Annotated in this window: 82 protein-coding genes; 33 read left to right on the plus strand and 49 right to left on the minus strand. The window is 62.0% G+C overall.

Features of this window, described 5'->3' with window-relative positions:
• Positions 1 to 563, plus strand: a 563-nt coding sequence (locus B0B52_RS10460) for a Maf family nucleotide pyrophosphatase (protein ID WP_139351895.1), incomplete at its 5' end; no start/stop codon positions are given.
• Entirely contained in the window at positions 560 to 1,327 is a 768-nt protein-coding gene (locus tag B0B52_RS10465; RefSeq protein ID WP_077593586.1) for an SAM-dependent methyltransferase, read from the plus strand. The genes B0B52_RS10460 and B0B52_RS10465, both read left to right, overlap by 4 nt.
• Positions 1,328 to 1,402: 75 nt before the next feature.
• On the opposite strand, the gene B0B52_RS10470 is transcribed toward B0B52_RS10465, so the two are convergent.
• Genes B0B52_RS10470 through B0B52_RS10485 form a run of 4 tightly spaced genes read right to left on the minus strand, consistent with a single transcriptional unit; the run spans position 1,403 to position 4,673 of the window.
• Entirely contained in the window at positions 1,403 to 2,461 is a 1,059-nt protein-coding gene (locus tag B0B52_RS10470; RefSeq protein ID WP_077593587.1) for a S49 family peptidase, read from the minus strand.
• Between the two features lie 9 nt (positions 2,462 to 2,470).
• Positions 2,471 to 2,836, minus strand: coding sequence for a Rieske 2Fe-2S domain-containing protein (locus B0B52_RS10475; RefSeq protein WP_077593588.1), 366 nt, complete (start codon positions 2,834 to 2,836; stop codon positions 2,471 to 2,473).
• Between the two features lie 18 nt (positions 2,837 to 2,854).
• A complete protein-coding gene (locus tag B0B52_RS10480; RefSeq protein WP_077593589.1) occupies positions 2,855 to 3,526 on the minus strand; it encodes an HAD family hydrolase in 672 nt (223 codons plus the stop codon).
• Complete coding sequence (locus tag B0B52_RS10485) at positions 3,510 to 4,673, minus strand: RluA family pseudouridine synthase (RefSeq protein WP_174575487.1); 1,164 nt, start codon at positions 4,671 to 4,673, stop codon at positions 3,510 to 3,512. The genes B0B52_RS10480 and B0B52_RS10485 overlap by 17 nt, the downstream gene beginning before the upstream one ends.
• 567 nt (positions 4,674 to 5,240) lie before the next feature.
• Here B0B52_RS10485 and B0B52_RS10490 point away from each other — a divergent pair.
• On the plus strand, positions 5,241 to 8,411 hold the full coding sequence (locus tag B0B52_RS10490) for an Rne/Rng family ribonuclease (RefSeq protein WP_077593591.1): 3,171 nt from the start codon (positions 5,241 to 5,243) through the stop codon (positions 8,409 to 8,411).
• Between the two features lie 714 nt (positions 8,412 to 9,125).
• Here the strand turns inward: B0B52_RS10490 and B0B52_RS10495 are convergent.
• Genes B0B52_RS10495 through hemC form a run of 4 tightly spaced genes read right to left on the minus strand, consistent with a single transcriptional unit; the run spans position 9,126 to position 13,329 of the window.
• The gene (locus B0B52_RS10495; protein WP_077593592.1) at positions 9,126 to 10,415 is read right to left on the minus strand and encodes a heme biosynthesis HemY N-terminal domain-containing protein; all 1,290 of its coding nucleotides are present in this window, start codon (positions 10,413 to 10,415) and stop codon (positions 9,126 to 9,128) included.
• A gap of 15 nt (positions 10,416 to 10,430) precedes the next feature.
• On the minus strand, positions 10,431 to 11,531 hold the full coding sequence (locus tag B0B52_RS10500) for a uroporphyrinogen-III C-methyltransferase (protein ID WP_077593593.1): 1,101 nt from the start codon (positions 11,529 to 11,531) through the stop codon (positions 10,431 to 10,433).
• Entirely contained in the window at positions 11,528 to 12,328 is an 801-nt protein-coding gene (locus B0B52_RS10505) for a uroporphyrinogen-III synthase (RefSeq protein WP_254425682.1), read from the minus strand. The genes B0B52_RS10500 and B0B52_RS10505 overlap by 4 nt, the downstream gene beginning before the upstream one ends.
• A gap of 20 nt (positions 12,329 to 12,348) precedes the next feature.
• Positions 12,349 to 13,329, minus strand: a complete 981-nt coding sequence (hemC, locus tag B0B52_RS10510; RefSeq protein WP_077593594.1) for a hydroxymethylbilane synthase — start codon at positions 13,327 to 13,329, stop codon at positions 12,349 to 12,351.
• A gap of 80 nt (positions 13,330 to 13,409) precedes the next feature.
• Here hemC and ppc point away from each other — a divergent pair, with 80 nt between their 5' ends.
• The 4 genes from ppc to B0B52_RS10530 all read left to right on the plus strand — a co-directional run bounded on the left by ppc (position 13,410) and on the right by B0B52_RS10530 (position 26,260).
• A complete protein-coding gene (gene ppc, locus B0B52_RS10515) occupies positions 13,410 to 16,280 on the plus strand; it encodes a phosphoenolpyruvate carboxylase (RefSeq protein ID WP_077593595.1) in 2,871 nt (956 codons plus the stop codon).
• A gap of 185 nt (positions 16,281 to 16,465) precedes the next feature.
• On the plus strand, positions 16,466 to 16,696 hold the full coding sequence (locus B0B52_RS10520; RefSeq protein ID WP_077593596.1) for a hypothetical protein: 231 nt from the start codon (positions 16,466 to 16,468) through the stop codon (positions 16,694 to 16,696).
• Between the two features lie 2 nt (positions 16,697 to 16,698).
• Positions 16,699 to 24,864: a GH36-type glycosyl hydrolase domain-containing protein gene (locus tag B0B52_RS10525; protein ID WP_077593597.1), complete on the plus strand. Its 8,166-nt coding sequence runs from the start codon at positions 16,699 to 16,701 to the stop codon at positions 24,862 to 24,864.
• Between the two features lie 283 nt (positions 24,865 to 25,147).
• Entirely contained in the window at positions 25,148 to 26,260 is a 1,113-nt protein-coding gene (locus B0B52_RS10530; protein WP_077593598.1) for an endonuclease/exonuclease/phosphatase family protein, read from the plus strand.
• A gap of 985 nt (positions 26,261 to 27,245) precedes the next feature.
• Here B0B52_RS10530 and B0B52_RS10540 read toward each other — a convergent pair.
• The 3 genes from B0B52_RS10540 to B0B52_RS10550 all read right to left on the minus strand — a co-directional run bounded on the left by B0B52_RS10540 (position 27,246) and on the right by B0B52_RS10550 (position 29,169).
• Positions 27,246 to 27,680, minus strand: a complete 435-nt coding sequence (locus B0B52_RS10540) for a hypothetical protein (RefSeq protein WP_077593600.1) — start codon at positions 27,678 to 27,680, stop codon at positions 27,246 to 27,248.
• Between the two features lie 348 nt (positions 27,681 to 28,028).
• Positions 28,029 to 28,361: a hypothetical protein gene (locus tag B0B52_RS10545; RefSeq protein ID WP_077593601.1), complete on the minus strand. Its 333-nt coding sequence runs from the start codon at positions 28,359 to 28,361 to the stop codon at positions 28,029 to 28,031.
• Between the two features lie 73 nt (positions 28,362 to 28,434).
• Positions 28,435 to 29,169, minus strand: a complete 735-nt coding sequence (locus tag B0B52_RS10550) for a hypothetical protein (RefSeq protein WP_077593602.1) — start codon at positions 29,167 to 29,169, stop codon at positions 28,435 to 28,437.
• A gap of 538 nt (positions 29,170 to 29,707) precedes the next feature.
• Here B0B52_RS10550 and B0B52_RS10555 point away from each other — a divergent pair.
• The gene (locus B0B52_RS10555; RefSeq protein WP_077593603.1) at positions 29,708 to 30,343 is read left to right on the plus strand and encodes an ATP-binding cassette domain-containing protein; all 636 of its coding nucleotides are present in this window, start codon (positions 29,708 to 29,710) and stop codon (positions 30,341 to 30,343) included.
• Here B0B52_RS10555 and B0B52_RS10560 read toward each other — a convergent pair.
• The 5 genes from B0B52_RS10560 to B0B52_RS10580 form a co-directional block, all read right to left on the minus strand.
• The gene (locus B0B52_RS10560) at positions 30,340 to 30,996 is read right to left on the minus strand and encodes a tRNA-uridine aminocarboxypropyltransferase (protein ID WP_077593661.1); all 657 of its coding nucleotides are present in this window, start codon (positions 30,994 to 30,996) and stop codon (positions 30,340 to 30,342) included. The two genes, B0B52_RS10555 and B0B52_RS10560, sit on opposite strands and share 4 nt — an antisense overlap.
• Before the next feature lie 85 nt (positions 30,997 to 31,081).
• Positions 31,082 to 31,858, minus strand: coding sequence for a TerC family protein (locus B0B52_RS10565; RefSeq protein ID WP_077593604.1), 777 nt, complete (start codon positions 31,856 to 31,858; stop codon positions 31,082 to 31,084).
• A 127-nt stretch (positions 31,859 to 31,985) separates the two neighbouring features.
• The gene (locus tag B0B52_RS10570; protein WP_077593605.1) at positions 31,986 to 33,155 is read right to left on the minus strand and encodes an AI-2E family transporter; all 1,170 of its coding nucleotides are present in this window, start codon (positions 33,153 to 33,155) and stop codon (positions 31,986 to 31,988) included.
• Positions 33,156 to 33,313: 158 nt separating this feature from the next.
• A complete protein-coding gene (locus tag B0B52_RS10575; protein WP_077593606.1) occupies positions 33,314 to 34,060 on the minus strand; it encodes a LytTR family DNA-binding domain-containing protein in 747 nt (248 codons plus the stop codon).
• Positions 34,057 to 35,118, minus strand: a complete 1,062-nt coding sequence (locus B0B52_RS10580) for a sensor histidine kinase (protein WP_077593607.1) — start codon at positions 35,116 to 35,118, stop codon at positions 34,057 to 34,059. The genes B0B52_RS10575 and B0B52_RS10580 overlap by 4 nt, the downstream gene beginning before the upstream one ends.
• A gap of 203 nt (positions 35,119 to 35,321) precedes the next feature.
• On the opposite strand from B0B52_RS10580, the gene argH reads away from it, so the two are divergent.
• Positions 35,322 to 36,731, plus strand: a complete 1,410-nt coding sequence (gene argH / locus B0B52_RS10585) for an argininosuccinate lyase (RefSeq protein ID WP_077593608.1) — start codon at positions 35,322 to 35,324, stop codon at positions 36,729 to 36,731.
• Positions 36,732 to 36,741: 10 nt separating this feature from the next.
• On the opposite strand, the gene B0B52_RS10590 is transcribed toward argH, so the two are convergent.
• Complete coding sequence (locus B0B52_RS10590; RefSeq protein WP_077593609.1) at positions 36,742 to 37,158, minus strand: cytochrome c family protein; 417 nt, start codon at positions 37,156 to 37,158, stop codon at positions 36,742 to 36,744.
• Complete coding sequence (locus B0B52_RS10595) at positions 37,158 to 37,754, minus strand: ferritin-like domain-containing protein (protein WP_077593610.1); 597 nt, start codon at positions 37,752 to 37,754, stop codon at positions 37,158 to 37,160. The genes B0B52_RS10590 and B0B52_RS10595 overlap by 1 nt, the downstream gene beginning before the upstream one ends.
• A gap of 464 nt (positions 37,755 to 38,218) precedes the next feature.
• Here B0B52_RS10595 and B0B52_RS10600 point away from each other — a divergent pair, with 464 nt between their 5' ends.
• The 3 genes from B0B52_RS10600 to B0B52_RS10610 all read left to right on the plus strand — a co-directional run bounded on the left by B0B52_RS10600 (position 38,219) and on the right by B0B52_RS10610 (position 47,787).
• A complete protein-coding gene (locus B0B52_RS10600) occupies positions 38,219 to 44,137 on the plus strand; it encodes an alpha-2-macroglobulin (protein ID WP_077593611.1) in 5,919 nt (1,972 codons plus the stop codon).
• A gap of 2 nt (positions 44,138 to 44,139) precedes the next feature.
• Positions 44,140 to 46,476, plus strand: a complete 2,337-nt coding sequence (gene pbpC, locus B0B52_RS10605) for a penicillin-binding protein 1C (protein ID WP_077593612.1) — start codon at positions 44,140 to 44,142, stop codon at positions 46,474 to 46,476.
• Positions 46,477 to 46,626: 150 nt separating this feature from the next.
• The gene (locus B0B52_RS10610) at positions 46,627 to 47,787 is read left to right on the plus strand and encodes an alpha-hydroxy acid oxidase (protein ID WP_077593613.1); all 1,161 of its coding nucleotides are present in this window, start codon (positions 46,627 to 46,629) and stop codon (positions 47,785 to 47,787) included.
• Here the strand turns inward: B0B52_RS10610 and B0B52_RS10615 are convergent.
• The 3 genes from B0B52_RS10615 to B0B52_RS10625 form a co-directional block, all read right to left on the minus strand.
• Complete coding sequence (locus B0B52_RS10615) at positions 47,766 to 48,992, minus strand: GGDEF domain-containing protein (protein WP_139351896.1); 1,227 nt, start codon at positions 48,990 to 48,992, stop codon at positions 47,766 to 47,768. The genes B0B52_RS10610 and B0B52_RS10615 overlap by 22 nt on opposite strands.
• Positions 48,993 to 49,199: 207 nt before the next feature.
• Positions 49,200 to 49,604, minus strand: coding sequence for a DUF3224 domain-containing protein (locus tag B0B52_RS10620; protein ID WP_077593615.1), 405 nt, complete (start codon positions 49,602 to 49,604; stop codon positions 49,200 to 49,202).
• A 57-nt stretch (positions 49,605 to 49,661) separates the two neighbouring features.
• A complete protein-coding gene (locus B0B52_RS10625; protein ID WP_077593616.1) occupies positions 49,662 to 50,564 on the minus strand; it encodes a c-type cytochrome in 903 nt (300 codons plus the stop codon).
• A gap of 275 nt (positions 50,565 to 50,839) precedes the next feature.
• Here B0B52_RS10625 and B0B52_RS10630 point away from each other — a divergent pair, with 275 nt between their 5' ends.
• On the plus strand, positions 50,840 to 51,769 hold the full coding sequence (locus B0B52_RS10630) for an EamA family transporter (protein ID WP_077593617.1): 930 nt from the start codon (positions 50,840 to 50,842) through the stop codon (positions 51,767 to 51,769).
• A gap of 208 nt (positions 51,770 to 51,977) precedes the next feature.
• Positions 51,978 to 53,177, plus strand: coding sequence for a DNA polymerase IV (locus B0B52_RS10635; protein WP_083742435.1), 1,200 nt, complete (start codon positions 51,978 to 51,980; stop codon positions 53,175 to 53,177).
• Here B0B52_RS10635 and B0B52_RS10640 read toward each other — a convergent pair.
• Positions 53,174 to 53,635: a DUF1569 domain-containing protein gene (locus B0B52_RS10640; RefSeq protein ID WP_254425684.1), complete on the minus strand. Its 462-nt coding sequence runs from the start codon at positions 53,633 to 53,635 to the stop codon at positions 53,174 to 53,176. The two genes, B0B52_RS10635 and B0B52_RS10640, sit on opposite strands and share 4 nt — an antisense overlap.
• A gap of 223 nt (positions 53,636 to 53,858) precedes the next feature.
• Here B0B52_RS10640 and B0B52_RS10645 point away from each other — a divergent pair, with 223 nt between their 5' ends.
• Genes B0B52_RS10645 through B0B52_RS10655 form a run of 3 tightly spaced genes read left to right on the plus strand, consistent with a single transcriptional unit; the run spans position 53,859 to position 55,943 of the window.
• Positions 53,859 to 54,785: a DUF3034 family protein gene (locus B0B52_RS10645; protein ID WP_077593620.1), complete on the plus strand. Its 927-nt coding sequence runs from the start codon at positions 53,859 to 53,861 to the stop codon at positions 54,783 to 54,785.
• Positions 54,786 to 54,820: 35 nt separating this feature from the next.
• Positions 54,821 to 55,264, plus strand: a complete 444-nt coding sequence (locus B0B52_RS10650; RefSeq protein ID WP_077593621.1) for a group 1 truncated hemoglobin — start codon at positions 54,821 to 54,823, stop codon at positions 55,262 to 55,264.
• A gap of 28 nt (positions 55,265 to 55,292) precedes the next feature.
• Positions 55,293 to 55,943: a plastocyanin gene (locus B0B52_RS10655; RefSeq protein WP_077593622.1), complete on the plus strand. Its 651-nt coding sequence runs from the start codon at positions 55,293 to 55,295 to the stop codon at positions 55,941 to 55,943.
• A gap of 6 nt (positions 55,944 to 55,949) precedes the next feature.
• Here the strand turns inward: B0B52_RS10655 and B0B52_RS10660 are convergent, their stop codons facing one another.
• Both B0B52_RS10660 and B0B52_RS10665 read right to left on the minus strand, forming a co-directional pair.
• Positions 55,950 to 56,462 (minus strand): hypothetical protein, encoded by a 513-nt coding sequence (locus B0B52_RS10660; RefSeq protein ID WP_254425685.1) that lies wholly within the window; start codon positions 56,460 to 56,462, stop codon positions 55,950 to 55,952.
• A 91-nt stretch (positions 56,463 to 56,553) separates the two neighbouring features.
• Complete coding sequence (locus B0B52_RS10665; protein ID WP_077593624.1) at positions 56,554 to 57,129, minus strand: DUF3455 domain-containing protein; 576 nt, start codon at positions 57,127 to 57,129, stop codon at positions 56,554 to 56,556.
• 154 nt (positions 57,130 to 57,283) lie between these two features.
• On the opposite strand from B0B52_RS10665, the gene B0B52_RS10670 reads away from it, so the two are divergent.
• The 8 genes from B0B52_RS10670 to B0B52_RS10705 all read left to right on the plus strand — a co-directional run bounded on the left by B0B52_RS10670 (position 57,284) and on the right by B0B52_RS10705 (position 62,903).
• Positions 57,284 to 57,895 carry an RNA polymerase sigma factor gene (locus tag B0B52_RS10670; protein WP_077593625.1) on the plus strand — a complete coding sequence of 204 codons (612 nt, stop codon included), beginning with the start codon at positions 57,284 to 57,286 and terminating at the stop codon, positions 57,893 to 57,895.
• Entirely contained in the window at positions 57,892 to 58,623 is a 732-nt protein-coding gene (locus B0B52_RS10675; protein ID WP_077593626.1) for an anti-sigma factor domain-containing protein, read from the plus strand. The genes B0B52_RS10670 and B0B52_RS10675 overlap by 4 nt, the downstream gene beginning before the upstream one ends.
• Positions 58,624 to 58,727: 104 nt before the next feature.
• The gene (locus tag B0B52_RS10680; RefSeq protein ID WP_077593627.1) at positions 58,728 to 59,402 is read left to right on the plus strand and encodes a phytanoyl-CoA dioxygenase family protein; all 675 of its coding nucleotides are present in this window, start codon (positions 58,728 to 58,730) and stop codon (positions 59,400 to 59,402) included.
• A 51-nt stretch (positions 59,403 to 59,453) separates the two neighbouring features.
• Entirely contained in the window at positions 59,454 to 60,281 is an 828-nt protein-coding gene (locus B0B52_RS10685) for a PhzF family phenazine biosynthesis protein (RefSeq protein WP_077593628.1), read from the plus strand.
• 159 nt (positions 60,282 to 60,440) lie between these two features.
• Positions 60,441 to 60,899: a tetratricopeptide repeat protein gene (locus tag B0B52_RS10690; protein WP_077593629.1), complete on the plus strand. Its 459-nt coding sequence runs from the start codon at positions 60,441 to 60,443 to the stop codon at positions 60,897 to 60,899.
• Positions 60,900 to 60,974: 75 nt separating this feature from the next.
• On the plus strand, positions 60,975 to 61,661 hold the full coding sequence (locus B0B52_RS10695; protein WP_254425686.1) for a plastocyanin: 687 nt from the start codon (positions 60,975 to 60,977) through the stop codon (positions 61,659 to 61,661).
• A 78-nt stretch (positions 61,662 to 61,739) separates the two neighbouring features.
• The gene (locus B0B52_RS10700; RefSeq protein ID WP_077593630.1) at positions 61,740 to 62,042 is read left to right on the plus strand and encodes a hypothetical protein; all 303 of its coding nucleotides are present in this window, start codon (positions 61,740 to 61,742) and stop codon (positions 62,040 to 62,042) included.
• Between the two features lie 15 nt (positions 62,043 to 62,057).
• The gene (locus B0B52_RS10705; protein ID WP_077593631.1) at positions 62,058 to 62,903 is read left to right on the plus strand and encodes an enoyl-CoA hydratase-related protein; all 846 of its coding nucleotides are present in this window, start codon (positions 62,058 to 62,060) and stop codon (positions 62,901 to 62,903) included.
• 28 nt (positions 62,904 to 62,931) lie between these two features.
• Here the strand turns inward: B0B52_RS10705 and B0B52_RS10710 are convergent, their stop codons facing one another.
• The 8 genes from B0B52_RS10710 to B0B52_RS10745 form a co-directional block, all read right to left on the minus strand.
• The gene (locus B0B52_RS10710; RefSeq protein ID WP_077593632.1) at positions 62,932 to 63,648 is read right to left on the minus strand and encodes an alpha/beta fold hydrolase; all 717 of its coding nucleotides are present in this window, start codon (positions 63,646 to 63,648) and stop codon (positions 62,932 to 62,934) included.
• Between the two features lie 15 nt (positions 63,649 to 63,663).
• A complete protein-coding gene (queF, locus tag B0B52_RS10715; protein ID WP_077593633.1) occupies positions 63,664 to 64,491 on the minus strand; it encodes an NADPH-dependent 7-cyano-7-deazaguanine reductase QueF in 828 nt (275 codons plus the stop codon).
• On the minus strand, positions 64,488 to 65,390 hold the full coding sequence (locus B0B52_RS10720) for an alpha/beta fold hydrolase (RefSeq protein ID WP_077593634.1): 903 nt from the start codon (positions 65,388 to 65,390) through the stop codon (positions 64,488 to 64,490). Before B0B52_RS10720 ends, queF begins: the two co-directional genes overlap by 4 nt.
• Before the next feature lie 227 nt (positions 65,391 to 65,617).
• Positions 65,618 to 66,448: a 2OG-Fe(II) oxygenase gene (locus B0B52_RS10725; RefSeq protein ID WP_077593635.1), complete on the minus strand. Its 831-nt coding sequence runs from the start codon at positions 66,446 to 66,448 to the stop codon at positions 65,618 to 65,620.
• 16 nt (positions 66,449 to 66,464) lie between these two features.
• Positions 66,465 to 67,241, minus strand: coding sequence for a peroxide stress protein YaaA (gene yaaA, locus B0B52_RS10730; protein ID WP_077593636.1), 777 nt, complete (start codon positions 67,239 to 67,241; stop codon positions 66,465 to 66,467).
• A 107-nt stretch (positions 67,242 to 67,348) separates the two neighbouring features.
• Positions 67,349 to 67,939 carry a DUF3501 family protein gene (locus B0B52_RS10735; RefSeq protein ID WP_077593637.1) on the minus strand — a complete coding sequence of 197 codons (591 nt, stop codon included), beginning with the start codon at positions 67,937 to 67,939 and terminating at the stop codon, positions 67,349 to 67,351.
• A gap of 17 nt (positions 67,940 to 67,956) precedes the next feature.
• The gene (locus B0B52_RS10740) at positions 67,957 to 69,306 is read right to left on the minus strand and encodes a (Fe-S)-binding protein (protein WP_077593638.1); all 1,350 of its coding nucleotides are present in this window, start codon (positions 69,304 to 69,306) and stop codon (positions 67,957 to 67,959) included.
• A gap of 92 nt (positions 69,307 to 69,398) precedes the next feature.
• Positions 69,399 to 69,821, minus strand: coding sequence for a rubrerythrin family protein (locus tag B0B52_RS10745; protein ID WP_077593639.1), 423 nt, complete (start codon positions 69,819 to 69,821; stop codon positions 69,399 to 69,401).
• A 302-nt stretch (positions 69,822 to 70,123) separates the two neighbouring features.
• On the opposite strand from B0B52_RS10745, the gene B0B52_RS10750 reads away from it, so the two are divergent.
• From B0B52_RS10750 to B0B52_RS10765, 4 genes are all read left to right on the plus strand, one after another.
• Positions 70,124 to 70,771 (plus strand): VOC family protein, encoded by a 648-nt coding sequence (locus B0B52_RS10750; RefSeq protein ID WP_254425687.1) that lies wholly within the window; start codon positions 70,124 to 70,126, stop codon positions 70,769 to 70,771.
• Positions 70,772 to 70,869: 98 nt separating this feature from the next.
• On the plus strand, positions 70,870 to 72,594 hold the full coding sequence (locus B0B52_RS10755; protein ID WP_077593640.1) for an FAD-dependent oxidoreductase: 1,725 nt from the start codon (positions 70,870 to 70,872) through the stop codon (positions 72,592 to 72,594).
• A gap of 10 nt (positions 72,595 to 72,604) precedes the next feature.
• The gene (locus B0B52_RS10760; protein ID WP_077593641.1) at positions 72,605 to 72,814 is read left to right on the plus strand and encodes a DUF2783 domain-containing protein; all 210 of its coding nucleotides are present in this window, start codon (positions 72,605 to 72,607) and stop codon (positions 72,812 to 72,814) included.
• A gap of 221 nt (positions 72,815 to 73,035) precedes the next feature.
• On the plus strand, positions 73,036 to 75,963 hold the full coding sequence (locus tag B0B52_RS10765) for a valine--tRNA ligase (RefSeq protein WP_077593664.1): 2,928 nt from the start codon (positions 73,036 to 73,038) through the stop codon (positions 75,961 to 75,963).
• 207 nt (positions 75,964 to 76,170) lie between these two features.
• Here the strand turns inward: B0B52_RS10765 and B0B52_RS10770 are convergent, their stop codons facing one another.
• Positions 76,171 to 77,190 (minus strand): D-isomer specific 2-hydroxyacid dehydrogenase family protein, encoded by a 1,020-nt coding sequence (locus tag B0B52_RS10770; RefSeq protein WP_077593642.1) that lies wholly within the window; start codon positions 77,188 to 77,190, stop codon positions 76,171 to 76,173.
• 92 nt (positions 77,191 to 77,282) lie between these two features.
• Here B0B52_RS10770 and galU point away from each other — a divergent pair, with 92 nt between their 5' ends.
• Entirely contained in the window at positions 77,283 to 78,212 is a 930-nt protein-coding gene (gene galU, locus B0B52_RS10775; RefSeq protein ID WP_077593643.1) for a UTP--glucose-1-phosphate uridylyltransferase GalU, read from the plus strand.
• Between the two features lie 2 nt (positions 78,213 to 78,214).
• On the opposite strand, the gene B0B52_RS10780 is transcribed toward galU, so the two are convergent.
• The 4 genes from B0B52_RS10780 to B0B52_RS10795 form a co-directional block, all read right to left on the minus strand.
• Positions 78,215 to 78,442 carry a sulfurtransferase TusA family protein gene (locus B0B52_RS10780; protein WP_077593665.1) on the minus strand — a complete coding sequence of 76 codons (228 nt, stop codon included), beginning with the start codon at positions 78,440 to 78,442 and terminating at the stop codon, positions 78,215 to 78,217.
• A gap of 349 nt (positions 78,443 to 78,791) precedes the next feature.
• Positions 78,792 to 79,271 (minus strand): hypothetical protein, encoded by a 480-nt coding sequence (locus B0B52_RS10785; RefSeq protein ID WP_371327395.1) that lies wholly within the window; start codon positions 79,269 to 79,271, stop codon positions 78,792 to 78,794.
• 34 nt (positions 79,272 to 79,305) lie between these two features.
• Positions 79,306 to 79,527, minus strand: a complete 222-nt coding sequence (locus B0B52_RS10790; protein ID WP_077593644.1) for a CsbD family protein — start codon at positions 79,525 to 79,527, stop codon at positions 79,306 to 79,308.
• A gap of 204 nt (positions 79,528 to 79,731) precedes the next feature.
• The gene (locus tag B0B52_RS10795) at positions 79,732 to 81,342 is read right to left on the minus strand and encodes an iron ABC transporter permease (RefSeq protein ID WP_077593666.1); all 1,611 of its coding nucleotides are present in this window, start codon (positions 81,340 to 81,342) and stop codon (positions 79,732 to 79,734) included.
• An 86-nt stretch (positions 81,343 to 81,428) separates the two neighbouring features.
• Between B0B52_RS10795 and B0B52_RS10800 the strand changes: the two genes are divergently transcribed.
• Positions 81,429 to 82,493, plus strand: a complete 1,065-nt coding sequence (locus B0B52_RS10800) for an ABC transporter ATP-binding protein (protein ID WP_077593645.1) — start codon at positions 81,429 to 81,431, stop codon at positions 82,491 to 82,493.
• 19 nt (positions 82,494 to 82,512) lie between these two features.
• On the opposite strand, the gene B0B52_RS10805 is transcribed toward B0B52_RS10800, so the two are convergent.
• From B0B52_RS10805 to B0B52_RS10860, 12 genes are all read right to left on the minus strand, one after another.
• Entirely contained in the window at positions 82,513 to 83,256 is a 744-nt protein-coding gene (locus B0B52_RS10805; RefSeq protein ID WP_077593646.1) for a 1-acyl-sn-glycerol-3-phosphate acyltransferase, read from the minus strand.
• 5 nt (positions 83,257 to 83,261) lie between these two features.
• On the minus strand, positions 83,262 to 84,554 hold the full coding sequence (locus tag B0B52_RS10810; protein ID WP_077593647.1) for a dihydroorotase: 1,293 nt from the start codon (positions 84,552 to 84,554) through the stop codon (positions 83,262 to 83,264).
• Positions 84,551 to 85,513, minus strand: a complete 963-nt coding sequence (locus B0B52_RS10815) for an aspartate carbamoyltransferase catalytic subunit (RefSeq protein ID WP_077593648.1) — start codon at positions 85,511 to 85,513, stop codon at positions 84,551 to 84,553. Before B0B52_RS10815 ends, B0B52_RS10810 begins: the two co-directional genes overlap by 4 nt.
• A 55-nt stretch (positions 85,514 to 85,568) precedes the next feature.
• Entirely contained in the window at positions 85,569 to 86,081 is a 513-nt protein-coding gene (gene pyrR, locus B0B52_RS10820; protein WP_077593649.1) for a bifunctional pyr operon transcriptional regulator/uracil phosphoribosyltransferase PyrR, read from the minus strand.
• Entirely contained in the window at positions 86,078 to 86,470 is a 393-nt protein-coding gene (gene ruvX, locus B0B52_RS10825) for a Holliday junction resolvase RuvX (RefSeq protein ID WP_077593667.1), read from the minus strand. The genes pyrR and ruvX overlap by 4 nt, the downstream gene beginning before the upstream one ends.
• A gap of 20 nt (positions 86,471 to 86,490) precedes the next feature.
• Positions 86,491 to 87,078 carry a YqgE/AlgH family protein gene (locus B0B52_RS10830; protein WP_077593650.1) on the minus strand — a complete coding sequence of 196 codons (588 nt, stop codon included), beginning with the start codon at positions 87,076 to 87,078 and terminating at the stop codon, positions 86,491 to 86,493.
• Between the two features lie 200 nt (positions 87,079 to 87,278).
• Complete coding sequence (locus B0B52_RS10835; protein WP_077593651.1) at positions 87,279 to 93,419, minus strand: Hpt domain-containing protein; 6,141 nt, start codon at positions 93,417 to 93,419, stop codon at positions 87,279 to 87,281.
• A gap of 63 nt (positions 93,420 to 93,482) precedes the next feature.
• A complete protein-coding gene (locus B0B52_RS10840) occupies positions 93,483 to 95,747 on the minus strand; it encodes a methyl-accepting chemotaxis protein (RefSeq protein WP_077593652.1) in 2,265 nt (754 codons plus the stop codon).
• A gap of 30 nt (positions 95,748 to 95,777) precedes the next feature.
• Positions 95,778 to 96,308 (minus strand): chemotaxis protein CheW, encoded by a 531-nt coding sequence (locus B0B52_RS10845; RefSeq protein ID WP_077593653.1) that lies wholly within the window; start codon positions 96,306 to 96,308, stop codon positions 95,778 to 95,780.
• Between the two features lie 22 nt (positions 96,309 to 96,330).
• Entirely contained in the window at positions 96,331 to 96,696 is a 366-nt protein-coding gene (locus tag B0B52_RS10850) for a response regulator transcription factor (protein ID WP_077593654.1), read from the minus strand.
• The gene (locus tag B0B52_RS10855; RefSeq protein ID WP_077593655.1) at positions 96,696 to 97,094 is read right to left on the minus strand and encodes a PleD family two-component system response regulator; all 399 of its coding nucleotides are present in this window, start codon (positions 97,092 to 97,094) and stop codon (positions 96,696 to 96,698) included. The genes B0B52_RS10850 and B0B52_RS10855 overlap by 1 nt, the downstream gene beginning before the upstream one ends.
• 76 nt (positions 97,095 to 97,170) lie before the next feature.
• The gene (locus B0B52_RS10860) at positions 97,171 to 97,332 is read right to left on the minus strand and encodes a rubredoxin (RefSeq protein ID WP_077593656.1); all 162 of its coding nucleotides are present in this window, start codon (positions 97,330 to 97,332) and stop codon (positions 97,171 to 97,173) included.
• Positions 97,333 to 97,427: 95 nt separating this feature from the next.
• Here B0B52_RS10860 and B0B52_RS10865 point away from each other — a divergent pair, with 95 nt between their 5' ends.
• Both B0B52_RS10865 and hemL read left to right on the plus strand, forming a co-directional pair.
• Positions 97,428 to 98,387 carry a bifunctional hydroxymethylpyrimidine kinase/phosphomethylpyrimidine kinase gene (locus B0B52_RS10865; RefSeq protein WP_077593657.1) on the plus strand — a complete coding sequence of 320 codons (960 nt, stop codon included), beginning with the start codon at positions 97,428 to 97,430 and terminating at the stop codon, positions 98,385 to 98,387.
• Entirely contained in the window at positions 98,371 to 99,687 is a 1,317-nt protein-coding gene (gene hemL / locus B0B52_RS10870; RefSeq protein WP_077593658.1) for a glutamate-1-semialdehyde 2,1-aminomutase, read from the plus strand. Before B0B52_RS10865 ends, hemL begins: the two co-directional genes overlap by 17 nt.
• Positions 99,688 to 99,740: the final 53 nt, after the last annotated feature.

Raw genomic sequence — 99,740 nt, forward strand, 5'->3', positions numbered from 1 at the left:
GGCGTGAACTGCTGCAGCGCCTGCAGATCGCTTTTTCGGTGGTGTCGCCTGAGGTGGACGAAAGCCCGCTGGCCGGCGAGGCGCCCGCCGCGCTGGCGCGGCGGCTGGCACTGGCCAAGGCCAAGGCAGTGGCCGCCAACTTCCCGGAGGCTGTGGTGATTGGCTCCGACCAGGTCGCCGACCTGAACGGCCGTCCGCTGGGCAAGCCCGGAAACCACAGCAACGCCGTGGCCCAGCTGCGTCAGATGCGCGGCCACAGTGTTGTCTTCCAGACCGCCGTGACCGTGGTGTGCCTGCAAAGCGGCTTCGAGCAAACCGATCTTGCAGCGGTGAAAGTCCAGTTCCGGCATCTGACGGATGACGAGATCGAGAACTACCTGCAAGCCGAGCAGCCCTACGACTGCGCGGGCAGCGCCAAAAGCGAAGGCTTGGGCATCAGCCTGCTGGACGCGATCGAGAACGACGATCCCACCGCACTGGTGGGCTTGCCGTTGATTCGCACCTGCCGCATGCTCCGCGCTGCCGGCATCAACCTGCTGCAAACCCGGGAGGACCGGTCATGAGCGCAGCACCGAAAGGCCGGCTTTACCTGGTGCCCGCACCGCTGGACTTCGGCTGCGAAGCGCAAGCGCCCTTGCAGGACGTGATGCCCCTGGGCACGCTGCAGATTGCCGCCACGCTCTCCTGCTGGATTTGCGAGAACGCCAAAAGTACACGCGCTTACCTCAAGCGCGTTGGCGAGGTACAGCCGTTGCAGCAACCCATCCAGGCGCAGCAGATCCAGGAATTGCCGCGCGAAGTGCACAAAAAGGGCGACCACGGCGGCAATTTCGACGCACGCCCTTTGCTGGCGCCTGCCCTTGCAGGACAAGACATGGGGCTGGTCAGTGAAGCCGGCATGCCGGCCATTGCCGATCCGGGCTCATCGGTGGTGCGCGCTGCGCACGATCTGGGCCTGCAGGTTGTGCCGCTCACCGGGCCCATGTCGCTGGTGCTGGCGCTGGCCGCCAGCGGCCTGAATGGCCAGAATTTTGCATTTGTCGGTTATTTGCCGCAGGACGGCGGCGAACGCAGCCAACGCATCCGGGAGTTGGAGTCGCTGGCCTTGAAAACCGGCCAGACCCAGATTTTTATTGAAACCCCCTACCGCAACGCCGCACTACTTCAGGCACTGCTGCAAACACTGCAACACAACACGCGACTGGCCCTCAGCTGCGGGCTGAGCCTGCCAGGCGCCTGGTCGCGCAGTGCGTCGGCAAGCGTCTGGAAACGCGACAAGCCGGCTGCGCCGCTGGCCTTGCCCACCGTGTTCTGCATAGGTCGGTAGCAACTGCATTCGCATAAAAAAGCCCGCAGCGAGCGGGCTTTTTCTAAAGGCAATCGCGCTGCCTTAACCACTGCCTTAGCGAATGGAAGGAATCGCTTTCAGCGTCTGGATAGCGCCCGAACCAATGGCGGCACCGAACTTCTTGGCCAGGCGTTCAGCCACGTTTTCCCGACGGGTGTAGTCGATGATCTCTTCGGTCTTGACGATTTCCCGGGCCACGTAGTCGAGCGAGCCCAGCTGATCCGCCAGCCCCAACTCGATGGCCTGCTGGCCGGTCCAGAACAGTCCGCTGAACATTTCAGGCGTTTCCTTGAGACGCTTGCCCCGGCCATTTTTGACGACGGTGATGAACTGCTGGTGGATCTGGTTCAGCATGGTCTGCGCGTAGGCGCGCTGGTGCTCGGTCTGTGGGCTGAAGGGGTCCAGAAAACCTTTGTTTTCGCCGGCGGTCATGAGGCGGCGCTCAACGCCCACCTTCTCCATCAGGCCGGTAAAGCCAAAACCGTCCATCAGCACACCGATGCTGCCGACAATGCTGGCCTTGTCGACAAAAATCTTGTCGGCGGAAGCCGCGATGTAATACGCGGCCGAGGCGCAGGTTTCACCCACCACCGCATACACCGGCTTGTTGTACTTGGCCTTCAGGCGCAAGACTTCGTCATTCATCATGCCGGCCTGCACCGGGCTGCCACCGGGCGAGTTGATCAGCAACACCACCGCCTTGGCGCCTTCGTCTTCAAAGGCAGCGCGCAGGGCAGCATTGACAAATTCGGCGCTGGCGTCGGCGCCGTCGGCAATTTCACCCTTGATCTCGACCACCGCCGTGTGCGGAACGCTGACGTTGGTGGTTGATGCGCCACGGGACAGCCCGAACCAGACCAGGAAAATGAAAAAAGCCAGCCAAGACAGACGCACAAACGTCTTCCAGCGGCGCGTGGCCTTTTGCTCATTGAGGGCGGCAAAAGCCAGCTTTTCCAGCGTCACACGCTCCCAGCCGGGGCTGGAAGTATCCACACCAGCCTTGTAATTTGCTACGGTTTCAGGAGCTGCTTGCGCCCGCCCCTCAAGGGCTGAAGCCCGATTTGGATCGAAATCAGAAGCGTCAGAGGGTTCGGTGCGGTTTGAATCATTCATAAGGGTAGTTTAGAACTCCACGGTTTTAAGTTTGTAGGACGTGTGCCAGAAAACAAGGCCATCGCCTTCCGTAACATCGATTTTGACCAGTCCGCCCTGGCACGGGCCGCCGCTGCAATCGCCAGTGTCAGGCCGATAGGCAGCACCGTGGCTGGCGCACAGCAGCCACTGGCCGCTGTCGTCAAACACGCGATTGGGTTGCCAGTCCAGCTCCATGGCCACATGCGTGCAGCGGTTGAGATAGGCATGAACCACTCCGTCATAACGCACAGCAAAGGCGCGGCAGGTCTGTCCAGCGTAGACCACATCGAAAGACACCGCCAGCCCGCCGTCGAGCAGGTCGCGACTGTTGCACAGGGCTTGCCGTTCGTCCATGGCCGTCAACACTGGAATTCAGCCATGAGCCAGCAACCAGTTGTGCAGTTCCTGCACCGAGTGGGCAATATGGCGCGGCGCCAGCAGGTCAAAGGTAGCTGGCTCGTGTGCGCCGTAGCTCACGCCCACACTGGGACAGCCGGCGTTGAGCGCCATCTGCAGGTCATGCGTGGTGTCGCCCACCATCAGCACACGTTCGGGCGCGACACCAAACTCGGTCATCAGTTCGTGCAGCATGCGGGGGTCAGGCTTGCCGGCCGTCTCGTCGGCGGTGCGCGAGCTGTCGAACACGCCCTTGAGCTCCTCGGTGCGCAGCACTTCGTTGAGGCCGCGGCGCGACTTGCCGGTAGCCACCGCAAGCAGGTGGCCGCGCGCTTTCAGAACATCGAGCAGGGGAAGCACGCCCTCAAACAGGCTCAGGTCGTCGTAATGCGCGTTGTAGTGGTGGCGGTAACGCTCACCAAGCTGCGGGTATTTCTCAGGCGGCACATCCGGCGCAGCGTGCGCCAGGGCCTGCATGAGGCCCAGGCCGATCACATAGCCGGCTTCCTTGTCGGTTGGAACCGTGCCACCCACATCGCGCACAGCGGCCTGGATACAGCGCACGATGATTTTGGTGGAATCGAACAGCGTGCCGTCCCAGTCGAAGGCAATCAGGTCAAAGTTCAGCGGCTTATTCGGCGGGGACATGGGCGGTCAGGCTCTCTAGCTCGGGGGGAAGCGCAGCCAGCAAATCAATGCGTTTGCCGCTGGAGGGATGGGTGAACTTTAACCGCCAGGCATGAAGGAACATGCGCCTGAGGGCAATGCCGCCCGCTTCCTTTTGCAAGGCTTTGTTCAGGTCGAAATCGCCGTATTTGTCATCACCAGCAATCGGGTGGCCCGCGCTGGCCAGGTGCACGCGAATCTGGTGGGTGCGTCCGGTCTTGATGGTGACTTCAAGCAAGGTGAAGTCGCGCCTCGCTATAACCAGCGCGGCGCTGACCTTGACCAGTGTGACCGCACGCATGGCATCAGGATGCTCTTTGGGCACCACCCGGACGCGGCGCTCGCCGTCAGGCAAAAGGTATTTCTGCAGCGGCGCATCCAGCACTTTTTTGTTGGCCGGCCAGGCTCCTGCAACCAGCGCCAGATAGATCTTGTCGGTTTCGCGCTCGCGAAACTGTTCCTGCAGGTTTTTCAGCGCCATGCGCTTTTTGGCGATCAGCAGGATGCCGCTGGTTTCACGGTCCAGCCGGTGCACCAGCTCCAGGAATTTCGCCTCCGGCCGCGCCATGCGCAGTTGCTCAATCACGCCAAACGCCACCCCGCTGCCGCCGTGCACGGCCACGCCGGCCGGTTTGTCGATGGCCAACACGTGTTCGTCCTCAAACAGGATGGGGAATTCACGCGAAGGCGCGTAACCGCCAACCGTGGAGGCGGCGCCGTGCCGGGCCACTTCCACTGCCATGGCCCGCGCCTTGTCGTCGGCCCGTTCCGAGGTTCGCACCGGCGGCAAGCGCACGACGTCGCCGGCTTCCACCCGGGTGTCGGCGTGCGCCCTGCCCTTGTTGATGCGTACCTCGCCGCTGCGGATGATGCGGTACACATGGGTTTTGGGCACGCCCTTGAGCTGGCGGATCAGGAAGTTGTCCAGGCGCTGGCCGGCAAAGTCAGCGTCCACTGTCACCAGCGTGGCCTGCGGCGCGGCTTTCTCGGCCCGGTCTGCCGTTTTTTCAGGCAAATCCGGCAGGGTCTGGGCCGAAACGTGAGGGGCAGCGCTGGCAGGCAACGGGGCGGGGCGGGGTTTACCCGGACGCCGTGTTTTACCTGAAGCTACGCCTATAATGTGTTTCACTAGCGACAAGCTGTAAGTGGTTGATTTGTCTGGGAGTTTAGTCCACACACCATCATTCCACCTGAACAGCCTTGCTGGAAGGTCGATGCCACTGGCGGCAAATGTCCGCAAGCGCACGGTGCCAGGCACCCCGCGGCGGAAAAATGCAGTGCAGACGAGTCGACGTTATGCGAATACAACTACGGAATACGATGTGTGCAGCCCCGCGGGCTGCATACGGATCCAGGTGAAATCTGGTCTTTACATGGGTAGCCTCTTGACAACACTGGCAGCACTGATTTTTTTATGCCTGCGGCGCTTTTTAGCCCCGCTCTCGGGCATAAATCGGCCGCCAGCCCTTGTTTTGCGGGCGCAAGCAGCTACTATTTTTGTAGCAAACACCTGTCAGACCCCGGCTCACCCCATCCACGCGCCTACGCCCAGACTGCTCTGCGACTGATTTTTCAGTCGCCGTAGCTTCGTCAAAAGCTCTCCGGCAATTCCCCACGTTCGCACAACGTCTGCTCCGGCGTCGTTTGCCCATTTTTGGGCAGTGATGTTTGAGAACAGAAGAACGAAGGAAAACCCATGAAACGCATGCTGGTTAATGCCACCCAGTCGGAAGAACGCCGCCTGGCAATTGTTGACGGACAAAAACTCCTCGACTACGAAATCGAAATTGAAGGGCGCGAACAGCGCAAGGGCAACATCTACAAGGCCGTCGTCACCCGAGTCGAGCCATCGCTCGAAGCCTGTTTTGTCGACTACGGTGAAGACCGCCACGGCTTTTTGCCGTTCAAGGAAATCTCCAAGCAATACTTCGCCCAGGGCGTGTCGGTCAGCCAGGCACGTATCCAGGACGTGATCCGCGAAGGCCAGGAAATCCTGGTCCAGGTTGAAAAAGAAGAACGCGGCAACAAGGGCGCCGCCCTGACCACCTTTGTCTCGCTGGCCGGGCGTTATGTTGTGCTGATGCCCAACAACCCGCGCGGCGGTGGCGTCAGCCGCCGTATTGAAGGCGAAGACCGGGCCGAGCTCAAGGAAAACATGGACCAGCTGGAATACCCGGCCGGCTCCAGCATCATCGCCCGCACCGCCGGCATCGGCCGCAGCGCCGCCGAGTTGCAGTGGGACCTGAACTACCTGATCAAGCTGTGGACCGCGATTGACGGCGCCGGCAAGGGCGGCAAGGGCGCGTTCCTGATTTACCAGGAATCCAGCCTTGTGATCCGCGCCATCCGCGACTACTTCAACAGCGACATCGGCGACATCCTGTTCGACACCGACGACGTCTACGAACAAGCGCGCCAGTTCATGGCCCACGTGATGCCCGAACACGAGCACCGCGTCAAACGCTACCGCGACGACGCGCCGCTGTTCAGCCGCTTCCAGATCGAGCACCAGATCGAGTCGGCCTACGCACGCACCGTGCAACTGCCGTCCGGCGGCGCCATCGTGATCGACCACACCGAAGCCCTGGTTTCGGTCGACGTCAACTCGGCCCGCGCCATCAAGGGCGGCGACATTGAAGAAACCGCCACCCGCACCAACCTGGAAGCCGCTGACGAAGTCGCGCGCCAGATGCGCTTGCGCGACCTGGGTGGCCTGATCGTCATCGACTTCATCGACATGGAAGAGTCGCGCAACCGCCGCGATGTTGAAAACCGCCTGCGCGACGCGCTGCGCCAGGACCGCGCGCGTGTGCAGTTCGGCACTATCAGCAAGTTCGGCCTGATGGAAATGAGCCGTCAGCGCCTGCGCCCGGCCCTGTCGGAAGGCGCATCCATCCCCTGCCCGCGTTGCGGTGGCTCCGGCCACATCCGCGACACCGAAAGCTCGGCGCTGCAGATTTTGCGCATCATCCAGGAAGAGTCGCTGAAAGACAGCACGGCTTCCGTGCTGTGCCAGGTACCGGTCGATGTGGCGTCTTTCCTGCTCAACGAAAAACGTTCCGAGATCGCCAAGATCGAAATGAAGCAGCGCATCAACGTGCTGCTGGTGCCCAACAAAACGCTGGAAACACCGAACTACAAGCTCGAGCGTCTGAAACACGATGACCCGCGCCTGGACAACATCGAGGCGAGCTACAAGATGGCCGAGGAGATGGAAGATCCGACCACAGTCACGCGCCGCAGCCAGGAAAAGCACAACAAGCAGGAGCCGGTGATCAAGGGCGTGCTGCCCGATGCACCGGCACCCATCGCCGCACCCAAGCCGGCAACGGTCGTCGCGCCCAAAGCTGCTGCGCCGGTTCGCGCCACTGCAGCGGCGGCACCGGCCGAGAAGAGCTTCTTCGCAAAACTGAAAGCCTTCTTTGTGGGTGAGGAAGCTGCGCCTTCTGCTGCTCCAGCCAGGGAAGTGAAAAATGACGAGCGCGGCGGAAGCCGTCGCGACGAGCAACGTGGTGAGCGCGGCGATCGTGGCGGTGAACGCGGTGGCCGTGATGGCCGTCGCGGTGGCCGTGGAGGCCGCGGCGAAGGCCGTTCTGGTGAAGGTCGTGGCGAAGGCCGGCCGGACCAGCGCGGTGAACGTCCTGAAGGACGCGGCGAAGGTCGCGGTGGTGAGCGCCGTGAGCGCAACGCCGACGGCGCACGCCAGGAACGCCCTGCCGGCGAAACACGCGGCGATGGACGCAACAACGAAGCCCGCCCAGAACGCGCACCGCGCCCTGAAGGCCAGGCCGACGGCGAAGGCCGCAGCGAGCGCGGTGAACGCAGCCGCCGCGGCCGCGGTGACCGGGGCGATCGTGGTGGTGAACGCGGCGAACGCGGTGACCGTCCGGCACGCGACCCGATCGAGCAGGATCTCGCACTGGCCAACCAGGCAGCCATGGCCGCCGCCATGAACGAAGGCGACGCCCCACAGCGTCAGGAACGCCCCGCGCAGGATGCAGGCCGCGATGGTGAGCGTCAGCCGCGCCCTGAAGGCCAGGGCCGCCGTGAACGCGGAGAGCGTGGCGAACGCGGCAACGGCCGTCGCAACGAACGCCGCGACGAGCGTACAGACGGAAATGCCGCCCCCACCGCCGGCGCACAGGCCGACAGCTTTGACGCAGCACATCCCGCTGTCGTGGCGGGTCTCGACGAGGCTGGCAACCCCGTGGTGCCGGCATCTTCCGCCGACATGCAGGCGCGCCCTGAAGGTCAGGGAGAAGGCCAGGGCCAGGGCCAGGACCGCCAGCCGCGCGAACGCCGCAGCCGTGACCGTTACGGCCGCGACCGCCGCGACCGCAACGATCAGCCAGCCGAAGGCCAGGCTGAAAACGCGGCTCCCGCTGCTTTCACTGACAGTTTTGAGTCCAATCAACCCGCAGCCTTTACAACACAAGCGCCGGTAGCTACTGAATTCGTAGCAAACGCCGCGCCTGTCGCAGCGCCGGTGGCGGTGTCTCCCGCCTCTGTCGCGGTTGCACCTGCCGTCGTCACGCCTGTGGCTGCCGCGCCTGTGGCTGCCGCGCCTGCGCCTGTGGCGCGCGCACTGCCGAAAGTCCAGTCCTACGAATTGCCGCTGCAGGACCTGGCCCAGGTAGCGAGCTCTTCCGGCCTGCAGTGGGTCAACTCCGACGCCAGCAAGATTGCCGAAGTGCAAGCCACCATGGCGGCGGAGCCGAAGCCGATTCATGTGCCACGCGCACGTCCACCAGCTCCGCAGCTGGACAGCGGCCCGTTGGTGCTGGTCGAAACCAAGCGCGACCTGCGTGAGATGACCTTGCCGTTTGAGCAGCCTGCTGCGCCGGTTGCAGCTGAACGCGCGGAGTAATCCCTGCTGGTTGTGCCACCTGGCACTTCAGATCAAAGGCAGCTTTCGGGCTGCTTTTTTTCGTCTGGCGTTTTGTGCCTCAGGGCTCGGGTCCAACTTGAAGGCGTCACGCTGCATCTGTGGTCTGCCTTGGACAGTAGACGCAACTCCCCACTCCCACCCCTAACCCCTCCCTCGCCCCGCTGGGCGATGGAGGGGGACTTCATTTGGCAACGTGTGCTGCACCCGCGTGCATACATGACGGCCACGTGTCCCGACATGACGCGCTTCGCGCGTCATGTCTCCCCGTATCCGTATCTGTACCCGAATCCGCACCCGCTTTATCCCCCACCCTTCTGTATGCGCCGAGGAGCGGAGGTCCAGCCGGATCAGGGCGAGCGATTGTCTGAGCGCAGCGAGTTCGAGCTCGACCCCGGCTAGACCGAGCACCGCAGGTTTCCCCCGTAGCGCTAGCGAAGGGGGACGCAGACAGTAGGGTCGCCTTTTCTTTTGCTTACTTTTATTTTGGCGAAGCAAAAGAAAAGTGAGTTGCCGCCGGGCAACCCCCGGCTTGTAGGCAAACCTCCAGCGCAGGAGGCAAAGACGACTTCGACAAGCTCAGCCCGAACGGCGTTGGAGGACCGCTTGCATGGATCCCGGATCAAGCCCGGGATGACAGACGAAAGAGGTTTATCAGTAGGTCACCAACCGGTCCCCGCAGCGGCACACGGGCGACTAGACTTCCGCAGCCCGCCGATAAGCCTGCACCGCCCCCGACTCATCCCCCCGCTGCTCCGCCAACACAGCCAGCGCACGCCAGGCATTGCGATGCAGCGTGACGTCCTGCAGAGCCAGTGAGGCCTGGGACAGCAGTTGCTGGGCCTTGCCCCAGAGCTGGCGCTTCAGGCAGGTCATGCCGGCCAGGTACTGCAGGTTCGCATCGCGCGGCCGCTGCTGCTGCGCGGACTCGATGCGCGCCAGCCAGGCGGCATCAATCGAATCCAGCCCTTGTTCAAGCACATGAATAAGCTTGATGCGCTGCGTGTCGCTCACTTCAGAACGCGGCTGCATCACCAGCTCCCAGACCTGCAGCAGCCAGCTGCGGGCCATATCTGCATCGCCATGTAAGGCCATGAGTCGGGAAGCGGCGTGGATCACCAGTTCAGGCATGGCCCGTTCGCTGGCGTCCAGCGACTGCCAGGCGGCTTGCAGTTGCGTCGGGTCGTGCGCGCCGCCGAGCAATTCAAGCGCCAAACCGCGCACGATGCTTTGCGCCGCTGGCGGGGAAAACGCGCGGTGTTTGGCCAGCAGGCGCGCCGTTTCCAGCGCCTGCGAGGTCTGCCGGGCCTGGCGGGTGGCGCGCAGCTTGGTGCGCAGCGCCAGCGTGCGGCGTGCCGCGCCCTGCGGCAATTGATTGAGCAGTTCCAGCGCAGCGGCCGGGTCGCGGTCGTCCAGTGCCCAGCGCGCGGCGCGCAACTGCACCCCTTCGCGGGTTTCCTGAGCAATGCGATGCGTGCTGGTTTTCAGCGCCTGCTGCAAATGCTCTTCACGCAGGGTGCGGTTCTGCAGTGCCTGCGCACTTTCGGCCGCCAGCAAATGCGCCAACAAGCGCAACTGCGTTGAACGCGCCGCGCTGTAGCCACCCACGTCGCTGGACGTGCGGGCCAGCTGCTTCAGGCTTTTCTCCTGTGTGATGGCGTTTTGCGCAAGCTTGGCCGCCCGGATGAAACGCCCCGCCGTCAGGTGCGACAGCGCGTCCATGAAAGCGGCGTACATGGCCCGCTCTTTTTGCTGGGCACGCCAGCGCCGGGCTTCGGCCGGCAATGAAAATACCACTGACACTGCGCGCAGCGCCACATACAACAGGGTGAACAGGCCAGCCAACAGCAGCATCAGCAGGTTGAAAGAAATATCGACACGGTGCGGCGGCCAGAACAGCGTCACCACCGCCTGGTTGTTGCCGGCCACCAGCGCTACCGCCACCGCGATACCGAACAGGGCCAGGAGCCAGAGAGCGCTGCGCATGGCGGTCCGTGCTTTCTAACGACCCGCGGCCGCCGTGGCCAGCGCGGCAAGGGTTTCGTCCAGGCGCGGCAGCTCACTGGACTTCATCTGGCTTTGCACCTGCTGCAGCAGTTGCGCCGCCGCCTGCGTCCTGCGCGATGCAGGGTCAAAGTATTTGGTCACCATGGTGCTGGCGCTGGTCAGGTCGGCGCGGGCACCGGCGGTCTGGCGGGAAAGCAGGCCGAGCCGGGCGTTGAGCAGTTTGAGCTTGAGGTTCTCGCGCAGGAAAAACGCCTGCTCGGGCGCGAGCAAGGCAGCGTCGGGCTGGTCGATACGGCTCACACGCAGCAGGCTCCTGGCTTCGTCGAGCATGCCCTTGACCGTGCGCTGCCACCAGGCCTGAAGCGCCAGATTGTCGAGCCACGCCGTGGGCGCCGCGGCTGACGCGGCTCGGGCAGGCGCAGACGCTGCTGCCACGGCAGGCCGGGCAGTGCTGCCGGCTGACATCGCGTTGGCCAGCGGCAACTCGTCCACCACACGCGTCAGTTCGTCAAGTTTGAGCAGGAGGCCGGGCACGTCGGTCACCGTCGTCGCCTTGATACGCTCCACATCCCTCGCAATGGCGCGCTGCAAGGGGTTGAGGCGCGGCTGCGCGGCGCGAACCAGGCGCTGGTCAGCCGACTTGAGGGCCGCCAGCAAGGGCTCGGCGCTTCCGGTCAGCTGAGCCTGCTGCTGGGCCAGGCGCAGCGCGGACTCCACATCCACCACCAGGTTTTCGTCACGCGAACGCGACAGGCTTTGCATCAACTCTTCCAGCTGTGTGCGCTGCAGGCTCACTTCGCTCAGACGGGTTTCGAGCAGCACCAGGCGTGCCGTCAGTTCGCGCGCGGCTTCCTGCGCCTGGCGCGCCAGCGTGCGGGCCTCGATGGACTGGGCGGTCGAGTCCGTGCTGCGGCGCGCCAGCTCTTCTTGAATATTGTTCAGCTTTTGCCACAGCAAGGCGTTGAGCACCAGGGCCGCAACCGCCACCAGCCCCGTCCATAACAGCCAGCGGCGCGGTGCGGGCACGGCTGGACTGGCCGGAAGTTCGGCCAGCGGTGCAGGCAAAGGTGTTGAAACGGATTCGCTGTCGCTCATGGTGACATCGATTCTATAGAGGCCACGATGTCCGCGAGCTCCGGACGTGACTGCACAACAACACCCCAGCCCGCGGCACGAGCCGCCTCGGCAATGCGCGGGTGCGTGGCAACGGCGCGGGCGCGTGACCAGTCCCCCGGGGGAAGGTTTGCCAGGGCCTCGGAACTGCTGAGCAGCCAGACCGAGCCGTCATTCGCTGCGGCTTCAATCCGCAGCAGCTGCGCTGCGTTGAACACCGGCTTGCGTCTCTGGTAGACCGCCACAGTGTCGACGCGAGCGCCGGCGGCCTGCAGTTGCTGCGCCAGCCAGTCCCGTCCGGCACCGGCGGGCTCACCGCTTCCGGCGCTCTGGCCACGCACGATCAGTACCTGCAAACCCTGCCAGTTTCGGGCCCCCACCACCGCCCACAGAGCTTCAGAGTCAAACTGACCAGCGTCTGTGGCCGGAGCATCGATTAGAGACTCGGGCACACCGGCCAGACGCAGGGCTGCCACGGTACCCGGCCCGGGCGCCAGAAAACGCGGCATCTGATCTGCTATTAAATTTATAGCTGCTTGCGCACGTGAAATAAGGGCTGCAGCCTGATTTGATGCAAAAAAAGCTTCTACCGCATTGCCGCTGACAAACATCAGCGCTGCGTAAGCGCCGATTCCTTGCCAGACCTGCTGCAAGTCCTGCGATGTCGGCAACGCAGCAATCTCGATCAGCGGCAGGGCTTCAGCCCGCAACCCGCGCGCCTGCAGGGCCTGCACCCAGCGATCCGCGTCATGCGCAGGCCGGGTAACGATGACAGGCACGGGAGTCAAGCTCGCGGCGCTCAGGGTGTGGAGGCGTTGCTGGCCCAAACCGCCCCACCGGCACGCAGCGAAGCGGCCACGTGTTCACCCAGGGCTTCGGCGTCGGCGAAGCTGCGCACCGGCGCGCGGTGTTCGGCGCGTACCAGGGGCTGGCCCGCCACGCCTTGCCCATCCGCGCCGGGCTCGCCCCAGGCAGCTTCCAGGCGCATCTCTGCGTCTTGCGGCTCACGGACAAAAGCAGCCAGCGGCATGGAGCAGCTGCCGCCCATGGCACGCGACACCGTGCGTTCGGCTGTCACGGCCAGCCAGGTCGGCTGATGCGCCAACTTGGCCAGCGCATCCAGCAGGTCGCGGCGATCGGCCCGCACTTCGATGCCCAGCGCGCCCTGCCCTGCGGCAGGCAGCATCGTGTCAGGCTCGAAGGCGTGGCGTATGCGTGAAGCCAGGCCCAGCCGCTTGAGGCCCGCAGCAGCCAGAACAATCGCCTGGTACTGGCCTTCGTCGAGCTTGCGCAGCCGCGTGTCCAGGTTGCCACGCAGTGGCTCTATCTTCAGGTCAGGCCGCAGCGCCTTGAGCAACACCAGGCGGCGCAGGCTGGAAGTACCCACCACGGCGCCGGTCGGCAACTCTTCGAGCGAGGAAAAATGATTGGACACCAGCGCATCGCGCGGGTCCTCGCGCTCCAGCACGCAGGCCAGGGCAAAACCCTCAGGCAAGTCCATGGGCACGTCCTTGAGCGAATGCACAGCCAGGTCGGCGCGGCCGTCCGCCAGTGCCAGCTCAAGCTCTTTCACAAAAAGGCCTTTGCCGCCCACCTTGCTCAGCGAACGGTCCAGAATCTGGTCACCCAATGTCGTCATGCCCAGCAGTTCCACCTGCCAGCCGAGGTGGCTTTCGAGCAGCGCCTTGACATGTTCGGCCTGCCACATCGCCAGCCGGCTTTCGCGCGTGGCAATCACAACGCGGGAGGAAGGGGAAGAGGGGGAAGAAACTGCGCTCACTCGTAACCTATTTGTAATCTTGGGGTGTCTCCGGATGCTAGCATGCTGCACTGCAAAACAAGAGCCAACAAAGGTAATCCATGGTGACGACGGTGCGTGCAAAAACCCCCAAAGAATCTCCTGCGGGACCCACCGGGGACACAGGCCGTCCGCGCGCCCGGGCCAGGGACAACGAGCGTCCGCTGGTCGAAGACATCCGCCTGCTCGGCCGCATCCTGGGCGATGTGATTCGCGAGCAGGAAGGTGTTGCCGCTTATGAGCTGATCGAGCAGGTTCGCAAGCTGTCGGTGGCCTTCCGGCGCGACGCCGACCACGAAGCCGACAAGGCGCTGAAGAAACTGCTCAAGGGCCTGTCGGGCGACCAGACCGTCAGCGTGATTCGCGCCTTCACCTACTTCAGCCACCTGGCCAACCTGGCCGAAGACCGGCACCACATCCGGCGCCGCGCCATTCACGAGCGCGCCGGCGACACCCAGGAAGGCAGCATTGAAGTGGCGCTGGCCCGCCTGCGCTGGGCGGGAATAGCTCCCAAAACGATAGCGAATATGCTGGCGCACAGCTTTGTCTCGCCGGTGCTCACGGCCCACCCGACCGAGGTGCAGCGCAAAAGCATCCTGGATGCCGAGCGCGACATCGCCCAGTTGCTGACCGCACGCGACGAGATCAGGGCGCGCGCCTCGGCAGTCAATGCCGCCAAGGACGCACTGACCCCGCGCGAGCTCGCCGCCAACGAGGCCCATCTGCGAGCGCGCGTGATGCAGCTGTGGCAAACGCGGCTGCTGCGTTTTACCAAGCTCACGGTGGCCGACGAGATTGAAAACGCGCTCAGCTATTACGAATCCACCTTCCTGCGCGAAATTCCCAAGCTCTACGCCGAACTCGAGCACGCGCTGGGCAGCCATCCGGTGCACAGCTTTTTGCGCATGGGCCAGTGGATAGGCGGCGACCGCGACGGCAACCCCAACGTCAGCGCCGACACGCTGAACTACGCCCTGCGCCGCCAGGCTGAAGTGGCGCTGCGCCACTACCTGACCGAGGTGCATTACCTGGGCGGTGAACTCTCGCTGTCCGCCATGCTGGTGGACTTCACGCCCGAGATGCGCGCACTGGCCGAGAGTTCGCCCGACACCAACGAACACCGGCTCGACGAGCCCTATCGCCGCGCACTGACCGGTGTGTATGCACGGCTGGCCGCCACGCTCAAGGACCTGACCGGAGGCGACGCGGCGCGCCACGCGGTTGCGCCGCAAAACGCCTACCTGGCCTCGGAAGATTTCCTGGTCGACCTGCGCACCATCGAAACTTCATTGCAGAGCAACCACGGCAGCGCGCTGGTCGCCCAGCGCCTGCATCCGCTGATCCGTGCGGTGGAAGTGTTCGGCTTTCACCTAGCCACGGTCGATCTGCGCCAGAGCTCGGACAAACACGAGGAAGTCGTCGCCGAGCTGCTGGCAGTCGCGAGGATAGAGCCGAAGTACGCCACCCTGGACGAGGTGGCCAAGCGCGAACTGCTGCTCAAGTTGCTCAATGACGCGCGGCCGCTGCGCGTGATCGGAACAAACTATTCGGCGCACGCTACCGGCGAGCTGGCAATTTTTGAAGCCGCACGCACCGCACGCGCGCGTTTTGGCAAAGAAGCCATCCGTCACTACATCATCAGCCACACCGAAACCGTGAGTGACCTGCTTGAAGTGCTGCTGCTTCAAAAAGAAGTCGGGCTGATGCACGGCACCCTGGACAACGGCGCCGTCCATGACCTGATCGTCGTGCCGCTGTTCGAAACGATTGAAGACCTGCGCAACGCCGCGCCCATCATGAGCGAGTTCTATGCGCTGCCCGGCGTGGCCCGGCAGGTGCAGCGCAGCGGCGCCGAGCAGGACATCATGCTGGGCTACTCCGACAGCAACAAGGACGGCGGCATCTTCACGAGCAACTGGGAGTTGTACCGCGCCGAGATCGCGCTGGTCGAGCTGTTTGACCAGCTTGCCAACTCGCACAACATCCAGCTGCGCATGTTCCACGGCCGCGGCGGCACGGTGGGCCGCGGCGGCGGCCCAAGCTATCAGGCCATCCTGGCGCAACCCCCGGGCACGGTGCGCGGGCAGATCCGCCTGACCGAGCAAGGCGAAGTCATCGGCTCCAAATACGCCAACCCCGAGATCGGCCGGCGCAACCTGGAAACCCTGGTCGCCGCCACGCTGGAAGCCACCCTGCTGCAGCCGACCAAGCCGGCGACCAAAGCCTTCCTGCTGGCCGCCGACCAGCTGTCGCAGGCCAGCATGGCGGCCTACCGCGCTCTGGTGTACGACACCCCGGGCTTCACCGAGTATTTTTTCAGCGCCACACCGATCCGCGAAATCGCCGAGCTCAACATCGGCTCGCGCCCGGCTTCCCGCAAGGCCACACAGAAAATTGAAGACCTGCGCGCCATTCCCTGGGGCTTCAGCTGGGGCCAATGCCGCCTGACCCTGCCCGGCTGGTACGGTTTCGGCGCCGGCATTGCGCAGTTTCTCGACCAGGGGGGCACGCCCGCCAGTCGCAAGGAAGCCTTGATCCTGCTACAAAAGATGTACAAGCAGTGGCCATTTTTCCGCACCCTGCTCAGCAACATGGACATGGTGCTGGCCAAAAGCGACCTGGCGCTGGCTTCGCGTTATGCCGAACTCGTCAGCGACGCCCGGCTGCGCAAAAAAATCTTCAGCGCCATCGAGGCCGAATGGCACCGCACGGCGGAAGCGCTGGCGCTCATCACCGGCGACAGGCAGCGCCTGGCCAACAACGCAGCCCTGCAACGCTCTATCCGCCACCGCTTTCCCTATATCGACCCGCTGCACCACCTGCAAGTCGAGCTGGTCAGGCGCTACCGGGAAGGCAAGGCCGATGACCGGGTGCAGCGGGGCATTCACATCTCCATCAACGGCATCGCCGCGGGCCTGCGCAACACCGGGTAATACCCGGGTCTGACGGGCCGGATCGGCGTGCGAAGTCAAGCCGCCCGTCAAGCTGTCGGATTCCTCCTACAGGGCTTCCAGTGGAATCTGATGGCGGTTCTCCGGGCTGAGCCCTAGGATGGGGTTAACCATGCCAGAAGGTCGCGAAGACGCGGCGCTGACACCCCACCCTTGGAGTCCACATCATGTCCACGTCACACGCCGAGGCTGCCCATCCCATTTCCGTCAGTCAGGCGCTTGTCAACAGTGACCTTGTGGCCCTGGCCTCCCACATGACGGACTGCGAGCGCTCACGCGGCCGTTTTTTCGCCGTGCACACCGCGCTTGAATCGTTGCATGCGATGACGGCACGACGCATTGTGACCACCGGCGCCATCGTGATCTGTTGCAGCCTGGGCCTGCTGGCCCTCGTCTGAGGGTGGACGCTGCCGTCCTGGACCGGCTCGAAGCACTAACCCCCCACGCCCGCCACATTCTGCTGACCCAGCGGGTCGAAGCCGAGGCGCCTATCCGCGCCGAACTGTTTGGTATCCACCGTTTTGAAGAACACGGCCGCAGCCTGGCCCAGGCGCAAGCCGTGCAGGCGGATGAGCAGTCGCGGCGCGGTGCTTCTTTTTTCCCCCGCGTGCAGGAAAACCTCGCGGCCCTGCGCAATGCCTACGACTATGTGGCGTTGACTTCGCGCAGCGGGCAATACCTCACGCCCGCCGCCGAATGGCTGCTCGACAACTTCCACCTGGTCGAAGCGCAGCTGCAACAAATCCGTGAAGGCGTACCGCGCCGTTACTATGCCAGCCTGCCCAAGCTTGCGGCTGCGCCGCTGGAGGGCCTGCCGCGCGTCTACGGCATTGCCTGGGCGTATGTGGCCCACACCGACAGCCTGCTCAATCCCCAGCTGTTCACCGCTTTCCTCAACGCCTACCAGGAAGTTCACGAGCTGCGCCTGAGCGAGCTCTGGGCGTTGCCCACCACGCTGCGCGTCGTTTTGCTCGAGAACCTGCGCCGCATGGCAGACAGCATCGCCCAAAGCAAAGTGGCACGGGAAGTAGCGCACGCTGTCTGGGACTGTGTGGACCGCCTCAGCGACGCCGACCTTGACACCATCTATTCGCTGATGACCCGGCGCGGCCTGCAGCGCAACTACCTGACCCAGCTCTGGCAGCGCATGCCCACCGAGCGGCTCGATATCCTCCCGCCGCTGGTGCTGTGGACCGAACGGCATTGCCCCGATGGCCCCGCACTGATGGTGGAAAGCCAGACCGCGCAGGTGGCCGCCAACCTCACGGTGGGCAACATCATCACCACCCTGCGTCTGATCGGGCAGGTGGACTGGGTCGAACTGATCGAGCCAGTGAGCCTGTCACTGCGCGAACTCAGGCGGCTGCCCAGCTTTTCACGGGAAAGCGAGCTGACCCGCCAACAGATCACCCAGTCCATGGAACGCCTGGCGCGTCTGAGCCGTCACACCGAACGCGCGGTGGCCGAAGCCGTGGTCAGCGCCGCAGAAGCCGTGCCCGACCACCTCCCCGATGCAGCCGTAGAACGTACCGCCGGCTTTTACCTGCTGGGCGCGGGCCGCTCCGCGCTGGAGGCTGCCTTGGGCATGCCCCAGGCCAGCAGGCAGCGCAGCGCAGAGCCGCGCAACTGGCGCCTGCCGGCATACATCGGCACCATTGCCGTCGTCACCGTGCTGATCGTGCTGGCGGCAGCACAGCGGGTGGACCTTCACAAATGGCAGGCGGTGCTTGCCCTGTTCCTGCTGGCCTGGCCGGCTTCTGAAGCCGCTGCGGCGTTTGTACACCGGCTGATCGCCGAATCACTCAAGCTCAGCTTCCTGCCGCGGCTGGACTTCAGCGGTGGCATTCCCTCCGCGCACCGCGTGCTGGTGGTCCTGCCCACCATGCTGAGTTCCCGCCCCTTCATCGACGAGCTGGCCAGGCGGCTCGAGCTGCACTGGCTGGCCAACCGGGAAAATCAAGCGCAATTTGCCCTGCTGACCGACTGGGTGGACGCCCCCACGGAACACCTGCCCGGCGACAAGGCGATGCTGGACGAGGCGCTGGCCCAGATCGCCGAACTCAATGCGCACCATCCGGCGCCGGCCGGCGCACCCCCGCGTTTTCTGCTGATCCACCGTCCCCGCCAATGGTGCGAAACCCAGCAAAAATGGCTGGGTTGGGAGCGCAAGCGCGGAAAGCTGGAGCAACTGTTGCGCGCGCTGGTCACCGGCCGCATGGACGCCTTCCTGCCGCTGGCACCCGGCCTGGCGCTGGCCAGCGGCATACGCTATGTGGTCACGCTGGACAGCGACACCGGCCTGCCTCCCGGCGCCCTGCGCGACCTGGTGGCGGTGGCGGCCCACCCCTTGAACGCGCCCCAGATTGATACCGCCTCGCGCCGCGTGGTGGCGGGCTACGGCATCCTGCAGCCACGCGTGGTCACGCCGCTGCCGAGTCCGGCAGAACGCACGCCCTTTTTGCGTCTGTTCGCCGGGCAGTGCGGCATAGACCCCTACAACAACGGCGCTTCTGACGTTTACCAGGATCTGTTCGGCAGCGGCAGCTTCAGCGGCAAGGGCCTGCTGCACGTAAACGCGGTGCACGAGGTGCTTGATGCACGCCTGCCCGGCGAGTCCGTGCTCAGCCACGACCTGCTGGAAGGCAGCATCGCACGCTGCGGTTTCGTAAGCGATGTGGCCTTGATCGAAGACCATCCGCACCACGCCGGCGTCGCCGCCTCGCGCATTCACCGCTGGACCCGCGGTGACTGGCAGCTCTTGCCCCTGATGCTGCACGCCGCCCACTACGGCATCGACGGGCTGGGCCTCTGGAAAATGGCCGACAACCTGCGCCGCTCGCTGGTCATGCCTGCCACGCAGGTTTTGCTCATCTGTGTCATCTTCACCGGCGCCATGCCCCTGTCCATCGCTTTGGTGGTGACGTTCGCGGCCTTGTTGTCCGGGCCCGTGCTCGGTGCACTGGCTGGCCTGGTGCCCACACGGCGAGGAATTGCCTGGCGCCATTTTTTCCATGTAGGCCGCAGCGAGCTGCTGCGCGCCCTGGGTGGCGCGCTCTGGCAATTCAGCCAGCTCCCAGCGCAAGGGGTGCTGCTGCTGGACGCTGCTGCCCGCTCGCTCTGGCGCATGGCCGTCAGCCGCCGCCTGCTACTGGAATGGATCACCGCGGCGCAAGCCCAGGCCGCCGCAGGGCACAGCCTCGCGAGTTTCCTGCGCCAGCATGGCCTGGTGTCGCTCTGCTGCGCGGCGATGGCCGTTGCGGCACTATGGGGCGCTTACCCGGCAGCGGGCGCTGCGCTCTTCCTGCTGTGGACTGCCGCGCCCGTGGCCGCCTGGTGGGCCAGCAAGCCGCGCACCGCCGAAGCGCAACAGCTGCAGGACAAAGACCGGCAATACCTGCACACACTGGCGCGTGACACCTGGCGCTTCTTCGAACGGTCCGTCGGCGCCGAAGACAACCACTTGCCGCCCGACAACCTGCAGATGGTGCCGGAGCCCACGCTGGCGCACCGCACCTCGCCCACCAACATCGGCCTCTACCTGCTGGCCGTCTGCTGTGCGCGCGAATTCGGCTGGATCAGCACGAATGAGCTCATCGGTCGCCTGGAAGCCTCGCTGGACAGCATTGAGCGCCTGCCCAAACACGAGGGCCATCTGCTCAACTGGTACGACACGCGCACACTGGAAATACTGCAACCGGCCTATGTGTCGGCGGTGGACAGCGGCAACCTGGCCGGCCTGTTGCTGGCGGTGGCGCAATCGTGCCGCGCACTGGTGCAGGCCGGCGTTGACGGACAGCCGCCGCAAGCCTCATTGCTGCGCCTGGCCACACGCTGCCAGGCACTTTACGCAGCGATGGACTTTCGCGGCCTGTATGACGGCAAGCGGCATCTGTTTCATATCGGCCTGCGCGTGCACGAGCAAGCCCTGGACGCGAGCTACTACGACCTGCTGGCATCCGAATCGCGGCTCACCAGTTTCCTGGCGATTGCCAAGGGCGACGTTCCGCTCCGGCATTGGGCTGCGCTGGGCCGCCCCTTCCTGTCAGTGGGTGTGGCGCCGGGGCTGAAGTCCTGGTCGGGCTCGATGTTCGAGTACCTCATGCCTTCCCTGCTCATGCACGAGCCGCGGCACGGCCTGATGCACACCGCTGCACAGGCAGCTGTGGCCGAGCAGCAGGCCTTCGGCGATGAACAAGAGCTGCCGTGGGGCATCTCGGAGTCGGCCTATTTTGCGCAGGACCACTCGCTGGCGTTTCAGTATTCACCCTTTGGCGTGCCGCGCCTGGCCTTGCGGCGCACGCCCCCCACTGACCGCGTGGTCGCACCTTACGCCACCTTGCTTGCGACATTGTTCGACCCGTCCGGGGCCACACGCAACCTGCAGCGGCTCGAACAAATGGGCGCTCGCGGAGAACTCGGCTTTTATGAAGCGCTGGACTTCACCATCTCGCGCCAGCCGGAGGCAGCCGATGCGCAGGCCTTCAGCGTCGTGCAGGCCTTCATGGCACACCACCAGGGCATGGCGCTGGCAGCCCTGTGCAACGTGTTATGCAGCCACGCGCCGCGGCGCTGGTTCTGCGCCGACCCGCTTGTCCTTGCGCACGAAGCATTGCTGCATGAGAGCACGCCGCGCCAGATCGTCGAAAGTGCCGACCCGCGGCTGCCCCCCGAGCCCGGCGGCTATGTCCCGGAGCCGGTGTTCCGGTCGCGCGAAGTGAACCCGCTGGGCGCCGGCTGGAAACCCACCCAGTTGCTGTCCAACGGAAATTACAACGTCGTGCTGCGCGCCAACGGCGCGGGCCTGAGCCGCTGGCGGGGCCGCAATGTGACGCGCTGGCGCGACGACATGCTGCGCGACGGCTACGGCAGTTTTTTCTACCTTGCGCGCAGCGACGCCCAAGGCAAGCAGCTCGTGAACTCGCTCACCTCGCGGCCGGCACCGGGGCCGGGCTGGCGTTACCAGGCGCGCTTCATGGCCGACCGCGTCCAGTTCGACGCGCAAGGCGACAACCTGAGCGCAACCATCACCGTGCTGGTCAGCCCCGAGGACGACACCGAACTGCGCACCGTGGTGCTGCACAACACGGGGCGCAGCGAACAGCTGCTGGAACTGGTCTCCTGCTTTGAGGCGGTGCTGGCCGATCCGCGCGCCGACGAAGCGCACCCGGCGTTTTCCAACCTCTTTGTGCAAACCCGCTGGGAGCCGGAATGGCGCGCCCTGATGCTTACCCGCCTGCCGCGCCTGCATGGCGATCCTCAGATGGCGGTTTCTCATTTCCTCGCCGAGGTTGATGCAGACCTGCTGTCGGTCGACGGCATTGCTGACCGCAGGGTGTTTGCCGGGCGTCATCAACCGGCGCAGCATCCTGCCCTCGGCAAGCAGCCGGTGGATGGCGCCGGCCAACCGATCAACGGCCTCGATCCGGTGGCCAGCCTGCGCGTCAAACTGCGGCTGGCACCCGGCGCCATGGCGCGGCTCACCTTTGCCACCACAGCGGCAGAAAACCTGGACGAGCTCACCGCCCGCATCGACCAATACCTGCAACCCATGCATGTGGAGCGTGCCACCCGCATGGCCGCCACGCTGGCCCAGGTGCGGCTGCGAGACCTGGCCCTGACACCCGAAGAAAACCTGGCCCTGCAGGACCTGAGCACGGCGCTGGCGTACAGCGTGGCACGGCCCGCCGAGCGCACGCCGCTGGACCAGCGCCAGCTCTGGCGCTTTGGCATTTCCGGCGACAAACCCATCGTCCTGTTGCGCATTCACTCGCCCAGCGGCATACCGCTGGTGCATGCACTGCTGCGCGCCCAGCCGTGGTGGGCATTTGGCGGGTTGGGGGTCGACCTGGTGGTGCTCAACAGCGAAGCCAACTCCTACCTGATGCCGCTGCAGCGCGACATCCTCGCGCTGCGCGACCGGTTGATGCAGGCGGTGCAGCACAGCTTCAGGCGTGACGAAGCAGCCAGTTCGTCGGCAGGTTTTTTTCTTTTGCGCGAGCAGGAGATGACCCCCAACGAGAAGACGGCGCTCACCGGTCTGGCGCGCGTGGTGTTCAGCGCCGACGGCCGGCCGCTGGAAACCCAGGTGGCGGCCATGCGCGAAGACTGGTTGCCGCAAAAACCCACCGATCTCACCCGCACCGCGCTGACCGGCTACGCCTCCTCTCATTTCCCTGAGCACCAAGAACCCCCCGAGCCCGGCGTCTTTGATGCAGAAAGTGGGGAGTTCCGCTTTGGGCTCCACGGCGGCCAGCGGCTGCCCAAGCCGTGGATCAATGTGATCGGCAACCCGGGTTTCGGCTTTCAGGTGTCGGAAACCGGCAGCGGCTACACCTGGGCCACCAACAGCCGCCTGCACCAGGTCACGACCTGGTCCAACGACCCGGTGCGCGACCCCGCATCGGAACACTGGCTGCTGCAGGACCTGGACAGCGGCGAGGTGTTTCCCTTGACCCCTTCGCTGCTTGCGCCTGCCGGCAGCGAATGGCGCGTGCGCCATGGGCAGGGCTACACGGTGTTCGAAGGCAGGCTCGCCGGCCTGGAGCTGGAGGCCACTTTTTTTGCCGACCTGAAAGACGCCGTCAAGGTGGTTCAGGTTCGTGTCCGGCTGGAGGGCGCAAAGCGGAGGCGCCTTCGCGCCATTGCCATGGTTGAGTGGCAGATGGCCGATGCCAGAGGCCGCAGGCGCACCCTGCACAGCTGGAACGGCGCCGAGCGGCTGGCCCTGTTTACCCAGCAGCGCGAAAACCGCGACGGTTATGGCGGCAGCACGGCTTTTCTGGCACTGGCGGGCGCAGCAGGCGGCACCCAATGGACCTGCGACCGCAGCGAATTTTTCGACACGCTCGGCCAGCTGGTGCTGCCGGCCACTTTGGGACGGCGCAGCGGCGCAGCGCTTGACCCCTGCGCCGCCATTTCGAGCGAGTTCGAGCTGAATGCCGGGGAAGGCGTGGCCTTCAGCTTCATCCTCGGCCATGCGGCAGACAGCGCCGGCGCCGAGCAGCTGGCCCGGCAGTGGGCACAACGCAATACGGCCCAGGCGCTTGCGGAGGTGCAAGCCTGGTGGTCCGGGCTGCTGGGCAAGGTGCAGGTCAGCACACCCGACCCGCTGTTCGACGCGCTGGTCAACCACTGGTTGATCTACCAGACCGTGGTCTGCCGGCTCTGGTCCAAAGCCGGCTTTTACCAGGCGGGCGGCGCCTCCGGCTTTCGCGACCAGCTACAGGACGCCATGGCCCTGGGCTTGGCGGACCCGGCGCGCCTGCGTGCGCAAATTGTGCTGAACGCCTCGCGCCAGTTCCCCGAAGGTGACGTGCAGCACTGGTGGCACGCGCCCGGCGGCGAAGGGGTGCGCACGCATTTCTCCGACGACCTGCTCTGGCTGCCTTACGCCTGCGCGCATTACGTGGACATCACCGGTGACGCTGCCCTGCTGGACGAGAACGCGGCCTTCATCGACGGCCCGGCCATTCCTGAAGGCGCAGAAGACGCTTACTACGCTCCGCAAATCAGCGCCCAGTCGGCCAGCGTGTACGAACACTGCGCCCGCACCCTGGACCGCAGCCTGGCCGTGGGTGTGCACGGCCTGCCGCTGATGGGCACCGGCGACTGGAACGACGGCATGAACCGTGTCGGCCACGAAGGCAAGGGCGAGTCGGTCTGGCTGGGCTGGTTTTTGTGCGCCGTGGCACAGAACTTTGCACCCCTGGCCCAGGCGCGGGGCGACAACGCACGTGCCGAAAAATGGTTGCTGGCCCGCCAGGGCTGGATCGCCGCGCTGCACGACGCCGGCTGGGACGGTGCCTGGTTCCGCCGCGCATTTTTTGACAACGGCGCGCCCCTCGGTTCAAGTGCCAACAGCGAATGCCGCATTGACCTGATTGCCCAGGCCTGGTCGGTGTTGTCCGGTGCCTCCACGCCGGCCTTCACCGTGCCCGCCATGCTGGCGCTCAAGCAGGAACTGATTGACGAAGACACCGGCCTGCTGCATCTGCTGCACCCGCCACTGCAGCATTCGGAAAACAACCCCGGTTACATCCAGGCTTACCCGCGTGGCGTGCGCGAGAACGGTGGGCAGTATTCACACGCCGCCGTCTGGGCCATGATGGCGCAGGCGCAGACCGGCGACATCGAAGGCGCCTGGCGCAGCTTCGAAGCACTGAGCCCGGCACACCGCAGCGCACACCCCACGCGCGGCCCCGCCTACGAGATTGAGCCCTACGTACTGGCCGGCGACGTCTACAGCGCCGCGCCCTATGCCGGCCGCGGTGGCTGGAGCTGGTACACCGGCTCGGCCGCCTGGCTGCACCGCGCGGCCCTGGAAACGCTGCTGGGCCTGTCGGTGCGCCGGGGCGAGCTTTCGCTGGCACCACGCGTTCCTGCGCACTGGCCGTCGTTTGACATCACGCTGCGACTGGATGGCCGCGTTGTGGTTCTGCGCTGGCAACAGGCCGGCGCGGCGGTTGCCGACGGGTTCAAACCCGACCGCGTGCTCGCGCCCGGCGAAGTGCTGCGGCTCGCCGACCTTCCCATACAGGCTTTCGTGCTGGTACAGCCTGCGGCCTGAGCTTTCCCTTCGTCGCGCAAATGCTATCTATTTGATAGCCAATTGCGCCCGTGCAATAAGGACAAACGGCCATTTTTGCTCTCAATCCGCACGGTACGAGGGTTTTGGGGCATTTTTGCCGGCAACCTGACCCGGCTTTGTCACACCGCCCGTGTTGAATAGACACCGGGGCCGCCGTTATTCTTTCTGACCAGCGGCAAGCTCCTCCAAATAGAGGATGCCCGCCGGAGAACAGATACCTACACTGCCTCGACGATCGTCATCGCCACCAAGGAGAACTTCCATGCGCCTTGCCACTTTCAACGTTGAAAACATGTTTGACCGCGCCAAGGCCCTGAACGGCGCCAACTGGGAAGAAGGAAAGCCCGCGCTGGAAGCCCACAAGGAACTCAACGCCCTGTTTGAAAAAGCCAGGTACAGCGCCGCCGACAAGGCGCGCATGCTCAGTCTGTTTGAAAAACACGGTTTGCTTAAAACTGACGACAGCCCCTTGCTGTTGCTGCGCAAAATTCGCGGCCAGTTGATCAAACGACCACGCGTCGGCGACGCCGAGATCGTGGCCACCGGCCGAAAGAGCTGGGTCGGCTGGGTGGAACTCAAAACCGAACCCGTCAACGAAACCGCCACCCTCAACACTGCGCGCGTGCTGGGCGAAATCAATGCCGACGTGCAGGCTGTGATTGAAGCGGAAGACCGCACCACCCTGCGGCTTTTCAACCAGCAACTGCTGCCCGAAGTGGACGCCAAGCCCTTTCAGCACGTGATGCTGGTAGACGGCAACGACGACCGGGGCATCGACGTAGGCCTGATGACGCGCCCGAAGTTTCCCATTGTTTCGATACGCTCACACGTGGACGACACCGACGCCAGCGGCACCATCTTCAGCCGGGACTGCGCCGAATACGAAATCAGCCTGCCCGGTGGCAAGCGGCTGTGGGTGATGGTCAACCACCTCAAAAGCAAGGGCTACGGAAGCCAGGCCTCCAATGACGCCAAACGCAAACGCCAGGCCAAGCGCATCAGAACTCTTTACGACGCCCACCTCGCCGAAGGCGACACACTGGTTGCCGTGGTCGGCGACCTCAACGAAATTCCAGACAACGACCCGCTGACGCCCCTGCTTCGCCAAAACTCCACCCTCATAGACATCTCTTCGCACCCAAAATATGAAAGCGGCGGCCGCGAAGGAACCCACGGCAACTGCGGCCCTTCCGCCAAGCTGGACTACATCCTCCTCTCGCCCGATCTGTACGCCAGCGTCACCGCCGCCGGCGTGGAGCGCCGGGGCATGTGGGGTGGCGTCAACGGCACTTTGTGGGAGCACTTCCCTGAAGTGAGCAATGCGGACGAAGCGGCCTCGGACCACGCAGCGCTTTGGGTGGATCTGGATCTTTAGGTGGCTGCCGGCACGCGTGCGGCGATATCAATGAAGCAGAATTCGCCGTCTTTCAGTGACCTTTTCCAGTGTGGTCTACCCGCTCCCTCCGAATGACATGTTATGTCGGATCGGCGTTCCTTCTGCGAACCGAGCGACGCCGCTTTTTCTGAACCTTTGAAGAACCCCACGACGATTCTTGCTTGGGGAGAAGGTGATCTGGCACCGAGTAAGAATTTACCTGCTTTGGATACCTGGCCCTAAGAGAGGGATGCATACGATCAGGAAAGCTCATGCCCCACAAGGCAAAGAGAGGACCGAGGATTGGCAGAAAAGCGACTACCGTCAAAGCGACCTTAAGTAATACAGGGTCGTGCCTCCTCCACACAAAAATTGAAACACCAAAGGACACTAAGCTCGATGCACCCAAGACCGCTAGCATCGAGAGTGGGACTTCGGCTAGGAGCATACGTCTAGTCTGAGGTTCAAAGGCAATGAAGCCACGCTCAACTCACGGATGATCACTGGACGCGATTTAAAGCTCATTTTGTGAATCCTACGTAGAGATGCAAGATAAGGGAGGACGCTACCAACGCCCAACCCAGATATGTAGCGATCCAGCGAAAAATGCGGTAGTAGATCTCATTGTTGCGAGTGTCATAGTGGTCTATGACCCACGAGACGAATACGCAGGCTCCAACCAGCAATGCCAATGACATCAGCCACGCCGAGCCACCCTCAAGAAACACAAGCAACCGCCCTCGCTGGGAGAACTTCAAGGTGTGGGTGACAAGACCCGCAACCCCGTAGGTTGTCAGGATGAAGGCGAGGAACAGGTTCCATGACCTCTCCCCACTCGACAGCCGGTTCGGTTGGTGTGCGCTACGCGGCATGCGCCGTCGCTGGGGGGGTTCGGAATCGGCCATCGAGAGGAATGACACTCAAAAGTTGGAACTACCCGGCATGCAATTCAGATACATACGGGTTAGATGGTTATGACCATCGGTCAGGGTTGCGTCCCTTCCGGCGCACGTTGATAGACAAGCTCAATACCTCCCGCGTTATCTCTGGTCACCAGCTCGGATGAAGACACTGACACCAGCGGCTGGGTTGCGTACCGGATCTTGCCACCAGAGAATTGGCGACCATTCTCCTGCAAGTACCTGCGCTTGAGGTTGGTCCCGTCGTAAGACCATTCCCCGGCATAGTCCAGTCGCTCCGATTGACCGTCTGCGGCTGTGGCGTGTATCCGGTCTGCGAACTTGCCATCCTGGCTCAGTGAAAGTACACGGCGAGACTTTACGCCGCCTGACTCTGCCTCCCTCAACCAGGTGCCCACCAGCTTGGCGCGTGTCTCGTCGGTACGCGCGCTTTCTTCGTTGTCACAACCCGCTGCGAGGGCCAGGGCGACGAGTAGAGGTAGAAGAATGGTTTTCTTCACTTGAATTAGCCTTCGTCCGTTTTGAATGTAGCTTTGACTTCAGACGAGACTTCCGCGCCTAAGCTCCACGTCATTTTGCATGCGCAACCCTCAACCGGGCATTCCATCCAACCTTCAGTTGGCGGGCTGCCATACCCGAGTAAGCGATGCGGGTTGAACAGATGTCCACATTGCGTACAGAGTTCATCCGCGCCCGGAATGTCCTTTGGTGCTGCCGTCAATCTCTGTCTCCTGTACTGATCGTATGACTTGAAAAGGAACCCCAACACCTGCGGCGAAGCCTCCTTATGCTGTTGCGGATAAGACCCCCCCCCGATAGAACTTCCGTGTCGACCGATTTGTTAACCCTCACGGTCGCCCAGTTCCAGCGAGATATGCACGCACCCCTTCAGCGCTATTGAACGGAGGAGGTGAGTCAAAGTATCGAACTTCATCCAGGGCTTCCAACAGATTCGCATGATGGTCGGGCATCGCCGGCACAAGGAAATAGACACCGTTCTGCACCACAAACAGCCCGCGCTTGTTTGGAACTGAAAACAACGGCTCCAGCGAATTTCCCCGATCATCCCAAAAGAGCCAGTCTGCCGACTCTACATCCAAGCCTTCGCACTTGGCTACCGCCGCCGCCTCGCTTTCAAATGTGATCAATGTGCACTCGTCTGTAGCTACAGCAAAAATCATAAGGGCGAACGTTTGACATGAGAGGCTCGACCCGGCTTGTCGGCGCGAGTCCTTTCGATAAAAGAATTGAGTGTCATACCGGAGCTGTTCCCGGTTCTTGCCGGTACTTAAGGCTTGATTTGTCGATGACTATTTTGTGGCGATCCAGCTGCTCCATCAACTCACCGGGAACGGAGTCTCTCAGTGGGTTAATGAAAACTCTCTCGATCAGCATTTGCACATTCACTGGAACACGTATGCCTTTGGTCAGCCGCGCAAGGTCAACGTTTCTTGGGTCAATCTTCCAGAGCAACAGGCGAAACTCGCGTTCATCAAAGTATGGAATATCCTTTGTCATCACCAGATTGAACACATTACCTACGGGTGTTCGTTCACGCATAAAGTCTACGTAGTCGACTGTGCCGCCCGTGATTGCGCCAGCAAAGCCATCAAAGGAGGCTTGAACGCGCTCGAAGGTGGTTCGCACCGCGATGCCACGCTCGGCGTATGCCTTCCACATGAGATACGACTCACTTTCGTTCATGTGCCAGCAGCTTGCAAAGAACTCAGCTTGGTTCTCTTCGTATTTCTTGACCTCTTCCCACGCCGAACCCTCGTTGCTATGGTTCTGCGCTTTAAACCAGCGTGCCAGGTGCTCCCGTGTTCGATGGGTTAGCGAGCCTTCTAATCCATCTGAGAAAGCGGGTAAATGAGTGAAGAACAGCTCTTCGGATTGGAGGAGATCTAAAAGCCGCTCATAGGGAAAGTATCGCCACAGCGGTTGCCTAGTGTTTGCCGGATAACGCAGCGTTTTGTGCCGTTCGAACATAGTGCTTTATGGCGCCCAACCTTGACATATCCCGCAACACTGCGGAGTAACATGGCCAGTAGTCAATGACACAGATTGCTATCCACGCGGCCACTGGACCAAATTCGTGAGCGGATTCAGTATTTGCACTATAGCCGTCCAACCAAGAAGGCCAGCCTGCATTTGGGTGCCCCTCTGCATCCGTTAGCGCGGGGACGGCCAAATGCGGTATTCACGCAACATGGCAAAACCGGTGTCGATCCCTTCCTGGACATGTTCGCCCCTTGTTGAACGCGTTGGCTGCCTGATCCGCTATTAATTCAATAGCTGCTAACGCTCGTATTCAAAAGGGTAGCACCTGTTTTCATGCATAAGCAACGCAGATGCACATCGCTGGGCACTAAAAAGACCGGTATTCAAGCATCAAATCAGCAGTTTGCCCAGGCGTTACGGGCGCCGATAGCTATTAAATCAGTAGCAACTCCTGTCCAGGCACTACCCTACAACAGTTCGCCCCGGCGGAACAAGATGCACTCCACGACTCGTGTCCAATACCGACATGAACACCCTCACCTCCCCCGTCATCCTTGAAGTGAAAGGCCTGGGTTTTCGCTACCCCGGGCACACGCTGTTCTCGCAATGGTCGGCTTCGCTGTCGTCTGGCGTTACGCTGGTTCTGGGTGGTGACGGGCGTGGCAAGACGACGCTGTTGCGTCTGCTGGCCGGGGAACTGGCGGCCGATGCGGGGCAGCTTTGCATCAACGGAATCAATCTGAAGGCGCATGCCAAGGACTACCGCCAGCAGGTCTTCTGGACAGAGCCACGCACGACTGCGTTTGACCACATGACACCGGCGCAGTACTTCGATTTTCAGCGCAGCATGTGTGCCGGTTTTAATGACGATGTGTTGGCCCAATGTGTGGATGGCCTGTCGCTGGCGCCGGAGCTGAACAAGCAGGTCTTCATGCTGTCTACCGGCTCGAAGCGGAAAGTGTGGATGGCGGCGGCGTTTGCCTCGGGTGCGGCGCTGACGTTGTTGGACATGCCGTTTGCCGCGCTGGACAAGGCGTCGATTGTGTATGTACTGTCCCTACTGGAAGAAGCCGCAGCCCATCCTTCGCGTGCTTTCGTGGTGGCTGACTATGTGGCGCCGCCCGGAGTGCCGCTGGCCGGAACAATCGATTTGGGCGACTAGGCCTTTTCCTGCCGATAGGCGAGTTGCTGCGCCACAAAATTGTCAAAGGCGGTCAGCAAAGGTTGAAACTTTTCAGCATCGCCTTCGAGTTGCATCAGCGCCGCACAAGTAGCCTCCAGCGTGGAGAGTTGGTCGGGTTGACGGGCTTTACGAATGCGGTACCTCGAAGGCGGCAGGCCTTGTAGCGACAGGCGCGGCAAGTGCTGCAGCGCGGGGTTGAGGTAAAGCATCTTGCGGCTCTTGCGCCAGGTGCCGTCCAGCACCAACAGGCGCAGGCTGGCGGGCTCTTGCGAGGCTTCTGCCGGCAACACAGGTGGAGCAGCAATACCCAATGCCCGGTCTTGCGGCATGTCGGGGTACAGAAGAAGGGATTGCCTGACTTTGCCCTTCGCCTCCGCTGAAGCTGACGGCGCACCGAACAACTCGTGGTCTGTAAACACCTCCCCGGTCAGCAGGCGGCTGTGCGGCAGGCACAGGTGCAGCAGCCGCGCGCTGCCCTTGGGGTTGTCGGCTTCCATGGGATGCTGAAGAATCAACACGTCTACCTCATGCGCCACCGGCGTGACCCAGGCGCAAATGCAGGCGCCCTGCGGGCGCAGGCAGCTTGCGCAGCGCGCCCGCACAGGCGAGGTCAGGGGTACTGGTGGTGACATGTCAGGCAAGGCGATGGCTATCAAATAGATAGCTGGTTGCGCCCGTGATTAAAGGGCCAGTGGCCAATATGACCACGAAGAACCCTCATTCCGGAGCATCAACACCCGGGGGGCGCCCACCCGCAACATAGGGCGCGTGCAGGTGCGCCGGCTTGGCTGAGCGGCGGCGCAGGCGCAGGTTGAGCATCTCCACGCCCACCGAGAAAGCCATCGCGAAATAAATGTAGCCTTTGGGCACATGGTGATCGAAGCCTTCTGCAATCAGCGCCACGCCAACCACCACCAGGAAGGACAAAGCCAGCATCTTGACAGTGGGGTGCTGTGACACGAAGCGCCCTATAGCACCGGCAAACAGCATCATCAGGCCAACAGAAGCAATCACCGCAGCAATCATCACGGCCAGCTCGTCCACCATGCCGACGGCGGTGATGATGGAGTCCAGCGAAAACACCATGTCCACCACCATGATCTGCAAAATCACGGCGGCAAGGGTGGCCTTGACGGTACTGGATGCGTGCCCTTCTTCTCCCTCCAGCGACTGGTGAATCTCACCCGTGCTTTTCCAGATAAGGAAGAGCCCGCCGCCAATGAGGATCATGTCGCGCCCTGAAATCTCCTGCTTGAACACAGTGAACATCGGCTCGACCAACCCGATGATCCAGGACAGCACCAGCAGCAGGCCAATGCGCATGAACATGGCCATGAACAGGCCCACCCGGCGCGCCAGTTCCTGCTTCTCCTTGGGCAGCTTGTCCACCAGTATGGAGATGAAAACAATGTTGTCGATGCCCAGCACCAGCTCCAGCGCAGTGAGCGTTGCAAAGGCTATCCAGGCTTGTGGGTCAGTCAACAATTCCATCATGGCGATTCTCCGGTGGACAGAAGTTCTTTACAAGCAGGGGCCGCGGGACTGGCTTTGCCAGACCGCAGGCGCAGCGGCCCCCTCGGGGGGCAGGGAGCGACACGCAGTGCGCGACCGTGGGGGCCCATCACGAACCCAGGAATTCACCCAACGGCTTAAGGTCATCCACCCGGTCACACACAGACTTGACCATCATCATGATGGGAATGCCCAACAGCAAACCCCACACGCCCCAGAGCCAGCCCCAGGCCAGCAGGGCCACAAACACCGCCACCGGGCTCAACCGGCTGGCGCGGCTGGTGAGCCAGGGCGTAATCAGGTTGCCAACGATGGTGTGAATCACCAATGAGGCGCCGCCCACCAGCAGCGCCATATTGAGCGAGCCAAATTGCAGAAAAGCCACCAGCGCGGTGGCCACCGCGGTCACCAGCGAGCCCACGTAAGGCACCAGGTTGAGCACACAGGCGGCAATGCCCCAGACCGCGGCATTTTCCAGCCCGATGGCCCACAGTGCGAGCCAGGTCAACACGCCCACCAGCAGGCTGGTGAACAGCTGCACCTGCAGGTAGCGCTGGATCTGCTCGGTGACTTCATGCAGGGCTTGCAGCGTCACCTTCTTGTCGCTGATGCTGGGGCCGGCCAGCTTGAGGAGCTTGCGCCGGAAGCTGTCGCCCGAAAGCAGCAGAAAAAAGGTCAGGAAGATGACCACGGTGATCTGGCCGAGCAGTGCAATCAGGCCGATCGTGCCGGTCCACAGGTAGTCCTTGACGTTGAACCGGGCCCGCTCGACCACCACCCGCATGGCGCCGCGATTGTTGCCAGGGCCGGCGCCCTCCTGCGCAGCCTGCTCAATCTGCGATGCGGCCTTCTGCACTGTGTCCAGTGTGCTGTCGGATTTGCCACTCCTGGTTTTCATGGCGTACCTGAATTTTTGTGCCGCCACAGGCAGCGACTCGATCAGTTGCCCGGCTTCATCCCGCAACGACCAGGTGGTGGTACCCAACACACCGACAACGGCCAACATCAATACGGAAGAAGCCAGCCAGCGTGGCACGCGCTTGAGTTCCAGCCAGTTGACCACCGGAGAAAACGCGTAGCTGAACAGAACGCTCAGCATCACCGGAATAAACACCATCTTCGCCCAGTGAAGGACGAACAGGATGCCCAGCCCGGCCAGCACCATCAGCGACATGCTGCGAATGTCCACCGGCATGTGCAGCAGCAATCGCTCCGGTTCGGGAAAGGTGGTCACCCCGGGTTCGTCGGGCGGGGAATCAGGCGCGCGTTCTTCGGTCATGGGTTTCCTTGTCAGGCCCGGTTGCGGCGCTACCCGGGGCAAGGCCGCCGCAGGGAGCTGTCTCCACCATAGGTATCCCTGTATTTCACCGAAGAAGGCCGGCCTGGCTTGCAGGACGCCGGCTCCAAAAAAGGTAGGCTTTTTGGGCAGGCGCCCGCTCAGCCTGAAATGGCCTCACGAACCGCACTGAGCTGGCGGCGCGAAACTGCCAACAGCTCGTCAATACCGGTCAGCCGCACTGCCCAGCCTTCGCCTTCTTCCGGATCGAAATGCTTTTCGAGCGCGCGCATGGCGCGGCGCGCAACCAGCGCATTGCGATGAATACGCATGAACTGCTGGGCGTATTTTTCTTCCAGCTCATTGAGGCTGCCGTCAAGAATGTAACTTTTCCCTGCGGTACGCACCGTGACGTACTTCAGCTCGGCTTTGAGGTACAGCACCTCCGCCAGCGGGACACGCTCGGTCCGGCCCCGGTCCTGGATGATCAGGCATTCACCGCTCAAATCTGCCTGCAGCCCTTTATTTGCCTGCGCCAGTCGCTCTACTTTTTGTAGCGCCTGCTGCAAACGCTCAAGCCGTACAGGTTTCGTCAGGTAATCCACCGCCTCGAGCTCAAAGGCCTGCACCGCGTGCTCGGAATGCGCCGTGACAAACACCACCGCCGGCGGCGACTGCATTTGCGCAAGGGTTTTTGCCAGGGTGATGCCGTCCACCCCGGGCATGCGAACGTCGAGCAGGACCACATCGAAGTCTTCGCGTCGCAGCGCTTCCATGGCCTGCAATGCGTGGCCCGCTTCCGCGGCCACGGTGGCGCCCGGGCTGGTGCAGTCGCCCAGCAGCGTACGCAAGCGCGACCGCGCCAGCGCCTCGTCATCCACAATCAGCGCCCTGAGCTTTCCTGTCATAGCGGAATCTCCAGCCTCACTTGAAACACCTCGTCCTTGAACACGGTCTTGAATTGCGCCTGCACATCATGCAGCAGCGCCAGGCGCTCGCGCACGTTGGCCAGCGCCAGGCCGTGCCCCCGCTCGCCGACGCCTGAGGGTGTGGAGTTGGTCACCTTGAGGACCACCACGCTGCCGCGGCGTTCGGTTGTTATCTTGATCTGGGCGCCCTGGGCACTCGGCTCAACCCCATGGCGCACAGCGTTTTCAACCAGCGGCTGCAGCAGCAGGGGCGGCAGTTTTGCCCCATCGGCTGCCGGGTCCAGGCTCCATTGCACCTGCAGACGGTCACCGAAGCGGATCTGTTCAATGGCCATGTAGCGTCGCGCCAGGGCAATTTCCTGCCCAAGCGTGACCGACTCGGCCTGGTCGGCCAACGCGTGGCGAAACAGCTCGCTCAGGTCTTCCAGCACGGCTTCGGCCTTGGCCGGCTCGGCACGCACCAAGGCGATAGCGCTGTTGAGCGTGTTGAACAGAAAATGCGGGCGAATGCGCGATTGCAGCTCGGCCAGCCGCGCCGCGGTAGCCGCCGGGGTGCGCGCCTTGGCGCGCCAAACCAGGCCGGCCACCAGCACCGACGACAACAAGGTACCGGCGGCCGCGCTGGCCCACCATGGCGCTGGGTCAAGCATGTTCATCATGACCAACAGGCCGCAACCGTACAACCCGGCCAGCGCCCCCAACACCATGCCGGCCACCCACTGCAGCACCGTGGTCAGCCGCGCCAGCCGCTCCTTGAGCAGGCAGGCCGCGATCAACCATGCCAGCGTGGCCGGCAGCACGCCGCCGGTCAGCAGCGAAAAGCGCAACAGCCAGTCGATAAACAGGCCAGGGCCGAACATGGCGCCCACGCCCACCACTGCCTCGACAAACAGCACCGCGCGCAGCACCACCCCCACGTTACAGGCGTCGAAAACATTGGCCCGGAGCGGAAGATGCACGGGGTTGTCTCCAGGCACAGTGAAGCCCCCCAGGACGGTGGACTCTCCAAAAGACGACAGGTCGGGCTTGGTCTGCATGAAAAAAGTCGATTGTTGGGCTGTCCGGGCGGCCTTTTCAGGGTTTCCGGCAGACAGATAAAATCAAGTCCTTAGTATTGCACCGGCCGCAAGCTTAAACCCCGCGTCAAACCCGTACTTGCCCGGAAAAAAGCCAGCCGGTGGCCCTGCCCCGACCAACGTGCCCTGCGCTGCAGGCCAGCGGTACCCAAAGAAAGCCTGAAGTGAGCCAACTCGACAAAAAATCCGAAGCCTGGTCGGCCCTGTTCTCCGAACCCATGAGCGACCTGGTCAAACGCTACACCGCAAGCGTGTTTTTTGACAAGCGGCTGTGGCAGGCCGACATCACCGGCTCACTGGCGCACGCCGACATGCTGGCGGCGCAAAAAATCCTCGGCTCCGCCGACCATGCGGCCATCCAGAAGGGCATGGCGCAAATTGCGTCGGAGATCGAGTCCGGCGCTTTTGAGTGGAAGCTCGACCTCGAAGACGTGCACCTGAACATTGAAGCCCGCCTGACGCAACTGGTGGGCGACGCCGGCAAACGCCTGCACACCGGCCGATCCCGCAACGACCAGGTGGCCACCGACGTGCGCCTGTGGCTGCGCGGCGAGATTGACCTGATAGACGCCCTGCTGACCGACCTGCAGAAAGCGCTGGTTGATATTGCCGAGAAAAACGTCGAGGTCATCCTGCCTGGTTTCACCCACCTGCAGGTGGCCCAGCCGGTGAGTTTTGGCCACCACATGCTGGCTTACGTTGAAATGTTTGCGCGCGACGCCGAGCGCCTGCAGGACGTGCGCAAACGCGTGAACCGCCTGCCGCTGGGCGCCGCCGCACTGGCCGGCACCAGCTACCCGCTGGACCGCGAACGTGTCGCCAAAACCCTGGGCATGGTGGATGCGCAAGGCCAGCCGCAGGTTTGCCAGAACAGCCTGGACGCAGTGAGCGACCGGGACTTTGCGATTGAATTCACCGCCGCCGCCTCGCTGGCCATGGTGCACATCAGCCGCATGAGCGAAGAGCTGATTTTGTGGATGAGCCAGAACTTCGGTTTCATTGAGATTGCCGACCGCTTCACCACCGGCTCGTCCATCATGCCGCAGAAGAAAAACCCCGACGTGCCCGAACTCGCACGCGGCAAGACCGGCCGCGTGGTCGGCCACCTGATGGGCCTGATTACCCTGATGAAAGGCCAGCCGCTGGCCTACAACAAGGACAACCAGGAAGACAAGGAGCCGCTGTTCGACACCGTCGACACGCTGAAAGACACGCTGCGCATCTTCGCCGAGATGGTGGGCGGCATCACCGTCAAACCCGAAGCCATGGAGCGCGCTGCCCTGAAGGGCTACGCCACCGCCACCGACCTGGCCGACTACATGGTCAAGAAAGGCCTGCCCTTCCGCGATGCGCATGAGGCTGTCGCACACGCCGTCAAAGCTGCCATCTCGCACGCAGTGGATTTGTCAGAGTTGCCGCTGGCGGTGCTGCAGCAGTTCAACCCGAAGATTGAAAAAGACGTGTACGACGTGCTGAGCCTGCGCGGCTCACTGAACGCGCGCAATACGCTGGGCGGCACGGCACCGGCGCAGGTGCGGGCGCAGATCGCCCGGCATCGCGCGCGGCTGGCTTGAACACCCCGGCTTACTTTTTAGAAAGCGATCCGAGGTAGGTCACCACGTCCAGCCGGTCGCCCGCCGTCTCTACCTGGTAACCCATGGCCTGGCCGGGCACCACGGCTTCAGGATTGGTGAGCCAGGCCAGCAGCTTGTCGCGGTTCCACACATGGGACGCCGCACGCAGGGCTTGGGAATAGGAAAATTCCGGCGCCTTGCCCGCCTTACGGCCGAACACGGTTCCTAAAGCCGGGCCCACGCGATGGCTGTCCAGGCTGTGGCAGGCGACGCAGCGCGACTCGAAAATCATCTTCCCCCTGGCAGCTGAGCCGGCCTCCTGCGCGTGCGCCCATTCCGGCAGCACGACTGACAGCGCCAGCAACACGGCCAGGGCCGTGAGCTGGCGCTGTCCCGCACACCCGGGCAGAAATGTGCGGCTTCCCATCAGGCGCCGAAAGACAAGGCGCCGGCCGGCAACGGACGGCCTAGCGCGTTGGTCAAAATCGTGAAGTGCATGGTCTCGTCGGCCGCCAGGCGGGCCGCAACCTTGGCCAGATCCTTGCTGCCAAATGCGGGAATCACACCGAGGTAGGCGTTGGTGGCCCCCAGCTCCAGCCGGGCTGCCAGGTCCAGCACATCGCCCTGGCTGCGCAGCGTGTCGGCCTTGAGTGCCTTGGCGTAGTCATCCAGTTTTTTCTCCATCACCGGCGTGCCGCCCATTTTCTGGATGGTGGCGATCAGGGCGTCGCGATGCGCCTTGTGGTGGCCCTGAAATTGCACGGCGATATCGAGCACTGGCTTTTGCAGAAGGCCGCTGCCGGCGCCCAGCTGGTAGGCGTTGATGGCCTCATGCTCCAGGCCAAGCGCCACGTTCAGGATGCTGACGTCTTTGGACATGTCGCCGCCCATGCCCTGGGCCAGGACATCCTTGCCGGCCAGCAGGGCCACGGCAACGGCGGAAAGTGCACCCGTGTGGCCCATGAAGGACCGGCGTGAGGCGACGAGTGCTTGAGAGTTGAAAGTTTGTATGACAGTTTTCATGTGGCTTCCTTGTGGTCTGGTTGATGACGAAGTTGCCAGCTTGGCGCCGGCATCGGACCCAAGGCCCGACGGCTGGAATACGCAGCCAAGCTGCAAACCGGATGTGGTTTGCCCCCACCGTCCAGTCGGACATAGGCGCGACTGAATCCACTTGGGCTTTTGCGCCGTATCCCTGTCCGGCCAACATCTGGCCGGCGTGAAAGCCGATGACGTGCTGCGCTCAATCAATGGTGTTTCTGTGAAAAACATTGAGCAGGTGCGCCAACGTGGCGGCAGCAAAAAAAATTTGCCTATCAACCTCGGCTGAGATTTCCACGCGCTGTTGATGGCAAAGGCGCGCTGCGGTCTGTCTTTTTTTGTGCCTTTATTCCCTGCGTTTACGCATTTTGTTACAGGCAAATCAGCTACGCTTGCCCTCCTAACGAGGAGGAAACGTGGCAACAAGCACCATAAGAACAGCCGCAGTGCTGGCGGCAGCCGCTGCCTTGTACCTGCCCACCAGCGCGCAGGCCTTGCAGGTCACCAGCGTTTCGCCGCAAGGCGAAATCGTCAGGGTACGGCAGATTGCCGTCAAGTTTGACGAGAGCGCCGTCAACTTCGGTGACCCCAAAGCCCCCGCGCCGGTCAGCCTGAGTTGCAGCGATGCCCAGGCCACCAAAGGCTCGGGCCGCTGGATCAGCGACCGCCAGTGGGCATTTGAATTCGAGAGCGATCTGCCGCCCGGCGTCAATTGCACGCTGCAAGGCATCACCACCTTCCGTTCGCCCAAAGACCAGCCCATCAGCGGCAAGGTCTCCTGGAAGTTCAACACCGGCGGCCCGTTCGTGCAGAACCTGCGGCCCGGCACTTACCAGCGCATTGATGAAGAGCAGTACTTCGTGCTCCAGCTCAACGGCCCGGCCACGCTGGCCAGCATTCGCGAAAACGTCTGGTGCTCGGTCGAGGGCCTGGGCGAACGGGTTCCCGTGAAGCTGATTGAGAGCAAGGAAAGAGACGCGCTGCTCAAGTCGCAGAACCTCGACAAGACCGCCGAAAAAGACCCGCTGGCCATCGTGACGCTGGCCTGCAACCGCCGCCTCACGCCCGCCAGCAAGCTGCAGCTGGTTTATGGAAAAGGAGTTGCCACTCCCAGTGGTGTAGCCAACTCGGTGGAGCGGCGCTACAACTTCCAGGTGCGTGAGCCGTTCTCGGCAAGCTTCACCTGCGAACGCGAAAACGCACAGTCAGCCTGCCTGCCAATGCGGCCCATGAGCCTGAACTTCAACGCCCCGGTACCGCGCAAGCTGGCCGAGGCGATTCGCCTGAAGTCGGCCAAAGACACGCTCAAGCCGGTGTTCGACACGGAAAGCGGCGACGGTGACAACGTGGTCAATGGTGTCAACTTCAAGCCGCCTTTTGCAGAGCAGACCGCTTTCACGGTGGAACTGCCCAAAGACTTCAAAGACGCTTCGGGCCGGACCCTTCGCAATGCCGACAACTTTCCTCTGAAGGTCGCCAGCGGCGCCATGCCGCCACTGGCCAAGTTCGCCGCAGCGCCTTTCGGCATCGTCGAGCGGTTTGCAGAGCCGCAGACCAAAGCCGGCGATCCGGCACTGTTGCCTGTGACGCTGCGCAATGTCGAAGCCGACCTGCAAACCAAGGGCCTGACGCCGGGCAAGGTCAGCGACCTGCAGCCCAAAACTGATGTGGACATCATTGCCTGGTTCCGCAAGGTGGAGCACTACAACGACTACCAGGTGGACCGCGACCAGGCCGGCCGGGATGTGAAAGGCGCGCTGCCCAAGGTCATTGACGCGCAAAACAAAGAGTACGTGCAGTCGCGCATGCTCTCGCTGCTGAACGGCCAACCAGGCGTGAAGACACTGGACCTGCCCAAGCCGGCCAGCGGTGACGCACGGCCCTTTGAGGTCATCGGCATCCCGCTCGCGCCCGGTTTTCACGTGGTCGAGATTGCCTCGCAAAAACTCGGTACTTCACTGCTGGACGAACGCCACGGTACCAGCCGCACCATGTATGTCCGCACCTCGGCACTGGTGACCAACCTCGGCGTGCATTTCAAGCTGGGGCGTGAAAACGCGATGGCCTGGGTGACCACACTCGACAAAGGCGCGCCGGTACCGGGCGCCGCAGTGCGCGTGTCTGACTGCCGGGGCAAGGAGCTGGCCAAGGCGGTGACGGACGCACAGGGCATGGCCCGCTTCACCGGCCTGTCGTCGGACCCGCTGCGCTGCGGCGAAGGCGACTACGGCGGCAATGCCTATTTTGTGAGCGCACGCGCCACGGCGGACGGCATTGAAGACATGGCCTTCACCTGGAGCAACTGGCAAAAAGGCATTGAGCCCTGGCGCTTCAATGTGCCGACCAGCCAGGACCCGCAACCCGACGCACGTGCCCACACCATCTTCGACCGCACTTTGCTGCGGGCCGGCGAAACCGTGTCGATGAAACACGTTTTGCGCACTGAAACCAGCCTGGGCTTTGGCTTGTCTGAAGCACCACCGGTCACGCTTATAGTCACCCACGTTGGCAGCGGCCAGCAGTACACGCAGCCCATTACCTGGCGCAAAACTGCGACGGGTGGACAAAGTGCCGAAAACACCTTTGCCATTCCGCCAGCCGCCAAGCTGGGCATGTACGAGGTGCAGCTCAAGGCCAACGACGAGAAAAAACGCAGCTTCAGCAGCGGGCAGTTCCGCGTTGAAGAGTTCCGCCTGCCGGTACTTGAAGGCCGTGTGACCCCGTCGGACAAAAAACCCCTGGTCAACGTGAAGGCCGTCCCCACCGACGTGCAAATCAATTACGTCTCGGGCGGCGGCGCGGTGAACCTGCCGGTGCGAGTTTCGGCGCTGGTGCGCGGCAAATCGCTGAGCTACAGCGACTATGAAGAATTCAACTTTTCACCGCCCCGCGTGCGACGCGGCGAAAGCGGCAGTGGCGAAGAAGAAGCCGCCGCCTCGCAAGACCAGCGCGTGATTGCCGACAAGTTGCCCCTGACGCTGGACCGCAACGGCGGCGGCAAGCTCACCATCAACGAGGTACCGACCGGCAAGCAACCGAGGGAACTATTGCTGGAAGCCACCTACGCCGACCCGAATGGCGAAGTGCAAACCATACGCAGCGTTTCCCCGCTCTGGCCCGCAGGCGTCGTGGCCGGCATCAAGACCGAGGGCTGGGTCTCGAGCAGCCAGAAGATCAAGTTCCAGGCGCTGGCGCTCGATCTGGCAGGCAAACCGGCGGCTGATGTGTCGCTGGACGTCCGGGCCGTGGCACGCATTGTGACCACGAGCCGCAAACGCATGGTGGGTGGTTTCTACACCTACGACAACAAGACCGATATCAAGGATCTGGGCAGCGTCTGCAGCGGCAAGAGCGATGCACGCGGCCTGCTGCTCTGTGAAGCCAAACTCGGTGAGCCCGGCGAGGTGGAGCTGGTCGTTACCGCGAAAGACAAGGACGGCAACACCATCCAGGCGGCCAGCTCGGTCTACGTGACGAAGCAGGGCGAGCTCTGGTTCGGCGGTGAAAACCACGACCGCATGGACGTGCTGCCCGAAAAGAAAAGCTACCAGCCCGGCGAGATGGCCAAATTCCAGGTGCGCATGCCCTTCCGGTTTGCCACCGCACTGGTGGCGATTGAACGCGAAGGCATCATCGAGACGCAGGTGGTGCAGCTCAACGGCCAGGACCCGACTATCCAGCTGCAGGTCAAGGACGGCTGGGGCCCGAACGTGTACGTGAGCGTGCTGGCCCTGCGCGGCCGTCTGCGCGAAGTGCCGTGGTACAGCTTCTTCACCTGGGGCTACAAGGCACCGCGTGAATGGTGGACATCCTTCTGGTACGAGGGCCGCGAGTATGTGGCGCCGACTGCACTGGTGGACCTGAGCAAGCCGGCCTTCCGCCTGGGCCTGGCGGAAATCCGCGTCGGCACCAAGGCACACCAGCTTGAGGTGAGCGTGAAGGCCGACAAGGAGAGTTACCCGGTGCGCGGACAGGCCCAGGTCACCATCACCGCCAAACTGCCGAATGGCCAGCCAGCAGCGGGCGCCGAAGTCGCCATCGCCGCGGTGGACCAAGCCTTGCTGGAATTGATGCCCAATGATTCCTGGGATTTGCTGGGCGCCATGCTGCAGCGCCGCTCCTGGGGCGTGGAAACCTCGACCGCGCAGATGGAAATCATCGGCCGCAGGCATTACGGCCGCAAGGCCGTGCCGGCCGGCGGTGGTGGTGGGCGCAGCAACACGCGCGAACTGCTGGAGACCCTGCTGCTGTGGAACCCGAAAGTCGTGCTTGACGCCAAAGGCCAGGCCGTCGTCACCGTGCCGCTCAATGATGCGCTGACTACTTTCAAGATCGTCGCCGTGGCCGATGCAGCAACCGGCCTCTTCGGCACCGGGCAAACCAGCATCAAGGCCACGCAAGACCTGCAGATCATCAGCGGCCTGCCGCCGCTGGTGCGCGAGGATGACCAGTTCCGCGCGCAAATCACCCTGCGCAACGCGACCAAGGCGGCGATGAAGGTGGAAGTGAGCCCGCGCGCCACGCTGCTCGACCTCAAGCCGCAAACCATCGACATTCCCGCAGGTGAAGCGCGTGAAGTCGCGTGGATGGTGACTGCACCGCCGCAGCTCGCATTGACGAGAGCCGAGGCCATCCTCTGGGAAATCGAGGCCAAGGACACGGTGAGCGGTGCACGCGACGGCCTGAAGGCACGCCAGCGCATCATCCCCGCTGTGCCTTTGACGGTGCAGCAAGCCACGCTGGTGCAGGTCGATGGCTCCTTCACGCTCGACGTCAACCCACCAGCCGACGCCCTGCCCGGCCGCGGCGGTTTGAAAATGTCGCTGCAACCCAGGCTTGCCGAAGGCATGGACGGTGTGCGTGACTGGTTCGCCAACTATCCCTTTATTTGCCTGGAGCAAAAGACCAGCAAGTCCGTGGGCCTGCGCGACGCCAAGCTCTGGCAAACCGTGCTGGCGCAACTGCCGGGCTACCTGGACAGCGACGGCCTGGCCAGCTACTTTCCACCGCGCGACGGCGAAGCCTCTCGCGGCAGCGATGCGCTGACGGCCTACCTGCTGGCGGCCACGCATGAGGCCGCAGGCATCAACCCGGCCTTTGCACTGCCTGACGAGGCACGCGCACCGATGGAGCGCGGCCTCATCGCGTTTGTCGAAGGCCGCATCCAGCGCGAATTCTGGAGCCCGCGTAAAGACCTGGACGTGCGCAAGCTCGCCGCGCTGGAAGCGCTGTCGCGCTACGGCAAGGCGCAGGGCCGCATGTTGGGCAGCATCACCATCGCGCCCAACCAGTGGCCCACCCATGCGGTGATTGACTGGCTGAACATCCTCAAACGCGTGGCCGACGTTCCGCAGCGCGAGCAACGCCTGACCGAAGCTAACCAAGTTCTCAAATCTCGCCTGTCGTGGCAAGGCACCAAGGTCACCTTCAGCACGGAACGGGACGACTACTGGTGGTGGCTCATGACCAATGGCGACGTCAACACCGCCCGGCTGATGCTGGCAGTGATGGACGACCCAGCCTGGAAAGACGACATGGGCCGCCTGGCCAACGGCTTCATCGCACGCCAGCAAAAAGGCGCCTGGCACACCACCACGGCCAACCTGTGGGGTGGTCTGGCACTCGACAAGTTCTCGGCCAGGTTTGAAGCCACGCCGGTGGCAGGTGTTACCAAGGCAGCCCTGGCCGCAGCAACTGCCAGTGTGGACTGGGCCAAGGTGGAGCGCATCAAGACCACCGACGCTTCCGGCGCGGCGCACCAGAGCACCTTCTTCGGCGCGCCAGCAGCACCCGGCAACCTGCGCAACAACAGCATGTTCCTGCCCTGGGCAAGCACCGGCAAGGAAACGCTGACAGTGACGCACCAAGGCGCCGGCAAACCGTGGCTTACGCTGCAATCCATTGCTGCTGTGCAGCTGAAGGCGCCGTTCAACGCCGGCTACCAGATAAAGAAAACCATGACACCGGTGGAGCAGGCTGTCAAAGGCATCTACACACGCGGCGACGTGGTGCGCATTTCACTGGAAGTCAATGCCAGCACCGACATGACCTGGGTGGTGATCAGCGATCCGGTACCCGGCGGCGCGACCATTCTCGGCAGCGGCCTGGGCCGTGATTCGCAGATTGCCACCAGCGGCGAGAAGAAAACCGGCGCGGGCTGGCCTGCGTTTGAAGAGCGCAGCTTCGAAGCCTTCCGCAGTTATTACGAGTACCTGCCCAAGGGTGTGGTGAAGATGGAATACACCGTGCGCCTCAACAACGTCGGCGACTTCGCGCTGCCTCCCAGCCGTGTGGAAGCCATGTATGCGCCGGAGATGTTTGGCGAGGTGCCGAATGCGCGGGTGAAGGTGGAAGCGGTCAAATAAATATGGCCCCCACGCTTGTCGCTTCGCGTACTGCGCTGCCCCCCGAGGGGGCTGATTTTCCTTGGGGCGGCCCGGCGGAAAATCGCCCGCATTTTTGGCGAGTTCCTCTGCGTGTTGCACGCCGAGCTTCTCTTGCTCTTTTTTTGATAGCTGCTTGCACCCGTCCTGCCTGGGCAATAGCCACATTTGATGAAGTAAAACGCGAGTTCCGCCCTTCCGACACCCTGATCCTCGACCGCAATGGCGAAGTCATCCAGCGCCTGCGCACAGACAACACCGTGCGGCGTGGCCAGTGGGTGGCGCTGCCGGATGTTTCACCGGCTTTGCGCACGGCGCTGGTACTCAGTGAAGACAAGCGCTTTTACGAACACAGTGGCGTGGACTGGCGGGCCGTGTCCAGCGCGGCTTGGGGCAATCTGTGGAACACCAAAACGCGCGGTGCCTCCACGCTGAGCATGCAACTGGCCGGGCTGCTGGACGAAGACTGGCGTGCCGGCGCCAGTGGCCGCAGCCTGCCGCAGAAGATCGGGCAAACGGTCTCGGCGCAGGTTCTGGAAGCACGCTGGCGCAAGGACCAGATTCTGGAGGCTTATCTCAACCTGGTGCCTTTTCGCGGTGAAGTCGTGGGCATTGATGCGCTGAGCCGCACCCTGTTCGGCAAGGCGGCGCACGGGCTCGATGAGCGCGAGGCCGCTGTGGCGGCGGCGCTGGTGCGGGCGCCCAATGCCAAGACGGCGCAAGTCACGCAGCGTGCCTGTGGCGTCTTGAAAACTATGCAGGCACCCACCAAAACAGATTGCGCAGGTCTGGATCTGTTTGCCGCTGTAGCCCTGCAGCGCAAGGCTTTCGACACCACAGAGGGCGTGGCCCCTCATTTGGCGCGGCAGGTGCTGCGCCAGGCAGCAAGCAGGCCAGGCAGCAAACCAGCCGCCCTTCCGCCAACGCTGCCTTCTGCCGTGCGTGCACCGCTGCAACGCTTTGCGGTGCAAACACTCAGGCAACACCTGCGCGAATTGCATGGCCGTCACGTCGAAGACGGTGCCATCGTCGTGCTCGACAACGCTACCGGCGAAGTACTGGCCTGGGTCGGTTCGTCAGGCGAGCTCAGTGGCGCGGCCGAGGTGGACGGCGTGCTGGCGCTGCGCCAACCCGGCTCCACGCTCAAACCGTTTCTGTATGCGCAGGCGATTGCCGAGCGGCGCATCACCGCGGCATCACTGCTCGACGATTCGTCGGCGCATATCAACACGGCTGGCGGACTCTACATTCCGCAAAACTACGACCGCCAGTTCAAGGGCCTGGTGTCCAGCCGGACCGCACTGGGCGCTTCGCTCAATGTGCCGGCCGTGCGCACGCTGGTGATGGTGTCGCCCGACGCCTTCCACAAGCAACTCCAGGCTGTGGGCCTGCCTTTGCGGGAAACCGGCGACTACTACGGTTACAGCCTGGCGCTGGGCAGCAGCGAGGTTTCGCTGCTCTCACTCACCAACGCTTACCGCACGCTGGCCAATGGGGGGCGCTACAGCGCGACCTCGCTCACCAGAAATGCAAAGCCGGTCTTCACGCCGGCTCTGGACCGCGGCGCAGCTTTCATCGCCACCGACATCCTCGCCGACCCGCTGGCGCGCGCCCGCACCTTTGGCACCGACAGCGTGCTGGCCACCCGCTTCTGGACCGCCGTGAAAACCGGTACCAGCAAGGACATGCGCGACAACTGGGCGCTTGGCTACTCGCAACGCTACACCGTGGGGGTGTGGGTAGGCAATGCCAGCGGCGCGCCCATGTGGGACGTCAGCGGTACCAGTGGCGCCGCGCCGGTGTGGGCAGCGCTCATGAAGCACCTGCATCAGCGCGAACCAAGCCGGGCACCTGCGCCACCCGCAGGTCTGATGCAAAAAAACGTGCAGTTCGGCATGCAGGCCGGTGCGCCTATCGAAGCAACGCGCTCCGAATGGTTTATCCGCGGCACGGAGCAAACACTTTTCGCTATGAATTCAGTAGCTACTGGCGCAGATGAAATAAGGGCAAACGGCACAAAACGCATGACAAACTCGGCTGAGGGAGCTACTTCCCGCATCACCGCCCCCGCCAACGGCACCATCGTGGCCCTGGACCCTGACATTCCACCAAACCGCCAGCGCCTGAGCTTTGCGGCCGAGGGCCATAACCTGCGATGGCAAATGGACGGCAAGGAGTTTGCGCGCGGCAATGACGCCAAGTGGCTGCCCTGGCCGGGCCGGCATCGCGTCACTCTGGTCGATGCACGCAATCAGGTGCTGGACGAGATCCGCCTGGAAGTACGAGGCGCAGGCGTCCGTTCCTCTTCCCTGGCGCGATAGGGCCACCCACGCTTTCCCTGGGCCAGGGTCCGCCCGATCCGGGGCGTATCAATAATTTCAAAGCCGCAGAAGCAAAATTCACGCAACAGCGAAGGCTCGAGCGCTACCATGGCGGCAGCTTCCCCAAAAAAACCGTCGTCTGGAGACTCCATGCCCGTGATCACCACCATCGAAGACCTGCGCATTCTGGCAAAAAAACGCGTGCCCCGCATGTTTTACGACTATGCCGACTCCGGCTCGTGGACTGAAAGCACCTACCGCGCCAACGAAGCTGACTTCCAGAAAATCAAGCTGCGCCAGCGTGTGGCGGTGAACATGGAAAACCGCAGCACGGCCACCAAAATGGTAGGCATAGGCGTCAAGATGCCGGTGGCCATTGCACCAGTGGGCCTCACGGGCATGCAGCATGCCGACGGCGAAATCAAGGCCGCGCGGGCCGCCGAAAAATTTGGCATCCCCTTCATCCTCTCGACCATGAGCATCTGCTCAATCGAGGACATTGCAGCGCACACGCAGACGCCCTTCTGGTTTCAGTTGTACATGATGCGCGACCGCGACGCGATGGCCACCATGATCGAGCGCGCCCGCAAGGCCGGTTGCAGCGCCCTGGTGCTCACGCTGGACCTGCAGGTGATTGGCCAGCGCCACAAGGACCTCAAGAACGGGCTGACCGCTCCACCCCGTCCCACCGTGGCCAACATCCTCAACCTCATGACCAAACCGCGCTGGTGCATCGGCATGGCGGGAACACGTCGGCACACCTTCCGCAATCTGGTGGGCCATGTGAAAGGCGTGAGCGACATGCGCTCGCTGGCAGCCTGGACCAACGAACAGTTTGATCCCCGCCTGTCCTGGGCCGACGTGGCCTGGGTCAAGGAGCGCTGGGGTGGAAAACTCATCCTCAAGGGCATTCAGGATGTGGAAGACGCAAAGCTGGCGGTGCAAAGCGGCGCAGATGCCATTGTTGTCAGCAACCATGGCGGGCGCCAGCTTGACGGCGCGCAGTCCAGCATCGAGGCCTTGCCGGCCATCGTGGCGGCCGTAGGTTCCGACATTGAAGTCTGGATGGACGGCGGTATCCGCTCCGGCCAGGACGTGCTCAAGGCCTGGGCCCTGGGCGCACGCGGCACGCTGATCGGCCGGGCCATGGTGTACGGCCTGGGCGCCATGGGCGAAGCGGGTGTGACCAAAGCGCTGCAGATCATCCACAAAGAGCTGGACATCACCATGGCGTTTTGTGGCCGGACCGATATCGAAACGGTGGACAGGGGAATCCTGCTTCCCGGGACCTATCCCTTGGCGGCGCCGTAGGAAGCTTCGATAAAGTCCTCGCCGATCACGCCAGCGGAAAGTTGCGCGGCCTCCAGGGCCAACTGCTCGGCCCGGTTCATCACACCCAGCGCATCACTGCAGCTTCCGGCAATGCGGATCAAGCCTACTCCGATGGTGGGCTCGAAGATGTGCCGGTTCTGCGCCTCGCCCACCGACACGGGCTTGCGCAACTCGCGCCGCAGACGTGCCGCCAGTAGTTGGCTGCGCTGCGGGTCCTGGACCGCAGAGACCACGAGCACAAAACACCGGGGATGGTAGAGGCCCACCACGTTGCGAAACCCGACAATGCGCCGGATGCGCGCGAGCAGCACCACCAGAATCTGCTGGTCAACACCATGGCCCGCCACCCCGCCAAGCTGGTAAAGATTGGCGATGCTGATGGCCGCCACCACGCAGTCCCGGCCGACGCGTGCGCTGCGCCACAACGCATCTTCCACGTGGGGAAGCAGTCGCGAGCCCAGTGTCATGTCAACACCCCAGGACGGGTCCGCCAGACTCTGTGCCAGACGGCTGAGCTTGCGCTGTTCCCGATTGCGCTGCAGCGTCAGCGCAATCACGATCAGAAAGTAGCCGATGGTGCAGGCCACGGTCAACACCGCCATGCCCAGACCCAACGACTGAAGACTCTTCGAATACAGGCCGACCACCATGCCGGCCAGGCAAAGACAGGCCACCACCATCCAGCGCGCCAGCGCGTCCCCCAGAGTGACGCCGCGGACCGCCACCATGGCCGCGCACAGCACCGACAGTGCGTTCACCGCAGCCGCGGCCGCAAGCACCTGGGCCGGCCGCCAGACATCTTCCAGCAAGGCAATGACGGCCAACACCACGGCTGCCAGCACCAGCCCGAAACTTCCGCCAGTCACAATCCAGCGTATCAGCCGATCGTCGCGGGCAGCACCCAGCCAGACCCCGAGGTAAGTGAGCGCCAGGGCACCGCTCAGTGGCCCGAACGACGCCGCCAGCGGCAACACGACCCCGCCACGCAGCGCCGGCATCAGCATCTCGGGCAGGCCGGACACCAGGATCGACGAACCGCCCGTCAGCAGGATAAACGCCAGGCCACGCACCGCCGAAACGGAGCGGCTCGCGACCAGATCGGCCGCCGCCACAATGGACAGCAGCAGGATGGCGCCGGCCATGGCTGACCAGAGGGCGAGCTCCGACGGCGTCACGGTATTCACGAGGCTTGGCCCCTTTTTGGTCAGGTCTGGACGGGCAGGTTTTCGGCGGCGGCCCTCTGCAGATCTCCAGGGCGCATTGGCCATTGTACGATTAGTTACATTTATTCCATCACCCCGCCCCACCGGCCCCCTTCTTTAGCGAGGGGGCATAAATCCTGCTACCCGGAACTTACTGAAAAATAGCCCGCCGCAGCGAGCCACTGTCGTTCAATCCTGCGACGAAATTTCGTACTCCATCACATACGAATGCTGGCCATCAGCCATCTGGATGCTGAGCATGCCGTTGATACCAGCGAGCTCTCCGGTACCTGAATCGGGCACAACGCTCACGGTCAATTGCGGCACGCCGCGGTTCATGGTGCCGCTGTGCTGCAACACGAAGCTGCCGCTTTTCCCGTGCAGCGTGCCTGTCACACACTCCATGGCCACATAACCGGCCGAGCCTTTCACGGTGGGGCCTGCGCTCAGCATCTCGCCCTGGCTGGTGGCCTGCAGGTCGCCGCTGAAAGTCTTGCTGATCGACAGCCGCCCCATCAGTGGCCCGGCCTCGGCGTTGGCTAGCGACTGCGGCAGGAGTTTGACTTCGAAGATTCCGGCTGCGTGGGAAGGCATGGCATGGGCTTTCAAGGGAATGACAATGCCGTTGATGATGCCAGAGGGCTGCGGATTTTATCGCTGCCCGAATGGCCTGGCCGGCACGGTCTTCAGGTACACATACAGTGCCTGGGCATCCACGTCGTTGATCTCGCGCAGCGATTCAAAAGGCATCACGGTGACGGGTGTGCCATCAGGGCGTTTGCCGCCGCGCAGCATGGCCACAAACGCGCCGGCGTCTTTGTAGCGCGCCATCGCGTTGCCTTCGCCCGGCGTCAGGTTGGCGGCCGGCGCCCAGTCGGGTGGCGTGCCGGGAATCTTGCCGCCGGAAAGCCCGGGGCCGTGGCAGCTGATGCACATGTTGGCCACATAAGCACCATGCGCCACCGTGACGCCTTCGGCCACCGCCGTGGCCGGTGGCAGGGAATGGTCGATTTTCTGTGCCGCGTCTTCAATCGCGCCAAAGCCATACATCAGCTTGACTGGCAATGACAGTTCCAGAACGGCGGCCCCGCCCGGCAGCGGCGGCAGGCTGCGTACATAGGAGACCAGCGCGCCGAGGTCGGCGTCGGTGAAGCGGTTGTAGTCTTCACTGGGCATGACGAACAGCGGCCGGCCATCGGGCTTGACGCCGTGGCGCAGGGCGCGCACCCAGTCTTCAGGCGCGTAGCGCGCCACCACCTTGCCTTCGCCGGGCGTGATGTTGGGGCCCGCCAGGCGCAGGCCCCGGCCGTCGTTGACGAACTCGCGGCCACCGCCGTTGGCGCCATGGCAGTCCACGCAGCCGCGCGAACTGAACAGGTATTTGCCACGTTCCAGCGACTGCGCATCCGAGGGAAAAGTCACCGGCCGCACATTGACCGAGACCAGGCGCTGGCCCTTGTTCTCAGCCAGCGTCGTGCCCACCACAACCGTACCAATGGCCAGCACCACCAGCGCAGCGCCACCACCCACCGTCCATTTGATCCATCGGTTCATTTTTATGCTCTTTGCCTGTTAGCCATCTGCTCGCCATGCTGCAAGCCCCTCCTGCAGCATCTGCGGACAAAGCCGATATTTTAAAAATTGAACACGCCCCTTGTCTGCGCAGCAAGAGGGCAATAAGTCACAGGCAAGCGTTCTTGCGATGGTAAATATTCACCAACGCCGTCATTCGCGGAAGAACCAGCCGATGCAGGGTCATCGTGAGGTGGCATGGCACCCCTGCCGAACGATGCAAACCGTCACCGGGAACCACAGCTATAACTTGTTCCATGAACTTCACCACTCTCGCACCTTGGGCCTGGATCCCCATCGTTCTATGGGCTGCGACGGCGCAGACCTTGCGCAACGCTTCGCAACGCACGCTGACGGCCAGCATCGGTACCCTGCCCGCCACCCTGGTGCGCTTTCTGTATGGCTTGCCGTTCGCTGCGGCCTGGCTCGCCCTTCTGTACGCCATGCCCGACGCGCCGCGCACACTACCCCACTTCAACGCCGGATATTTCGCCTGGCTTTCTCTGGGAGCCGTGGCGCAGATAGGCGCGACAGCTTTTTTGCTTGCGGCCATGAAAGAGCGCAACTTCATCGTGGCCGTCACCTTTTCCAAAACCGAGGTGCTGCAAGTCGCGCTGTTTTCCATGCTCTTCCTGCACGAACTGCCGAGCCTGCTGTCCGTGCTTGCCATGCTAGTGGCGACGATAGGAGTGGTGTTGCTGTCGCGGCCCAAAGCCGCAAGCCCAGGATCAGCCGAGACTGGCTGGCTCAGCCGCGCCACCCTGTATGGGCTGGCCTCGGGGGCGGGTTTCGCGTTATCGGCTGTCGGCTACCGGGGCGCGGCATTGGTACTGAACGAAACATCACCCTGGCTGGCCGGCGCCTGGGGGGTACTGTGGGCCCAAACGCTGCAGACCCTGCTTCTCTGCGGCTGGCTCGCCTGGCGCACACCCACGGCACTGGTCGCCATCTTGCACGCCTGGAAACTCTCCCTGCTGGCCGGAATGATGGGCGCCTTTGCGTCGATTGGCTGGTTCACCGCTTTCGCGCTGCGGCCAGCGGCCGACGTGCGCACGCTCGGGCTGGTCGAGGTTCTGTTCAGCTACCTCCTGTCGCATCGGCTGTTTCGCGAAAAACTGAGCGGTACCGAACGCACGGGCTTGCTGCTGGTCACACTCGGGCTGATTGTGGTGTGCGCCCAGCTGTAGCTGAGTTGGAATAGAGCTTCATGTCAGCTCTGTTATTCAGCCGGACAGCTCGCACCCGCCGTGGGGAACGAGAAAAAAGCCGTAAGCCCGGGCCTGCGCCATGGGACACAGTCGGCCGCCACAACCCTGCCCGCAGCGCTATGCTTGCCGGGTGGACAATTCGCCCGCCTCTTCCCCGCCCAAGCTACGCCGCATTGCGCATCTGGACATGGATGCTTTTTTTGCGTCCATCGAGCTTCTGCGTTATCCGCAGCTCAAAGGGTTGCCGGTGGTCATAGGCGGCGGGCGGCGCAAGGTGGACGAGGCGATTCGTGCCGACCCGGACCGCGCGCTGCGTTTTATTCCGGTCGAAGAATTTCCGCGGCTCTTGGACTATGTGGGCCGCGGCGTCATCACCACCGCCACCTACGCCGCGCGGCAGTTCGGCGTGGGTTCGGCCATGGGCATGATGAAGGCCGCCAAGCTGTGCCCGCAGGCCATCGTGCTGCCGGTCGATTTCGAGGAAGTGCGCAAGTACTCGCGGCTCTTCAAAAGCACCATCACCGAGGTGGCACCGCTGATGCAGGACCGCGGCGTGGACGAGGTTTATATCGACTTCACCGATGTGCCCGGCGGCCAGCGCGAAGGTGGCCGTGTGCTGGCGCGGCTGATCCAGAAAGCGATTTTTGAGAAAACCGGCCTGACCTGCTCGGTCGGCGTGGCTCCCAACAAGCTGCTTGCCAAGATGGCCAGCGAGTTCAACAAGCCCAATGGCATTTCCATTGTTTACGAAACCGACCTGCAGAAAAAAATCTGGCCGCTGCATGTACGCAAGATCAACGGCATAGGCCCCAAGGCGGGCGAAAAGCTGGCGAAGCTGGGCATACAGACCATTGGCGAACTGGCCGCACAGGAGCCGTCTTTCCTGATCGGCCATTTCGGCAAGGCCACAGGCGCGTGGATGCATGAAGCCGCCTGGGGCCGCGACGACCGCCCGGTGGTAACGGAAAGCGAGCCGGTCAGCATGAGCCGCGAAACCACTTTTGACCGCGACCTGCATGCGGTGAGGGACAAGCAGACGCTGGGTGCCATCTTCACCGAGCTTTGCGAAAAACTCGGCGAAGACCTGCAGCGCAAGGGTTATGTGGCAAAGACCATAGGCATCAAGCTGCGTTATGACGATTTCAAAATTGCGACTCGCGATCAAACGGTAGAGGCCTATACGGCCGACGGCGCCATCATTCGCAAAATAGCCGGGCAGTGCCTGAAGCGGGTGCCGCTGGACAAACGCCTGCGCCTGCTAGGGGTGCGGGCTGCGACGCTCGCCAGACTCGGGGAAGAACCACTTATAGAGAGAAAAAGCTCTTCCACCCAATCAGCGCGGGCGCAAGCAGCTACTGAATCAATAGCAACTGATCAGCTTTTCTAAGACGTCACCAGGACGATTTCATCCTGGTGGTTGGCGATATGGAAGGTGTGGGCCAGCGAAAAATCGGCCTTGCTGAGCGCACCGTAGGCAAAGTGCGGCTTCAACGGGCCTTGATGTCCTGCAAAACGCGCAATGGCGGTACGCAGCCGCGCTGCGCCGGGTCGCCAGTCAGTACCTGCTCCCAGCGCAGGCGCACCGGGAATGGGCTCGCTCAGGCCGTGGCTCATTTGCCCGCGCCACTTGAAGAAAGCGAAAGCCGCCGCACCCGCTGTGGCCTGAAAAACCGCGCTTTTGGGCTGCGGAAAACCGTCCATGCTCATCTCGACGCTCTGGGCAAGGTGATCAAGCACGGCAGCCATCGGCCAGGCGCCGGCGGTGCGCGCACTGCCCGCGCGATCGAGCTTGTCGAGCCAGCGCAAGGCATCGTCAAGGGACTGGACTTTGGGCAGATCCGCCATGGCATAGCCTCCGGCAAGGGCAACAGTGCTGAATAAAAAATCGCGTCGGCGCATGCCGGAATGTTAGCAGCCGCCGAACGGGCGATCTTGCGATGTCCAGCCGAAGCGGAAACGGACGACGGTCGGTTTGAGAAATTTTTGAATCCAGCAACGGAAACGGGGCGTATCACCCCCGTACGCCCTGGATGACACCCCTCAACCCGCCACGCCTGGAGCCTTGACCATGAAATTTACCTCTCCCCTGACTGCCGCCTGCGCGGCGATGCTGTGCGTCGGCACCAGCCTTCCCGCCCTGGCCGACACTGGCAAACTGCTGTTGACCAGTGGCGTGAGCAGCATTGACGGCGCAGCCGGCGGCGGCCTGACGCCCTGGGCGGTGATTGGCAGCAACGCCACCGAAGGCGAAGTGGGAGCTTCCGCCTTCCTGACAACCGCTGGCACCAAGGACTATGGCCTGAACATCGCCGGCGCCGCCATCGGCATCAACGACAGGTATGAGCTGTCGATCGCACAGCAGGACTTCAACACCCGTGCCACCGGCACAGCGCTGGGCCTGCCCGGCCTGCACTTGAAGCAAACCATTGTGGGTGCGAAAGTGCGGGTGGCCGGCGACGCCGTGCTGGACGCCGACAGCCTGATGCCGCAGATCGCCGTGGGCGTGCAATACAAAACCCTGGCATCCACCGGGCTGGACAGCACGCTACGGGCCCTTGGCGCCAAACGCGACGGCGTGGATCTGTATGTCAGCGCCACCAAACTCTTCCTGGGGCAAAGCCTGCTGGTCAACGGCACGCTGCGGGCCACCAAAGCCAACCAGAACGGCCTGCTGGGCTACGGCGCCACGCTGGGCGGCAATGAAAACAGCTACAGCCTGCAGCCGGAGTTTTCGGTGGCCTACCTGATCAACAAGAACGTCGCGGTGGGCGCCGAATACCGCTTCATGCGCAACAAGCTTGAGACAGCAGGCCGCGCCGCCGGTCTGGGCAACGGCTTGCGCTCGCAGGACTGGAAAGACATCTTCATTGCCTGGGCGCCGAATAAGAATGTTTCCGTAACCCTGGCCTATGTGGACCTCGGCGTGATCGTTCCGGCAACCACCGCCAGTCGCAAGCAAAAAGGCTACTACCTGTCGGCCCAGTTGGCCTTCTGAACAACTCTTTCGACCCACCATTTTCAGGAACTGACATGAAAAAAAACCTCATTGCCCTCGCCCTTGCCGCGTCCAGCCTGCTGATGGCCGGTACTGTGTTTGCGCAAACCGCGCCCCAGAGTGACCAGCTCTACAAGGCCTTCGGCGAAAAAGCAGGCCTGGTCACGCTGATGGACGACTTCATGGTCCGCCTGCTGGCCGACCCCCGCACCGGCCCGCACTTCAAGCCGTCCAACCAGCAGCGCGTGAAAGAGCAGTTGGTGGACCAGCTTTGTTTCCTCGCCGGCGGACCCTGCGCCTACAAAGGCGCCGACATGAAAAGCGCGCACGCCAACCTGGACGTCAAGAAATCTGACTTCAATGCACTGGTGGAAGTGCTACAGCAAAGCATGGATGCCAGGGGCATTCCCTTCCGTACCCAAAACCAGATGCTGGCGCTGCTGGCTCCGATGCACCGAGACATCATCACGGTGCGCTGAGCACCACCCTCACCCCTGGAGCGATTTCATGAAAAAAACACTCATCTCTTTGGCTCTGGCAACCCTGTCCGCCCATGCCATGTCCGGCAACCTGCAGGTGCTGGTGCTGGACAAGGAAGGCAAGCCGGTGGCCGACGCCGTGGTGCTGGTGATACCGGTGAACAAGGGAACGGCGAAGGTTGCCCTGCCCATGCAGGTAACCATCGCCCAGGAAAAAATGCGTTTTGTTCCTGCCGTCAGCGTGGTAGCCGTCGGCGCCAAAGCCTCGTTTGTCAACAACGACTCCTGGGAGCATCACGTGCGCGGATCGGCCGCCGGTGTTGCGCAGTTCAGCACCGCCGGCAGCGGCGGCTTTGAATTGCGCATTGACGGCAAACTCGAAGGCAAGCCCGCCAGGTCGGCCGATGCCGTGTTTGAAAAGCCCGGGGCAGTTCTGCTGGGCTGTCACATCCACGGCTCCATGCGCGGCCATGTGTACGTGAGCGAATCGCCTTGGGCCGTGTTGACCGGCGCCGATGGCATCGCCAACGTGGAGCAGATTCCCGATGGCGCCGCGCAGGTCAAGGTCTGGCATGCCGACCAGTTGATCGACATTGCCCCACAGCAAACCACCGTGAGCGCCGCGCCCGGCAAGGCCACCCTGCAGTTGAGCGTGGTGCCGCGCCGGCGCCGGATTTAGGGCCGGTTAACGCTGGCTATCGCTTTCCGGCAAATCGCCCAGCGGCGCAAGGTCAGACGCATAGACACGGTCGCGAAGCTGCAGTGCCTGGCCCTTCTGCCAGAAGGACTCAAAGGCAGCCAGCTCCTCGGCCCCTGCCCGCCCTTGCCCGCGGCGCGGCGGCGGCATGTCCGGCGCCGTTGCGTCGGCACCGGGCTCTGCGTCGGGTCGGCTGGGCTCGAATCCCTGGATCTGGTCGTTGACCCGCCAGTACACGCCGCTCACCAGGATGCCGTAGCGCGCGGCCGCATTTTTCCCGATGGCTGCGCCCAGGGCAACCAATTGCGCCGGACGACCCTCGCGGTTGTGCATGAAGTCGGTGGACAGATCCATCAGCACGGAATACATGTGACCGCGCCTGTCGTTGCGCACCACGCGAAACCGGTAGCTTGCCGACAGGATGCCGTGGGCCTCCATGGTGACCTTGATGGCTTCGTACAGCATCTCGCGGCGAAACTCCATGCGCTCTTCAAGATTCATCTTGACGGGCGCAGTCTCTGGTCCGGGAGGAACGGACTCTGGACGCCCCCCGGTTCGGAAAAGATTCCTGAGTACAGACATGCCAGCGATATCAGGGCTTTGCCGCGGTAAAAAAGACGTAGTCCGCCGTGTAGCCTTCCTTGATACGCTTGCCCGCATCGGCCTGGGCCGCACATCCGCGCGCTGGCGCATTACCGCCCTCGGTATTGAGGCGCTGCACACTGGTGACGCCGGCCATTTTGCCGGCGCCGCCCGCTGATTTGGTGCTCAGCAGCAGCAAGGGAATATCGGCAGCGCGCTCGCCATTGGCGCGGGCCTTCACGGTACCCACCGACCGGCTGCCGTCAAGTGCAGTCCAACCCGGGCCTGCGCCGTGCGTGCCGACCTTCTCGTCTTTCTGGTTGAACAGATCGGCTTCGGGCGCAATGAACACCCAGGCCCATCCACCCTTGCCGTCGGCACGGCACTCATAAATTTGCGAGCCCACCGCATGCCAGGTGAAAGCGGCGCGTTCGTTGTCAGCCGGCTTGAGCACGGCGGGTACCGGTTTGGTGGTGTCTGCCTGCCCTGAGGGCTGGGAAACGGCGCAGGCGCTGAGCAGGCCGGCGCAAATAACAGCAAGGGTGAAACCGGGGGCGGGAAAGGAAAGTTGCGAGCGGGTTTTCATGGGTGTCCTTGGGTTGAGTGGGTAAAAATGCGGCCAGGCCTGCGCCCCGCCAGCACTAGACAAACGCCGCCAACCGGAAATCGGATGCAAGCTTGTTAAAAATTCCGGCCCCCGCGGGTTTGCCGCGCGGGCGGAACTTCATATACTCAGCCGCATGAAACCGGACACCGAAGTCGACACCCGCAGCCTGGAAGCCCTGATCCAGGGCGCAGCGCGGGGCGACCATGCCTGCTTCGCGCAGGTCTATCAGCGCACCCACCTGCATCTGTTTGGGGTTGCCGTTCGTATATTGGGTCAAGGACACGCGGCCGAAGATGTGCTGCAAGAGGCGTATGTGAGTATCTGGAAAAGTGCCGGCGGCTACCGCAGCGAGGTAGGCGGGCAAACCATTCAACCGATGACATGGCTTATTGCCATCGTCCGCAACAAGGCGCTGGACGCCCTGCGGGCCCGCACGCGCCGCCGCGAAAGCGAGCTACCCGAGTCAGGCGAGGTGGACGAAGACGACGTCCAGTCCGTCGGCACCCCGGCGCCCAGCGCCATGCAATTGCTTGAGCAGGCCAGCGAGGCCCTGCACATCGAAGGCTGCATGAGTTCGCTCGACGGCAGTTACCGGCAAAGCCTGGCCCTGGCTTATTACCAGGGCCTGAGCCACACCGAAGTTGCCGAACAAATGGGCGCACCGCTGGGCTCGGTCAAGGCCTGGATACGGCGCGGCCTGGAAAAGCTCAAGGGCTGCCTGGCCGCGCAAGGGGTGGTCGCATGAGATATGTCCAGCCCGAATTGCTTGAACACCTCGCGTCGTCGTATGTACTTGGCACGCTGAGAGGCGGCGCCCGGCGCCGCTTTGAACGGCTGCAGCACAACCGCGCCGATGTACGCAGCCTGGTGACGCAATGGGAGACTCGCTTGGGCCAACTCGCCGTGTCGGTGCCCGCTCAACAACCTTCGCCGCAATTGTGGAAGGCCATCGCAGCACGAACGCAGCCCCAGGCGGCCGCGCCTGCTGGCGGGTGGCTGGGCTGGCTCAAGCCCGCCGGCTTTGGCTTCGGTGGCCTCGCCGCCGGCGTGATTGCCGCCAGCATGCTGTTTGTCACCGCACCGGGCCTCTTCATGTCCAGCGACCAGGTCGCCATGCGCACGGGTGAAAAGCTGCCGCAAAGTTATGTGGGCCTGCTCACCGACGCCCAGGGTAACGGCAAGCTGCTGGTCAGCTCGCTGCGCCACGGTAAAACCATGACGGTCAAGGTGATCGGTCCCATCACCCCGCCCACCAGCGGGAGGCTGGTGTTGTGGGCCATTCCCGCCAACGACGCGGTCTTTGCCATCGGCACCGTGCCAACCACAGGCTCGGCCGTATCCCTGCTGCCCGACACTTCGGAAAAACTGCTGTCCAAGGTCAGCAAGCTGGTGGTGACGCTGGAAACAGACGCAAAGCCCGTCGCTCCGAGCGGGCCCGTGGTGTTCAGCGGCAACTGCGCCAAGTTGTGGTGACCTGGTTCAGGCAGGTGTTCGGCGGCATGGGATTTTGCAATCCGTGCTGTGAGCCATCGGCCCCATGTTCGCTCATGAAAGAAGGCTGAAAGCTGCCGCGCGTCATGGCCCCCGCTGAGTTCACGACCCGAGGTTTCGCCCTGATTGAGGAGGTACTGGCCGCCGGGGAATGCGACGCTATTGCCCGCCGCCTGGCCACCGTATCTGCAAACCCCGTGGGTACGCGTTCCCTGCTGTCCCAAGCCTGGTGCCGGGCACTTGCGGAAAAAATTCGCCGGCACTCCTGCCTGTCGCCGCTGCTTCCTTCGGATTTTGTTGCTGCGCAGTGCACCTACTTTCAGAAATCACAGGCGTGCAACTGGCTGGTGCCGCTGCATCAGGATCTGAGCATTCCGGTTGCCAGGCGCATCACACATCGCAGCCTGACTGGCTGGTCAGAGAAGGAAGGCACCTGGTACGTTCAACCGCCGGTTGAGCTCCTGCAGCAGCTGGTGGCGGTGCGCCTGCACATCGACTCCTGCGGCATCAACGATGGTCCGCTGCGAGTGGTGCCTGCTTCGCATCTGAAAGGCCGGCTACCGGAAAAGCTCGCCACCGCAGACCGACAGGTCGAAGCCGAATTCATCTGCACCGCCGGGCAAGGCAGCGCCATGGTCATGCGTCCGCTGCTTCTGCACACGTCCTCAAAATCCAGCGGTACCAGCAGGCGGAGGGTGCTGCATTTCCTGTTCGGCCCCCGGGAACTCCCGTTCGGCCTTCAGTGGCGGCAAGCCGTTTGAATTTGCCGCCAGCGGGCAAAGCGTCCCCTCCATTTGAATAAAGGAAAAAAGATGAGTGTGTTGAAGATTGCAGCCTTTTCCGACGGGAATGCCGGCGGCAACCCGGCCGGCGTGATGATTGCCAACAAATTCCCTGATGACAGCGAGATGCAGCGGATTGCCGCAGAGCTTGGTTTTTCGGAAACAGTTTTTGCCGTCTCCACCGGTACCGGATGGCGAGTGCGCTATTTCTCGCCGGAGTCTGAAGTGCCCTTCTGCGGCCACGCAACGATTGCCCTGGGCGCGGCACTGGCCCTTCAATGCGGCGATGGCGTGTTTAACCTGCGCCTGAATCACGCCAACATCACCGTTGAAGGCCGACGCACTGGGGACACGGTTGCCGCCGCGCTGCAATCGCCGCCTACGCGCAGCCAGGCTGCGCCGGAGTCACTTGTGCTTGAAACCCTGGCGCTGTTCGGCTATACGCAGAATGACCTGGACCCCCGCTTTGCGCCTGCACTGGCCCATGGCGGCGCAGATCACCTGGTACTGGTTCTAAAGAGCCGCGAAAAACTGGCGGCCATGCAATACGACCTGGGCACGGGCCGGGAACTGATGAACAAGGCTGGGCTCGTGACGATTCTTCTGGCCTATGCGCAAACACCGCAGCTTTTTCATACCCGCAACCCCTTTGCCTCCGGCGGCGTATACGAAGACCCGGCCACGGGTGCGGCAACAGCCGCTTTTGCAGGCTACCTGCGCGACATGGCATGGCCGCATGGCGGCGCGATCGATATCGTGCAAGGTGAAGACATGGGCATGCGCTCCCGCCTGCGCGCCGAAATTCCGCCCACCTCCGGGTCGTCGATCAAGGTTTCCGGCACAGCGCGGGTCATGTAAACCTGATTCCGGGGGTTGCCCTCTTCATCGTTGCAGACGGTTGTCGGTCGCATTTACAAATTAATTACAACTGGTTCTGCATCCGTTCCCGGGTTTCCCTCGTTTGTCTAAGGTGCTGACTTGCAGCGCATTTTTTAACTGCTATCCAAGGAGCCTGACATGAACACTTTTTCCATCCGTAAGCTGATTGCATTGCCCATCCTGGGCCTGGCTTTGGCCGGAGCTGCGCTGGCAGCCGACATCCAGACCACGCCTGCTGAAAACGCACGTCTTGACGATTTTTCCGTCGGCAAAAAGGCCATGGAAGCCAAAAAATGGTCTGAGGCTGCGAGCAGCTTTAGCAAGGTGGTCGCGCAGAACCCGAAGAACGCCGACGCCTACAACTACCTCGGTTACTCAAACCGCTGGCTGGGTAAATATGACGAGGCCTTTGCAGCCTATGACAAGGCGCTGGCGCTGGACCCGAAACACCGCGGCGCGCTGGAATACTCGGGCATTGCCTATCTGAAGACCGGCAAGAAAGCCCAGGCCGAAGCCCAGCTTGCCAAGCTGCAGACCATTTGCAGCAGCTGTGAAGAAACCACAGACCTGGCCAAAGCCATCGCAGCCGCCAAATAAGCGACCGCTGTCCTCGCCATCCCGTCCAAACCGGGATGGCCGCTTCACTCTCCTCAATCTGGCCGGAAGACATCCATGACCTGCTTCAAACCCCTGCCTCTATCTCTGTTGCAATCTGCTCTTCTTTTTATAGCTGCCTGCGCTTTCTCCACAACGGCTACCGCCGGAAACCTTGTAGTGCAGGTGCTCGACAAGGAAGGCAAACCGGCGCCTGACGCCGTGGTGGTGGTGGTGCCGGCCAGCAAAACCGCCGCGCCTAAAAATCCGCTGCCCAGCCAGGTCACGATTCACCAGGAAAAGATGCGATTTGTTCCGGCTGTCAGCTTGGTCGCCGTGGGCGCCAAGGCCCAGTTCATCAACAACGACCCGTGGGAACACCATGTGCGCGCTTCGGCTGCCGGGGCTGCGCAGTTCAACGCAACGGCCGGCGAAGGTTTCGAGTTGCGCCTGGACGGCAAGCCGGAAGGCAAGCCCGCCAAAACAGCCGACGCGACCTTCAGCAAACCCGGCGCCGTGCTGCTGGGTTGCCACATTCACGGCTCCATGCGCGGGCATGTGTACGTGAGCGATTCCCCGTGGGCGGCGCTGACCGGCGCTGACGGCGTGGCCCAGCTCGAACAGGTTCCTGAAGGAGCAGCCCAGATCAAGGTGTGGCATGCCGACCAGCTGATCGACATTGCCGCGCAGGCCTACACCGTGACCGCAAGCCCCGGCAAACTCACCCTGCAACTCAGCGTAGTGCCACGCCGGCGCCGGCTCTAGAACTTTTGCCTTGATTCAGCCGGGGCGTTGACAGCGCCTTACGCAAAACTTACATTGAAGCCTCTGCACGGAGGCTTTATGGCGCACCCTTCAACTTCCCCGGCAAGCTGGCACCTCACCCTGGCAGGGCTGCAACGCATCAAGCAGTGGCACCTTGACCATCAAAGCAGCCATCCGCTGGAGCACCAGCTCTGGGACGCCGTGCTGACGCTGTGGGTCATGGGCTGGGTTGGCTGGCTGCCGGCCTTTGTGCTGGAAATCCCGCTGGCCTACCCCTTATGTCTACTCGGCATGCTTGCGCCACAGCTGTATGTGCGCTGGCGGGTACACGCCCATACCCGCGGCCGTCTCAGGTGCGACTGGCTGGAACTGGCACACTGAATTACATTGGCAGGCATGAACCCACTGACCTGCTTTTCCCTTTCGACCACCGACCACATTGCGCACCTGGTGCTCAATCGCCCCGAGGCGATGAACACCATGCACCCGACCTTCTGGCATGAGCTCGACGAAGTGCTCACACACATCCACAAGGCCGGCGATGCGCGTGTGCTGGTGATCTCCAGCACCGGCAAACATTTCAGTGCTGGTATGGCACTGGAAACCTTCTCGGGCGCCATTGCCATGGACGACCAGAGCCCCGAAGGCCGCGCCGCGATCTTCGACATGCTGGGCGACATGCAGGCCACCTTCACCAAGCTGGAGACGCTGCGCATCCCGGTAATTGCGGCCATCCAGGGCGGATGCATTGGGGGCGCTGTCGACATGGTGACGGCTTGCTGCATCCGCTACGCCACGCCGGACACCTTTTTCTGCATCCAGGAAATCAACATCGGCATGGTGGCCGACGTCGGCACCCTGCAGCGCCTGCCCAAGCTGGTGCCGCTGGCCGTGGTCAAGGAGCTGGCCTACACTGGGCGCCGCCTCAGTGCTGCCAAGGCGCTGGGCTACGGCCTGGTCAACGAGGTGTTCGACTCGCGCGAAGCCATGCTGGCCGGCGCGCTGCAATGCGCGAAAGAGATTGCCGCCAAGCCGCCGGTGGCCATCTGGGGCACCAAGCAGGCGATTCACTACACCCGCGACCACTCGGTGGACGACGCGCTCAAACAGATGGGCTGGCTGCAGGGCGCGATCTGGAGCAACCAGCATGTGCGTGAATCGGTGACGGCGATGAAGGAGAAGCGGGCAGGAGAGTTCAGCGCGCTGCCGTCGCTCAAGTTCTTTAATGAAATCGGGCTCTAGCCCTTATCACACCTGAGCAAGTAGCTATCTATTTGATAGCAACACCAGATGACGCCAGAGCCAACTCTGAAACAAATCTGGTCACAGAACGAGCGGCTTCTTCGGGCACCACCTGCAATAGAAAATGCGGCGCCTTGAGTTCCAGCACCGTCATGTCCGGTTTGATCTTCAATAAGTGCTGGCCTGCGCTGCGGGGTACGACACCATCCTGCGCAGCGCGCAGATACAGCGTCGGAACCACAACGGCTTCCAGCTGACGAGAGACATCGACTGAAAGCACCGCCCGCAGACGCGCGCGCATAACCGATGGTTGAACCTGCGCCAATGCTCGCGACAGTGCCCGATGCCAAGCTGCCGTGTAAAACCGGCCAAGCAGCAACCGGGCAAGAAGCCCCACCGGCATGGCCTCTATCGGCAACAGACCAACCCCAAACCGGAGCGCGCTCATCAGGGGCAATGGGTTGCGGGCAAAGGTGCAACACAGTACCAGGCCCACAAGCTGCGGCGGACGGCTGGCCGCAAGGGCTATGGCGATCGGGCCCGAAAAAGACTCGCCAAGCAGCACATAGGGTTCATCTACGGGCAATTCATCTCGCACAAGGACTTCCAGTCCTTCGTAGTCCAGCATCTCGGCAACCGGGTAACGGAGCACCTTGACTTTGATGCCGGGCGACATGGCCGCCACGAAAGAGTCCAGCAAGTCGCCAGTGCCGTCCATGCCTGGCAAAAGGACCAAAGTGACCATGTTGGCCTGGTAGATCTACTGCCGCGCCGTCCGCACATTCGCCGGCATGGGCTGCGGGTAACTCGTGCGAAACGGGTTGATGTCCAGCCCGCCGCGCCGGGTGTAGCGCGCGTAGACTGACAGCTTGAGCGGCCGGCAGCGTGTCCAGATGTCCATGAAGATGCGCTCCACGCATTGCTCGTGGAACTCGTTGTGGTTGCGAAAACTCACGATGTACTGCAACAGGCCTTCCTGGTCGATGGGTGCGCCAACGTAGCTGATCTGCACACTGCCCCAGTCGGGCTGGCCGGTGACCAGACAGTTGCTTTTGAGCAGGTTGGACACCAGGGTCTCGGTGACCGGCTGTTCTTCATGGTCGGCAAACAGCAGCTCCGGCGCCGGTGTGTAGTGCTGGCATTCGACGTCGAGCCGGTCCAGGTTCAGGCCATCGAGCTCATGCACGGGTTCCTGGTCGAACAGTTCCGGTCCCAGCGTTTTGACACCCACGCCCGCACCGACCACAGCGTTGAGGTCGGCGCGAATTCGCTCGCGCACTTCGCGTGCGTCCAGAAAACGCGTGTTGTTGAAGCTGCCCAGGTAGAGCTTGAAGGACTTGCTCTCGACGATGTTGGGCGACTCGCAGGGCACGGTGATGTGCGCCAGCGCCACTTGCGGCTTGCCGCGCTGGTTGAGCCAGCTCAGTTCATAGGCGGTCCAGGCATCGGCGCCAAAGAAGGGAAGGCTCTCACCGAGTCCGAGCTCTTCGCGCTTGTCGGCACGGGGAATGGGAAACAGCAGCGAGGCGTCGTACTGGTCGATGTAGGGCGTGGGCTTGCCGAGTTGTGATTTGTCGGGCGTATTCATGATGCGGCCTCCGCGGCCTTGAGATGGGGAATCAGCGGCTCGAGCAGGCGCTCGACCACGCCCTTGGGCAGGTCATGGCCCATGCCCTCGATGCCGACCAGGCGGGCGCCGTGGATGCGCCGCGCCGTGTCTTCGCCGCAGGCAAAGGGCACCAGCGGATCGGCCTTGCCGTGCACCACCAGCGTGGGCACGCGCAGACGCCCCAGTTCGGCAGCGCGGCGGCTGTCGGCGGCGATGGCCACCATCTGACGCAAAACGCCTGCTGGATGAAAGCTGCGCTTGGCTGCCGCCGTGATGCGCTCGCGCAGCTCGGCGTCGTCCACCGGAAAACCCGGGCTGCCAATGGCTTTAAAGAGCCGGACGTAATGGTTGGTCACCGACGCAGCGTCGCTGCCACCCGGCCGGCTGAGCAGCACCCGCATGACGTGTGGTTCGGCTTGTGGCAACCCGCGCGCACCGCTGGAGCTCATCACGCTGGTCAGGCTCAGCACGCGCTCTGGCGCCGCCAGCGCCACCCGCTGTGCAATCATGCCGCCCATGCTGACACCGACCACATGCGCCTTCTGCACGGCCAACACATCCAGCACGGCCAGCGCATCGGCTGCCATGTCGTGCAGCCTGTAGGGCGCCTTCACGGCGAGCCCCAGCTTGTATTTGATGCTTGCCCACACCAGGTTGGGTTTGCCCAAATGATCGAATTTTTGAGACAGGCCGATGTCGCGGTTGTCCAGGCGGATCACGCGGTACCCGGCGTCCACCAGCGCCTGCACCAGCGCTGGCGGCCAGGCCACCAGCTGCATGCCCAGGCCCATGATGAGAAGCACCACGGGACGGCCGGTCGTGTCACCCTCATGGGTGTCTTCAATCTCGATGTCGATGCCGTTTGCTTTGATTTTCATCTGGTGATTATGTACACACCCCCGTCCAGGCTCACTGTGTGTAGCCTGTTCCCCCCTCAAGGGGGCGGCGCCTGCGGGCCGGCGGAGCCGGACCCGCGGCCCCTGCTTGTGGGACGGGGTGCACAGGCTTCTGTCAGCAGGGGCCGCGGAACTGGCTTTGCCAGGCCGCAGGCGCCGTCCCCTGCAAGGGGAGAGGAGGCTACACGAAGTGAGCCTCAACAGGGGTGTTAGATGAACTGTTTTTCACGCAACCACTTGGTGGCCACCCATTTTTCCCCCGCCAGCACCGGCGCGCCGCCATGGAGGCTGAGCGTCGAAGCATGCGGCTGGTCATAGCTGAAAAAAACCGCATGGCCGCGCTGTGGCGCGACTTCCAGGCCGACATCGGGAAACACGGTGGCACCGCCTGCTTCAGGCGTGCTGAGGTAAATAATCAGTGTGGCCACCCGCTGCCCGCCGCGCTGCAGGATGGAAGGCGTGCCGGACTCGGCGGGATCGAAATAATCGTAGTGCGGCTTGTACTCGGCGCCCGGCAGATACTGCAGCACCTGCAGGCCTTCGCCGTTTTCAATCGGCCAGTCCAGCAACTTGGCCAGGCGCGCCTCGATGCGGTTCACCAATTCATTTTCGCCGCGCGTAAAAAACATGCCGCGGCTGGTGCGGTCGTCATTGAGCTCCTCGCCGCCTGTCTTGACGGCAACGGTGAGCGAACGGGTCAGGCGCCGCCTCGCGGTCTCCATCAATGCATTGCATTCTTCTTCGCTGAGCACGTTGCCGAACACCACAATGTGCGGCTCCTGCATTTGCATGAGCACGTCGATCTGCCGGTCACCTGCATCGACCCGGCAACCCGTACCGATGGCGGTTTTTGGCACGGGCACGGGAGCCGGTGCTGCCAGGGTGCCGGCAACCACCTCGCGTGCCACGCTAGCGCGCCATCCGGCGGCGCGCATGGCCTTGAGAAGAGTGGGCACCGTGTGGCCCAGGGCAGCCTGTGCGCGCACCCAGGCCCGGACCTCGGGGGTCGCCACTTGCTGGAGGGTTTGCGCGGAGGGCATGGTGAGGGGCTCAGGCTCAGTCGCCCAATCTTCGGCGGAACACCAGCCGGTCGGGCTCCGACACCGACGCGTCAAAGCGGTAGCCTTCGGCATCAAAGCCTTGCAGCTTGCGAACGGTGGCCAGTTTCTTTTCGATGGCGTAGCGTGCCATGAGCCCGCGTGCGCGTTTGGCGTTGAAGCTGATGATCTTGTATTTGCCGCCCTTGAACTCTTCAAAGGCGCAGCTGACCACGCGGGCCTTGAGCGCCTTGCGGTCCACCGCCTTGAAGTACTCCTCGCTGGCCAGGTTGACGATGACGGGTGAGGTGTCGGCGGCCGCGCGTTCATTGAGGTAGTTGGCAATCTGTGCGCCCCAAAACTGGTAGAGGTTGCTGCCCTGCGCTGTGCCGAGCCGCGTACCCATCTCCAGCCGATAGGGCTGCATCAAGTCGAGCGGGCGCAGCACGCCATGCAGGCCGCTGAGGATGCAGACATGGTCTTGCGCCCAGTCAAGCTCTTTGGGTTTGAGGCTTTTCGCATCCAGCCCGCCATAAACATCGCCATTGAAAGCCAGCACCGCCTGCCTGGCGTTTTTTTCGGTGAACTTGGGCGACCAGGCCTGGTAGCGCGCCACGTTCAGGCCGGCCAGTGTGTCCGAGAGCGACATCAACTCGCTCACCTGCGCCGGTGTTTTCTTCTTGAGCACCTTGATCAGCTGGCTGGATTGTTTGACGAACAGGGGCTGGGTGTGGGTGTCCACTTGCGGTGGCGTTTCGAAATCGAGCGATTTCGCGGGCGAGAGTAAAAACAACATTGGGGGCGCACAGTGAAAAAGGGCAATCCCCGACTTTACGTCAGGGCGGCCCCTTCCCACTCCCACTCCCACTCCCACTTCCACTCCCGCCTGCGGGGAAGCCTGGCTCAGCGCAGGTCGCTTGCCAGAGATGCCAGCGATTCAGCCGGGATGCTCACGTGCGCGGGGTAGTTGGTGTGGTCGCAGCCCAGCTTGACATTAGCGCCAGCCTTGACCGCCGCACACATGGCCGCATCGAGTTCGAAGCGCACAAAATGCACGGCCGAGGTTTTCTCGTCGTTCTCTCTATCCATGTCTTCGTCGGCAATCGCATACACCCGGGCATGGCCTTCGACCTCGACAAAGAGGTGGTCTTCCACGCCGATCAACCGAGCCAGCTCGCGCTTGCGCTCGTTGACGTCGGGATACTCGATCAGCATGGTGGCCTTCCAGTTGCTGCCCTCGGGCACCAGCGGCGCGTAGGCTTCGATTTCCTGGTCGATGGCCTCTGCCTCAAATATTTTTTCGAGGCGCAGCATTTCCTGGATCTGGTAACGGATGCTGGTTTCGCTCTCGAACTGCACATTGATGTGTTCGCCCAGATGCACGCTGCGCAGCTGGCGATGCGCCATGATGGCGGCCTTGTTTTCCTTGCGGTACTTGCTGTAGGCCTCCAGTGTCATGAGGCTGCCGCGGGTGATTTTTCCGGTGACTTGCATGTCGTTTCCTTTGGCGGCTACTTCAGTCCGTAGGCGGTGCGGACCAGAGTCAGCGGGTGTTTCTGCGGCGGCGCGCCGAGCTGGTTGACCTCAAAGCCCTGCGCAATATGGTGGCCACCCAGCGGACAGTCGCTGCTGATCACGTCAGGCAGGCCGCCATCTTTGTGATTGGCCATGGCCTTGAACAGCGGCTTGCCGATTTTCATGGCCTGCTGGTGGTAAGGCACTTTCACGCCAAATGTGCCGGCGTGGCCCGAGCAACGCTCGTGCGTGTGCACGCTGGTGCCCGGCACCATCTTGAGCATTTCCTCGGTTTTCTTGCCGATGTTCTGGACCCGACCATGGCAGGGGATCTGGTAGCTGATCTTGCCCAGCGGCACCGGAAACTCGGTCTTGAGCAGGCCGTCGCGCTTGCGTGCCATCAGGTATTCGAACGGGTCCCACATGTGTTCCTTGACGAGCTGCACGTCGGCGTCATCGGGGTACATCAGCGGGATTTCCTGCTTGAACATCAAGGTACAACTGGGCACGGCGCTCAGGATGGCAAAGCCGTCGCGCGCATAACGGGCCAGCACCGGAATGTTGGCCTCCTTGCTGGTGTTGACCGAGTCCAGGTCACCAAGCTCCAGCTTGGGCATGCCGCAGCATTTTTCCTTTTCGACCAGCACATAAGGCACTTCGTTGTGGTCCAGCACCTTGAGCAGGTCGTGGCCAATGCCGGGCTCGTTGTAGTTGATGTAGCAGGTGGAATAAATCACCACCTTGCCGGGCGTCTTGGCGCCGTCTTTCACCGCGTGCGGTGGTGACTCCAATGCGCCGGAGCGGAATTTTTTTGTCGCCAGCTCGGGCAGCCAGGCGTTTTTATCCACGCCCAATACTTTTTCCATCACGGCGCGCGCCGGTTTGGTCTTGTTCACCGCATTGGCCACCTGGACCACGATGGGAATGCCGGCAAACTGGCCGTGCACGTCGGTGGACGATAGAAACTTTTCACCAGCACCCACATCGCCCTTTTTGAACTTGATGGCCTTGGCGCGCAGCATGGTGTGCGGAAAGTCGAGGTTGAATTCATGCGGCGGCACATAGGGACACTTGGTCATGTAGCAGAGGTCGCACATGTAGCACTGGTCGACCACTTTCATGTAGTCCTTCTTGTCCACACCGTCGACTTCACCGGTCTTGCTTTCGTCGACCAGGTCGAACAGGGTGGGAAAGGCGCCGCACAGGCTCACGCAGCGCCGGCAGCCGTGGCAAATGTCGAAGATGCGCTCCATCTCATGGAAAGTCGCTTCCTCGTTGTAGTAGTCGGGGTTTTTCCAGTCGATGGCATGGCGCGTGGGCGCCTGCAGATTGCCTTCTGTGGCCATGGTGTTGTCTCTTCTTGTCGTGGGATTTACGAAAGGCCTTGCGGCAAGCCCTTTCGTAAATCGCTACGCCTCAGCGACGTAGCGAGGGCGAATTAATCCACCAGTTCTGCGAGCGCTTTCGTGTAGCGGTTAGCGTGTGAGCGCTCGGCCTTGGCCAGAGTCTCAAACCAGTCGGCCACTTCGTCATGGCCTTCGTCACGGGCGGTCTTGGCCATGCCGGGGTACATGTCGGTGTACTCATGGGTCTCGCCTGCAACGGCAGATGCCAGGTTCTGGCGGGTAGCACCGAATGGCATGCCGGTGGCCGGGTCGCCGCATTGCTCGAGCCATTCGAGGTGGCCGTGTGCGTGGCCGGTTTCGCCTTCCGCGGTGGAGCGGAACAGCGCTGCAACGTCCGGCTGGCCTTCCACGTCAGCCTTGTTTGCGAAATACAGATAACGGCGGTTGGCCTGTGATTCGCCGGCAAATGCGGCCTTCAGGTTTTCTTCCGTCTTGGAGCCTTTGAGAGCAGCCATGGAAATCTCCTTCGTGGTTGTAAAAGTCATGCGTGCCTCGGCGCTTGTCGCCAAGGACCAGAACACCTTAGTCCCATTGGAGGGAGAGGTCTAATTGCTTGGCTCAATATAAAAAGATGGAGAAAACTATCAACTTATTGCAATTGATAATTATTCTCAACTGAACAGCGGCTTACAGGGAGCGCGCAAACTTGGCAGGGTCCAATCATTACGTTATAGTAAATGCATTATGAATAGGTGAATTCAAAATCCAAAGCATGGGGTTTGCAATGCACTGAAACCCTTCAAATCCGGAGATCGCCATGTCTGCCCTGATGAGCCCCCCCAGCCCGCTTTTTCCCGCCGCGTCCCCGTTGCCGGCGCCGGCCCCCGTCCAGCAACTGCACCACTACGCCTACCGCGCCAAAGATGCAGAGGAAACGCGGCACTTCTATGAAGACATCCTGGGCCTGCCGCTGTACCACATCATCCAGAGCGACCACGTACCCAGCACCGGCGAGTACTGCCCCTACACCCACTTTTTCTTCCGCCTGCAGGACGGCTCTTTCATCGCGTTTTTTGACCTGGGCAATGACGAGGCGGCCCTGCCCTCGCCCAACACGCCGCTGTGGGTCAACCACATCTCGTTTCGCGTCAACACGGTGGCCGACCTCGAAGCCATGAAGGCGCGGCTGGAGGCCGGCGGCATTGAAGTGCTGGGCGTGACCGACCACCACATCTTCAAGAGCATTTACTTCTTCGACCCGAACGGTGTGCGGCTGGAACTGACGGCGCAGCTGGCCGACGAGTTCGAGATGCTCCAGGAGAGTAAAACCGCGCACGCACGCCTGGCCGAGTGGACGGCGCGCAAGGAGCAGTGGCGCAAGGAAAAAGCAGCCGGCAAAACAAGCGAAGCACTCAAGCCGCAGCAGAACGACAGGCCTGAAGTGGGCGGCAGGCCGGCAGCTTGAACCTGCTTATGCTATTTATTTGATAGCTGTTCGCGCCCATGCGCAAAGGGCAAAAGCCGTAAATCATTCATAAGAATCAACACAAAGAGCGAAAAGCCATGCTGGAGACACCACCCGCCTACGCCCCATCGGCATTCACCAACGGCTACGAGTTCACTCAAGGGAAGGGTTACACCCTGCCTGAATACCCGTTTATCGCACCGCCCGAACTGGACTCGAAAGAAATCACGCGCCACCCTGTCGTCATCGTGGGCGGCGGCATCACCGGCCTGAGCCTGGCCTGCGCCTTGGCACGTTACGGCGTCAAGGCAGTGCTGCTGGACGAGGACAACACGGTTGGCGTCAAAGGCGCCTCTTCGCGCGGCATCTGCTACACGCAGAAGTCGCTGGAGATCTTTCACCGGCTCGGCATCTACGAACGTATTGCTGCCAAGGGCGTGCAGTGGAGTGTGGGCCGCACCTTTGCGGGCAAGGACGAGGTGTATTCCTTTGACTTGCGCCAGCAAAGCAACTTCAACCTCTCGACGCAGCCGCCCTTCATCAACATCCAGCAGTTCTACATTGAGGGCTACCTGGTCGAACGCATTTACGAGCTGGGCCATGTGGACCTGCGCTGGAAATCACGTGTCACCGGTTTTTCGCAGAATGCCGAGGCCGCCACGCTCACGGTGGAAACGCCTGCCGGCAGTTATCAGATCGAAGCCGAGCATGTGATTGACGCCAGCGGTTCGCACACGCCCTTTCACCAGTGGGCCGGCGCCACCATGCAGACCCGCAACGGCGACGACCGCTGGTGCATTGCCGATGTGCGTTTTTCCAAACATCCGCCTGTCGAGCGCCACACCTGGATAGAAGCGCCCTTCAACGAAAACCGCGCGGTCTGGCAACACCTGATGGCCGACGACGTCTGGCGCATCGACTACCAGATGGCACCCAATGCCAACCCCGAAGAAGTCAGCCGCGAAGACGTGGTGCGCCAGCGCCTGCAACGCCAGTTTGGCGCGGATGTCGAGGTCGAGATCGTCTGGGTCGGGCCCTACGCCTACCGCAGCCGCTGCCTGGACAAGCTGCGCCTCGGCCGGGTGTTTTTCATGGGCGACACCGCAAAGATCGTCAGCCCTTTCGGCGCGCGCGGCGGCAACACCGGCGTGGCCGATGCCGACAACCTGGCCTGGAAACTGGCGGCCGTGCTGCGCGGCCGTGCCAGCCCAACGCTGCTGGAGAGCTACAACGCAGAACGCCTGGAAGCCGCGCAACAAAACGTGCTGGTGACCAACCGCACCGCGCGCTTCCTGCGCCCGGCTGACGGCATGGAACGCTGCTTTCGCACCGCCGCCATCGGCCTGGCCAAGCAATACCCGTTCGCGCGCGCACTGGTCAACACCGGCCGCATGGCGGTGGCCAACACCTACACGCAGTCGCGCATCTGCGAAAGCACGGGCGGGCAATCGGTGCAGAACGTGGCTTTTCGCTGGGCGAACGGCACCGAGGGGTCGGTCAACGACTTGCTGCAGTGGGCCGATGGTGACTTGCTGGTGTTGGTGTTCGGGGAGCTCACGGCCGCAGGTGCCGAACGATTGCGCCTGCTCGCCCAGCATGCGCCTGTGCGCAGTGTGCAGGTGCTGGCCCCTGAGGAGCGGGCGCAGGCGGTGGAACATCTGCGCGACATCAATGTCCGCGGCAGTGCCCACCTGCAGGGCGCCTGCCATGTTTTTGGCCATGCCTGGGCCTTGCTGCGGCCGGACGGCTACCTCGCCGCCACCGGCGAGGCGGTGGACGGCCAGCTGGTCGCCGCTGTGGAAAAGACCCTCGGTTTGCGTTAGGACGAACATCATGAAAACCGAAACCTCCCTCAAAACCAGCGCCAACTTCCAGGACGCAGACGCGTTCTACGAATGCCTGCTCGATGCCCACCAGGGGCTGAACCGCGAGGAGTCCGAGCTCCTCAACGCACGGCTGACCCTGATCCTGGCCAACCAGCTGGGCGACGCATCACTGCTACAGGCGTGTATCGCAGCGGCCAAACCGGCTCCATCCAGCTGAAGCAGGCGGCAGTCGAATAAAATCGGGGCAGTTCCTCCAACCCCAGGCGGCATCTGGTGCAGTGTTGCACGCTATCTGGAACATAAAAATGCGTCTTTTGCGCCATGGCGGCGTTGCAAATCCGCGCGATACCCGGGGTATCGCTGTGGTTTGCGCCTAGCCCTGACCCAAAATCCATCATTTTTATTTGTTCCATCCAGCATGCAACACTGCACCAGGCGATGCCGTTTTTCATTGCCCCCATGACTGATTCCGCCAAGCCCACGCCCGCCGCCCCCGCTGCAGATACACCGACTGCCCGTGTCGTCGTGCCTACGCCGGGGCTGGACAGCCTGGCCAAATCGTTCGAGCCCGCAGCCATTGAGCGCCAGTGGGCGCCGTTATGGGAGACAAGCGGCCTGTACGAGCCCACGCTGGACGCTGCCAAACCATCGTTCTCCATCCAGCTGCCGCCGCCCAACGTGACCGGCACGCTGCACATGGGCCACGCGTTCAACCAGACCATCATGGACTCGCTGACGCGTTACCACCGCATGCGCGGCCACAACACGCTGTGGGTGCCAGGCACTGACCACGCCGGCATTGCCACGCAAATCGTCGTGGAACGCAAGCTGCAGGGCGAGGGCAAAAGCCGCCACGACCTGGGCCGCGAAAAGTTTGCCGAGAAGGTGTGGGAGTGGAAGGAAGAATCGGGCACCACCATCACACGCCAGATGCGCCGCATGGGCGACTCGGTGGCCTGGAAGCATGAGTACTTCACGATGGATCCGAAGATGTCCAAGGTGGTCACCTCCACCTTTGTACAGCTCTATGAAAAGGGCCTGATCTACCGCGGCAAGCGCCTGGTCAATTGGGACCCCATTCTCAAATCCGCCGTGTCGGACCTGGAAGTTGAAAGCGAAGAGGAAGATGGTTTCCTCTGGCACATTTCTTACCCGCTGGTTGACGGTTCGGGTTCGTTGACCGTGGCTACCACGCGTCCTGAAACCATGCTGGGCGACGTCGCGGTGATGGTTCATCCGGAAGATGAACGCTACAAGCACCTGATCGGCAAGTTCGTGAAGTTGCCGCTGTGCGACCGTGACATTCCGGTCATCGCTGACGATTATGTGGACAAGGAATTTGGAACCGGCGTTGTCAAAGTTACGCCGGCACATGACACCAACGACTATGCGGTTGGCCAGCGCCATCAGTTGCCCATGATTGGCGTACTCACGCTCGATGCCGCCATCAACGAAAACGCACCTGAAAAGTATCGCGGCATGGACCGCTTCGTGGCGCGTAAGGCAGTGGTGGCCGATCTTGAAGCGCAGGGCTTTCTGGTCGAAGTCAAAAAGCACAAACTCATGGTGCCGCGCTGCGCCCGCACCGGCCAGGTGATCGAGCCCATGCTGACCGACCAGTGGTTTGTCGCGATGACCAAGGTCAGCGACAGGGACCCCACTGGCAAGTCGATTGCGCAAAAAGCGATTGATGCTGTCGAAAGCGGCGCAGTGAAGTTTGTGCCGGAACAATGGGTCAACACCTACAACCAGTGGATGGGCAACATCCAGGACTGGTGCATCTCGCGCCAGCTCTGGTGGGGCCACCAGATTCCGGCCTGGTACGACGAGGACGGCAAGGTGTACGTCGCGGAAAACGAAGCCGCGGCCCAAGCCCAGGCGCCCGGCAAAACCCTGCGCCGTGACGAGGACGTGCTCGATACCTGGTACTCATCAGCGCTGGTGCCCTTTTCGTCGCTGGGCTGGCCTGAAAAGACGAAAGAGCTCGACCTGTTCCTGCCATCCAGCGTGCTGGTAACCGGCTACGACATCATCTTCTTCTGGGTCGCCCGGATGATCATGATGACCACACATTTCACCGGCCAGGTACCCTTCCACCACGTCTATATCCACGGACTGGTGAAAGACGCCCAAGGCAAGAAAATGAGCAAGTCCGAAGGCAATGTGCTGGACCCGGTGGACCTGATCGACGGGATCGAGCTGGCACCGCTGCTGGACAAACGTTCGCAAGGCCTGCGCAAGCCGGAAACGGCACCGCAAGTGCGCAAGAACACCGAGAAAGAATTCCCCGCGGGTATTCCGGCCTATGGTGCCGACGCGCTGCGTTTTACCTTTGCCTCGCTGGCCAGCCTGGGCCGCAGCATCAACTTCGACAGCAAACGCTGCGAGGGTTACCGCAACTTCTGCAACAAGCTCTGGAACGCCACGCGCTTCACGCTGATGAACTGCGAAGGCCAGGACTGCGGTCTTGCCGACCACACCAAGGAACAATGCGCGCCCGGTGGAGAGTTTCATAACTACCTGACGTTCTCGCAGGCCGACCGCTGGATCTCATCGACCCTGCAGCGCGTGGAAGCCGACGTCGCCAAAGGTTTTGCCGAGTACCGCCTCGACAACGTGGCCGGCAGCATTTACCAGTTTGTCTGGGACGAGTTCTGCGACTGGTACCTGGAAATTGCCAAGGTGCAGATCCAGAACGGCAGCCCGGCCGAACAGCGCGCCACACGCCGCACCTTGATCCGCACGCTCGAGGCCATCCTGCGCCTGGCACATCCTGTGGTCCCCTTCATCACCGAGGAGCTGTGGCAAAAGGTTGCCCCGGTGGCGGGACTGAAAAAGGGCGAATACATCGGCCAGGCCGCTTACCCGCAAAGCCAGGCCGCCAAAATTGATACGCAGGCCGAAGCGCATGTGGCCAAACTCAAAACGCTGGTGGATGCTTGCCGCAACCTGCGCGGTGAAATGAAGGTTTCCCCCGCCGCGCGCCTGCCGCTGTTCGTTGTGGGCGATAGCGTTTTCATGAACCAGTCTGCGCCGGTGATCAAGGCGCTGGCCAAGCTCAGCGAAGTCAAGGTGTTTGAAAGCGAAGCGGAATGGGCTGCGGCAGCTCAGGCAGCGCCCGTGGCGGTGGTTGGCGAGGCACGCGTATGCCTGCACATGGAAGTGGATGTTGCCGCTGAAAAAGCGCGCCTGGGCAAGGAGGCGACCCGGCTGGAGGGCGAGCTGGTCAAGGTCAAAGCCAAACTCGCCAACGAAGCTTTTGTAGCCAAGGTGCCGCCGGCGGTGCTGGAGCAGGAACGCAAGCGCCTGACCGAGTTCACCGCAACGCTGGAAAAAATCCGCGAACAACTGGCCAGGCTCAACTAACACCAAGCAAGGAGGATCCGTTCAAGCAGGGGCCGCGGGTCCGGCTTTGCCGGCCCGCAGGCGCAGCAGCGGCCCCGAGGGGCTGATGCCTGCGGCTCCGAACCTGCTTGAGCAGGTTTGGACAGGCATCAGAAGCGAAGCCTCTGGCGAGCGGCGGCCTGCAAGGCCTCGAGAGCTACACGCAGTGAGCGAACGTGGGGGCCACGTCTAGCGGGCTATGAACTCAGGTTCAGACCACTGCGAAGGCGACACGGCGCCCGGCAGCTCAAGGTCCATCGGGGCGCTGCTGGGCACATAACCCACGCCGCGCTGCTCGGCCGTGATGGCCTCATGCATGCGGTGCGCCACGTACCAGCTGGAACGCAGGCGCGCCTCGCGCGTGTGCGAACCCAACCGCGGCGTGATGAACAGGTTTTTCAGCCCCTGAACCGGCGAGCCTTCGCGGGTGAAATTGTCTTCGGCGCCATCCAGAATGCAGGCCTCGATACGGCCGTCGCACAGGGCTGCCGCCAGAGCAGTTTCGTCGAACAGTGCGCTACGGCTGATGCCAACCCACAGCTGCCCGTGTTTGCAGGCAGCCAGCAGCTTGTCGTTGACGAAACTGCGAAAACGCGCGGCGTACAGCATCTGCACCGAGACGGCAGCCGACTGGCTGACCAGCTCGGTCAGGGTCACCGGCTGGATGCGCAGACGCTCCCAGATCGGCGCGGTATGGTGGACGGCGGGGTCATAACCAATCAGGCGCACGCCCAGGCCCGTGAGCATGCCGGCCAGGGTGTGTGCAGTTGGAGCCAGCCCCAGAATGCCTACCGTGCTGCCGTGCAGCTCCCGCCCCATCTGGGTGGACGGATGACGCTTGCCCATCAGCGCCGACACGACACCGCGGCGATAGAGCAATAGCAGGCTGCTCAACAGGTATTCCGCGTTGGAGCGCACATTGGCGCTGCTGGCATGGATGACCTTGATGCCACGCTCCTTGCAGGCCTCCAGGTCGGTGTTGTCGGTGCCTACATGCAGACGGCCAACAGCCTTGAGTTTGGGCATGAAATCAAGAAACTCACGCGTCACGACAGTCTGGCGCGGAAACACAATTCCGCGGCTTTTGTAGGCTGCCTTGCGCAGTACTCCCATGTCGTCCGCCAGCTCGGGGCGGTATTCCACGCCATGGCGGGTTTCCAGCCAGGCCATGGCCTCCGGTACCAATGCATCAAGAAGTAAGATGTCCACGCAGAGCCCCAAGTTACTGTTATTCTTTTCTGTCCTGCTTCTGACTATGTGTCAGCAACGCAACACTTTAGCCCCAATCCCAAAACAAGCAAATGAAAAAAGTCACAACTTTGAAGAAGGCCGTCTTTCCCGTGGCCGGCCTTGGAACACGGTTTTTACCGGCGACCAAGGCCCAACCCAAGGAAATGCTGCCTGTCGTGGACAAGCCACTGATCCAGTACGCGGTCGAAGAGGCCTATGCGGCAGGCATTCGGCACATGATTTTCGTAACAGGACGCAATAAACGGGCCATTGAGGACCACTTCGATACCGCCTATGAACTGGAAACCGAGCTTGAGGCCTCCAAAAAGCATCATCTGCTGGAAATCGTCCGCTCCATGAACCCCGGCGACATGGACTTTTCCTATGTGCGCCAGCCTCGCTCACTGGGTTTGGGTCATGCCGTTTTATGCGCCGAGCACCTGGTTGGTGACGAGCCTTTTGCCGTGTTATTGGCCGATGACCTGATGGTCGGCAAGCCCCCGGTGCTGGCGCAAATGGCCGCCAAGTTTGAGCAGATCCAGCAATCCATCCTGGCCGTCCAGGAAGTGCCGCTGGAGCAAACCAAGCGCTACGGCATCGTCGCCACCGAGCCCGTTAAAGATGGCCTGATGAAGGTAATCAAGATGGTGGAAAAGCCGGCGCCGGAAGTCGCGCCCTCACGCATGGGTGTGGCCGGACGCTACATCCTGACGCCTGCCGTTTTCAGGCATATCCGCAGCCAGCCCACAGGCGTAGGCGGGGAAATTCAGCTGACGGACGGCATTGCCGGGCTGATGGCGGAGGAAGGCGTGTATGCCTATCAATACAGCGGCAAACGGTACGACTGCGGCAGCAAGGAAGGCTTCCTGGAAGCCACGGTCGAACTGGCCCTTGAACACGCCGAAGTGGGCGCATATTTCAGGAATTACCTCGAAAACCTGCAGATTGGCTGGTCAGGCAAGGAACGTAGAAAGCAGAACCTCGTCGCCCTCAGCGATTAAGTTCAGCGGCGCTTGAGCACGTGGATGAAGTCGCCGCCAGCGGTCTGCTGCTCAACCAGCTCGTTGCCGGTCTGCTTGGCGAACGCCATGAAGTCGCGCGTCGAGCCCGAGTCGGTCGAAACCACCCGAAGTAGCTGACCACTGCTCATTTCGGCCAGGGCCTTTTTGGCCTTCAGGATAGGCAGGGGGCAATTCAGGCCGCGGGTATCTAGCTCTTTGTCGATGTGCATGCATATGTCCTTGGATGCCTTCATTTTAAGCAGTTCCGCCGAAGACAGCCCTATCGTTTGACGCGCCCTCCGGACACCCTCTTTTTTCACTTTCTATGCTATTAAATCAATAGCTATTGGTGCCCGCAGAACAAGGGGGAAACCGGTATTCTGCATATAGAAGATGCAAAAAAGTCCCGACCCGCACTGCAGGCCGGGACTTTTGGGCGAGTGAAAACCCTGCGTGGGCTCTTACTTCATGCCGAATTTTGCCTTGGCATCGCCCGAAAGCGCATCGCCGCGCTCCTTCGCTACCTTGTATTAGGCGTCATTTTTGTCAGATGCTGCGTCTTTTTTGGCACCTGCGAGATCACTGGCTTTGTCCTTTATTGGCGTCCGCATTGCCCCCGCTGACCTTGGCTTCTGCTTTGGCTGCGGTTCGGGTGGCTTTCGCGTCCTTGATACAGACATCCTTGGCGTTGCCGCTCATGTCGTCGCACTTTTCCTTGGCGATGTCGTAGGCCGTATCCGCTTTGACGTCGCGTAAATTCCTGTCGTGACGGGGGCCAGGTTTGTATTGGGCTTCCAGCTCGGCTTTCGCGACCTTTTCAGCGCCCTTGGCTTCAGTCTGGCAGATATCTTTCGCATTGGCGGACAGGGTTGCACATTTTTCGCGGCTGCCCTTGTAGTCGGCTTCTACACGGTCCTTCTGGGCTTTGTACTCTTCCTTGGTGAGCGCCATGGCGTTCCCCGCAAAAGCACAAGAGATGGCGAACGTGAGCATGATCAATTTTGATTTCATGATGGATTCCTTTTGGATGAAGTGATTTGAATTTTTGAACTGGCGCACGCCTCAAAGGCTGGCCCTCATTGCCGCTTCGTTCTTAATAGCGCTCGAAAAAATTCGTGGGATTGCGTTCCCGAAAAACCTCGACCTGTTTCTCGGCTTCGTCTTTTTCGAGGCCGTGGCGCGCCTGAATGCGGCCCAGCAACTGGTCACGCTTGCCGGCAATGATGTCAAGGTCATCATCAGTGAGCTTGCCCCACTGCTCCTGGACTTTGCCCTTGAACTGCGTCCAGTTTCCTTCGATTCGATCTTGGTTCATAGGTGGCTCCTTCCGATAAATAAGTGCCGCCGAAAAACAATCCAGCGACAGGAGCAACCAATCTAAAAGTGCGGAAGCAGCGCTCGGGTAGGCCCACTTGAGCGATAGGCGTAGGCAAGTGCCTACAGCGACCAGAGGGCTTTTTCTGGCCCTGCCTATACGACTACATCATCAGAAATGCTGTCTGATGTAAACGCTCGGCGGCTACCGCGTGCGAAGGGAGCGACCCAACAGCAGCACAGGCAACAAGCCAACCAGCACCAGAGCCAGCGCTGGCAAGGCGGCCTCTCCCAAGCGCTCGTCACGTGCGAGCTGATAGGTGACTACCGCGAGCGTGTCGCTGTTAAAAGGCCTCAGGACCAGCGTCGCAGGCAGCTCTTTCATCACATCGACGAACACCAGCAAGGCTGCCGCGCCCACCGATCGCTTGAGCAGTGGCCAGTGGACTTTCGCCAGCAGTCCGGCGCCTGTGGCGCCGAGCATGCGGGCGCTGTCGTCAAAGCTGGCAGGTATGCGCGAGTAGCCGCTTTGTACTGACTGCAGCGCGACCGCGATGAAGCGAACAAGGTAGGCCCAGACGATGCCCAGTGCGGTTCCGGTGATCCAGTACCCCACTGCAGTTTGCGGGGCTGTGGCCTGAAGCCATCCCACCGGCAACAGCAAGCCGACCACAATGACGGCGCCCGGTACCGCGTAACCCAAACTGGCCAACTGCGCAGCTGTGCGGGTCAGAACGGACGGCTGACGGCGCAGTGCGAAAGTCAGGCCCAATGCCACACCCGTGGCAAGGAAAGCACTCAGCCCGGCCAGACTGACGCTGTTGAGCGACCAGCGCACAAATTGCCCCCAGGGCAATTCAGCCCACCCAGCGACCAGGGGACGCAACATGAACAGGACAGGCAGCACGAACCCCAGCGCGACCGGCAAGGCACACAGCATCCACGCAATGCCGGCACGGTGGCCGCACAGAACCGTGGGCGCGGCATCTGCAGCGCCGGCACGGCCACCGCGGCTGCCCGCAAACCGCATGCGCTTTTGGGCATGGTGTTCAATCTTCAAAAGGATGGCCACCGTGATCAGCAGCACGGTCGCAAGCTGGGCCGCGGCAGTACGGTTGTCCATGGCCAGCCAGGCCTTGTAGATGCCGGCGGTGAATGTCTGGATGCCGAAGTAGCTGGACACCCCGAAGTCAGCCAGCGTTTCCATGAGGGCCAGCGCCACGCCCGCGGCCACCGCCGGCCGGGCCAGCGGCAAGGCCACTTCACGGATACGGCGGCGCAAGGGCGCACCGAGCAAACGGGCAGCTTCCATCAAATGCACGGCCCGCTCGGAAAGCGCCGTGCGGGCCAGAAGATAGACATAGGGGTAAAGGGTGACGGTGAAGACAAGCACCGCACCGCCGAAGCTGCGTATTTCCGGCAACACCCGGCCCTCAAGGCCAAACCCCGCACGCAGCCAGCTTTGCAAGGGCCCGGCATATTGAAGGAAATCGGTGTAGGCGTAAGCCACGACATAGGCGGGCATGGCCAATGGAAGGAGCAGTGCCCAGGAGAAAAATCGCCGCCCCGGAAACTCGAACAAAGTCACCGCACAGGCACCACCCATGCCGACCAGCCCCACACCCAGCGCGACGGACAGGCAAAGCAACACGGAGGTCAATGCGTACTCGGGCAGGACGGTTTGCAACATCTGCCGCAAGATGGGAAGGGACTGCCCCCCCAGCTCCAGCCAGGACAGCGCGATGGCCAGAACCGGCAGCGTAAGCACAGCCATCAGGACAAACAACAGGGCGGACGGAATGAAGCGACGAAACATGAAGTCCCAAGGAAAAGCGGCCGAGACAGCCAGCCTTGCCAGCAGGCAAGTGCAAATGAGAATTGTAAGCATCTACAATCACGGGCATGTTCCTGGAACTTTCGCATCTGCTCGTGCATTACGCAGGACGCTCCACCCCCGCGGTCAAGGACGTATCGCTTGGGTTGCGGGCCGGGGAAATCGGCGTGCTGATTGGCCCCTCGGGGTGCGGAAAAACCACCTTGCTGCGCGCCGTCGCGGGACTGGAACGCGCACAGGCTGGAAGCATCTCGCTGGCCAATGAAGTCGTCAGCAGCGACAGGCAGCATGTGCCCGCAGAGCAGCGCCGCATCGGCATGGTATTTCAGGACTACGCCCTGTTTCCGCACCTGGACGTGGGCCACAACGTGGCTTTCGGCCTAAGCCATCTCAAGCCGGACGAACGCCGTGAGCGCGTTGGCGAGGTCCTCGACATGGTGGGCTTGGGAAAAGCCCAGAAACGCTACCCCCATGAGTTGTCCGGCGGGCAGCAGCAACGCGTGGCCCTGGCCCGTGCGCTGGCCCCGAAGCCGCGCCTGCTGCTGCTGGACGAGCCTTTTTCCAATTTGGATGTGGACCTGCGCGAACGCCTGGCCCACGAAGTACGCGGCATTTTGAAGCTCGCCGGTGCCACAGCGCTTTTTGTCACGCACGACCAGCTTGAGGCTTTTGCCATCGGCGACCGGATCGGCGTCATGCATGAAGGCCAGTTGCATCAGTGGGACGAGGCTTATGAGCTGTACCACCGGCCTGCGACGCGTTTTGTGGCCGACTTCATCGGTCACGGTGTATTTACCCACGCGCGAATCACGCAACAAGGCAACGACGTGGTCGTCCATACGGCGCTGGGCGACCTGAGCGATGTACTGGAATGCCCCTTGCCAAGCGCCTACCCCGACGGCGTGTGCGACGTATTGCTGCGTGCCGATGACATCGTTCATGACGATGCGGCTCCGGTCAAGGCGCAGATATTGCGCAAGGCGTTTCGTGGCTCGGAGTTTTTGTATACCTTGCAGCTAAAAAGCGGGGAAACCGTGATGGCACATGTCCCCTCGCATCACGATCATGCGCTTGGCGAGTGGATAGGCATTCGTGCCGAAGTGGATCACGTCGTCACTTTTCAGCGCGAATAGTCCGCATTCCCCGGGGAAGTCAGCGCCCTTCGCGGAGCAGGCGTTCGATTTCCGCGCGCAGATCGGCCGCCCAGGTACGCCGGTCACGTCCACGGCAATACTGGGGCTCACCAAAAACGACCTCCGCACGAAGGCGGCGAACGCACAGGGTTTCCCAGATCGACACGAAGATGGAGTCGTCGTCGATGTACCTTGGCGCAAAGCTGGTCAGGCCTGTATCAGCGTCCACGAAGCGCAGGGCAATCGGCTGCACCGGCGCTTCGGTCGAAATCGCAGCCTGTAGCAAATTGGCATGAAAGGGCTTGAGCGTGACGCCATCGGCTGTTGTGCCTTCCGGAAACACAGCCAGCACTTCCCCCAACTTCAAGCGCTCAGCCATGTGGTGCACCACACGATGGGCGTCGCGCCGGGATTCGCGCTCGATGTACAGGGTTCCCGCGCCACCGGCGAGCGTACCGACCAGGGGCCAGTGCTTGATATCGGCTTTGGAAACGAAACGGCAATACCGGGACGCATGCAGTACCACAATGTCCAGCCAGGACAGGTGATTTGCCACCAACAGCACCGGGCCACCGGCCGCGGGTGTGCCCCTGACAGCCAGCTCGATGCCCACCAGCTTCAGCATCGCCATGGCCCAGACCTGCACCCTGGCCTCCTTCGCGGGCTGTCCAAGCCGGGGAAACAGCGTCAGGATGGTCCATATGCCGCCTGCAATATGTGCCAGGGCACGCAACAGGCGGCCTGCCGCCCTCACCTGCCGCATCCCGCTCAAGCCTCAAACGCGACTTGCCCGCCAACCAGGGTCCAGCGCACGCGGGCTGGCAGCTGGTAGCCGGAAAACGGCGTGTGTTTGCCCTGGCTGCGCAAGGTATCCGGCTGGACTGTCCATTCGGACTTTGCGTCAAACACGCAAATATCCGCCACACCGCCCTTGACCAGCTGGCCGGCGCTGGCTTGCAAGGTGCCCAGCGCGCTTCCCAGAACCCGAGCAGGTTCGCTGGTTAGCACTGCCAGCGCGCGCGACAGGCCAACACCGCTGTCTTCGCCCCACTTGCAGGCCAGGCCCAGCAGCAATTCCAGCCCGGTCGCGCCCGGCTCGGCTTCGGCAAAAGGCAGGGTCTTGGCATCGGCTTCCACCGGCGTGTGGTCCGACACCAAAGCGTCGATGGTTCCGTCGGCCAGCGCCTGGGCCAGCGCGTCACGGTCGCGCTGCTGGCGCAGCGGCGGGTTCAGGCGCATCCGGCTGTCAAAGTAGCCAATGTCGGTATCGGTCAGATGCAGGCTGTTGATGCTGACGTCGGCTGTCACATGCAGACCGTCGGCTTTGGCCTTGGCCAGCAAGGCAACACCTGCCGCGCTGCTGATGCGGCAAATGTGCACACGTGCGCCGGTAGCACGCATCAGCTCAAACAGGGTGTGCAGCGCAATCGTCTCGGACGCTACCGGCACACCGCTCAGGCCCAGACGGGTGGCCAGTGCGCCGCTGGCCGCCACGCCGCCACCCAACCAGCTGTCCTGCGGGCGCAGCCAGACGGTGTAGCCAAAGCTGGCGGCATATTGCAGCGCGCGCAGCAGCACCTGGGTGTTTGCCAACGGTACCTCGGCCTGGCTGAAGCCGACACAGCCGGCCTCCGTCAGCTCGACCATCTCTGTCAAGGCTTCGCCCTGCAGCGCCCTTGTTAACGCACCGAGAGGAAATACACGCGACTGATGCAGCTTCTCGGCGCGAAACTTGAGCATTTCCACCAAGCCCGGTTCGTCGAGTACCGGATCAGTATCGGGCGGACAAACCAGGCTGGTGACACCGCCGGCCACCGCAGCCGCCAGTTCACTCTCCAGCATGCCCTCATGTTCGTAGCCAGGCTCGCGCAAGCGGGCCGACAAGTCGACGAAACCGGGAGCAACGATACAGCCTGTCGCATCAATCGTGCGATTGGGTGAAAAGTCAGGCACGGTATTTTTCAGCGACAGGATGCGGCCGGCGGCAATGGCCACGTCGCCTATTTCGTCGAGACCAGACGCCGGATCAATGACGCGGCCGTTTTTTATGAGGATTTTCATGCTTCGTTCCCGGCAACAATGCTCATCACCGCCATACGCACGGCGATGCCGAAAGTAACCTGCGGCAGGATCACGCTTTGTGCACCATCGACCACGGCGGAATCGATTTCAACGCCGCGGTTGATGGGCCCCGGATGCATGACGATGGCGTCGGGTTTGGCCAGTTGCAGCTTCTCGTTGGTCAGGCCAAAGCTCTTGAAAAACTCATGGCTGCTGGGCAGCAGCGCGCCCGACATGCGCTCGTTCTGCAGCCTGAGCATGATCACCACATCAGCGCCCTTGATACCCTCTTCGAGGGTGTGGCAGACGCGCACACCCATTTGGGCCATGTCTGCGGGCACCAGGGTCTTGGGACCGACCACCCTCACCTCGGGGCACCCCAGCGTGGTCAGTGCGTGGATGTCCGAGCGGGCCACGCGCGAGTGAAGCACATCACCCACAATGGCCACGGTGAGGTTGCTGAAGTCTTTCTTGTAGTGCCGGATGGTGTACATGTCCAGCAGGCCTTGCGTAGGGTGTGCATGGCGGCCATCGCCGGCATTGATCACATGCACATGCGGCGCAACGTGCTGGGCAATCAGGTAGGGCGCACCCGATTCGCTGTGGCGCACCACAAACAAATCGGCTGCCATCGCGCTCAGATTGGAGATGGTGTCGAGCAGCGACTCGCCCTTGGAGGCGGAAGACCGGGCAATGTCCAGGTTGATGACATCTGCCGACAGTCTCGTAGCGGCAATCTCGAAAGTTGTTCGCGTACGGGTGGAGTTTTCGAAAAAGAGGTTGAAAACACTTTTTCCGCGCAGCAGGGGGACTTTTTTGACCTCACGATCGCTGACGCTGACAAAACTCGCTGCGGTATCGAGAATGTGCGTCAACGTTGCCTTGGGCAAACCCTCAATGGACAACAGATGGATCAGTTCACCGTTTTTATTGAGCTGCGGACTTCGTCGGTACAACACGATCAGGCCTTTCGAAGAATGACAACAATGAAGGCGTGGCGGCAGGCTGGAGAGATCATGACGTCACGCCCTGCACCTGAAAGCTGAACTGGCCGTCGTCGCTGCGCGCCAACGCCAGGGACTTCGACGCGGGCAATGCAACCCGGGCAGCTGCAAAGTCGGCCTGGAGCGGCAGTTCGCGTCCGCCCCGGTCCACCAGCACAACCAGCTTCACACTGGCCGGCCGGCCATAGTCAAACAACTCGTTGAGAACGGCGCGAATGGTACGGCCGGTGTAGAGCACGTCGTCAAGCACGATCAGGTGGGCGCCGTTGACATCAAAAGGCAAGACGGTATGCCCGCTGGCCGACAGGCCGCGCTGGGCGAAATCATCCCGATGCATGGCTGAGGACAAACTGCCGGTTTCGTCAGCAAGGCCCAGGTCTTTGCGCAGGCGCTCGGCCAGCCAGACCCCGCCGGAAGCCACCCCTACCAGCCGGGGCGGGTGGTCATAGGTCGTCAAAAGCTGCTGCATGCCGCGCAGGACTTCGCGGTAGAGCGCCTCGGCGTCCAGGGTCAGGCTGGTCATGGAAAACTCCTTAAAAACTGCTCGAGGATTATGCAGGCAGATGCCGCATCAGCGTCTACAGCCCCTTGCGACAAGGCCTCGGTGGTGGAGTAGCGTTCATCGACTTCAAACACCTGAAGGCCAAAGCGGCCGCGCAACTGCCGGGCAAATTTGCGCGCGCGGGCGGTATTTTCGTGGCTGGCGCCATCGGGGTGGAAAGGAATGCCCACCACCAGCGCATCGGGCTGCCACTCGCGGATTTTCAGTGCGATGGCTGTAAACCGAGCATCGCCTTCGGCCGCAATGCTGCCCTGCGGGGTGGCAGTGCGCGTCAAGCGATTACCGGTAGCAACGCCGGTGCGTTTGAGGCCAAAATCGAAAGCGAGAAATGTCTGAAACCCGGCGGCCATGGCTGGCAGGGTGATTTCGCTCACGCGTGCCCTGCTTCAGGCGACAGCATCCAGCTCTGCAAGCCCAGCAGCAACAGGGCCTTGTCATAACGCTGCTCGACCGGGGTGTCGAAAATGAGAGCAAGATCCGCTTCAACGGTGAGCCAGCTGTTTTCGGAAATTTCAGACTCCAGCTGCCCCTCTCCCCATGCTGAATAACCGAGAGAGACGAAAACCTTGCGCGGGCCTGCGCCGGTAGACAGGGCTTCCAGCACATCCTTGGAGGTGGTCATCTCCAGCCCACCGGGAATGGTCATGGTGGAGGCGTAGACCGACTCACTGCCTTCAAGCATGCATTCGTGAAGGACAAAACCCCGCTCGGTCTGAACCGGCCCTCCCTGAAACACCGGCGAGTTGGTCAGGTCGTTGCGCCGCAGTGGTAGTTCCACCTTGTCGAACAGGCCTTGAAGGTTGATGTCACTGGGCTTGTTGATCACCAGCCCCAGGGCCCCGCGATCACTGTGTTCACACATATAGACCACGCTTCTGGCAAAAGCCTCATCGTCCAGCCCGGGCATGGCAATCAGGAAGTGGTGGGTCAGGTTGATCGGTGCGAAATCCAGGGCCATGCGGCAATTTTACGCGCTGGCGGCATATGGAGGAAGGAAAAAGCATCCGGGAGAAAACCATCCCCTTCCCCCGTGCAGCACAACGAAGCGCGGGCGCCGACCCTGCGGAGCTACGCACCAGTCAAACGGACCTGCGTATGATTTGCTCTTTTTTTTATAGCTGTTCACGCCCATAAGATAAGGGCTGGAGGCACTTTTACCTATGAAACAGCGGCCTCAATGCTGCAATAGTGCTTGATCAGGCTGAGCAGCTCGTCTTCGGCGTAAGGCTTGCCGAGGTAGTGGTCAACGCCGAGTTCCTTGGCATGCTCGCGGTGTTTCTCCGCGATTCGCGAGGTGATCATGATAATGGGCAAGTCACTCAGGCGCACGTCACCTCGGATATTGCGTGCCAGGTCGAATCCGTCCATACGCGGCATTTCAATATCGGACAGGACCAGCGTGGGGCGCTCCTCCTGAAGCCGCTCGAGTGCTTGCAAGCCGTCAGCTGCCATGGAAACGCGGTAACCTTCCCGCTGCAACAGTCGCTGTGTCACGCGCCGCACGGTAATCGAATCATCGACCACCAGAATCAGCGGAATCTGTGGCGCCGCAGGCGCCGCCGAAGAAACGACAGACAAACCCTTGCCGTCGGAAGCATCCGACGCCGATTGCTCCAGCATGTGCGGTTCAGCGCTGTCAGAACTCAAGGCGCGTGCCTGTTGGCCGTAAACGGCAGCAAGCGCAACCGGGTTGTAGATCAGCACCACAGCACCCGAAGCCAGCACAGACATCCCCGCCAGGCCCGGCAAGCGAGAAAGCTGCGGCCCGAGATTTTTAACCACCACCTCCTGGTTGCCAAGCACTTCATCCACGTGCAGCACAAGGCGCTGCGCGGCACTTCGGAAAACGACTACGGGGGCGGTCTTGCCCTGGGGCTCGCTACTCAGCCGCGAAGACTGCAGCAAAGCGCCCGACCAGAAAAATGGCACAGCTTCACCGGCCACATCGATCACCCCGGAGTTGTAGGCCTGCTGCAGGTCCTTAGCCGAAATGCGACGCACGTTCTCCACCACATTGGCAGGCACACCGATGGAAGAGCTGCCGGCGCGCAACATCACCACCTGCGTCACCGCAGTGGTCAACGGCAGAACCAGTTTGAAGTTCGTTCCCTTGCCGGCAACGGTACTTGTCTCGATGCGGCCACCGAGTGAATTCACCTCTGAACGAACCACATCCATTCCGATGCCCCGCCCGGCCAATTCAGTGACCTGGGAAGCCGTGGTGAAACCGGGCATGAAGATCATGTTGGCGGCTTCGTCGTCGCTAACTTGCTGGCCTGCCGCCAGCAAACCTGAAGCGATCGCTTTTTCGCGGATCCGGTTCAGGTTGAGGCCAGCGCCGTCATCCCGGAATTCAACGGACACGTCGTTACCCGACTGTTGCACGCTCACAGTAATCAGGCCGCTGGGCTCTTTGCCCGCGTTCGTGCGAGTCTGGACGTCCTCAATGCCATGGGCGACGCAATTGCGCAGGAGATGCTCGAAAGACGGCGTCATGCGGTCCAGCATGCCGCGGTCCATCTCGATCGTACCGCCCTGCAAATCCAGACGCACCTGTTTGCCGCTGTCTTTCGAGGCCTGGCGCACCACGCGGTAGAGGCGTTCGGAGATGCCTTCAAACTCCACCATACGGGTACGCAGCAGATCGCGCTGCAGTTCCCGCGTCTGCCGCGCCTGCGCAATCAAATCGTCCTCGGTCGCCTCAACGGTTCGCTGCAAGGTTCGCTGCACGGTTGCAACGTCGTTGACCGACTCGGCCATCATTCGGGTCAGTTCCTGCACACGCGTGAACCGGTCGAATTCGAGTGGGTCAAACCCGAGTTGCGCTTCCTTGGCCTGTTGCAATCGCGATTGCATCTGGGTTTCTGAATGCAATTCAACGTCCCGAAGCTGTGAACGCAGGCGGTTCAAGTTGCCACCCAGGTCATTGAGTGAACCCCGAAGCTGGTTCAGCTCAGCCTCCAGCCGCGACCGGGTGATCATGACCTCCCCGGCCTGGTTCACCATGCGATCGAGCAATTGCGAACGTACACGGATTGAACCGGACGCGGCAGGACGCAAAGGCTGCAGGGCCGTGGCTTGCGCCAGGGAGATGACTTTGCGCGCAGCCGGCTCAGCAGTCAGCGCACCTTGCTGTACCGCTGCGGTGTCGTTCGATTTCTCTGAAACCGCTTCAGCTGGCGCGGCCGGGGCCGGCGATGAGAGGGGTGCCAGCACCTCGGGCGCATCACCCGGATGCCGCAAAGCCTCAAAATTAGCCTGCATCGCGTCAAAAGTGGTCAGCAGCGCATCAAAATCCTGCGAGGCTGCGGCGTCGGAACCCATGTGTTCGATATCGGATTCGATCCTGTGAGCCATTTCCCCCAATCGCATCGCCCCTGCCAGCCTTGCGCTGCCTTTCAGGGTATGCAGGGCCCGCAACACCTCATTGCGCGCGCCGTGATTGTCGGGACGGGCCGACCATTGCCGAAGAGCACCGCCCAGTTGCGGCATCAATTCAGCGCCCTCCTCTTCAAAAATAGGAAATAGATCCGGATCGATTACGTCGACCGCGTCAAACTCGTCGTCCACGTCTTCGCTGAAGGCTGCCGAGGCAAGCGGTGCAGGAACCGCAGCTGCAACCGGAACGACCGGCGCCGCCACGGCGGACGAACTGGCAACCGGAGTCACTGTCACCGGAGGTGGATCCACCACCACCGAGGCTGTGACGGAAAAAACACGCTTCTGTATCGGGGCAGCCGCACTTGTATTTGTGACCGAGGCACTGACTGGCCGCGAAACACCTTCGGTTGTAACGGAAGCAGCAGGGGCAGGCACTGGACTAATCGCCTCGGCAGGCTCCTCATTCTCTACAGATGGCGAAAAATCAATTTCACGCAGAGCCTGCAAGATACCCGGGTCGGGTTGCTTGAGGAAACCAGCTGCGAACTGATGCAGAAGGCGCCGAACATCTTCGGCTGCATCCACAAAAAGCTTGTTGTGCTTGCCGGCACCCGGTCCATGCTGGGTTCTCGACTGCTGCAGTGCATTTTCAAGTGCGCGCGCCATTTCAGACAATGCCTGAAATCCAACCGTAGCCGAGCTGCCGGCCAGCGAATGAGTCAACGCCAAGGTGGAGTCACCGATGGGCCGATCGCGTTCCATGGTCCACTCCGTCACTTCAGTGACCAAGCGGCGCGACCATTCATCCGCTTCGTTCAAGTACACGTTGTAGAGCGGAATACCAATACGCAGGGAGCCGATCACCTTGATCTGCTCATCTCCAGCCAATTCTGCAGACGCAGACTCTTCTTCACCTGTATCTTTGAAGGACATATCCTCCAGCACAGACACAGGCTTGGCGGCCTGCTGAGGTTCAGGAGCTGAAAAATCAAAAACTTCTTCATCAAGTGCTGCCGGCGACTCAGGTGGCGCCTGAGTGGCGAGGTCCGCACTAACAGGCTCATTCAGAAAATGGGCATCAAAATCAACATCCGACAATTCCACCGCGTCAACCTGCGCCTCAGGGGCAAGATCAGGAAGGTCCAACTCAAACTCAACACCTGACGGAGCTTTGGCTTGGGCCACCCCAGGCGTCCCGACATCGGGCCCCGACAAAGCTGCCAGGCTATCGAAGTCAATGCCCTGGATGTCGGCCGCAGGCTGTTCCAACGGCGCGGGAGCAGACTCTGCAGCCACTACGACAGGTTCGGCATCGAACATGAAGTCCAGCGCTGGCTCCGCAGAGTCCGTCACGTTCTGCTGCGCCATGGAGTCCGGTGTGTCTACCGTGGCGAGCTGCTGCACCTCCATAAGAGGCGCCGCAGGTTGCTGGAGAGGACTGAAACGTCCCTCTACACGCATTGCATCGGCACTGGTACGAAACGCCGAAGAGGTCCATGAGGTCGGCCGATCGGCGGCAATATCCTCGATCCAGGCCGAAAATCCGGTCATCGCCTGGACACACACCGTTCGAAACTCATCGTTCGAAGGTTTCTGTTCAGCCAGCCAGCCATTGAGCATTTGCTCCAAGGACCACGCTGCTTCACCAAACTCATTGAGCCCGACCATCCGCGAACTGCCCTTGAGCGTGTGGAAGGCGCGCCGCAATATGGTGAGCTCTCCAATATCTCCTGGCTCAACAGCCAGCGCATCGAGTGCTGCCTGGGCATGGCCCGCAACTTCACGTGCCTCCTCCAGAAAAATATCGCGCAGATCATCTTCTTCAAAATCATCACCGCCCGCGGCCGTTGCAGCATTCAATGCTTCAGTCGCAGGCACAGGCGCTGGAGCGGCAGCCACCGCTACCAAATCAGTGAGTGAATCAGCGCTCGACTGCGGACTCTGGCTGGTCACAGCCAAAGCTGCATCGCGCGCCGTTTGCGCCAGAACAGGCTGATCCGCCAAGGCCGCATTTGTAGCCAAAACATCAAGCTTGACGCTGAGGCTCTCCGCGGAATCGCCCGCCTGGGCATCTTGCACAACAGACAACACCTCCTGGGACAACTCACTGTTGACCGTCACTGCCGCCACAGCGTCCTGCGCCGTATGAATGCGCCCCATCAGGGGTTTAAGTTCCCCCTTGACATCGTCATAAACGAAAAGTTTTTTAGCCAGCGTGGGCTGGTAGTTCAGCATGTCGATCAGGAAACTGAGGGCGCCCAGATTGTTTCCGAGTTGATCGAAGGTTCCTGCAGATCGAACGAGCTGTTCGTCGACTTCGGTTACCAGCATTTGCTCCACACTCTCGCGCATGCGCAAAACAGCATGAGAGGCCTGGTCTAAACCCAGCACCGACAACACGCCGCGCATCTGCGACAGCTGGCCCGGCACAGCCGCAAGTGCGGTTTTTTCCTGGGGATTTCGGAAAAACACATCCAGTGACTTCTCAAGTTCACTCAGCGAAATTCGCAGTTCACCCACCACGCTACCCATCGTCTGCTTGTCGCTGACACGCCGGTACAACTCCTCCATCCAGGATTCAAGGGGTTGCGGTGCTGCGCCGTTTCGGGCGCTGTCAAGCCGCTGGGCCAGCCTGGCGGTCCGCGTCGCCAACTGAGGATCATTGGGATCCAGATCATCAAAGGCGGCCTCAAGGTAAAGCACGGCGGTAGCCACCTCAAGCGCGAGTTCGATCGGAGGTGCCTGACCTGAACGAACCGTGCCCTCAATCACCTGCGACAGTGCCATGGCCAAGGCCTCGCTTGGCGGGTGCAACTTGACCAGAGAATCCGTTACCAGGCTGAACTGATCAGCCACGGTTTTGAACTTGCTCATGTCACCGGCCGTCAGCGAGGACCACGTCTCCTTGGCCGAGACAATTCGCTTGCGGGCCTGGGCCAGCAATGCGGGGTCAAAGCGGCCGAATTGAACCGCTTCATAGTTAACAGGCTTGAAACGAGCCAGGCCATAGGCGGCACGAACCGCTGACAGGACCGGGGTGTCGCTGGCGCGTGCGGCTACTGCCTGCGAACAGAAAAAAAGTAAATCCTGCGCCAACCGGTCGGACGCATTGGCACCCCCCTTGGCAAAAGAGGTGTATTGCAGCAATACGCGCGAAGCGGCCCGCTTGACATAAAGATCCACATTGAGCAAGCCGTGAGCCAAGGCTTCAAAGTAAGCAGCAGCGATTTTCCAGAATGCCCTCGGTTCGCCTGCAGGTTCGGCCTGCGCAAACCCGAGGCACATCTCCATGAACGTCTTCGCCGCCTGGGGATCACCAGTGCGCATGATTTTCAATGCCAGCTGATCAAGCAGTTGTCTGGCCGCGTCGCCGTAGGGGGCGGCATCAACCGTCACGTTCAGCGCGGGGTCCATCCAGCGCCATTCATACACCCAGAGGTCTGCCGGATGAATTCGGTCGGCACCAACCAGGCCTTGGACGTCGCGATACTGGGGAAACAAAGACACGGCAGAAACCGGTTTGTCTGCCAGCACGCCTTCAAGGTATTCAGTCAGTGCGAAACTGGCCTGCTCGACCTTCGCCGCAGCTTCCTGGTTGCATTGTTCGGGACGCTGGACAAACCGCTGCACAGCCGCCTCCATGGATCGCAGCACCAATGCCGGCGCACCCAGACCCACCATTTCCAGGGCGCCGACCGCCTGATGCAACTGCTGGCGTGCGATCCGAAGCTGGCTGGCGTCCAAGGCAGCAAGATCAGACCCGCGCGCCAACTCAGCGTCGCGCACAAACCGCTTCAATGCTTTGGCAGAACCATCCAGGGACTTCCGAAGTTCATCAAGCACCCAAGCAAGAGGCCCCAGGTCATTGACGGCCAGATCCAGTTCAATAGGCGACGAATTCGGAGCGTTCGATTGCATAAATGGCGAGCCGGTTCAGAAATCGGAGATCACAAACGGAGACGGAGAAAATTCATGCATGCATCAGGCAATTTTGAATCGAGAGACGGACTGCCTGAGTTCTTCGGCCATCCGGGACAAATCACGCACCTGCAAGGCAGTAGAGCGCGTACCCTCTCCGGTTTGTTCAGTCACCGCAAAAATGTGCTGGATATTGCCAGCCACCACGTTGGCCGACTCGGCCTCCCGGGAGGCTGAAGCGGAAATCTGCTCAATCAGGTCAGCAAGCCGGCGTGACACCAAGTCAATCTCGGACAGTGCGGTACCGGCGCTGTCTGACAGCTTGGCCCCTTCCACCACACCCTGCGTAGAGCGCTCCATAGCGGCTACCGCATCCTGGGTATCGGTCTGAATCGCCTTCACCAGTGCGGAAATCTGGCGCGTCGCATCTGCGGAACGTTCAGCCAGACGCTGCACCTCCTCGGCAACCACAGAGAAGCCCCGTCCCGCTTCACCGGCGGACGCCGCTTGGATGGCTGCGTTAAGTGCCAGCACGTTGGTTTGTTCGGTAATGTCGGAAATCAGCTCGGTGATCTCGCCAATCTCCTGAGAGGATTCGCCCAGTCGTTTGATCCGTTTGGAGGTTTCCTGAATCTGGTCGCGGATGGAGTTCATACCGCCGATGGCGTTTTGCACGGCCTGCAGGCCAGACTCGGCGGCTGTCAGTGATTGACGCGCCACCTGGGAAGACTCCTGAGCCTGGCTGGACACCTGGTTGATTCGGGTCGCCATGTCGAGCACGGACTGGCCGGTTTCACGAATCTCGCGCAGCTGTTCAGTAGAGGCCGCCAGCAGTTCCGTCGACGTACTTTCCACCTGTGCAGTAGTTTGCGCCACCCGGGTTACCGTGTTCTGTACGTTACCCACAAGCTGTCGCAACTCTTCCACCGTGTAATTCACCGAGTCAGCGATAGCGCCGGTAATATCCTCGGTCACCGTGGCTTCTTGCGTCAAATCACCTTCAGCCACTGTCTGCAACTCATTCATCAAACGCAAAATGGCTGCCTGATTAGCATCATTAACGCGTTTGGCGTCTTGCTCCTGTCCCTTGGCTTCAAGTCGCTGGCTTTCAGCAACACCTTGGCGCTGCCGGCTGTCCAGAACCTGCAAACGCGCCAAACCAGCAGCGCATAGCAAGGCAAAAGCAGCGGCAACAGCCAACGTTGTCAGAGAGCCTACGCTCAGACCCGTCTGCGATGACAACTTGCCCTGGATGTCTTCCAGGCCTCGGCGCAAAGCTTCGCTGTCAGAAATAATCGATGCCTGCGCCTCGCGCGCCGACACCAGACCCTGCAAGTTACCCAAAATAGCACCAGCTTGAACGCGGGTCTGCTCATACAACGCCATCAGAGCCTCAAGCCGTTCCCGTGTCTGCGGGTCCTTGGAGCCGGCCAGACGCAGTTCCGGGCTGCCCTCCTGCAAGCCTTGGGCAATTTCCTTGAACGAGTTCAAGTCTTTACCCAGCAAGAACACGGCTTCAGGACTCACGCCTTCCATCGTCAGGAATTCGTTGGCTGACTTACCAATACGCTGCGTCAACATCACCAGCTGGCCGGCGGCCGAAATTTCTGCCGGGGCAGCATTCTGCTGGAGTTTGAGCGAAGAGACGGTTTCGGCAATTTCAAGCAGGTCGGATGACTGCCGATTGATGGTACGAAGCGCGTTGCCCACCTGCGTCAAAATCGCCTGCTGGCCCATCACGGTGGACGCATTTTTTTCGGCGCGCTCCATCAGCGGCGTTACCGTCTCAACATCAGGCTGCAGCTCGGCTGTAACCGGCTCAAGGCGCAACGATTCATCGCCAGCCTTCAACCCGCGAACGGTTTTGGCCAGAACGTCCGAGCTTTCACGCACGTCCGGAAAAGCCTGGGCACTACCCACCAGGGCTTGGGACACAGACTTGGCAAGCCGCTGGGACTGCATCAGTGATTGCCCGGTAGCCGCCACCTGTTGGGCCACCCTGTCAGCTTGGTTCAGCGCAACAAAGGTCACCGAACCCAGCACAATCACCGCGAAAGCCAGCAAGATCACCAGAATCCGCTGATGCTCACCCATCGGCCGCCGACCCAGCACCGGCAAGGCCAGGCGTTCGACCTGATCCGGCGGCTCTTCGGATTGGCTTTCGGGCCCCGCGCCATCGTCCAGACGCGCAATCGAACTGCCCGAAGCATCCATGGCGCCTGTAGCCAAGGGGTCAACCGACATGTCCAGCGAAACGCCATCCATACTGTCCTCGGGAGGTGCAGGCTTTGTTCTGAACAGCTTCTGAATATTTTCAACAACAGACATGGTGAGCCTTCCGGGAGAAACGTAATAGCGCTAGGCGCTGATGGTCAAAAAATGGGCTTGCTGAGCCAGCAACTGCAGGTTGATTTCCTGCCACTGGGCGCCGTTTGCATCGACATAGCTGTGGCCAAAAAATTCCGGCGAATCGGGAGCTTTCTCGGCAAAGTCCGTGAACGCTTCCGGATTGCGCAACCCCGCCAGCTTGTCGATCTGCAATGCGCAATTGATTTCAAGCGCACTATTGAGGGCGACCAGCCGTGATTCGGTGCGCGCCAGTTCGCTGCGCGGCGGCGGCGTTTTTCCGGACACAAAACTGGCCAGATCCACAACCCCGTAAAGGCCACCACGCAAATTGGCAACCCCCGCGAACCAGGCCTGCGTATAGGGCACGTTCTGCGCACTGACCCACGGAAAAATTTCCCCAGACTGGTTCAGAGGGAACAGGTATTTGGTGCCTCCAGCCTCCACAGCAAGCCAGGAAGCCGAAGCAGCCTGAGTTTTGGCCGCTTTCAACCTGTCGGCCAGGCGGCTTTGGAGTTCTCTGAGTGCTTGTCGGTTGGCCATGCTTTATTGAGATGGGTGCGGGTCAGCCCAGCGCCTTGATTTTTGCCATCAGGTCGTCAGCATCCACCGGCTTGGTGATGTAGTCCTTGGCGCCCTGACGCATCCCCCAGACACGGTCGGTTTCCTGATTTTTGCTGGTACACATGATGATGGGCACATCCGCGTACAAAGGGTCGCGGGTAATGGCGCGCGTGAGCTGAAAGCCATTTTGACCGGGCATCACCACGTCCATCAGAATGAGGTCCGGTTTTTCCTCAGCCAGTCGACGAAAGGCGTCTTCTGCATTCTCAGCGGTTTTTACTGCGAAGCCATTTTTCGTCAGCAGATCGGTCATGAACATCAACTCGGTTTTAGAGTCATCCACGATCAGAATTTTTTTAATTGCCATTACGCTACTCCTTGTTTTGCGCTGCCCAGTTCCTGAACGGTATGCAGTAACTGGTCTTTGGTGAACGGTTTGGTCAGGTAGTCTTGCGAGCCGACCATCCTGCCCCTTGCTTTGTCGAAAACACCGTCTTTGGAAGACAGCATCACTATGGGTACATTCGCGAATTTGGTGTTGCGCTTGATGATGGCGCAAGTCTGATAGCCATCGAGGCGAGGCATCAGGATGTCGCAGAAAATCAGGTCAGGCATGTAGTCGTTGACCTTGGAAAGCGCGTCAAAACCATCTTCTGCCAGGAGAACCTCATGCCCCCCCTGCTTCAGGAATATCTCCGCACTACGCCTGATGGTGTTACTGTCGTCGATGACCAAAACCTTGAGCCCGGAACTAGTATTACTCACTGACTGTGCTCCTTATGACGCGTGCCGACATGGTATGCAGGATACGCGCCTGTTTTAGACAACTGACCTGGCCATTTCAGATCTGGACCATTTCAAAGTCCTCCTTGCGTGCACCGCACTCCGGACAGGTCCAGTTCATCGGCACCTGGGCCCAGGACGTTCCCGCCGCAATGCCGTGTTCTGGTGCGCCAGTCGCCTCGTCATAAATCCACCCACAAATTAAACACATCCAGGTCATTGTTTGAGTCACAGCTTAAGTTGCCTTCGAATAGAATGCAACAATTGTATCGAGGCGGCGTTGCTTATTCGCTTACGAGGCAAAATTCCAGCCCTATGGCAAACCCCAACCCAACTCCTCTGGATATCCCGCAGCTGGAAACAGAGGAAAGCGACACCTCCCCGGCCTGCGTCATGACCTTCAACGCCAATGACCCCAGCGGCGCTGGCGGGTTGACGGCCGACATTAGCGCGATTGCCTCTGCGGGAGCCCACGCGCTGGCAGTCGTCACTGGCGCCTATGTGCGCGACACAGCCGAAATTTTCGACCATATTGCCTTCGACGAAGATGCCGTCACCGAACAGGCCCGCACGACGCTGGAAGACATGCCGGTTGCCGCGATCAAGGTAGGCTTTGTGGGCAGCCCGGAAACCATCAGTGCCATCGCGGAAATTGCATCGGATTATGCCGACGTACCGCTGATCGCCTACATGCCCAATCTGTCCTGGTGGGAAGAAGAAGCCATCGACAGCTACCTCGATGCGTTCCGGGAGCTGATGCTGCCCCAAACTACCGTGCTGGTGGGTAACCACAGCAGCCTGTGGCGTTGGCTGCTTCCGGACTGGAGCGGCGACAAAAGTCCCTCGGCACGCGATATCGCCAAGGCAGCTTCGGAGTTCGGCGTGCCGTATACGCTGGTCACAGGCATCCCGTTGCCCGATCAATTCATTGACAACGTGCTGGCCACACCGCAGGCCATTCTCTATAGCGAAAAATTCGAACGTTTCGAGGCGGTGTTTGCGGGCGCCGGAGATACCCTGACTGCCGCCCTGTCGGCCTTGCTGGCCAACGGCCACAACCTGCAAGCCGCCACAGCGGAAGCGCTCACCTATCTCGACCGCAGCCTGGACGCCGGGTTTCGTCCCGGCATGGGCAACATCGTGCCGGACCGCTTATTTTGGGCGCAAGCAGAAGATGATGGAACGGAAACGGCCGGCGACGGCGACAGTGATCCGGACGAACCCCTGCTGCCCCTTCCTCCCTTTGACCTCCCCACCAATGGCACCAAACACTAGCTCCGCCCCGTCCCGCAATACTGCCCTTTTCGAACGTGCAAAAAAACTGATTCCCGGGGGCGTCAATTCGCCGGTACGCGCCTTCAAGGCAGTCGGCGGCACACCGCGTTTTGTGCAGCGCGCTCAGGGCGCCTACTTCTGGGACGCCGATGGCAAGCGTTACATCGACTACATCGGCTCGTGGGGCCCGATGATTCTGGGCCACGGCCATCCTGCGGTGGTTGATGCCGTTCAAAAAGCCGTGCTCGAAGGCTTTTCCTATGGCGCCCCCACTGAGCGTGAAGTGGAGCTGGCCGAAGAAATCGTGAAGCTGGTCCCTTCCATCGAAATGCTGCGCCTGGTCAGCTCGGGAACCGAAGCCGGCATGAGCGCCATCCGCCTGGCGCGCGGCGCCACCGGCCGCAGCAAGATCATCAAGTTCGAAGGCTGTTACCACGGTCATGCCGACGCCTTGCTGGTCAAAGCCGGCTCAGGCCTGGCGACGTTTGGCAACCCCACCAGCGCCGGCGTGCCGCCCGAGGTCGTGCAGCACACGCTGGTGCTCGAGTACAACCACATTGCCCAGCTTGAAGAAGCTTTTGCCGTCCATGGCAGCAGCACCGCCTGCCTGATCATTGAGCCGATTGCCGGCAACATGAATTTTGTGCGGGCCAGTGTCCCTTTCATGACGCGTTGCCGCGAGCTGTGCACGCAGTACGGCGTGTTGCTGGTCTTCGACGAAGTCATGACGGGTTTCCGCGTGGCATTGGGCGGTGCGCAAAGCGTCTACGCGAAAAGCATTCCCGGCTTCAAACCGGACATGACCGTCATGGGCAAGGTCATAGGCGGCGGCATGCCGCTGGCGGCTTTCGGCGGCACCCGCGCCGTCATGGAGCAGCTCGCACCCTTGGGCCCGGTCTACCAGGCCGGCACACTGTCGGGCAACCCGGTCGCCACGGCTTGCGGTCTGGCCACCCTGCGCGAACTGCAGAAACCCGGTTTTTACGAAGCCCTCGGCGAACGTACCCGCAGCCTGGTCAGTGGCCTGACGCAGGCGGCTACCCGGGCCGGTGTCAGCTTTTGCGGTGACAGTGAAGGCGGCATGTTCGGCTTTTTCCTGCTCGAGCCGCTACCGCAGAATTACGCCACGGTGATGACAACGGACGGCCCGACCTTCAACCGCTTTTTCCATGCGATGCTGGACAAGGGTGTGTACTACGCGCCGGCCTTGTATGAGGCCGGCTTTGTCAGCTCGGCGCATACGGCGGCTGACATCGCTGAGACCGTCGAAGCTGCTGCTCAATTTTTTGCTGGGCGGTGAAAGTCGGGGAACTCCCCCTCGGCGTCACGCTGCGCCTTCGGTTTGTTCTGGAC

Origin of the sequence: Polaromonas sp. A23 (genome assembly GCF_002001015.1) — a bacterium.
GTDB lineage: Bacteria > Pseudomonadota > Gammaproteobacteria > Burkholderiales > Burkholderiaceae_C > Polaromonas.

Coding starts and splice junctions, on each gene's coding strand:
- B0B52_RS10545 (WP_077593601.1), bottom strand. CDS start 28,361: ATGATTTTTGCTGTAGCTACAGACGAGTGCACATTGATCACATTTGAA.
- B0B52_RS10745 (WP_077593639.1), bottom strand. CDS start 69,821: ATGGCTGCTCTCAAAGGCTCCAAGACGGAAGAAAACCTGAAGGCCGCA.
- B0B52_RS10755 (WP_077593640.1), top strand. CDS start 70,870: ATGCTGGAGACACCACCCGCCTACGCCCCATCGGCATTCACCAACGGC.
- B0B52_RS10805 (WP_077593646.1), bottom strand. CDS start 83,256: ATGCGGCAGGTGAGGGCGGCAGGCCGCCTGTTGCGTGCCCTGGCACAT.
- B0B52_RS10575 (WP_077593606.1), bottom strand. CDS start 34,060: ATGACAGGAAAGCTCAGGGCGCTGATTGTGGATGACGAGGCGCTGGCG.
- B0B52_RS10860 (WP_077593656.1), bottom strand. CDS start 97,332: ATGACCTGGATGTGTTTAATTTGTGGGTGGATTTATGACGAGGCGACT.
- B0B52_RS10610 (WP_077593613.1), top strand. CDS start 46,627: ATGCCCGTGATCACCACCATCGAAGACCTGCGCATTCTGGCAAAAAAA.
- B0B52_RS10735 (WP_077593637.1), bottom strand. CDS start 67,939: ATGCAAGTCACCGGAAAAATCACCCGCGGCAGCCTCATGACACTGGAG.
- B0B52_RS10475 (WP_077593588.1), bottom strand. CDS start 2,836: ATGGACGAACGGCAAGCCCTGTGCAACAGTCGCGACCTGCTCGACGGC.
- B0B52_RS10635 (WP_083742435.1), top strand. CDS start 51,978: ATGGATGCTTTTTTTGCGTCCATCGAGCTTCTGCGTTATCCGCAGCTC.
- pyrR (WP_077593649.1), bottom strand. CDS start 86,081: ATGACCAGCCTGACCCTGGACGCCGAGGCGCTCTACCGCGAAGTCCTG.
- B0B52_RS10670 (WP_077593625.1), top strand. CDS start 57,284: ATGAAACCGGACACCGAAGTCGACACCCGCAGCCTGGAAGCCCTGATC.
- B0B52_RS10695 (WP_254425686.1), top strand. CDS start 60,975: ATGACCTGCTTCAAACCCCTGCCTCTATCTCTGTTGCAATCTGCTCTT.
- B0B52_RS10550 (WP_077593602.1), bottom strand. CDS start 29,169: ATGTTCGAACGGCACAAAACGCTGCGTTATCCGGCAAACACTAGGCAA.
- B0B52_RS10655 (WP_077593622.1), top strand. CDS start 55,293: ATGAAAAAAACACTCATCTCTTTGGCTCTGGCAACCCTGTCCGCCCAT.
- B0B52_RS10490 (WP_077593591.1), top strand. CDS start 5,241: ATGAAACGCATGCTGGTTAATGCCACCCAGTCGGAAGAACGCCGCCTG.
- B0B52_RS10555 (WP_077593603.1), top strand. CDS start 29,708: ATGAACACCCTCACCTCCCCCGTCATCCTTGAAGTGAAAGGCCTGGGT.
- B0B52_RS10830 (WP_077593650.1), bottom strand. CDS start 87,078: ATGGCCCTGGATTTCGCACCGATCAACCTGACCCACCACTTCCTGATT.
- B0B52_RS10720 (WP_077593634.1), bottom strand. CDS start 65,390: ATGAAAATCAAAGCAAACGGCATCGACATCGAGATTGAAGACACCCAT.
- B0B52_RS10620 (WP_077593615.1), bottom strand. CDS start 49,604: ATGCCTTCCCACGCAGCCGGAATCTTCGAAGTCAAACTCCTGCCGCAG.
- B0B52_RS10795 (WP_077593666.1), bottom strand. CDS start 81,342: ATGTTTCGTCGCTTCATTCCGTCCGCCCTGTTGTTTGTCCTGATGGCT.
- B0B52_RS10865 (WP_077593657.1), top strand. CDS start 97,428: ATGGCAAACCCCAACCCAACTCCTCTGGATATCCCGCAGCTGGAAACA.
- B0B52_RS10570 (WP_077593605.1), bottom strand. CDS start 33,155: ATGACCGAAGAACGCGCGCCTGATTCCCCGCCCGACGAACCCGGGGTG.
- B0B52_RS10660 (WP_254425685.1), bottom strand. CDS start 56,462: ATGAATCTTGAAGAGCGCATGGAGTTTCGCCGCGAGATGCTGTACGAA.
- B0B52_RS10640 (WP_254425684.1), bottom strand. CDS start 53,635: ATGGCGGATCTGCCCAAAGTCCAGTCCCTTGACGATGCCTTGCGCTGG.
- B0B52_RS10710 (WP_077593632.1), bottom strand. CDS start 63,648: ATGGTCACTTTGGTCCTTTTGCCAGGCATGGACGGCACTGGCGACTTG.
- ruvX (WP_077593667.1), bottom strand. CDS start 86,470: ATGGCCGCCGGGTTTCAGACATTTCTCGCTTTCGATTTTGGCCTCAAA.
- B0B52_RS10480 (WP_077593589.1), bottom strand. CDS start 3,526: ATGTCCCCGCCGAATAAGCCGCTGAACTTTGACCTGATTGCCTTCGAC.
- B0B52_RS10705 (WP_077593631.1), top strand. CDS start 62,058: ATGAACCCACTGACCTGCTTTTCCCTTTCGACCACCGACCACATTGCG.
- B0B52_RS10580 (WP_077593607.1), bottom strand. CDS start 35,118: ATGCAGACCAAGCCCGACCTGTCGTCTTTTGGAGAGTCCACCGTCCTG.
- B0B52_RS10760 (WP_077593641.1), top strand. CDS start 72,605: ATGAAAACCGAAACCTCCCTCAAAACCAGCGCCAACTTCCAGGACGCA.
- hemL (WP_077593658.1), top strand. CDS start 98,371: ATGGCACCAAACACTAGCTCCGCCCCGTCCCGCAATACTGCCCTTTTC.
- ppc (WP_077593595.1), top strand. CDS start 13,410: ATGGTGACGACGGTGCGTGCAAAAACCCCCAAAGAATCTCCTGCGGGA.
- B0B52_RS10675 (WP_077593626.1), top strand. CDS start 57,892: ATGAGATATGTCCAGCCCGAATTGCTTGAACACCTCGCGTCGTCGTAT.
- B0B52_RS10800 (WP_077593645.1), top strand. CDS start 81,429: ATGTTCCTGGAACTTTCGCATCTGCTCGTGCATTACGCAGGACGCTCC.
- B0B52_RS10790 (WP_077593644.1), bottom strand. CDS start 79,527: ATGAACCAAGATCGAATCGAAGGAAACTGGACGCAGTTCAAGGGCAAA.
- galU (WP_077593643.1), top strand. CDS start 77,283: ATGAAAAAAGTCACAACTTTGAAGAAGGCCGTCTTTCCCGTGGCCGGC.
- B0B52_RS10520 (WP_077593596.1), top strand. CDS start 16,466: ATGTCCACGTCACACGCCGAGGCTGCCCATCCCATTTCCGTCAGTCAG.
- B0B52_RS10665 (WP_077593624.1), bottom strand. CDS start 57,129: ATGAAAACCCGCTCGCAACTTTCCTTTCCCGCCCCCGGTTTCACCCTT.
- B0B52_RS10680 (WP_077593627.1), top strand. CDS start 58,728: ATGGCCCCCGCTGAGTTCACGACCCGAGGTTTCGCCCTGATTGAGGAG.
- B0B52_RS10685 (WP_077593628.1), top strand. CDS start 59,454: ATGAGTGTGTTGAAGATTGCAGCCTTTTCCGACGGGAATGCCGGCGGC.
- B0B52_RS10690 (WP_077593629.1), top strand. CDS start 60,441: ATGAACACTTTTTCCATCCGTAAGCTGATTGCATTGCCCATCCTGGGC.
- B0B52_RS10725 (WP_077593635.1), bottom strand. CDS start 66,448: ATGCCCTCCGCGCAAACCCTCCAGCAAGTGGCGACCCCCGAGGTCCGG.
- B0B52_RS10500 (WP_077593593.1), bottom strand. CDS start 11,531: ATGAGCGACAGCGAATCCGTTTCAACACCTTTGCCTGCACCGCTGGCC.
- B0B52_RS10740 (WP_077593638.1), bottom strand. CDS start 69,306: ATGGCCACAGAAGGCAATCTGCAGGCGCCCACGCGCCATGCCATCGAC.
- queF (WP_077593633.1), bottom strand. CDS start 64,491: ATGAATACGCCCGACAAATCACAACTCGGCAAGCCCACGCCCTACATC.
- B0B52_RS10850 (WP_077593654.1), bottom strand. CDS start 96,696: ATGGCAATTAAAAAAATTCTGATCGTGGATGACTCTAAAACCGAGTTG.
- B0B52_RS10625 (WP_077593616.1), bottom strand. CDS start 50,564: ATGAACCGATGGATCAAATGGACGGTGGGTGGTGGCGCTGCGCTGGTG.
- B0B52_RS10650 (WP_077593621.1), top strand. CDS start 54,821: ATGAAAAAAAACCTCATTGCCCTCGCCCTTGCCGCGTCCAGCCTGCTG.
- B0B52_RS10780 (WP_077593665.1), bottom strand. CDS start 78,442: ATGCACATCGACAAAGAGCTAGATACCCGCGGCCTGAATTGCCCCCTG.
- B0B52_RS10470 (WP_077593587.1), bottom strand. CDS start 2,461: ATGAATGATTCAAACCGCACCGAACCCTCTGACGCTTCTGATTTCGAT.
- B0B52_RS10595 (WP_077593610.1), bottom strand. CDS start 37,754: ATGAAAACTGTCATACAAACTTTCAACTCTCAAGCACTCGTCGCCTCA.
- B0B52_RS10840 (WP_077593652.1), bottom strand. CDS start 95,747: ATGTCTGTTGTTGAAAATATTCAGAAGCTGTTCAGAACAAAGCCTGCA.
- B0B52_RS10530 (WP_077593598.1), top strand. CDS start 25,148: ATGCGCCTTGCCACTTTCAACGTTGAAAACATGTTTGACCGCGCCAAG.
- B0B52_RS10835 (WP_077593651.1), bottom strand. CDS start 93,419: ATGCAATCGAACGCTCCGAATTCGTCGCCTATTGAACTGGATCTGGCC.
- B0B52_RS10590 (WP_077593609.1), bottom strand. CDS start 37,158: ATGGGAAGCCGCACATTTCTGCCCGGGTGTGCGGGACAGCGCCAGCTC.
- B0B52_RS10495 (WP_077593592.1), bottom strand. CDS start 10,415: ATGCGCAGCGCTCTCTGGCTCCTGGCCCTGTTCGGTATCGCGGTGGCG.
- B0B52_RS10465 (WP_077593586.1), top strand. CDS start 560: ATGAGCGCAGCACCGAAAGGCCGGCTTTACCTGGTGCCCGCACCGCTG.
- B0B52_RS10845 (WP_077593653.1), bottom strand. CDS start 96,308: ATGGCCAACCGACAAGCACTCAGAGAACTCCAAAGCCGCCTGGCCGAC.
- B0B52_RS10565 (WP_077593604.1), bottom strand. CDS start 31,858: ATGATGGAATTGTTGACTGACCCACAAGCCTGGATAGCCTTTGCAACG.
- B0B52_RS10645 (WP_077593620.1), top strand. CDS start 53,859: ATGAAATTTACCTCTCCCCTGACTGCCGCCTGCGCGGCGATGCTGTGC.
- B0B52_RS10765 (WP_077593664.1), top strand. CDS start 73,036: ATGCCGTTTTTCATTGCCCCCATGACTGATTCCGCCAAGCCCACGCCC.
- yaaA (WP_077593636.1), bottom strand. CDS start 67,241: ATGTTGTTTTTACTCTCGCCCGCGAAATCGCTCGATTTCGAAACGCCA.
- pbpC (WP_077593612.1), top strand. CDS start 44,140: ATGGCCCCCACGCTTGTCGCTTCGCGTACTGCGCTGCCCCCCGAGGGG.
- B0B52_RS10700 (WP_077593630.1), top strand. CDS start 61,740: ATGGCGCACCCTTCAACTTCCCCGGCAAGCTGGCACCTCACCCTGGCA.
- B0B52_RS10630 (WP_077593617.1), top strand. CDS start 50,840: ATGAACTTCACCACTCTCGCACCTTGGGCCTGGATCCCCATCGTTCTA.
- B0B52_RS10750 (WP_254425687.1), top strand. CDS start 70,124: ATGTCTGCCCTGATGAGCCCCCCCAGCCCGCTTTTTCCCGCCGCGTCC.
- B0B52_RS10560 (WP_077593661.1), bottom strand. CDS start 30,996: ATGTCACCACCAGTACCCCTGACCTCGCCTGTGCGGGCGCGCTGCGCA.
- B0B52_RS10810 (WP_077593647.1), bottom strand. CDS start 84,554: ATGAAAATCCTCATAAAAAACGGCCGCGTCATTGATCCGGCGTCTGGT.